We start from the raw sequence: 111,931 nt of genomic DNA, 5'->3' as shown, positions 1-111,931 counted from the left end.
AGCGCGCTGGTGACGCAGGCCATGGCCATCGGCGCATGCCGCCCGGCCCGCAGCTCGCGCGCCAGGCTCTCCACCTGCTTGGCATCCTCGGCGAGGCGCCGGAGGATCGGCAGCAAGGCCTCGCCCTCCCGCGTCGGCCGCGCGCCCTTCCGCGTGCGCTCCAGCAGCCGCACGCCGAGTTCGGCCTCCAGCGCCTGGATCTGCGCCGTCAGCGGCGGCTGCGAGACGCCCAGCCGGGCGGCGGCGCGGCCGAAATGGCCCTCCTCGGCGACCGCCAGGAAATGCCCCATGCGGCGCAGGATGCGGAAATCCATCGGGTGCTCCTGGGCGTAATCCTGATCGGCGATACGCAAATCATATCGTGCCCGCCGCTCAATCGGAATGGACGAAGGCCGCGCCTGGGGCGACAAAGCACGCCTCACCCCAGGGAACGACCGCCATGCAACTCCATCCCGTGAAGCTCCACCCGTCCAAGTCCCTCCTCAAGCGCGAGGACCAGCTCGCCTGGAAGATCGCCGGCGTCGCCGCCGACAAGGTCGCGGTCGAGAAGGACGTGGCGGCGATGATCATCAACCGGATCATCGACAATGCCGCCGTCGGCATCGCCTCGGTCAACCGTAAGGCCCCCACCTCGGCCCGCGCCATGGCGCTCGGCCATGCCCGCAAGGGCGGCGCCACCATCTTCGGCATGCCCGCCAACAAGCGCTTCTCGCCGGAATGGGCCGCCTGGGCCAACGGCACCGCGGTGCGCGAGCTCGACATGCACGACACCTTCCTCGCCGAGGACTACTCCCACCCCGGCGACAACATCCCCCCCATCCTGGCCGTCGCCCAGACCATGGAGAAATCCGGCCGCGACCTGATCCGCGGCCTGGCGACCGGCTACGAGATCCAGATCGACCTGGTGAAGGCCATCTGCCTGCACGAGCACAAGGTCGACCACATCGCCCATCTCTGCCCCTCGGCCGCGGCCGGCATCGGCACCCTGCTGAAGCTGCCGCAGGAGGCGATCTTCCAGGCGGTGCAGCAGGCGCTCCACGTCAGCATCTCCTTCCGCCAGTCCCGCAAGGGCGAGATCAGCAGCTGGAAGGCCTTCGCCCCGGCGCATGCCGGCAAGCTGGCGATCGAGGCCGCCGACCGCGCCATGCGCGGCGAGGGCGCCCCGTCCCCGATCTACGAGGGCGAGGACAGCGTCATCGGCTGGGTCCTCTCGGGCCGCACCATGGCCGACAAGGAAGGCCGCCCGGCCGCCTATGGCCCGGTCTACTACGAGGTGCCGCTACCGACCGCCGGCGAGCCCAAGCGCGCCATCATGGACAGCTACACCAAGGAGCACTCGGCCGAGTACCAGTCCCAGGCCCTCATCGACCTCGCCTTCCGCATGCGGGAGAGCATCCCGGACCAGGAGGCGATCGAGAAGATCGTCATCCACACCAGCCATCATACCCACTACGTGATCGGCACCGGCGCCAACGACCCGCAGAAGATGGACCCGAAGGCCAGCCGCGAGACCCTCGACCACTCCATCATGTACATCTTCGCCGTCGCCCTGCAGGACGGCCGCTGGCACCACGTGGACAGCTATGCCCCCCGCCGCGCCGGCCGGGCCGATACCGTCCGCCTCTGGCACAAGATCGAGACCACCGAGGATGCGGAATGGACGCGCCGCTACAAGTCGCGCGACCCGAACGAACTCTCCTTCGGCGGCCGCGTCGAGATCATCTTCAAGGACGGCACCAAGCTGGTCGATGAGATGGCGGTCGCCAATGCCCATCCGAACGGCGCCCGACCCTTCGGCCGGGCGGAATACATCAACAAGTTCCAGATCATGACCGACGGCCTGATCTCGGCCCGGGAGAGCGCCCGCTTCCTCGCCGATGTCCAGGACCTGGCGCGGATCCCGGCCGGCGAGCTGCACCTGCTGAACGTCGCCATGCCGGCCGGCAGCCTGGCCGAAGGCAAGCCGGGCATCTTCTGAGCCGTCCCGAGCCTCCATCCCATCCGGGGGCGGCACCCGCCGTCCCCGGCCCTTACTACACGGGAGAACCAGCCATGAGCGAAGCCACCCCCGACATCAAGAAGGGCCTCGTCGGCGTCTATGCCGATGTCTCCACCATCTCCAAGGTGATGCCGGAGACCAACAGCCTCACCTACCGCGGCTATGCCGTGCAGGACCTCTGCGAGGAATGCAGCTTCGAGGAGGTCGCCTACCTGCTGTGGAACAGCGAGCTGCCGAACCGCGACCAGCTCGCCGACTTCAAGGCCGCGGAAGCGGCCGAGCGCGAGATCAGCCCGGCGCTCCACCGGGTGATCAAGGACTTCCCGCATGGCGGCCATCCGATGGACGCCATCCGCACCGCGGTCTCCTTCATGGGCATGGAGGATCCCGAGAGCGCCGACATCAGCGAGGCCGCCACCCGCCGCAAGGCGATCCGCCTGCTGGCCAAGATCCCGACCGCCATCGCCGCGGCGCATCGCGCGGCGAAGGGCCTGGACCCGGTGATGCCCGATCCGGGCCATTCCTTCGGCGAGAATTTCTTCAACCTCGTCTTCGGCAAGGTGCCGCAGCCCGAGGTGCTGAAGGCCTTCGACGTCTCCCTCATCCTCTATGCCGAGCACACCTTCAACGCCTCGACCTACACCGCCCGGCTGGTCACCTCGACCATGGCCGACATCCACGGCGCCATCACCGCCGGCATCGCCGCGCTGAAGGGCCCGCTGCATGGCGGCGCCAACGAAGCCGTGATGCACATGCTGAAGGAAGTCGGCGGGCCGGATAAGGCGGAGGAGTGGCTCTCCACCCGCTTCGACCACAAGGCGCTGGTGATGGGCTTCGGCCACCGGGTCTACAAGACCGGCGACAGCCGGGTGCCGACGATGACCAAGTACGCCGAGAAGATGGCCGAGGTGGTCGGCGACAAGACCTGGATGAACACCTCCCGGGTGCTGGCGGCGAAGATGCTCAAGGAGAAGAACATCCACCCGAATCTCGATTTCCCGGCCGGTCCCGCTTACTACCTCATGGGCTTCGACATCCCGCTGTTCACGCCGATCTTCGTCGCCTCGCGCGTCACCGGCTGGGCCGCGCATGTCATCGAGCAGGCCGCCGACAACCGTCTGATCCGCCCGCTCTCGTTCTACACGGGGCCGGAGCAGCGTCCGGTGCCGCCGATCTCGGCACGCTGAATTCCGCGTCGTCACCGCAGGACGGCCGCCGGTGCATCCGGCGGCCGTTTGCAATTCTGCAGGCTGCGCGCAGCGCATCGCGCATGCACTGCACAGGGCACACGCATAAAAGCGTGGCAGCAATTGCGGTTTCTGTTGACAGGCCGGATGGCTGTGCAGATAGCGTGCAAATGCGCGCATGATGTTGCCCGCGATTCGTCCAGCGGGATATGCACCGCGGCAGATCGCTCGGCCTTCAACCATCCTGTCGCGATAGGGAAGGACGGTCCATGGACCGCAGGCAGGACGGGGTGGCGGCAGCAAAATTCGCCGGCCATTCCGCGCCGTCGCAGGGCAAAATTTTAACGCCCCGTGCCGGATACGCGGAGGACGGAACCACGATGCGATCCAGCCCGCCACGGGCCTCTCATCGTCCGCCACCGCTTGCTGCCCGCAAGGCCTGGACAGTGAAACCCGCGGCTTCGCGCGCATCCATCATCGCGCGCCGCGGTCATCGCATCGCCAGCCCTGACGTCAGATCGCTTGCCGCAGACCCTTCCCCGACCCATTGCCCCAGGAGATTCCCCCTGTGACCGATACGCCCGAAGCCCCCGTTGCCAGCCGCGCCCAGCCCATGGCCGTCGCCACCACCCGCCGCACCGCGAAGAAGCCCGCGACGGCCCGCAGCCGCGCCGCCGCCGCGGTGAAGAAGCCCGCCGCCCGCAAGGCCGCGCCGGCCAAGAAGGCAGCGCCCGCGAAGAAGGCCGCGCCTGCGAAGAAGGCTGCAGCCGCGAAGAAGCCCGCCGCCCGCAAGGCGGCGCCGAAGGCTGCCGCCAAGGCCGCGCCGAAGCGCGCCGCCGCGGTGAAGAAGCCCGCCGCCCGCAAGGCCGCGCCGGCGAAGGCCGCGCCGAAGAAGGCAGCACCGGCGCGGAAGGCCGCACCGAAGAAGGCCGTCGCCGCGAAGAAGCCCGCTGCCCGCAAGGCCGCGGTGAAACCCGCGCCGAAGCGCGCCGCCGCCGCCACGAAGAAGCCCGCCGCCCGCAAGCCCGCCGTGGCGAAGGCTGCGCCGAAGCGTGCCGCCGCCGCGGCGAAGAAGCCCGCTGCCCGCAAGCCCGCGGCGGCGAAGGCCGTGAAGGCCGCGCCGCGGAAGGCCGCACCGGCGAAGGCCGCGAAGGCGCCGGCGCCTTCCGCCCGCTCCGAGGCCGCGCGCAAGGGCGCCATCACCCGCGCCGCCCGCAAGGCGGAGAAGATGAGCCCCGCCGCCACCCCGGCGCCGGAGGCTCCCGCCGCCGAGGCCGAGGCCCCGGCGACCTGATCACCGGCTGACTGCGGGCGCCGCTCCTAGAAGGGCGGCGCCTCGCCTGCCAGCCAGCGCGCACCGCGCGCATAGAGCGCCTCCACCTCCGGTCCCATCAGCCCCGGCATGTCGGTCTTCACCGCATAGCCGATCTGCGTCTGCAGATAGGCCAGGTGCCGATACCCCACGGGAAAGCGCGCCAGCAGCGCCGCATCCAGCGCCAGCGTCGCCGCCGGATCCACCGGGTCCATCCGGTCCTTCTCGTAGATCGGCTGGCGCAGCACCACGCGCCAGGCGCCGTCGCGCTGCTCGATGAAATCGTAGAAGCGCCCGGTGCAGACCACGTCCACCACCACGCCATGCACCGGCGCGCGCTGGCTGATGGTCATCTTGGTCTGGGCGATCGCCCGCCTCCCCGCGACATCGGCGCTATGCCCGCCGAGGAAATGCAGGATCGAAACGCCCTTCGCCCAGCCCGCCTTGCTGGCCGCGATGAACTCCGCCGCCGGCGCCTGGCACCAGGTGGCGCACATGTAGCCGTCGTCGTGCCAGCAGGTGGCGAAGCGCTCCCAGTCGCCGGCGTCGCGCCACACCGCCCAGGTCTCGACCAGCGCGCGGATCGCCAGCCGGTCGAGCATCGCCTGCTCCACCGCCTCAGCCCTGCCAGCCGCCGAAGAAGGCCCATTCGGAGTGCGGCCGGCGCTGCCGCGGCGCCACCTCCCGCGCCGCCAGCGCCTCCGGTAAGGCCTCGGCCGGCCCGACATGGCCGATGGCGATCGCCGCCACCGGCTCGAAGCCCTCCGGGATGCCGCAGGCCTCGCGCGCCTTCGCCGCATCGAAGCCCGCCATCTGATGCAGCCCGAGCCCGAGCGCCCCGGCCTGCAGCGCCATCTGCGTGACCGCCGCGCCGGTGTCGTACAACGCATGCCGGTTCGGGTTGCCGTTGGCGGCGAAGGTCAGCCGCGCCACGGCGATCATCAGCACCCCGGCCTCCCGCGCCCAGCCCTGGTTGTTCGGCGAGAGCGTGGCCAGCAGCTTGGCAAAGGCCTCCGGCTCCGCATCCCGCCGGGCGACGACGAAGTGCCAGGGCTGGCCGTTGTTGCAGCTCGCGGCCCAGCGGGCGGCCTCCAGCAGGCTTTGCAGCGCGGCTGGGGACACAGGCTCCCCGGTGAAGCTGCGCGGGCTCCAGCGCCGCCGCAGCAGGGCCTCGATGGGGTATTCGGCGGGGGCTTCCCGGTCGGGCGCGGTGCTCATGCTGGCATCTCCTGTCCGGCTCAGCCGAAGGTGCCGAGGAGGTCGTCAACCTCGTCCGGCGTCAAGGTCCGGGCCGGCTGGCCGCGCAGCAGCAGCGCCAGCTTCGCCGCCTCCTCCAGCTCCTCCGCCGCATAGACCGCATCGTCGAGGGTCTTGCCGCTCACCACCGGCCCATGGTTCGCCAGCAGCACCGCCCGCGCATCCTTGGCCGCCGCCGCGATCGCCGGCTCCATCGCCGCGTCGCCCGGCCGGTAGTACTTCACCACCGGCAGGCTCCGCCCCACCCGCATGACGAAATAGGGCGTCAGCGGCGGGATCGGCGCCGCCTCGCCCGGGGCGGCGAGGCAGGCGATCGCCGTCGCATGCGTCGAATGCAGATGCACCACCGCCCCCGCCTCCGGCCGCGTCGCCAGGAAGGCGCGGTGCATGAACACCTCCTTCGAGGGCTTGTCGCCCGAGACATGCCGGTAGGCGCTGTCGAGCTTGCTGATCCGCGCCGGATCCAGCCGGCCGAGGCAGGAATTGGTCGGCGTGATGAGGAAGCCATCCTCCAGCCGCACGCTGATGTTGCCGGCCGAGCCGACCGAGAAGCCCCGGCCGAACAGCAGCCGCCCATGCGCCGCGATCGCCTCGCGGAGATCCGCCTCCGCGCTCATACCCCGAAGGCCTTCAGGAAGAAGTCGCGCGTGCCGAAATTGCCGGACTTGAGCGCGAGGTGCAGCCCGGGTTGTTCGGCACCCCCGGCGGAGCCGGACTCGGCATAGGTCCAGGGCACGCCCGGGTCGATCTCCGGCCCGATCCTGAGCGCCGTCACGCCGAGCCGCGAGACGACGGCGCCCGAGGTTTCGCCCCCCGCGACCACCAGCCGCGTCACGCCCCGCGCCACCAGCGCCGCGGCGATGCCGGCCAGCGTCTCCTCGACCAGCGCCCCCGCCGCCTCCCGCCCCAGCTTGCGCTGCAGCGCCGCCACCTGCTCCGGCGGCGCGGAGGCGGCGATGACGATGGGCGCGTCGCCCAGCTTGCCCTCGGCCCAGGCCAGCGCCTGCGCCACCAGCGCCGCCACGTCGGGCGTCGCCAGCGCATCCAGCTCCAGCGTATGCGCATGGTCCCGCGCATAGCCGATCTGCCCGAGCGTCGCGCGCGAGCAGGACCCCGCCAGCACCGCCGCCGGCCCGGCCATCGGCGGCAGGGCGGATGCCGCCTCGCCACGGTCCGGCAGCAGCCCCTTGGCGCGGAAATTCGCCGGCAGCCCCATCGCCACCCCGGACCCGCCGGTGACCAGCGCATGGTCGGCCACGGCCTCGCCGATCGTCAGCAGATGCGCGTCGGTGACGGCATCGACGATGGCGTAGCGCCAGCCGCTTTCCTTCAGCCCGGTCATGGTGTGGCGCAGGATGGTGGCGCCCTGCTCGACCACCGCGAAGGGGATCAGCTTCACCGTGCCGCCGGTCTGCCGGCCCAGCACGCGCACCAGGTTGGCATCCTTCATCGGCGTCAGCGGGTGGTTCTCCATCCCGCTCTCGTTCAGCAGGGTGGCATTGACGAAGAGATGCCCCTGGAAGACCGTCCGCCCATTGGTCGGGAAGGCCGGGTTGGCGATGGCGAAGCCGCAGCCGAGCCGCTGCACCAGCGCATCCGCCACCGGGCCGATGTTCCCCGCCTCCGTGCTGTCGAAGGTGGAGCAGTACTTGAAGAAGATCTGCTTCGCGCCGGCGGCCAGCAGCGCCTCGCAGGCGGCCAGGCTCTCGGCCACCGCCTCCCGCGCCGGGGAGGTGCGGGACTTCAGCGCGACGATGATCGCATCCGCCTCGGGCAACGGGGAGGCCGTGCCATGCCGCTCCGCGGCGGGCGGTACGCCGATCACCTGCACCGCGGTCATGCCGCCCTTGACCAGCGTATTCGCCAGATCGGTGGCGCCGGTGAAGTCGTCGGCGATGCAGCCGAGCAATGGCATGGTTCTCTCCCTTAAAGCGGCGTGCCGTCCTTGCGGCTGTAGCGCCATTTCCCGTCGGCGCCCATCACAGCGGTGAGATCGTCCTCGGGGTAGCTGACGCCATCGCCCGGGCTGCGGTCGCCCACCTCCAGATAGATCGCGTCGGCGGCGGACCGGTTCACCAGGCAATGCGCATCCCCGGTGCCCGCCTTGAAGCCGGCGCACATGCCGGGCGCCAGCGGCGTCTCCCCCGCATCGGTCCGCAGCAGCGGATGACCCTCGAGGACATAGACGAACTCATCCTGGGTCCGGTGCGCATGCCGCAGCGAGGAGGCAGCCCCGGGCGGCAGCCGCACCAGGTTCACCCCGAAGTTGCCCAGGCCGAAGAGATCCCCGAGCACCCGCTTCTCCCGCCCCGCCATCTTCGAGACGAGGTCGGCCGGATAGCCCGAAGGCACGGCGCGCGGCGCCACCGCCGCCGCCACCACCGCGATGGGTCGTTCCGTCATGTCCGATCCTTTCCTGCGAGAGGGAGGTCCTGCGAGAGGGAGGCACTTCTGCCGGCACCGGCCGCGGCCTGGCATCCGGGTGCGGCATGGACTGCCTGCTGAAGGTCATCGTCTGGTTGCGCGACCAGCGCCAGCAGGAGGAATTCGACCGCATCTACCGCAGCTGCTTCACCAGCCAGGCGACCCTGCCGGCCCGCACCCGCATGCAGGCCGGCCGCACGCCCATGGAGTGCGCGCCGGAGGTCGAGGCGGTCGCCTAGGTGCCCAAGGGCTGACCCTGAGCCCTCACGGCTTCCGGGGCAGCGCCAGCACGTCCCGATGGCCGATCCGCGCCGCCAGCCGCCGCGCCGCCACCTGCCCCAGCCGATCCTCCAGCCAGCCGCCTATCCGCGGATCGCCCCGCCGGTCCTGCCGCTGCGCCGCCTCCGCATGCCCCATCACCAGCTCGCTGAGGAAGCGCGTCGCCGCCTCGTGCATCCCCGGCAGCGGCATGGCGCCGCGGCTGCGGATCTCCCAGTCGCTCGGCGCGCTGGTCACGTCGAAGCCGCGCGCCGAAAAGGCCTCGGCGATCGCCGCCGGTGCCCGGTCGCCCAGCGCGACTCCGGAAAAACCCTTGTCCCGGCCCTGGTCGCGGCGGAAGCCATCCGCCACCACCCGGTCGGCCGGATGCGGCGGGGTGAAGCGGTCCCGCCCGGTGACGCAGAGCGCCGCATAGAAGGGCACCCGCAGCGCCCCCGCCAGCCGCTCCACCCAGTCCCGCGAGACCAGGTCGCAGAGCGCCGAGGACACCACCGCATCGGCATTGTGCAGCGGCAGCCCGCGCGGCGCCTCCGCCAGGTCGGCCACCAGGGTCTCGATCCGCCAGGCCCCGCCCGGCGCATGCACCAGCAGGGTGCGGCGGTTCGGCACCGTCACCTTGTGGCCGATCGCCTCGCTGCGGTCGGCGATGGTGTCGAAGGCCGCCTCCAGCAGCTCCCGGTCGGCATCCACCAGGGTCCAGACCTGCGCCCGCCCCAGCCGCGGCGCCAGGAAGCGGAACAGGCTGCCGGTCCCGGCGCCGAGGTCGAGGAAGCGCGGCCGCGCCGGCAGGCTGGCCAGCAGCGCATCCGCCAGCGCCTGGCTGCGCGCCATGGCATCGAAGGGCTCCCGCAGGTCGAGCCAGTCGAGCGCGAATTCCTCCGCCATCAGGCCTTCTCCAACTCACGCAGGAAGGCCGCCGCCCGGTCGCTCCAGCGCGGCAGCCGCTGCCCGGCCTGCCAGGCCGCCTCGGCCATCTCCGCCCGCATCCCGGTATCGAACAGCACCCGCCGCATCGCCCGGGTCAGCAGCATCACGTCGCCGGGCGGCGAGACGCAGCCCGCCTCCACCGGCACCACATCCGCGATCGCCCCACCGGCGGTGATGGCGACGGGCAGGCCGCGCGCCAGGGCCTCGGCCGCGGCCATGCCATAGCCTTCCCAATGGGTCGCCAAGGCGAAGACGTCGCTGCGGCTATACAAATTCTCCAGCGCCGCGCCGGAAACCTCCCCGGCGAAGCGCACCCGCTGCGCCAGCCCGAGTTCCTCCACCAGCGCCCGCAGCCCCTCGGCATAGACCGCGTCGCGCGCCCCGCCGGCGATGGTCAGGCTCCAGTCGATATCGGTCAGCCGCGCCAGCGCCTTCAGCAGCACGTCGTGCCCCTTGCGCGGGATCAGCGTGCCGACCGAGAGGATGGCAACGCCCGGCCCGCCCGAGCCGCGCGCCCGCTGCGCCGCATCCGTCCCCGGCTCGACCACGCCGATCCGCTCCGGTGCCACGCCGAATTCCCGCGTTAGGTCCCGCCCGGTCGCGGCGGAGGGCACCACCAGCCGCGCCAGCCGTGGGAAGATCGCCGCCTCCGTCGCCCGCAGCGCCGCCGCCGCATCGGCGCCGATGCCGGCCTCCATCGCCGTCGGATGATGGATCAGCGCCACCGCCCGCCGCGCGACCAGGGCATCGGCCAGCGGCGCGAAGGCCGGCAGCCCCAGCCCGTCGAGGATGATCCGCGTCCCTTCGGCCAGCCCGTCCAGCGCCGCCCGCGCCGCCGCCAGCGCCGCCTCGTCCGGCAGCGGATGCCGCCCCGCCAGCTCGATGACCTGCACCGTCTCGCCCAGCGCCCGGAAGCCCTCGACCAGCCGCCGGTCATAGCCATAGCCGCCCGAGATGGTGTCGAAGGGCGCCGGCACGAGCAGGGCAATTGGCAAAGCCTGGGTCCGATTCAGACCTTCGGTGCTCGGCTGCGCCTGCGCCCTCCGGTCATCGGACCCAGTCACGCGACAGGACCTTCATAGGCCGCCCAGGCATTCGGGCTTTCCCGCAGCAGGATCTTCAGCCCGGTCACGTTGCCCGACTGCGCCCCCAGCCTGCCGTCCTTCAGCGCCGCCGCCAGCAGCCCATGGATGTGGGAGCAGAGGAATTCGGTGGTGGTATTCACCCCGGCGAAGGCCGGCTCGCCATCCAGGTTGCGGTAGTCCAGCCCATCGAGCGCCTTCCGCAGCTCCACCTTGGCCAGGCCGATATCCACCAGCAGCCCCAGCGCGTCGATGCTGGGCGCGCGGAACTCCGCCTCCACCGCGAAGGTGGCGCCATGCAGGCGTTGCGCGGGGCCGAATTCCGCGCCGCGGAAGCTGTGCGCCACCATGATGTGGTCGCAGACGGTCAGGCTGTACATGGTCGCTCGCTCGCTTGCTCAGTAGGTGACCGTGGGGCAGGGATGTGCCGCCGGCCCATTCAATATCCCCGGCAAAGCCGCCGGCAATGCGGCAAAATCCACCGGCGGCGCGAGGAGCGCATCGAAGCGCGGGTCCTCCAGCAGGCCGAGGGCCAGCGCCAGCCGCTCCCCATGCGTCCGCCGCCCGCGCATGACCGGCGAAACCTGCCCGACCTGGGTCGAGACGATCGACAGCCGCTGCGCATGGAAGGCCTCGCCCAGCGGCAGGGTCACGCTGCGGTCGCCGTACCAGCTCGCCTCGACGATCCGCCCCTCGAAGCCGGCGCGGTCCAGCGCCAGCGCCAGCCCCTCCGGCGCCGCGCTGGCATGGATCACCAGGTCGCGCCCGCCCGGCGCCGCCTCCGGCGCGCAGAACCGCGCCCCGAGCGCCTCGGCCAGCCCCGCCCGCCCGGGGTCGATGTCGCAGACCGCCAGGTCGAGGCCGGGGACCCTCGCCAGCAGCGCCGCCACCAGCAGCCCGACCACCCCGGCGCCGATCACCAGCGCCCGCTCGCCCACCAGCGGCCGCGCATCCCAGAGCACGTTGACCGCCGTCTCCATGTTCGCCGCCAGCACCGCGCGCAGATCGGGCACTCCATCCGGCACCGGCAGGCACATCGCGGCGGGCGCCAGGAAGCGGTCCTGATGCGGATGCAGGCAGAAGACCCGGCGGCCGAGCAGGGCAGGGGGGCCGGCCTCCACCGCGCCGACCGCCGCATAGCCGTACTTCACCGGATAGGGGAATGCGCCCGCCATCAGCGGCGCCCGCATCACCGGCCACTGGCTTTCCGGCACCCGCCCGGCCAGCACCAGCCGCTCCGTCCCGCGGGAGATGCCGCTCGCCAGCGCCCTCACCAGCGCCTGGCCCTCGGCCGGCGGCGGCAGGTCTTCCGTGCGCAGTTCGGCGACACCCGGCGCCACGTACCACAGGGCGGTCGCCTTCATGCGCAGACCCCCGGCCGCATCCGGTCGAGCGCGATATCGAAGAGCACATCCGGCGCCAGCGCATGCACCGTCCAGGCGAAGCGCAGCCCATCGGCGATCCGCGCCGCCTCCGGCAGGGTGAAGGCCGGGATGCCGGAGCCCAGCAGCACCGGCGCCACCGTCACATGCAGCCGGTCGAGGCAGCCCGCCGCCAGGAAGCGGCTCACCGTCACCCCGCCGCCCTCGACGAAGATGCGCGTCAGCCCGCGCGCCGCCAGCGCGCCGAGGATCGCCGGCACCGCCAGCCCGCCATGCAGCGCATCCCGCGGCAGCCGCACCACCTCCGCCGTGCCCAGCCGGTCGCCGCCCGGCGCATCCGCGGCCGCCAGCAGCAGGGTCGGCGGGCCCTCGCGGAAAATCCGGTAGTCGGCCGAAAGCCGCCGATCGGTATCCAGCACCACCCGCACCGGATCCGGCCCGGTGCATTCCCGCGTGGTCAGCCGCGGGTCGTCGTGCCGCACCGTCCCGGCGCCCACCACCACCGCATGGCACAGCGCCCGCAGCCGGTGGGTATGCAGGATGTCGCCCGCCCCGCCGATCCACTGGGAGGAGCCGGAGGCGGTGGCGATCCGCCCGTCCAGGGTCTGCGCCAGCCGCCCGACGACGACGCAGCCATCCGCCGCCCGCGCCGGCACCAGCAGCGGCCCGAACAGCGCGCCGAGCGGCCCCGGCGGCAGCATCCCCGGCGCATCCCGCAGGGCGCGCAACGCTTCCCAGGCCAGCGGCGGATCGGCAGGTCTTTCCGTCATCACATCCATTGCGCGGCACCTTGCCGGATGCCGGCGCGGCGCGCCAGCGGCCTCGCCGCTAACCGTTCTTCAACCCGGGCATGGGAGGTTCCGCGCCCTCGCTTGTGGAAGCCGCGCCATGTTCGATCGATTCAGCAGAAAACCTGTCAGCGACAGCCGGACGACGGCCCTCGATGCGCTTCGAGCCAGCGTCATGCTGGCCGATCCGGACCTGAACATCACCTACCTGAACGCCTCCGCCCGCGGCCTGCTGCAGGAAGCCGAGGCCGAGCTGCGGCGGGAACTGCCGCGCTTCGAGATGGCGAAGCTGGTCGGCAGCAACATCGACATCTTCCACAAGCAGCCCTCGCACCAGCGCGGGATGCTGGCGGCGATGAAGGACCCGCACCAGGCCACCATCACGGTCGGCAACCGGATCTTCGACCTGCTGGTCACGCCGCTGCTCGAAGGCGGCCAGCAGGTCGGCTTCGCCGTCGAATGGACCGATGCGCGGGAACGGCTGCTGAACCTCGACCTGGCCGCGCAGTTCGCCGCCCTCAACCGGTCGCATGCGGTCGTCACCTTCGGCGCCGACGGCATCATCCAGGACGCCAATGCCAATTTCCTGGCCTGCATGGGCTATACGCTGGAAGAGGTGCGCGGCAAGCCCCACAGCATCTTCGTCGAGCCCGCGCTGCGGGACAGCCCGGCCTATCGCGCCTTCTGGGACAGCCTGCGCCGCGGCGAATACCAGGCGGCGCAGTTCAAGCGGATCGGCAAGGGCGGCCGGGATGTCTGGATCGAGGGGGCCTACAACCCCATCCGAGACCGCAACGGCACGGTGGTGAAGGTGGTGAAATTCGCCACCGACGTGACCGCCCAGGCCAAGCTGCTCGCCAACCTCACGCACAACCTGGGCGAGATCGACGGCGCCATCGAGCTCTCGACCGACGGCACCCAGGCAGCGGCCACCGCCGCCGAGGAAACCTCGGCCAATGTGCAGACGGTCGCCGCGAGCGCCGAGGAACTGGCCGCCTCGATCGACGAGATCTCCGCCAGCATGGCCCGGTCCCGGGCCGCGACGGACAGCGCCTTCGACCGCACCGTGGCGGTCGGCCGCAACACCGACCAGCTCGCCGGCGCGGCCCAGGCCATGGGCGGGATCGTCGGCCTCATCCGCAACATCGCCAGCCAGATCAACCTGCTGGCGCTGAATGCGACGATCGAGGCCGCCCGCGCCGGCGATGCCGGCAAGGGCTTCGCCGTGGTCGCCTCGGAAGTCAAAAGCCTCGCCGTCCAGGCCGCCCGCGCGACGGAACAGATCTCCGGCGAGATCGACGGCATCCAGGGCATCTCGCTGGAAGTGGCCAGCGCCCTCGGCGCCATCCGGGAGGCGGTCACCACGGTCCGCGAAAGCGTCACCCTGACCGCCTCGGCGGTCGAGGAGCAGAGCGCCGTGACCCGCGGCATGTCGGCCAGCATGCAGACCGCCGCCGGTGCCGTCACCACCATCTCCGCCAATGTGAACAGCATCGCCGCGGCCGTGCTGCAGGCCGGGCAGGCGGTCAGCAAGACCAAGGAGGCGGCGCAGGTCCTGGCGCGCTAGGGCGTGATCGGCTGAGGTGGCCTCATCGAAAGCCGTGAGGCACGCGACAGGCAGCAACCTGGATCCTGATCGTCGCTGCTGTCGGCGACGATCAGGATCTAGGGCCGCACCAGCGCATGCGGGAACCAGGGCAGCAGCAACTGCGCCAGCACCCCCGCCAGGATCGGCAGCGCGACGCTCGCCGCCAGCCGGATCGCCACGAAGCGCCCGCCCAGCACCGGCCATTCCCAGGCGATCACCCGGTGGAAGCCGAGGATCGCCCAGCCGGTGATCAGCGCCACCATCTGCGCCCCGCCGGCGCCGGCCTTGATGAAGGTCAGCACCAGCGGGAAGGAGACGAAGGGCCCGCCGGGGATGAAGCCCCCGGCGAAGCTGGCGACGACGATGCCCGCCAGCCCGCTCTCCGGCCCCAGCCAGCCGGCCGCGGCATCGGGCGGGATCAGCTCCGCCAGGAAGGCCGCCATCGGCAGCGCCACCACCAGCAGCGGCAGCACCCGCACCACGGTCTGCCCGGTCTCGCGCAAGGCCCGCTGCGCCGTCGGCACCCCCCGCCGCAGCGCCAGGCCGAAGGCCACCAGCGCCACCACGAACAGCAGGATCTGCCCCGGCGTCATGCCGGCGGCCTGCTGCCCGGCGGCGACCAGTCGATCGGGATGCGCCGCGCCAGCGCCCCGGCCAGGAAGCCCAGTGGCAGGCCGCAGAGGAAGCGCAGGATGGCGAAATCGGCGCCCAGCAGCGGCACCTCCCAGACCAGCACGCGCTGGAAGCCGTTCAGCGCCCAGGCGACGATGAAGGCGATCAGCGCGCCGCGGTCCGCCCCCGCCTGGGCCAGCACCAGCACCAGCGGGAAGGCCGCCATCGGCCCGCCCGGCATGGCCATGCCCGCCACGGTGGCGACGCCGAGGCCGCGCCAGCCGCTCTCGGCCCCCATCCACTTGGCCAGGGCCCCGGCCGGGATGAGCTGCTTCAGGCTGCCCGCCAGCAGCAGCCCCGCCAGCATCGCCGGCAGCACGCCGAGGAAGACGCCGGCGGCGACGCCCAGCGCCCGCATCACGCCCTCGGGCCCATGCAGCCGGTACACCGCCACCCCGGCCACCAGGCCGATGCCGCCGATGATCAGCAGGTTGGACTGCCGGCGTAGGACCGCCAGCATGGGGCGGCTGCTACAGCCGCACCGCCTCCGTCTGGTAGCGATCCTCGGCGGTCCGCTGGAATTCGGTATCCAGCACGAAGGCGGCGACCACGGCCAGGCAGGCGGCGGCGACCATGCCGATGAGGATGGCTTTCACGACGGGATTCTCCTGCAACGGAACCAGCGTATGGGTCCGGCTCAGGCCGATGGCAAGAGCGCCTCGGCCGCCGCCAGATCCTCCGGTGCATTGGCATTGAAGAAGGGATCGATCGGCACCGCCGGCCATTCCGCGCTGGCGCAGCCGAAGCGCGCGGTCCAGCGGTCGATCTTCTTCTCCCCCGCCAGCAGCGCCGTCCGCAATTCGCCGCGCAGCGCCACCGGCCAGAGGGCGATCGGCGGATGCGTCCAGCCGCCCGAGGCGGCGCAGGCCATCGGCACCCCGGCCGCCCGCCGCGCCGCCTCCAGCCGTGCGACCAGATCCGCCGGCAGGAAGGGCCCGTCGCCCGGGACCGAGAGCACCGTCGCCACCCCCGGCCGCTCCGCCGCCGCCCAGTCCAGCGCCGCCAGCACCCCGGCCAGCGGCCCCGGGTAGTCCGGCAGCGGGTCGGCGACCACCGGCAGGCCGAATTCGGCAAAGCGCGCCGGATCGCCGTTGGCGTTGAGGATGATCCCCGCCACCTGCGGCGCCACCCGGCCGATCACATGCGCCAGCAGCGGCCGCCCGCCGAGCAGCCGCAGCGGCTTGTCCCCGCCGCCCATCCGCCGTGCCAGCCCGCCGGCCAGCACCACCGCGAGCACGTCAGTCATCGCGGCCATTCTTTCGCCAATGCTTCGGATTCTCCTCCGCCACGCTGCCGAGGTCGGCGTCGAAGACGATCCGCTCCTCCCCCGCCAGGGCGACGAAGCGCTTCCCCTTGCAGCGGCCGACCAGCGTCAGCCCGACCTCCCGCGCCAGCTCCACCCCCCAGGCGGTGAAGCCGCTGCGGGAGATCAGGATGGGGATGCCCATCCGCACCGTCTTGATCACCATCTCCGAGGTCAGCCGCCCGGTGGTGTAGAAGATCTTGTCGCCCGGCTCGCAGCCGGTGCGGAACATCCAGCCGGCGATCTTGTCCACCGCGTTGTGCCGGCCGACGTCCTCCATGTAGACCAGCGGCGCATCGGCCTTGCACAGCGCGCAGCCATGGATGGCGCCGGCCTCCAGGTACAAGGTCGGCAGGGTGTTGATCGCCTTCAGCAGCCCGTAGAGCCATGAGGTCCGCAGCTCGGCGGCCGGCAGCCTGCGCTCCCCGAAATCCTCCAGCAGGTCGCCGAAGGCGGTGCCCTGGGCGCAGCCGCTGGTCAGGGTCTTCTTCTTCAGCTTCGCCTCGTAGTCGGTGCGCCGCGCGGTCCGCACCACCACCACCTGGAGGTCGTCGTCGTAGTCGATGCCCGTCACCGCATCGTCCCGCCGCAGCATCCCCTGGTTCAGCAGGTAGCCCAGCGCCAGCTCCTCCGGCCGGTCGAGGATCGTCATCATCGTGACGATCTCCTGCCCGTTCAGATAGAGCGTCAGCGGCCGTTCCACCGTCACGCTCGCCTCGATCCGCGCGCCGGTCTGGTCGAGGCCACTCACCCGCCGGGTCAGCCGCGGGTCGGAGGGATCGGGCTGGACGAGGAGCGGGGTCTGCATGGCCGGAAGGTGAGGCGGCATCGGCGCCTCGGCAACCCCGCGGGACCGTCACACGTTCCCGCAGCCGAAGGAGAGACCATCGATGCCCAGCTACCACTTCCCCGCCGAGGCCGGCGAGGCCCTGCCGGATACCCGTCCCGAGACCTTTGGGCCCGAGGCCATCGCCGCCCTGCTCGACCGCCTCGGCCTGGCGCATGACGGCGTCCGCATCACCCGCCAGGGCGATACCGTGACGCTGGAAGGCCGGGTCGCCGATGCCGCCGCCGAGGAGCTGCTCGTGCTGGCCACCGGCAACCTCGCCGGCATCGGCCAGGTGCGGGACCAGCTCACCACCGGCCATGCCCCCGGCCTGCTGGACAGCCTGGGCGCCTTCGCCCGGCTGCCCGCCGGCAGCGCCAGCACCGAGGCGGCGGAAACCGCGGTCCATGCCGCCCAGCCCGAGGCCGGCACCCGCTTCGGCCCCGCCGGCAGCCTGTTCCATGCCATGCAGCCCGGCGAATCCCTCGCCGACCTGGCCGCCCGCCACTACGGCGATCCCGCCGCCGGCGAGCGTCGCCTGCTGGAAGCCAATGCGGCCATCCTGCGGAACGCCGGCTCGCCCGGCCCCGGCTTGGTGCTGCGCATCCCGCCTAAGTAGCGGCCCCACCCTGGCTCACGCCTTACGGGGTCACGCCTTCTCCGGCGCGGCTTCCGGAGGCGGCACCCCGGGGCTCCGCGGCTCCCGCGGCAGCCGGATGCGGACCGAGGTACCCTTGCCCGGTGCCGAGCAGGTTTCGACCTCGGCACCGATCTGCCTGCTCAGGCCGCGCACCAGGGTCGACCCCAGGCCGCCCTCCCGGCCGGTGGATGGTGGCAGTCCCACGCCGGCATCGGCCACGGTCACGGTGATCTCCTGCGGCCCCGCCTCGGCCTGCAGCGTGACCAGCCCCGCCTGTCCGGCCGGATAGGCGTGCTTGACCGCATTGGTCGCCAGCTCGTTGACCAGCAGCCCGAGCGGGATCGCCCGCTCCGCGTCCAGCGGCAGGCTGGGCGGCAGGTCGCAGCGCAGCGTCACCGCGCTGGCCAGCGTCCCCGCGTGCCGGCCCAGGTCGGCCAGCACCAGGGACAGGTCCACCGTCCGCAGGTCGGCGCTCTGGTACAGCGACCGATGCACCTCCCCGATCGCCATCACCCGCACGAAGGCCGCGCGCAGGGCCCGCCGCACCTCGGGCTGGGCGGTCCGCGTTTCCTGCGCCCGCAGCAGCGCCGCGGCCAGCTGCAGGCTGTTCTTGATCCGGTGGTCGGCCTCGCGGATCAGCAGGCCGCGGGCTTCCACCGCTTCCTCCAGCGCCGCCTGGGCCAGGCGGCGTTCGGTGACGTCCTGGATGATGCCGCGCAGCACCGGCCCGGCCTCGCCCTCGAACAGCGCCGCCCGCGAATGGATCCAGCGCAGCTCGCCGGTATCGGCGCGATGGAAGCGGAACTCGGTGTCGAGCGTGCCGGCCGTCAGCATCCCGAGGGTCAGCGCGCCCATCCGTTCCCGGTCCTCGGGATGCACCAGCGCCAGCCAGCCGTCGAAATCGAGCGTCGCCGCCGCCGCCTCATCCAGCCCATGGATCGCCCGGTAGCCGGCGCTCAGCACCGACCGGCGGCTGACCGGGTGGTATTCCCACATGCCGAGCTTCGCCGCCTCCTGCGTCAGCCGCAGCCGCTCCTCACTGCTCCGCCAGGTATCCTCGGCCAGCCGCCGCCGGGTGATGTCGAGGTCGATGCCGATCATCCGCACCGGCTGCCCCGCCGCGTCGCGCAGCACGGTCCCGCGGGCGCTGACCCAGCGGAGGCCGCCATCCGCCCGCCGCATGCGGAACTCGGCGTCGTAATCGGCCTCCCCGGCCAGGGCCCGGGTGATCTCGGCCCCGACCCGGTCGATGTCGTCCGGATGCACCATGGCCTGGAAGGCTTCGAGCGTGCCCTCGAAGCTGCCCGGCGCCAGGCCGCAGGCCGCCTCCAGCCCATCCGACCATTCGATCGTGCCGGCGGCGATGTCCCAGTCCCAGAAGAACATCCCGGCCGTGTTGATCGCCAGGCGGAGCTGTTCCGCCTGCCGCGCCAGCACCGCCCGCGCCGCATCCGCCTCCTGCCGGGCCTGCACATGGCCGGTGACTTCCCGCGCCATGATCAGCACCGCGGGGATCGAGCCATCGGGATCCGGCAGGGGATGGATATCCTCGTCCCACCAGCTCGGCTGGCCCGGCCGCAGCAGCCGCGGCAATCCCCGCGCGGTCACCGTCCGGCCGCTGCACCAGGCCTCCCCGATCCGGGTCATGTCGTCGCCGCCCGGGAAGAGGCTGGCGACGGTCGCACCGATCACCGCCGCGCCATCGTCCAGCAGCGCCCGATAGGCCCGGTTGGCGTAGACCACCGTTCCATCCGGGACGACCGCCATAGCGACGGCCACCGGCGCTTCCTCGGCGATGCGCCGGAAGAAGGCCGTCGAGGCTTCCGCGGGAACCGTGACCTCCAGACCCAAGATCAACTCCATCGTCGAAAAGTAACGATATCGATCTTACTACAGGCAATGCATGCCCAATGTCGCAACATTAGATGCAACGAAGCCGCTTGCGGAATAACGAGACCGTGCGCTCGCGTGTTTCGCGATCAGCCTTCCGGCTTCATCGCGCTCTCATGCCAGCGCCGCAGCAGCAGGTGCTGCACCAGTCCCAGCACCGCGAAGATCGCGATCCCCGCCGCCGAGATCAGCGCCAGCGCCGCGAACATGCGGGGGATCTTGAGCTGGTACCCCGCCTCCAGGATGCGGAAGGCCAGGCCCGAGCCGGTCCCGCCGGCGCCGGCGACGAATTCCGCGACCACCGCGCCGATCAGCGCCAGCCCGCCCGCCACCCGCAGCCCGGCCAGGAAATAGGGCAGGGCGCCCGGCAGCCGCAGCAGCCACAGGGTCTGCCAGCGCGTCGCGCCGTACAGCCGGAACAGCTCCAGGTGGTTGCGATCGGCGCTGTTCAGCCCCAGCACGGTATTCGACAGCACCGGGAAGAAGGCGACGATCCAGGCGCAGATCAGCAGGGAGACGGTGACGTCATCCACCCAGATCAGGATCAGCGGCGCGATGGCGACGATCGGCGTCACCTGCAGCACCACCGCATAGGGGAAGAAGGCCCGCTCCACCCAGCGGGACTGGGCGAAGGCGACGGCCAGCAGCCCGCCCAGGCTGACGGCCAGCAGCAGCGCCAGCAGCGCGATCCGGAGCGTCACCAGCAGCGACCCCGCCAGCAGCGGCCAATCCGCCCGCAGCGCCTGCCAGATGGCAACCGGCCCCGGCAGCACGTAGCTCGGCACGCCGTAGTGCCGCACCAGCCATTCCCAGCCGGCCAGCACCAGCAGCCCGACGATCCCCGGCGCGATGGCGTCCTGCAACTTCACTGCTGCATCGCCCAGTCCAGCGCCTCGGTCGCCTCGCGGCAGAGCCCGGCATACTCGGCCGAGGTGCGGAACCCGGCCGGCCGCGGTGCGGTGACTCCCCCCTCGGCGGGCCCCGGCGCCACCACCGGCATCTCCGCCACCACCCGCCCCGGGCGGGAGGCCATGAAGATGATGCGGGAGGCAAGGTAGACGCTCTCGAAGACCGAATGGGTGACGAAGACCACCGTGGTCCCATTGGCCGCCCCGCTGCCCGCCCCGCTGCCTGCCCAGATCCCCAGCAGGTCGTCGTTCAGCCGGTGCCGGGTCAGCTCGTCCAATGCCGCGAAGGGCTCGTCCATCAGCAGCAGGCTCGGCCGCGTCACCAGCGCCCGGGCGATCGAGACCCGCATCCGCATCCCCCCCGACAGCTCCCGCGGATAGGCCCGCTCGAAGCCGGCCAGCCCGACCGAGGCCATCGCCGCCGCCGCCCGCGCCTCCTGCTCCTCCGGGTCCACCCCGGCCAGGCGCAGCGGCAGCCGCACGTTGGTCAGCGCATCCGACCAGGGCAGCAGGGTCGGGTCCTGGAAGACGAAGCCCACCTGGCGGGAAGCGGCGCGGCGCACCAGCCCCTCCGAGGGCTCCGACAGCCCGGCGATCAGCCGCAGCAGCGTGGACTTGCCGCAGCCGGACGGCCCGAGGATGGCCAGGAACTCCCCGGACGCGATCCGCAGATCCACCCCGGCCAGCGCCAGGGTGCCATTGGCGAAGCGCTTGCCGACGCCATCCAGCGCCACCAGCGTCATGCCGGGCCCCAGGGGGTGCGGAAGGGAAGGGGCGGCAGGGGCATCAGCCGCAGGATGTGGCCAGGAGGTGCGGCACGGCAAGCCCAAGGCGGCATGACCTGATGCCGCCGTCATCTTGCGGTTGACGGAATGACCGGATTCGATGCTTAGGGTGGTTGCATCCTGTATATTCGCCGCATCCCTGGGCGAATGAGAAGGGTGAACCAGCCGGGGATTGGCACGTCATGGCCTTGAGGCTGCCCGGTGCGGAACCGACCTACCAGGGACCGATCCGCCAGGGGCCAGGCCGTGCGGGCTGGGCCGGGCTGGGCGTGGTCACCCTGGCCATCGCATTTCTATGGGTCGCCATCGGCCTCACCATCCAGGCGCATTTCCGCAACGACTCGAACCTCGCGCTGCGGGAAACCGCCAATCTCGCCCAGATCCTGGAATTGCAGGTCGCCGGGAAGATCGACGCCATCGATGCCACCCTGCGCTTCGGCCAGACCCTCTTTGCCCAGGACCCCGCCGGTTTCCGCCTCGGCCCCTGGTCGGTCTTCGGCAACGACCCGGCGGCGATCAATGCCATCCTGGTCGGCCCGGATGGCTTCGCCCGCGCCGACCGGGGCGGTCCGCTGGCGCAGCCGGTCGACCTGCGCGGCCGGCCGAATACCGCCGCCCATCTGGCGGACCCCACGACGGACCGGCTGGAGATCAGCCCGCCCATCCAGGGCCTTTCGAGCGACCGGCGGATCATCGCCTTCTCCCGTCCGCTGCGGACCGCCGAGGGCGACTTCGGCGGCATCATGATCCTGGCGGTGGATGCGGGGCTGTTCGCCCGGCTCTACCACACGCTCAACCTGCGCGACGGCCGCATCCTGCTGGTCGGCCTCGATGGGCTGATCCGGGCCCGGGTGCCGGAGCCGGAGGCGGGGGCCGACGGCAGCCTGCCGGAATCCCAGCTGGAGCCCTTCCGCCAGGGCGCCGTGCAGGTCACCGAATACCGCCTGAGCGCCATGGATGGCACCGGCGGCTTCGTCACCCGGCGGCGCGTCGCCGGCTATCCGCTGATCGTCACCGTCCGCCTCGCCGCCGGGACGGTGCTGACGGCCTCCCGGCTCTATCGCCTGCAATGCCTTGGCATCGGCACCCTGCTCACCCTCGCCATCTGCGGGTTGTGCTGGGCCATCGCCCGCAAGCGGGAGGTGGAGCGCCGCGCCCGCGCCGCGCTGGAGGGCACCTTCGCCCATGTCGGCCATGGCATCATGATGGTCGATCCCGCAGGGAAGGTGGTGCTGGCCAATGCCCGCGCCACCGAGATGCTCGGCCTGCCGCCCGGCCTCGCGGTGCCCGGACGGCCGCTGGAGGAGATCGTCCGCTGGCAGGAAGCCATGGGCGAATACGGCGGCCGGGCGCCGGAGCCGCATTTCGCCAGCCAATTCCCGGCGGCCGATGGCAGGCCCTATATCTGGGATCGCACCCGGCCCGACGGCACGGTGCTCGAGATCCGCGTCGATCACCTGCCGGATGGCGGCTATGTCCGCAGCTGGACCGACGTGACGCAGGCCCGCCGCGGCGCCGCCGCCATCGCCGCCGCCCGCGACGCGGCCCAGGCCGCCCGCGCCGCGCTCGATGCCGCGCTGGAGAATGCCCCGCTGGGCATCCTCCTCATGAGCGCCGATCGGCGGGTCGAGATCATGAACGGCCTCGCCACGGAATTGCTCGACCTGCCGCCGCATCTCACCCGGCCGGGCACCCCGGGCGCCGACATCGTGGCATTCCAGCTCGAACGTGGCGACTTCGGCGCCACGCCGCTGGTGGAGGCGGCGGCGCGCGAGGCCGTCCCCGAGAGCACGATCTTCGCCAGGCCCTATGAACGCCAGACCCGCGACGGCCGGACGCTCGAGATCCGCGGCCGCCGCCTCGCCGATGGCCGCGTCATCCGCACCTATACCGATATCTCCGCCCGCCTCGCCGCCCTGCGCGAACAGCAGGCGGCCCGGACGGCGGCCGAGGCCGCGCTCCGCAGCCGCAGCGAATTCCTGGCGACCGTCAGCCACGAGCTGCGCACCCCGCTGCATGCGGTCCTCGGTTTCGCCGAGGTGCTGATGCTGCAGCAGCCGACCCCGGCCCAGGCCGGCAGCATCCGCGAGATCGAGCTGGCCGGCCGCGCCCTGCTGGCGCTGGTGGACGACATGCTCGACGTCGCCGGGCTGGAGCGCGGCCGCTTCACCCTGCGCGAGACCGCCTTCGACCCCGCCGTGGCCCTGCGGGAGGTCGCCGCCCCGGCGGCGGCCCGGGCGGCGGCGCGCGGCCTCGACTTCCGGCTGGCACTGGATGCGGCGCTGCCGGCGGCAGCCCTGGGCGATGCCGATCGGCTGCGCCAGGTGCTGGTGAAGCTGCTGGACAATGCGGTGAAATTCACCAGCAGCGGTGGCATCACCCTCGGCGCCCGGATCATGGCCGAGGATGCAGGCGGCTGGCGCCTCGGCATCACCGTCACCGATACCGGCATCGGCATCCCGGCCGAGGCGCGGGACCGGCTTTTCGCCCCCTTCACCCAGGCCGACAGCTCCAATGCCCGCCGCTACAACGGCGCCGGGCTCGGCCTGGCGGTCGCCCGGATGGTGGCGGAGGCGATGGGCGGCCGGATCTCGGTGGAAAGCGAGCCGGGCCGGGGCAGCAGCTTCCAGGTCGAGCTGCCGCTGCGCCGCGTGGCCGCGGTCATGGTCTGAAGGCTTGCATCGGCTGCCGCGTCGACTTATAGGAATATTGTCAAGGCTACGGCTTGCGCCGGCTCTCGATCAGCCGCATCGCCTCCCAGATCACCTCCCGCGTGATGCCCTCCGGCGCGAAATTCCGCTCCGCCCACTCGGCCGAGGGGGCCAGCACCGGCCGCAGCACCAGGGCGCCCCGTTCCAGCTGCGCTTCCAGCCGGCCGCTGCTGCCGAGCTGCGGCCGGAAGGCCTTGGGAATTGTCACCTGCCACTGGGGCGAAATCCGGATGACCATGTGCCGCTCCCTCCCGGACCTCGCCGGGACGGCCATGAAGGACTAAAATCCTAAAATTGTCAAGCCGAACCGAGCGTTATCAAGGGCTTGGCGGAAAAATTGGGAAGAATTGAGCCGAATTTTACGGAATTGAGGCGAATTTTATCGATTTGAGCGGGTTTTAGCAGAATTTATCCGCTCCCTAGGCCTTGCCGATCCCCTTGTTCACCAGGGACAGGTCGAAGGCCCGCCGCCAGTCCATCCCCGCCGGCACCACGCCCACCTCGGCCGCCGCCGCATGCAGCGCCGCCCAGCGTGCCTCGGTCATCGCCCCGATGCCGAGGGTCGCGGCATCGCCCGACCGCACGATCCCCTGCTCGTTCATCATCCGCGTGCCGAAGGCGATCAGCGCATCCCCCATCTCGGCATTCTGCGCCTGGATGAGCCGGTTCGCCGCCGCCGTGTCGAAGCCGCCCGCCGGGCCCTTCAGGTACTGGTCCCAGCCCGCCAGGCTGGCATCGACGAAGCGCTGGATCACCTCGCGCTTCGCCGCCAGGGTCGCCGCCCCGATGTTGATCGTCGTGCCATAGTCCTGGAAGCCGCTGTCGTGCACCAGCAGCAGCACCGGCTCGACGCCCTGTTCGCGGATCGAGAAGGGCTCGCTGCCCAGATAGCCCTGCTGCACCACCCGCCTGTCCGCCAGGAAGGGCGCCAGGCTGAAGGTATAGGGCCGCACCTGGTCGTCGCTCAGCCCGTACTTGGAGCGCACGAAGGGCCACCAGGTCACCCGCGGCTCCGCGCTGATCAGCACCGGCCGGCCCTTGAGCGAGGCGAAATCGGTGATGCCCGTGTCGGGATGGCCGATCAGCAACACCGGGTCCTTCTGGAAGACCGCGCCGATGCAGAGGAAGGGAATGCCCTCCCGCACGAAGCCCAGCGCGCCCAGGCCATTGCCCATGGCCATGTCGACCCGCCCGCCGATCAGCAGTTGCGCCGGGTTGATCTGCGGCCCGCCGGCCCGCAGCTCCACCTCCAGCCCCGCCGCGCGATACAGCCCCGCCGCCTGCGCCTGGTAGAAGCCGCCGTGCTCCGCCTGGGCGCGCCAGTTGGTCACGAAGCTCACCTTGTCGAGCCGCGGCTGCGCCCGCACGGTGCCGGCCGCGACCAGCAGCGGCCCCGTCGCCAGGCCGAGCGCCACCCGGCGCGACAGGATGAAGCGGTGCACGGTCATGGCGGCGGTCTCCTCGGCCTGGTCGTTTCAGATAACGCGACGGCGGGTCCGCGCAAGCCTCAGCGATCCAGGCCTCAGCGGCCCCGGCCTCAGCGGCCCAGACCTCAGCGACGGAGGCCGAGCGGCGCCAGCAGCATCAGCGCCACGCCCCAGCCCCAGGCGCCGTTGTACAGCAGCCCGCGCCAGGGAATCGCCCCGTTCCAGCCCGGCAGGCCCTTCAGCGCCGGCACCAGGGTCACCGCCACGATGGTCAGCGCCAGCGCGCCGAAGACGAAGCCGAAGAGCAATGCCGGCGGCCGCAGCTTCACCAGGATGAAGGCCAGCACGATGCCCCAGATGCCGCCCCAGAAGGCCTGGGAGCCGACGAGCGGCACGCCGAGGGGCCTGGTCGGGGTCATGTTGAAGGGCGCCGTCGTCCGGCCGAAGAATCCCACCACGGAGGGGATGTCGTTGCCGAAGGCATAGAGCAGGAAGGCGGTGCCCTGGTGGAACACCAGGACCGCGACGAAGCCGGCGAGAAAGCCGAGAAGGATCGTTTTTATCATGGACTGGGATCTAGCCGGCCTGCCTTCCGCGCGCCAGCGCCATCCGGGTGCTCTTGCCCAGCCGCCCGGTCCCGCGCACCTTGCGCCGCTCAGATCGCCCAGTTGGGAAGGAAACCCTGCCGTGAACGGTGCCGAAAGTCTGGTGAACACGCTGCTCAAGGGCGGCGTCGATGTCTGCTTCTCCAACCCCGGCACCAGCGAGATGCATTTCGTCGCGGCGCTCGACCGCATCCCCGGCATGCGCTGCATCCTCGGCCTGCAGGAGAACGTCGTCACCGGCGCCGCCGACGGCTACTGGCGCATGGCCGACAAGCCCGCCTGCACCCTGCTGCATTGCGGCCCCGGCCTCGCCAACGGCCTCGCCGGCCTGCACGACGCCCGCCGCGCCCGCTCCGGCATCGTCAACATCGTCGGCGACCAGGCGGTCTATCACCGGCCCTTCGACGCGCCGCTGACCGCCGATACCGAAGGCTGGGCCCGCGGCGTCTCCGCCTGGGTCCGCACCTCGACCCGGTCCGAGGATGTCGGCGCCGATGCCGCCGGCGCCATCCAGGCCGCCCGCACCGCGCCCGGCCAGGTCGCCACGCTGATCCTGCCCTCCGACAGCTCCTGGAACGAGGGCGGCGTGGTCGCCGCGGCGCTGCCGGTCCCGGCCGTGCCGCAGGCCGACCCGCATCAGGTCAAGGGCGTCGCCCGCATCCTACGCGAGAGCCGCGGCAAGGGCGTCATGCTCCTTCTCGGCGGCATGGCGCTGCGGGAGGGCGCCCAGATCCAGGCCAACCGCATCGCTGCCGCCACCGGCTGCCGGCTGCTGGCCGAGGGCTCCAACGCCCGCACCGCCCGCGGCCAGGGCCGCCTGCCGCTCGACCGCGTCCCCTATGTGGTGGACCAGGCCCTCGCCGCCCTGGCCGATGTCCGGCACCTGGTGCTGGTGAACGCCAAGGAGCCGATCGGCTTCTTCGGCTATCCCGGCAAGCCAAGCCGGCTGCAGCCCGCCGATGCCGAACTGCATGTCCTGGCCCGGCTGGAACAGGACGCCGAGGCGGCGCTGCGCGCGCTCGCCGACGAACTGGGCGCCCCCGAAGCCGCCATCGCCCCGGCCGGCCCCCGCCCGGAAGCCCCGCGCGGCGCACTCAGCCCCGAGGGCCTCGCCCGCACCGTCGCCGCGCTGATGCCGGAGCACAGCATCATCGTCGACGAATCCGTCACCTACGGCCGCGGCTTCTTCCCCGAGACCTATGCCGCCCCGGCGCATGACTGGCTGCAGAATTGCGGCGGCGCCATCGGCTACGGCATCCCCGTCGCCATCGGTGCCGCGGTCGCCGGCGCCGGCCGCCGGGTCATCGCGCTGCAGGCCGACGGCAGCGCCATGTACACGGTGCAGGGCCTCTGGACCCAGGCGCGGGAGAAGCTGCCCGTAACCACCATCCTGCTGTCCAACCGCAAGTACCAGATCCTGCTCGGCGAATACCGCAACGTCGGCGCCAATCCGGGGCGGACCGCGCTCGACATGCTGGACCTCGGCAACCCCGACATCAGCTGGGTGAAGCTGGCGAACAGCATGGGCGTCGAAGCGGCGCAGGCCAGCACGCTGGAAGCCTGCGGCGACCTGCTGGCGCAGAGCGTCGCGCGTCCCGGGCCCTTCCTGATCGAGCTGATGATCTAGCGGGGCAGGGCCCCGCGGCTCGCCGCGGGGCTTTCATGCTGGTATCGAAACCACAGCATAGTGACCGGAACGTTTCGGCGCGAATCCCAGGCAGTGCCGCGGGAATCGCGCCGTCATCCGCCGGATTATCCATAAGTGAGACATTGGGCTCGGAAATAGATTTCCCAGGTTTCAGGTTTCGGGCAGGGTAGAGGTAAGAGCCGACAGCTTAAGTTGGGCCAAATCGGGTCCAAGAACCCACCCGATACGCCCGTGCGGCCAGTCCGGAACCAGCATGAACGCAACGCATCTGCCGCCTGCCACGGGGAATGAGCGCCATGGTCCCCATTCGGACACGGTGGGGAACCGCATGGCCAACCCTTTGACGACGCCGAGCCCGGTCGTGCCGCCGCTGCTGCCCGCCGCCGGGCACCAGGCGGGGATGCCGGGTGTCGCCGCGCCCGGTCCCGTGGTGGAGCCGCCGCCGCCGCGCCGCGGCAAGCTGTGGCTGCTGCTGGCCCTGGTCGCCGCCGCCGCCGGGGGCGGCTACTACTATTACGACCAGCAGCGGGAAGCCGCGCTGGCCATCCCGACCTCCCCCGCCGCCACCCAGACGGAGCCGCTGTCGCAGGGCGAATTCCGCCTCTCCGATACCGAGATGCGGGCGCTGCGGATCGAGGAGATGCAGTCCCGGTCCTTCCGCGCCGAACGCGTGGCCGAAGGCCGCATCGCCTACAACGAGGACCGCTCGACCCCGGTCTTCACGCCCTACAACGGCCGCGTGGTCCGCACCACCGCCCGGCTGGGGGATACGCTCGCCGCCGGCAGCACCCTGTTCGAGATCGAGACCACCGACCTCGCCGGCGCCGCCAACGACCTGCTCTCGGCCGCCGATGCCGCCAACAAGGCGCGCAGCACGCTGGACCAGGCCCGGCGCGAGGAAGCCCGGCAGAACAGCCTCTTCTCCGCCCGCGCCACCTCCCAGCGGGAGGTCGAGCAGGCCCGCGTCGCGACCGCCGCCGCCGTCGCCGACCAGCGCAGCGCCGAGGCGACCTTGGCCGCGGCGCGGGACAAGCTCCGCGTCCTCGGCCGCACCACCGACCAGATCGCCAAGATCGAGCAGACCCGCATGGTCGATGCCGTGGTGCCGGTGACCTCGCCGATGGGCGGCACCGTGGTGCAGCGCCGCGTCGGCCCCGGCCAGTGGCTCAGCACCGGCGCCACCGACCCGGTCTTCACCATCGCCGACCTCTCCACCGTCTGGCTGGTCGCCGCGGTGCGTGAGCTGGACGCGCCGATGATCAAGCTCGGCCAGCCGGTCGAGGTCAGCGTCGGCGCCCTGCCGGGCCGCACCTTCGATGCCCGCATCGCCACCATCGGCGCCGGGCTCGATGCCTCCACCCGCCGCCTGACCGTCCGCGCCGAGGTCCAGGACCCCGACCACCTGCTGAAGCCCGAGATGTTCGCCACCTTCCGCATCTCGGTCGGCGAGGGCCAGGAGAATGTCGGCGTCCCGGTGAATGCCATCATCTACCGCGGCGCCGAGGCCAGCGTCTGGGTGGCGCTGGACGGCAACCGCTTCATCCTGCGCCGGATCAAGCCCGGCATCCGCGCCGGCGACATGATCGAGGTGACGGAAGGGCTGAAGCCGGGCGACCGCGTGGTGACCGGCGGCGCGCTCTTCATCGACCGGGCGGCGCGGATCGATTGATCCACTCGCCGTAGAAGCGACTGGCAACCGGGCCCTGGCCCGGCGCAAGATAGTAAGGCCGGTAAGCAGGCCCCGTCGGGAAGTCCAGAATGCGCCAGATCGTCGCCTTTTCACTGCAGCGCCGGCCGCTGGTCATTCTGCTGTTCTTCACCTTCATCGTGGTCGGCCTGGTGGCCTTCACCAAGCTGAACATCGAGGCCTATCCCGACCCGGTCCCGCCGCAGGTCGTCATCATCACCCAGAACCCCGGCCAATCCGCCGAGGAGATCGAGCGCTACGTCTCGATCCCGGTGGAGGTGGCGATGGCCGGGCTGCCGAATCTCACCTCGGTCCGCTCCACCTCGCTGTTCGGCCTCTCCGACGTCCGGGTGCAGTTCAACTTCAGCTATACCTACGACCAGGCCCTGCAGCAGGTGCTGAACCGGCTCGGCCAGCTCGATGGCCTGCCGGAGGGCGTGCAGCCGCAGATCAGCCCGCTGAGCCCGATCGGCGAGATCATGCGCTACCGGCTGATCGGCCCGCCCGGCTATTCCCTGGCCGATCTCAAGACCCTGCAGGAATGGGTGCTCGACCGCCGCTTCAAGCGGGTGCCCGGCGTGGTCGACGTCACCTCCTTCGGCGGCCTGACCAAAAGCTACAACGTGGTGGTGGACCTGCCGCGCATGGCCGCGATGGGCCTCGCCCTGCCGGAGGTGATCAAGGCGGTGCGCGCCGGCAACGCGACGGTCGGGGCGGGGACCATCCGCATCGGCCCGCAGGCCGCCGTGGTGCAGGGCATCGGCCTGATCCGCGGGCTGGACGACATCCGCAACGTCGTGGTCTCGGCCGAGGGCGGCGTCCCGGTGCTGCTCTCCGACATCGCCACCATCGAGATCGGCAACCAGCCCCGCCTCGGCATCGCCGGGCAGGAGGGCGAGGACGACGTGGTGCTGGCGACGGTGCTGATGCGCCGCGGCGAGCAGACCCTGCCCACCATCCACGGCGTCCAGGCCGAGGTCGCCCGGATCAATGCCGGCGGCGTGCTGCCGCCGGGGGTGAAGATCGTCCCGGTCTACGACCGCGAGGACCTGGTGAAGATCACCACCAAGACGGTGGTGCACAACATCATCGAGGGCGTCGCCCTCATCCTCATCATCCAGTGGCTCTTCCTCGGCGACTTCCGCGGCGCGGTGGTGGTCGCGGCGACGGTCCCCTTCGCCTTCCTCTTCGCCATCCTGCTGATGATGGCCCGCGGCGAGAGCGCCAACCTGCTCAGCCTCGGCGCGCTCGACTTCGGCCTGCTGGTGGATGCGACCGTCATCATGGTGGAGAACATCTACCGCCACCTCGGCCTGTCGCGGAATCCGGCGCATCGCTACATCGCCCCGACCGGCTCCAAGGAATTGTCGGGCCTGTCGCTGACCGTGCTGCGGGCGGCCGGCGAGGTGGACAAGGCGATCTTCTTCTCGGCGCTGATCATCATCGCCGCCTTCATCCCGCTGTTCACCCTCGGCGGGATCGAGGGCCGCATCTTCGGCCCGATGTCGAAGACCTACGCCTATGCGATCATCGGCGCCCTGCTGGCGACCTTCACCATCACCCCGGCGCTGGCCGCGGCCCTGCTGCGGGAGGATAGCCGGGAGCGGGATACCTACCTCGTCCGCATCCTGCGCTGGGGCCATACCCGGCTCTATGCCGCGGCGATGCGGGCCCGCGCGCTCTGCCTGATGCTGGCCGCCGGGCTCTTCGCCGGCTCCATCTTCCTGATGACCCTGCTCGGCGCCGAATTCCTGCCGACGCTCGAGGAAGGCAACCTCTGGGTCCGCGCCTCCATGCCCGGCACCATCAGCCTCGAGGAAGGCAATGCCACGGTGAACCGCATCCGCGGCGTGCTGATGCAATTCCCCGAGGTCATCACCGCCACCTCGCAGCAGGGCCGGCCGGACGACGGCACCGACAGCGCCGGCTTCTTCAACGCCGAATTCTTCCTGCCCCTGAAGCCGCCGCAGGAATGGACCACCGCCCCCAACCGGGACGGGCTGGTGCATGCCATGCAGGCGCGCCTCTCCTCCCAGTTCGTCGGCGTCGAGTTCAGCTATTCCCAGGCCATCAGCGACAACGTCCAGGAAGCCGCCTCCGGCGTGAAGGGCGCCAATGCGATCAAGGTCTTCGGGCCGGAGCTCGACATCATCGCCCGCAAGGCGGAGGAGATCCGCCAGGTGATGGCCGGCGTCCCGGGCGTCGCCGACCTCGCGGTCTTCCGCTCGCTCGGCCAGCCGACGGTCGCGGTGCGGATCGACCGGGCCCGCGCCGCCCGCTACGGCCTGGCGATCGACGACGTGAACGAGGTGGTGCAGGCGGCGATCGGCGGCCGCGAGGCCGGCCGCCTTTACGAGCCGGGCGGCGACCGCAACTTCCCCATCGTGGTCCGGCTCGACACGCCCTTCCGCGACAGCATGGACAGCATCGGCCGGATCCCGGTCGGCGGCCCGCGCGGCGCGACCCTGGCCGATGTCGCGGAGATCCAGCTCATCTCCGGCGTCTCCTACATCTACCGCGAGGATGCCTCCCGCTACGTGCCCATCCGCTTCAGCATCCGCGGCCGCGACCCGGCCAGCACCGTGGCCGAGGCGCAGGAGCTGGTGGCCGCGCGGGTGGAGCTGCCGCCCGGCTACCGGCTCGACTGGGTCGGCGAATTCCGCAACTTGCAGGAAGCCATCGGCCGGCTGCTGGTGGTGGTGCCGGCGGCGCTCGCGCTGATCCTCGTGCTGCTCTACGTCCAGTTCAACACCCTGCGGGAGACGCTGCTGGTCTTCGGCATCGTGCCGATGTCCATCACCGGCGGCATCGCAGCACTTGCCGTCGCCGGGCTGAACTTCAGCGTGCCGGCCGCCATCGGCTTCCTGGCGCTGTTCGGCATCACCGTCATGGAAGGCATCATCATGCTGTCCCACTTCAACCACCTGCGGCTGGAGGGGATGCCCTGGCGGGCGGCGCTGGACCAGGCCGGGACGGACCGCATGCGGCCGGTCTTCATGACCTGCTTCGCCAGTTTTACGGGTTTGCTGCCGATGGCCTTGGCGACCGGCATCGGCGCCGACGTGCAGAAGCCGCTGGCCCTCGTCGTCGTCGGTGGCATCGGCTTGGTGCCGCTGTTCATTCTGGTCGTCTTCCCGGCGATGATCGACCTCTTCGGCAAGCCGCGCAGCGTGCGCGCGGCGGAAGCCGCCGCGCTGCGTGGGGTAGTTCGGGCATGACCATTTCCATGCGTGCCGCCTTGCTCACCCTGGCGCTGCTCTCCGGCGTGCCGGCGGCGCTGGCGCAAACCCCGCCACCGCGCCCCGGCACCCTGCCGCTGCCGATCGGCGCCAGCGCCCAGCCGCTGACCCTGGCCGAGGCCGAGGCGGCGCTGGTCGAGCGCAACCTGACCGTCATCGCCGCCCGCCGCGGCGTCGATGCCGCCCGCGCCCAGCGCCTCGTCGCCGGCGCACTGCCGCCGGCCCAGGTCTCGGTCGGTAGCAGCGTCGCCCAGTTCAGCGAGACCCAGAACGGCGCCATCCGCGGCACCCGCTACCTCAGCCCCTCCAACAACATCAACGTCGGGCTGACGGTGCTGGTCGAGCGCGGCTCCAAGCGCACGCTCCGCTCCCGCTTCGCCGACCGGCAGATCGAGGGCGCCGAGGCGCAGGTGCTGGATGCGCTGCGGACCTCGCTCTTCCAGCTCCGCCAGGCCTTCCTCGGCGCGCTGCTGGCGCGTGCCAACCTGGAGGTGGCGCTCGGCAACCGCGCCAGCCTGGACCGCACCGAACAGCTGCTGCGCCGCCAGCTCCGCGACGGCGCCATCCCGGAAGGCGACCTGCTGCGCTTCCAGTCCAGCCGGCTGCAGTTCGAGATCGACGTGACCAGCAATGCCCAGGCCTATGCCGCCGGCGTCGCCGCCGTCGCCGCGTTGCTGGCCGCCGACCCCGCCGCCTTCCAGCCGAACGCCGGCCAGCTCGCGGCACTCGGCATCAACCCGACCGTCTCCGGCGTCCTGGCCCCGGTGCCGGAGCGGCAGCGCACCGGCACCCCGACCGGCCCGGCCAGCGCGCCGACCGCGGTGCGCACCATCCTCTCCCCCGTCGCCTTCGACGTGCGCGGCCGCTTCGATGCCATCCCCGAGCTCGGCATCAGCCGGGAGGAGCTGGCCCAGGGCGTCGCCAGCCGGGCCGATGTGGTGGTGGCGGAACGCCAGTCCGCCGCCGCCAGCGCCAACCGGCTGCTGGTCGAGGCCGGGCGGTCGCGCGACGTGACGGTGGACAGCACCTGGGGCCGCTCGCGGCTCTCGCAGGACCTGCCGGATTCGCGGGACCGGCTGAACGCCATCAACAGCTTCGGCCTGTCGCTCTCGGTGCCGATCTTCACCTCCCGCATCGTCGAGGGCAACGTCGCCGCCGCCACCGCGCAGCAGGGCCAGGCGGATGCCATCGCCCGGGCGGCGCTGCTGCAGGCCCGGGCCGAATTCGCCGGCGCCTGGGCCAGCGTGGAGCAGACCCGGTCCCTGCTGAACCTCTACGCCGGCGGCGCGCTGGGCCGGGCCGAGGAAGCCTATCGCAGCACCGAGCAGGCCTATGTCGCCGGCGGCCGCACCCTGCTGGACGTGCTCGACGCGCTCAGGGTGCTGAACGCGACGCGGATCCAGGCCAACCAGGCGCGCTACGCCTATCTGGTCGCGCTCTCCCAGCTCGAGCAGGCCAGCGGGGTTTCCGGCGTCGCGCCGAGGCTATAGGCTTTCCCCCGAATAAGCGGGGGAACGCCAGAATGGACATGAACATCGCCGGCAAGCGCGTGCTCGTCACCGGCGGCTCCAAGGGCATCGGCCTCGCCTGCGGCGCCGCCTTTGCCGCCGAGGGCTGCGACGTCATCCTCACCTCCCGCGACGGCGCCGCGCTCGAGAAGGCCGCCGCCGGCATCCGCGGCCGCCACAACGTCAACGTCACCACCCATGCGGCGGACCTCTCGGATGCCGCGGCGCGACAGGCGATGCAGGCGGCCTTCCCGGATATCGACATCCTGGTGAACAATGCCGGCGCCATCCCCGGCGGCACCATCCACGACATCTCGCTCGATCGCTGGCAGGAAGCCTGGGCGCTGAAGGTCTTCGGCTACATCCATCTCTGCCAGCTGTATCTGCCGGGGATGGAGGCGAGGAAGGACGGCGTCATCGTCAACATCATCGGCATGGCCGGGCGCGGCCCGCGCGCCGACTACATCTGCGGCGCCGCCGGCAATGCCTCGCTCATCGCCTTCACCGCGGCCCTCGGCGGCAAGTCGCCGGACCACAACGTGCGGGTGCTGGGCATCGCCCCGGGCGCCACGATGACCGACCGGATCATCACCCTGTCGAAGTCCCGCGCCAAGACCAAGTTCGGCGACGAGAGCCGCTGGGAGGAGATGCTGGCCGGGCTGCCGCTGGGCCGCGCCGGCAAGCCGGAGGAGATCGCCGACCTCGCCGTCTTCTGCGCCAGCGAGAAGGGCGGGTACCTGTCGGGCGTCACGCTCGACGTCGACGGCGGGGCGCAGTTCCGGGGCTGACATCATGGAATTCCGTCTCAGCGATACCCAGCGCGCCCTGGTCGGCTCGGTGCGCGAGTTGGCCCAGGGCAATTTCCGCCAGCGCGGGCTGCGCTGGATGGACGGCACCTTCCCCTGGGAGAATATCCGCGAGCTGGCCAGCCTCGGCGTGCTGGGGATGTCCGTGCCCGAGGAATACGGCGGGATGGGCCTGCCGGTCTTCGAGACCGCGCTGGTGCTCGAGGAGATCGCCAAGGTCTGCTACCCGACGGCGATGGCCGTGCTGGGCGAGGCCGGGGTGCAGACCCGGGTCATCGCCAAGTACGCGCCCGAGAGCATCCGCAGCCGCATCCTGCCGCAGGTCTGCAGCGGCGACTGCATCCTCTCCATCTGCATGACCGAGCCGCATGCCGGCACCGACGTGGCGAACTACCGCACCAACGCCGTCATCAAAGGCGACCGCGTGGTGGTCAACGGCGCCAAGACGCTGATCAGCCGGGCCGAGGAAGCCGGCATGTTCGTCGTCTTCACCCGCATCGACGGCCGTCCGGGCCGCGAGGGCATCGGCTGCGTGCTGGTGGAACGCGGCACGCCGGGGCTCGAGGTCACCGGCACCTACCACACCATGGGCGGGGAGAACCTGCACGAGGTGCAGTTCAACGCCATGGAGGTACCGCTCGAGAACCTCGTCCTCCGCGAGGACGGCTTCAAGCGGCTGCTGAGCGCCTTCAACACCCAGCGCTGCCTGAACCCCTCCATCAGCCTCGGCCTGGCCGAGGGCGCCTTCGACGAGACGCTGCGCTACGTCCGCGACCGCACCATCTTCGGCAAGCCGATCGGCGAGTTCCAGGGCGCTCGCTGGAAGCTGGCCGACATGTACAAGGACATCGAGGCGGCGCGCGGGTTGCTGTACCGCGCCTGCATGACCGCCGATCCCTTCCCCGACCCCTTCCTCGCCGCGACCGCCAAGGTCTTCTGCAACGAGATGGCGATCCGCGTGACGAACGAGGCGGTGCAGCTGCACGGCGGCTTCGGCTTCACCGACGAATACCCGGTCTCGCGGCTCTATCGCGGCGCCCGCTACGGCTCGCTCGGCGGCGGCGCGTCGGAGACGCTGCGCGACCTGATCGGCAAGAAGCTGATGTCCGAGGATCCCGGCCCGGACGGCATCCTCGCCCGCGGCTATTTCTGAACCCGCGGCCCCAGCAGCGCGAAGATCGCCCCCTGCGGGTCCAGCGCCTGCAGGACCCAGCCGCGGCCGGGGACCTCCCTCGGCCCCAGCAGCACCTGCCCGCCGGCCGAGGCCACCCGCGCCGCGCCGGCATCGATATCCGCGACCGTCAGGTGGTAGAGCCAGAAGGGCTGCGGCACCGCGGCGGGCTTGGTGACCATGCTGCCGAAGGCCGCATCGCCCAGGCCGAAGGTCCGGGTGGTGCCCGGCAGCCCCGGCGCCACCGCCTCCCGCCAGCCGAACAGGGCATCGTAGAATTCGAAGGCGGCGGGCCCGTCCGCGGCCAGCAGCTCGTTCCAGCCGATCCGTCCCGGCAGGCCCGGGACCTCGGCCGGTACGGAATCGGTGATCTCGAAGGCCGGGGCGAAGACCCCGATCACCGCCCCCTGCGGGTCGCCGAGCACCGCCAGCCGGCCGATGCCCGGAATATCCTTCGGCGCCACATGGACCCGGCCGCCGAGGTCCTGCGCCATGGCCGCGGCGACATCCACGTCGCTCACCGCCACATGGCCGATCCAGCCGGGACGCCCGCCCTGGCCCAGCGCCGCCGCGGGCAATGCCATCAGCCCGGCGGCCGGCCTCCCGGCCATGGCGAAGCGCGTATAGGGCACGTCCAGGTGGTGCAGCGCCTCCGCCTCCCAGCCGGTCACCGCGCGGTAAAAGGCCTCGGCGGCGGCCATGTCCGTGGTCATCAGCTCATGCCAGATGAAGCGGCCGGCGGTTGCTGGTGCGGACATGGGACTGCCTTGCGTGTTGCGCGCCGAGGCTAGCCCTTGGCTTCCAGGCATTCCACCAGCAGGCCGAGCAGCCGGGCGCCGAATTCGCGCATATTGGCGGCGCGGTCGCCATGTCCCGTCTCGATGGTCAGGGTCCGGCTCACCGGGCCGGAGACGGCGATGCAGGCATGGCCGGCGGCATCGCCGTAGCGGTTGCCGGTCGGGCCCGTCGCGCCGGTCTCGCCCAGGCCCCAGGTGGTGCCCAGCTTTTCCCGCGCGCCCTCCGCCAGCAGCGCCGCATAGGGCTCGGTCGAGGCGCGCACCCCATCGAGCTTCGCCGCCGGGATGGCCAGCAGCGCCTCCCGCGCCGCCCGCGTATAGACCACGGTGCCGCCGAGGAAATAGGCCGAGGCCCCGGGCACCGCGAGCAGCGCCGCCGAGACCAGGCCGCCGGCCGAGGATTCGGCCACGGCAATCGTCTCGCCGCGGGCCTTGAGCAGGGCCCCGGCGCGGGCGGCGATCGGCAACAGGCTGTCCATGGCTTTCTCTCCTCCGGTCTTGCCGCGCAGCAGACCGCCGCCGGCGCCGCGCGGCAAGGGGAGAAACCCCGCGCGTCGCATTGACCCTGGACGCCTGTCCCATCACCTTCCGGCCATCTTCCCAGGGACCCCTATGCAGGATCTGGCTTCCGCCCTCGCCGCCGCCGTGGCCCTGGTCCGCCACGGCGACCCCGCCGTGCTGGCCATCCTGCTGGTCTCGCTGAAGGTCAGCCTGGCGGCGCTGGCCATCGCCGCGCTGGTCGGGCTGCCGCTGGGCGCGCTGCTCGCCGTCTCCCGCTTTCCCGGCCGACGGGTCGTGGTGGTGGCGCTGAATGCGCTGATGGGCCTGCCGCCGGTGGTGGCCGGGCTGCTGATCTACCTGCTGCTGTCGCGCTCCGGCCCGCTCGGCCGCTACGGGCTGCTGTTTACCCCCCAGGCCATGGTCATCGCCCAGGCGGTGCTGATCGCCCCCATCCTCGCCGCCCTGTCGCGCCAGGTGCTGGAGGCGATGTGGGACGAATACGCCGAGCAGCTCCGCTCCTTCGGCGCCGGCCCCTGGCGCGCGGTGCCGACCCTGCTGTGGGACGGCCGCTTCGCGCTGCTGACGGTGCTGCTGGCCGGCTTCGGCCGGGCGGCGGCGGAAGTCGGCGCGGTCATGATCGTCGGCGGCAACATCGAGGGCGTGACCCGGACCATGACCACCGCCATCGCGCTCGAGACCAGCAAGGGCGACCTGCCGCTGGCGCTCGCCCTCGGCCTGCTGCTGATGGCGATCGTGCTCGGGGTGAATGCCCTGGCCCAGGGGCTGCGGGATGCGGCCCTGCGCCGGGCGGCCTGATGCTGCCCATCCCGGTTCTGCCCATCAGGGCCGAGGGCCTGTCCTGGCGTGCCGGCCAGGTCGCCATCCTGGCCGATGTGTCGCTGACCATCGCCGCCGGGCCGCCGCTGCTGATCATCGGCCCGAACGGCGCCGGGAAATCCGTGCTGCTGCGGCTGCTGCACGGCCTGCTGCCGCCGGCCGCGGGGCGGATCACCCCGGCGGCGCCCATCCGCGGCGCCATGGTTTTCCAGCGGCCGGTGCTGCTGCGCCGCTCCGCACTGGCCAATATCCGCTACCCGCTGGCGCTGGCCGGGGTGCCGCGGGCGGCACGCGGCGAGAGGGCGGCGGCGGCGCTGGCCCAGGTCGGCCTCGCCGCGCTCGCGCATCGCCCGGCGCGGCTGCTCTCGGGCGGGGAGCAGCAGCGGCTGGCCTTGGCCCGGGCGGTGGCGCTTTCCCCGCCGGTGCTCTTCCTCGATGAGCCCTGCGCCAGCCTCGACCCCGCCGCGACCCGCGCGGTGGAGGAGATCGTCGCCGGCATCGCCGCCGCCGGCTGCAAGATCGTCATGACCACCCATGATCTCGGCCAGGCCCGGCGCCTGGCGGGGGAGGTGGTCTTCCTGCATCGCGGCCGGGTGCTGGAAGCCGCCCCGGCCGACCGCTTCTTCGCCGGCCCGGCCAGTGCCGAGGCCGCCGCCTTCCTCCAAGGGGAGTTGCTCTGGTGAACCGTCGCAGCCTTCTGCTCTCGCTCCTCGCCATGCCGGCCATCGCGCAGGCCCAGGGGAGCTTCATCACCCTGGCCTCGACCACCAGCACGGAGCAGTCCGGGCTGTTCGGCCATATCCTGCCGGTCTTCACCCGGGAGACCGGCATCGCCGTCCGCGTCGTGGCGCTCGGCACCGGCCAGGCGCTGGATGTCGGCCGCCGCGGCGATGCCGATGCGCTGCTGGTGCACGACCGCGCGGCGGAGGACCGCTTCGTGGCGGAGGGCTTCGGCGGCCCGCGCCGGCAGGTGATGTACAACGACTTCATCCTGATCGGCCCCGCCGCCGATCCCGCCGGCATCGCCGGGCAGGGCGACGTGGCGGAGGCGCTGCGCCGCATCGCCGCGGCGCGCCAGCCCTTCGTCTCCCGCGGCGACCGCAGCGGCACCCATGCGGCGGAACTCCGGCTCTGGCAGCAGGCCGGGGTGGACCCCCTGTCCGGCCGGGGCGGCTGGTACCGGGAGGTGGGGCAGGGGATGGGCCCGGCGCTGAATACCGCGGCGGCGCAGGATGCCTATCTGCTGGCCGATCGCGGCACCTGGCTCGCCTTCCGCAACCGCCAGGGGCTGAAGCTCCTGGTGGAGGGCGATGCCCGGCTGCTGAACCAGTATGGCGCCATCCCGGTCAGCCCGCAGCGGCACCCGCATGTGAAGGCGGCCGAGGCGCAGCGCTTCATCGACTGGCTCTGCGGCGCGCCGGGCCAGGCGGCGATCGCCGGCTACCGGATCAACGGGGAGCAGCTTTTCTTCCCCAATGCCGGAACGGCCGGCTGAGAGCGCGGAAAGGTTCAGTTTTGCGAAATGGTCTGGCACTATCGCGTGAGGCGGGCGGCTTGACCGTCGGGCAGCTTGAAAGGTCATATATCCGGTGAATGCGCTGACCGAACCCCAGAAGCCGGCCTCCGCCGAGGCCGATGCGCTGCGTGCCGCGATCGTCAGCAAGCTTACCTACGACCTCGGCAAGAGTCAGGCCGGCGCGCGGGACCGGGACTGGTTCATGGCGACGGCGCTCGCGGTGCGCGACCGCATCGTCGACCGCTGGCTGAGCGCGACCCGTGCCGCCTACGAGAATGGCCAGAAGCAGGTCTACTACCTCTCGCTCGAATTCCTCATCGGCCGGCTGCTGCGGGATGGCGTGACCAACCTCGGCCTGACCGAGCTGGTGAACGAGGCGCTCGCCCCGCTCGGCGTCGATTTCGAGAAGGTGCGCCAGGCCGAACCGGATGCGGCGCTGGGCAACGGCGGCCTCGGCCGGCTCGCCGCCTGCTTCATGGAAAGCCTCGCCAGCCTCGGCATCCCCGCCTTCGGCTACGGCATCCGGTATGAGCACGGGCTGTTCCGCCAGATCATCCGCGACGGCTGGCAGAACGAATACCCCGAGGACTGGCTGAACAACGGCAACCCCTGGGAATATGCCCGGCCCGAGATCAGCCACGACATCGGCTTCGGCGGCGTGGTCGAGGCGGTGGTCGTCTCCGAGGCGCGGGTCCGCCATGTCTGGCACCCGGCCGAGACGGTGCAGGCCGTCGCCTACGACACGCCCGTCGTCGGCTGGCGCGGGGAGCACGTGAATACGCTGCGGCTCTGGTCGGCCCGCGCTGCCGATCCGCTGAAGCTCGAGGCCTTCAACTACGGCGACCACCTCGGCGCCCTGGCCGACCGGGTGCGGCAGGAAAGCATCTGCAAGGTGCTCTATCCCTCCGATGAAAGCCCGGCCGGGCAGGAACTCCGCCTCAAGCAGGAATACTTCTTCGCCTCCGCCGCGCTGCAGGACCTGGTGCGCCGCCATCTCCGGGTCTATGGCGACCTGAAGTCGCTGCCGGACCGGGTGGCGATCCAGCTCAACGACACCCACCCGGCCATCGCCGTGCCGGAGCTGATGCGCATCTGCGTCGACCTGCACGGCATCCCCTGGGACGAGGCCTGGGAGATCACCCAGGGCACCATCAGCTACACCAACCACACCCTGCTGCCGGAAGCGCTGGAAAGCTGGCAGGTGCCGCTGATGGAGCGGCTGCTGCCGCGCCACATGCAGATCATCTACATGATCAACGCCTTCCACCTGGACCGGGTGCGGACGGCGCATCCGGACGACGGGCGGCTGCTCTCCTCCGTCTCCCTCATCGAGGAATCGCATGGCCGCCGGGTGCGGATGGGGCATCTCGCCTTCGTCGGCTCGCACAAGGTGAACGGCGTCTCGGCGCTGCATTCGGAACTGCTGAAGAAGACGGTCTTCAAGGACTTCCACACCCTGTCGCCGGGCAAGGTGGTGAACAAGACCAATGGCGTCACCTTCCGGCGCTGGCTGCAGCAGTGCAACCCGGGCCTCACCGGCCTGCTGAGCGATACCATCGGCCCGCGCTTCCTCGACGACGCCGAGGCATTGGCCGCGCTGCGGCCCTTCGCCAGGGATGCCGCCTTCCAGGAGAAATTCCTGGGCGTGAAGCGGCAGAACAAGGACGCCCTGGCCGCGGTCATCCGCTCCACGCTCGACCTGCGGGTCGACCCGCATGCCATGTTCGACGTGCAGATCAAGCGCATGCACGAATACAAGCGGCAGCTGCTGAACGTGCTGGAGACGGTGGCGCTGTATGACGCCATCCGTTCGCAACCCACCAGGAATTGGGTGCCGCGCGTCAAAATCTTCGCCGGCAAGGCGGCGGCGAGCTACCACCGCGCCAAGCTTATCATCAAGCTGATGCATGACGTGGCGCGGGTGGTGAACAGCGACCCGACGGTGCGCAACCTGCTGAAGGTCGCCTTCCTGCCGAACTACAACGTCTCCCTCGCCGAGGTCATCGTCCCCGCCGCCGACCTGTCGGAGCAGATCTCGACCGCCGGCATGGAAGCCTCGGGCACCGGCAACATGAAGCTCGGGCTGAACGGCGCGCTGACCATCGGCACGCTCGACGGCGCCAATGTCGAGATGCTGGAGCATGTGGGGGCGGAGAACATCCACATCTTCGGCATGACGACGGAGGAGGTGGCGGTCCGCCGGCACGAGGGCCTGCAGGGCGGCCCGGCGATCGACGCCTCGCCCCGGCTGGCCGAGGTGCTGGAGGCGATCGGCTCGGGCGTCTTCTCGCCGGATGACCGCGGCCGCTACCGCGACCTGGTGGATGCGCTGCGCGGCAGCGACTACTTCATGGTCGCCGCCGATTTCGACGCCTACTACGACTGCCAGCGCGAGGTCGATGCGCGCTGGTCCAGCAGCCCGGACTGGCAGCAGGCCGCCATCCTGAATACCGCGAACATGGGCTGGTTCTCCTCCGACCGGACCATCCGCGAATACGCCGAGGACATCTGGAACGTCCCGGTCCGCTGAGGGACCGGCCGATGCGGGCGCCATGGCGGGCACCGGAGGGGGAGGTGGCCGCCATCCTCGGCGCCCGCCACGGCGATCCCTTCGCGCTGCTCGGCCCACATCCCGCCCCGGCCGGATGGGATGGCTTCATCCTCCGCGCCTTCGTCCCGGGCGCGGAGGCCCTGGCCCTGCTGACCCCCGCCGGCGCCCAGCCGCTCGGCTGCCGCCATCCGGAGGGCTTCTTCGAGGCGCTGCTGCCCGGTGCCCCGCCGCCGCCCGGCTACCGGCTGCGGGCCTCCCGCGCCGGGCTCGACTGGGACTTCGCCGATCCCTTCGGTTTCGGCCCCGGGCTCGGGCCGCTCGACGACCACCTGCTGCTGGAGGGCACCCATAGCCGGCTCTACGACAGGCTCGGCGCGCATCCCGTGACCCGGGACGGCGTGGCGGGCACCCGCTTCGCCGTCTGGGCGCCGCATGCCGCGCGGGTTTCCGTCGTCGGCAGCTTCAATGCCTGGGACGGCCGCCGCCACCCGATGCGCCGCCGCGCGGATAGCGGGATCTGGGAGATCTTCCTCCCCGGCATCGGGCCCGGCGCGCCCTACAAGTACGAGGTCATGGCCGGAGATGGCCGCATCCTGCCGCTGAAGGCCGATCCCTGCGGCTTCGCCGCGGAGCTGCGGCCGAATACCGCCTCCCTCGTCACCGATCCCGCCCCCTTCGCCTGGACCGATGCCGCCTGGATGGCCGCCCGCGCCGCCGGGGATCCGCGCCGCCGGCCGCTCTCGATCTATGAGGTCCATGCCACCTCCTGGCGCCGCCACCCGGATGGCCGCTTCTGGCAGTGGGACGAGCTGGCGGCGGCGCTGATCCCCTATGTCGCCGATCTCGGCTTCACCCATATCGAGCTGATGCCGGTGATGGAGCATCCGCTCGATGCCTCCTGGGGCTACCAGCCGGTCGGGATCTTCGCGCCCACCGCCCGGCTCGGCGGGCCGGAGGGCCTGGCCCGCTTCATCGATGCGGCGCATGCCGCCGGCATCGGCGTCATCCTCGACTGGGTGCCGGCGCATTTCGCCCAGGACGAGCAGGGCCTGGCCCGCTTCGACGGCGCCCCGCTGTATGAGCACCCGGATCCGCGGCGCGGCTTCCACCCCGGCTGGGGCACCGGCGTCTATGACTACGGCCGGCCGGAGGTCGCCGCCTTCCTCGCCTCCAATGCGCTGTTCTGGCTCGACCGCTTCCATGCCGATGGGCTGCGGGTCGATGCCGTCTCCTTCATGATCCATCTGGACCATGGCCGCGCCCCGGGCGGCTGGGCGCCGAATGCCGATGGCAGCACGCGGAACCACGAGGCCATCGCCTTTCTCCGCCGGCTGAACGCGCTGGTGGCGCGGGAGGCGCCGGGCGCGCTGATGATCGCCGAGGAGGCCACCGACTTCCCTGGGGTGACATCGCCCGCCAATGGGGATGGGGGCCTCGGCTTCGGCTTCAAGTGGAACATGGGGTGGATGAACGACACCCTGCGCTACATGGCGCATGACCCGCTGCAACGCCGCTGGTTCCATGGGCTGATGAACTTCGGATTGCTCTATGCCTTCGACGAGGCCTTCATCCTGCCGCTGAGCCATGACGAGGTGGTGCATGGCAAGGGCAGCCTGCTCGGCCGGATGCCCAATGGGGCGCCGGATGGCGGCGGGGCCGACGACTGGCAGCGATTCGCCAACCTGCGCTGCTACTACGGCTTCATGTGGGGGCACCCGGGCAAGAAATTGCTCTTCATGGGCGACGAGATCGGCCAGTGGCGGGAATGGTCGGAGGACCGCGAGCTCGACTGGTGGCTGCTGCAGTATCCGCAGCACCGGGGCCTCCAGGCGCTGGTGCGCGACCTCAACCGGCTGCACCGCCGCCTGCCCGCGCTGCATGCCGGCGATGCCGATCCCCGCGGCTTCCAATGGATCGATGCCGACGACGAGATGCAATCGGTCCTCACCTGGATCCGCCAGGATGGGGAAAGCCTGGTCGCGGTGCTCTGCAACCTGACGCCGGTGCCGCGCGCGGCCTATCGCATCGGCCTGCCCCGGGCCGGCCGCTGGCGGGAGGTGCTGAACACGGATTCGGCAGTGTACGGCGGGTCGAATCTCGGCAATTTGGGGGTGGTGGAGGCGGCCGCGGTGCCCGCTTTCGGCCTGCCCGCTTCGGCCAGCCTGCTGCTGCCGCCGCTGGCCACGGTCTATCTGGTGCCGGACGAGGCCGCGGGGGGAGTGAAGGATGCCGAACAGCCGTGAATACGGGCCGGAGCGGGCGCATGGGCCGCTCGCCCGCACCGCCATGGCCTTCGTGCTGGCCGGCGGCCGCGGCAGCCGGCTGATGGAGCTGACCGACCGCCGCGCCAAGCCGGCGGTCTATTTCGGCGGCAAGTCCCGCATCATCGATTTCGCGCTCTCGAATGCCATCAACTCCGGCATCCGCCGTGTCGCCGTGGCGACGCAGTACAAGGCGCATAGCCTGATCCGGCACCTGCAGCGCGGCTGGAATTTCCTCCGCCCCGAGCGGAACGAGAGCTTCGACATCCTGCCCGCCAGCCAGCGGATCTCGGAGCAGAACTGGTACCTCGGCACCGCCGACGCGGTCTTCCAGAATGCCGACATCATCGCCGATGCCGCGCCGCGCCACATCGTGCTGCTGGCCGGCGACCATATCTACAAGATGGACTACGAGAACATGCTGCAGCAGCATGTCGAGCAGGGCGCCGACGTGACCGTCTGCAGCATGGCGGTGCCGCGCATGGAAGCGACCGGCTTCGGCGTGATGAAGGTGGATACCACCGGCCGCATCGTCGACTTCGTCGAGAAGCCGGCCGACCCGCCCGGCATCCCGGACCGGCCGGACCTCGCGCTGGCCAGCATGGGCATCTATGTCTTCGAGACGAAGTTCCTGCTCGACCAGCTCAAGCGCGACGCCGAGGACCTCACCTCCGAGCATGACTTCGGCAAGGACCTGATCCCCTGGATCGTCCGCAACGGCAAGGCCGTCGCGCATCGCTTCGAGCGCTCCTGCGTCCGTTCCTCCTCGGAACTCTCCCCCTATTGGCGCGACGTCGGCACGGTGGATGCCTATTGGGAGGCCAATATCGACCTCACCGACATCGTCCCGCCGCTCGACCTCTTCGACCGCGACTGGCCGATCTGGACCTATGCCGAGATCACCCCGCCGGCCAAATTCGTCCACGACGTCGCCGGCCGGCGCGGCGAGGCGATCTCCTCCCTGGTCTCCGGCGGCTGCATCATCTCCGGCGCCGCGGCCCGCCGCTCGCTGCTCTGCACCCATGTCCGGCTGCATTCCTGGGCCAAGCTGGATGGCGCGGTGGTGCTGCCGCAGGTCGATGTCGGCCGCTATGCGCGGCTGACCAACGTGGTGGTCGACCGCGGCGTCCGCATCCCGGAAGGGCTGGTGGTGGGGGAGGACCCGGTCGAGGACGCCCGCCGCTTCCGCCGCACCGACAAGGGCATCTGCCTCATCACCCAGTCCATGCTGGACAAGCTCGCCTGATGGCGCTCCGGGTTCTGGCCGTCGCCTCCGAGTGCTTCCCCCTGGTCAAGACCGGCGGCCTCGCCGATGTGGTCGGCGCGCTGCCGGCCGCGCTCGCCCCCCAGGGCATCGCCGTCACCACCCTCATCCCCGGCTATCCCGCGGTGCTGGCGGCCGTTCCCAAGGCACGCGCGGTGCTGGCCCTGCCGGAGCTCTTCGGCGGCCCGGCCCGGCTGCTGCGGGCCACGCATGCGGGGCTCGACCTGCTGCTGCTGGATGCGCCGCACCTGTTCGCCCGGGCCGGCAACCCCTACCTCGCGCCCGATGGCGTGCCCTGGGCCGACAACGCCCTCCGCTTCGCCGCCCTCTCGGCCGCCGCCGCCATGGTCGCCACCGGCGCCGCGCGCGGCCTCGCCTTCGATGCGGTGCATGCGCATGACTGGCAGGCGGGGCTCACCGGCGCCTACCTCCGGCTGAACCATGCGAGCCCCCTGCCGCTGGCCTTCACCATCCACAACCTGGCCTTCCAGGGCCAATACCCCGCCAGCCTCTTCCCCGCCCTCGGCCTGCCGCCGGCGGCCTTCGCCATGGAGGGGGTGGAGTATTTCGGCCAGGTCGGCTTCCTCAAGGCCGGGCTCTGGTACGCCGACCGCATCACCACCGTCTCCCCCAGCTATGCCCAGGAGATCCGCACGGCGGCGGGCGGCATGGGCCTCGACGGGCTGCTGCGCGGGCGCGGCGGCGCGGTCAGCGGCATCCTCAACGGCATCGACGACCGGGAATGGAATCCGGCGACCGACCCGCATCTCGCCGCCCGCTTCGATGCGGCGGACCCATCGCCGCGCGCCCTGAACAAGGCCGAGCTGCAGGCCCGCTTCGGCCTCGCCCCCGACCCCGCCGCGCCGCTCTTCCTCTTCGTCGGCCGGCTGGCCTGGCAGAAGGGCGTGGACCTGGTGCTGGACGCGCTGCCGGCGCTGCTGGGGGAGGGCGGGCAGCTCGCCATCCTCGGCACCGGGGAAGCGGCGCTGGAGGCGCGCTGCCTGGGCGCCGCCGCCGCCAATCCCGGGCGGATCGGCACCGTCATCGGCTTCGACGAGGCGCTGGCCCGCCTCGGCTACGGCGGGGCCGATGCGGTGCTCGTCCCCTCCCGCTTCGAGCCCTGCGGCCTGGCCCAGCTCTGCGCGCTGCGCTACGGCGCGCTGCCGGTGGTGGCCCGGGTCGGCGGCCTGGCCGATACCGTGATCGATGCGAACGAGGCGGCGCTGGCGGCCGGCAGCGGCACCGGCCTGCAATTCGCCCCGCCCACGGCGGAGGCGCTGATGGCCGCCATCCACCGCACCGCCGCGCTCCACCGCGACCCCGCCGCCTGGGCGCAGGTGCAGCGCAATGCGCTGGCCGGGGATGTCTCCTGGCGCCGCTCCGCCACGCGCTACGCCGCGCTGTTCCACGGGATGCTGCATGGGTGACGGGATTGCGGAACCGCTCGGCGTCACCGCCGATGCGGATGGGGTGAATGTGGCCGTGGTGGCGCCGGCGGCGAGTGCCGTCGATTTCTGCGTCTTCGACGCGACCGGCACGGTGGAGGTGGCGCGCCACCGCCTGCCCGCCCGCACCGGCGCGGTCTGGCACGGCCATATCCCCGGCATCGCCCCCGGTGCCCGCTACGGCCTGCGCGCCCATGGCCCCTGGGACCCGGCGGCCGGGCACCTGTTCAACCCGGCGAAGCTGCTGGCCGACCCCTGGGCGACTGCGCTGGACCGGCCCTTCCGCCTGCACCCGGCGCTGCTGGATACCGGGGACCGGCCGGATGGCACGGACAGCGCGCCTTTCATGCCCAAGGGCATCGTCGCCGCGCCGCAACCGGCGCCGCCCGCCCTGCCGCCGCTGCCGACCGGCGCGAAGGTCATCTACGAGCTGCACGTGCGCGGCTTCACCATGCGCCACCCGGAGGTGCCGGAGGCGATCCGCGGCACCTTCGCCGGCCTCGCCCATCCCGCCGCCATCGCCCATCTCCAGGCGCTCGGCGTGACGCATGTGGAGCTGCTGCCGGTCGTCGCCGGCATCGACGAGCGCCACCTGCCGCCGCTCGGCCTGACCAACTACTGGAACTACAATCCGGTCGCCTTCCTGGCGCCCTGCCCGAAGCTGGCCCCGGGCGGCATGGCGGAGGTGCGCGCCGCCGTCGCCGCGCTGCGCGAGGCCGGCATCGGCACCATCCTCGACGTGGTCTTCAACCACAGCGGCGAGGGCGACGAGCTCGGCCCGACCCTGTCGCTGCGCGGTCTGGGCAACACGGAATTCTACCGCACCCAAGGGGGCGACAGGGGCGGCCGCGGCTACGCCAACGACGCCGGCTGCGGCAATACCCTGGCGCTCGACCGCCCCTGGCCGCTGCGGCTGGTGATGGATGCGCTGCGGCACTGGGCGGTGCAGGCCGGCGTCGCCGGCTTCCGCCTCGACCTCGCCGCGACGCTCGGCCGCCGCGAGCACGGTTTCGACCCCGCCGCCCCGCTGCTGACCGCCATGCGCCAGGACCCGGTGCTGCGCGACCGCCTGATCATCGCCGAGCCCTGGGACATCGGCCCCGGCGGCTACCAGCTCGGCCGCTTCCCCGCCGGCTGGGGCGAATGGAACGACCGCTTCCGTGACACGGTGCGGCGCTTCTGGCGCGGCGACGGCGGGATGCTGGGCGAATTCGCCACTCGCTTCGCCGGCTCGGCCGATGTCTTCGCCGACCACCGCTCGCTGGTCGACGGCGTGAACTACGTCACCGCGCACGACGGCTTCACCATGGCCGACCTCGTCGCCTTCACCCATCGCCGCAACGCGGCCAATGGCGAGGAGAACCGCGACGGCTCCTCCGAGAATTTCTCCTGGAACCATGGCGTCGAGGGTCCCACCGACGATCCCGCCATCCGTGCCCGCCGCGCCGCGGATGTCCGCGCCCTGCTCGCCACCCTGCTGCTCGCCCGCGGCACGCCCATGCTTTCCATGGGCGACGAGGCCGGGCGCAGCCAGGGCGGCAACAACAATGCCTATGCCCAGGACAACGCCCTGTCCTGGTTCGACTGGGAGGGCATGGACACCGCGCTGGTGGCGTTCACCGGCCGGCTGGTCCGCGCCCGGCTGGCGCATCCGGCGCTGCGGGCCGGGGCGCGGCTGACCGGGCAGGGCGACGTCGCCTGGCTGCGCCCGGACGGCGGCCCGCTCGAGGACTGGGACGGCGGCCGCAGCCTCGTCGTCCTGCTGCAGGCCGGGGACGACCGGGTGCTGGTCGCCCTGCACGGCGGCGACGCGCCCTGCGCCCTGGTGCCGCCCCCGGCGCGGCCCGGCTTCGCCTGGACCCTGCTCGCCGACAGCGCCGGCGCCGAGGGCGAGCTTGCGCCCCGCAGCGTGCGGCTGCTGGCGGAGGAACGGCAATCGCCGCCCGCCGCCCGCGCCGCCGATCCGGCGCTGCTCACCAGCCTCGCCACCGCCGCCGGCATCGCCCCCGCCTGGCACGACCTCGCCGGGCAGGAGCACCGCGTGCCGGAGGGCAGCCTGCGCGCCCTGCTCGCCAGCCTCGGCCTGCCCGCGAATTCCGCCGCCCAGGCGACCGAGAGCCTGCACCGGCTGCGGGCGCCGCGCGCCCTGCCGGCCAGCCTGACCCTGGCGGCGGGCGAGCCCGGCTCGCTGCCGCTCGGCCCGCCGCTGGCCGGTGCCGCGGGGCCGGTGGCGCTGCTGCTGCGGCACGAGGACGGCAGCCGCCAGCGGCTGCTGGTGCGGCCGGAGGACGGCATCTGGGAAGGCCCGCTCCATCGCCGCATTGCCCTGCCGCCGCTGCCGCCCGGCCGCCACCGCCTGCTGGCCGAGGAATACGACGGCATCGCCTGCCGCATCGCCGTGGTGCCCGCCGCCGCCTGGCTGCCCGGGGACTTCGGCCGCCGCTTCGGCATCGCGGCGCAGACCTACGGGCTCCGCCGCCGCGGCGACCAGGGCATCGGCGACTATGCCGCGCTGGCCGAATTGGCGAAGGGCGGCGGCGCGCTCGGCGCCTCCCTCATCGGCATCAGCCCGCCGCATGCGCTGATGCCGGTGGACCGCGACCGGGCCAGCCCCTACCAGCCCTCGGACCGCCGCTTCCTCGAACCCGTGCTGATCAATGTCGCCGCCCTGGCCGACTTCCCCGGCGCGCGGGAGGCGCTGGCGGCCGAGGCGATCCCGAGCGGGGATCTGGTGGACTACCCCGCCGTCTGGGCCGCCAAGCGCCGCGTCCTGGCCGCCGCCTGGGCCGGCTTCCCGGTGAACCATCCGCGCCGCGCCGCCTTCGCCGCCTTCCGCCGCCGTGGCGGCGCCGCGCTGGAAGGCTTCGCCACCTTCACCGCCCTGGCCGAGCGGGAGGGCCATACCGATGCCCGCCGCTGGCCGGCCGGGCTGGCCCGCGGCGATGCGCCGGAGGTCGCCGCCTTCGCCGCCGACCACGCCGATGCCATCGGCTTCGTCGCCTTCCAGCAATGGCTGGCCGATGCCCAATTGGCTGCGGCGGCCAAGGCGGCGGCCGGGCAGGGCGCCGGGCTCTACCGCGACCTTGCCGTCGGCCCGGCCCCCGATGGCGCCGAGGTCTGGTCGGGCGATGCGCCCTTCCTGCGCGGCGTCTCGGTCGGCGCGCCGCCGGATGCCTTCGCCCGCGACGGCCAGGTCTGGGGCCTGCCGCCGCCCGACCCGCTGGCCGCGGGCGCGCTGGACGGCTTCGCCCGGCTGGTCCGCGCCAACATGCGCCATGCCGCGGCACTGCGGATCGACCACGTCCTCGGCCTCACTCGCCTGTTCCTGGTGCCCGAGGGCGCCCGCGGTGCCGAGGGTGCCTATCTCGCCTATCCCCGCCGCGCCCTGCTGGGCGAACTCGCCCTCGAAAGCCAGTGCGCCCGCTGCACCGTGGTGGGGGAGGACCTCGGCACCGTGCCGCCCGGGCTGCGGGAGGATCTGGCCGCGGCCAATATCCTCTCCTACCGCGTGCTCTGGTTCGAGCGGCGCGGCCGGGACTTCATCCCCGCCGCGGAATGGCCCGCCCTTTCGGCCGCCTGCGTCTCCACCCACGACCTGCCGCCGCTGGAGGGCTGGCTGGAGGGTGCGGATATCGCCGAGCGGGAGGCGCTCGGCCTGCTCGATGCCGCCGGCGCCGCCGCGGCTCGCACCGAACGCGCGGCGGAACGGGCGGCGCTGCTGGCGATGCTGCCGGAGGCCGCCTCGGGCGAGGAGCTCGCCGCCGCCATCCATGCCCTGGTCGCCGCCGGCCCGGCCGCGCTGCTGCTGGTCCAGGCGGAGGACCTGGCCGGGGAGCGGGTGGCGGTGAACCTGCCGGGCACCGACCGGGAGCGGCCGAACTGGCGCCGCCGCCTGCCGGTGACGGTCGCCGAGCTGCTGGACAGCCCGCGCGCCCGGGCGATCCTCGCCGCGGCCGCTACCGGGCGAACCACCCCCCGTCCGTCGTAACGCCCTTGGGGGGCGCTACTTCACGGTCGCCGGCACGCCCAGCGCCGGCGGCGCCGTCGCCGGCTTCCGCCGCCGCTCGAAGATTCCGACGATGCCGCGCGGCAGGTAGATCATGAAGAGCACCAGCAGGATGCCGTAGATGAAGGGCGCGCCACCGGTGAACTCCGTGCCGAAGGCGACCCGCAGCGATTCGTCGAGGCCGATGGTGATGATGGCGCCCACGGTCGGGCCGAGCGGCGCATACATGCCTCCGGCGATGGCGCCGAAGACGATCTGCAGCGAGGGGCCGAGCCCTGCCAGGGATTCCGGGTTCAGGTACATCCGGTACTGCGCCGTCAGCGCCCCGGCCAGCGCGGCGAGGCCGGTCGAGATCAGCGTGACCTTCAGCTTCTCCCGCGTCACCCGGATGCCGATGGAGGCCGCGGCATCCTCGTCCTCCGAGATCGCCGCCAGCGCCTTGGAGGACATCGAGCGATCGAGCAACCACCAGGCCAGCAGCCCGCCGGCCCAGGCGGCGAGTGCCAGCCACCAGAAGCCGGATTTCTCGAACTGCATGGCGAGGAAGGCATTGCCGCCCGGCACCCGGTCCGGCGTCATCCCCAGCGAGCCGCCGGTATATTCTCGCAGGGCGGTGATCAGGATGCGGACGATCTCGCCCGCGGCCAGGGTCACCAGCGCGAAGTAATGGCCGATGACCTTCAGCCGGAAGCAGGGATAGCCCAGCAGCACGCCGGCGCCGGCCGCCAGCGCCACGGCGATGGGGATGCCGATCCAGGGCGTGATCCCCGCCAGGTTCCACAGCAAGGCCATGGTATAGGCGCCGATGCCGAGGAAGGCGCCATGGCCGAAGGAGACGAGGCCGTAGCGCCCCATCATCGCCCAGCCGGTGCCGGCGACCGCGGTCAGCAGCACCGTCACCCCGAGGTGGATGAAATACTCCGGCGGCGACAGCAGCGGCAGGCAGGCCAGCAGCGCGACGACGACGGCCCAGGGGACAAGCGCGAAGGAGGAAGAGGGCTTCATCGGGCGAACAACCCCCGCGGCCGGGCGAACATGGTGACGATGAAGAAGCCGAAGGCCACCACGTAGGAGAACTCCGTCGTCCCCCAGAAGCCGCCGACCGAGACGATGATCCCCATCAGGAAGGCCGCCAGGAACCCGCCCAGCATGTTCCCGAGCCCGCCCATGACGCAGATCATGAAGGTGATGGGACCGAAGGACAGCCCGACGAAGGGGTGCACGTCGAGCTGCACCACCAGCAGGCAGGCCGCCAGCCCCGCCAGCGCCCCGCCCACCGCCGAGGCGATGAGGTAGATGCGCTGCGGATCGACCCCCATCAGCGGCATCACCTCCCGGTCGCGGGCGATGGCGCGGATGGCCGTGCCGACATAGGTGTATTTCAGGAAGGCCCAGAGGATCGCCGCGCCGATCAATGCGGCGCAGAAGGCCGCCAGCTTGGTGCCACTCACAAAAATCTCGCCCACCTCCATCGGCGGCATGTCGACGCCGAGGCTGCGGAACTCCGTGCGGAAGACAAGCGTCATCGCGCCCTGCAGCAGGAACAGCACGCCGCCCGTCGCCAGAACCTGGTTGATCGGCGGGGAGGAGAGCAGCGGCCGCACGACAAGGTAGTGCAGCGCCACGCCGAGCAGGGAGACGATCGGCAGGCAGGTGGCGAAGGCCAGGGGCAGCGGCCAGCCGAGCTGGGTGAACAGGAACCAGACGGCATACATGCCGACCATCACCAGCTCCGCGTAGCAGAGCCAGACCACGTCGACGACGCCGAAGACCAGGTTCAGCCCCAGCGCCGGCAGGGCGAAGACGCCGCCGAGCAGGATGCCGTTGACCAGGGCCTCGAGAAGGAAGGGATCCATCGGGTCAATGCCCTCCCAGGTAGCTGCGGCGGATGGCGGGGTCGGCGGCGAGCTCGGCCGAACGCCCCTCGGCGGCGACGCGCCCGGTCTCCAGCACATAGGCGCGGTCCACGACGCGGAGAACCTGGGCCACGTTCTGCTCGACGATCAGCACCGTCAGCCCTTCCTGCCGGATGCGGCGGACCAGGTCGAAGACCTGCTGCACCACCAGCGGCGCGAGGCCGGCCGAGGGCTCATCGAGCAGCAGGATGCGCGGCGCGCACATCAGCGCCCGGCCGATGGCGCACATCTGCTGCTCGCCGCCCGACATGGTACCGGCGAGCTGGTGCCGCCGCGCCTTCATCTTCGGGAACAGCTCGTAGACATGGTCCCGCCTTGCGGCGAAATGCGGCCGCGAGGCCGGCGAGAAGGCCCCGACCTTGAGGTTCTCCTCGACCGTCAGGTGCGGAAACAGCCGCCGGTTCTCCGGCACATGGGCGATGCCGAGCGCCGGCAGCGCATGCGCCGGCGTCGCCGCCAGGTCATGCCCGTCGAAGCGCAGGCTGCCGGCGGTCGGGCGGATCAGCCCGGAGATGACCCGCAGCAGCGTGGTCTTCCCCGCGCCGTTCGGCCCGACGACGCCCACCGCCTCGCCGGGATCGACGCGGAGCGAGACCCCGAACAACGCGGCGAAGTCGCCGTAGCCGGCATGGATCCCGTCGAGCTCGAGCGAGGCGCTGGAGGCCGGGCGGTCCCGGTGCAGCGATGCGGCGGCGCTCATGCGACCCTCGATTCCGGCGGGCCGAGATAGACCTCGGCGACCTTCTCGTCCTCCTGCGCCTGCTGCGGCGTGCCCTGGAAGATGACCGCGCCATGGTCCAGCACCACCACCCGGTCGACGACGGAGAGCAGCACGCCCATGATATGCTCGACCCAGACGATGGTGATGCCGCGCTCGTCGCGGATGCGCTTCAGCATGGCCGCGGCCTGATACATCTCGGTCGTGTCCAGCCCGCCGAGGCTCTCATCCGCCAGCAGCAGCTTCGGCTGGGTGGCCAAGGCCCGGGCCAGCTCCAGCTTCTTCAGCCCGGCGGCGCCGAGCCCCTGCGTCGTCGCATGCGGGTCGTCCGGCAGCTGCGCCAGCTTCAGCGCATCCCGGGCGCGGGTTTCCGCCTCCTCCCGGCCGATGGTCCCGCCGGCGCCGTAATGCGCGGCCAGCGCGGCATTCTCCAGCAGCGACAGGCCGCGGAAGGGGCGGGGGATCTGGAAGGTGCGGCCGATGCCGCGCCGGCAGGTCTCATCCGCCGTCAGCCCGCCGATCTCCTCCCCGGCCAGCTTCACCGAGCCGGCGCTGGGCTTCAGCATGCCGGCGACGCAGTTGAAGGTGGTGCTCTTGCCCGAGCCGTTCGGCCCGAGCAGGCCCAGGATCTCCCCCTTGGCGACCGCGAAGGAGACCGCATCGACGGCGGTGAAGCCGCCGAAGCGCTTGGTCAGGCCGGAGACCTCCAGCAGCGGTCCCGTCATCGGGCGGCGAAGGCATGGCCGGCGGGCAGCGGCAGCACCGGCGGCACGCCGATGGCGGTCGGCCAGACCACCTTCGACTTGCCGTTCTCGAACTGCATGACCACGGCGATGCTGCGCTCGTTCTGGCCGGACATGGGATTGCTCGGGGGGGCGAATTTCACGCCATAGCCCTGGATGGTGCCGCCGACCGGGATATCGACCTCGAGCGCCGCGTCGCGCAGCGCATCGGCGGTCATCCCGCCGGTCTTGCGGACGGCGGGCTTCAGCACGTGCTCGAGGAAGATCCAGGTATTGTTGAAGCCCATGGAGGCATGGGTCGGCAGGTCGCGCAGGTTGTGCTTGGCCTGGAATTTCTCGACGAAGGCTTTGGCAAGATCGCCGACGCCGGCGCCGAGCTTGCTCCAGTCCAGCATCTGCGTCGCCGCCGGGTCGACGTTGCACATGTGGTTGACATCGGCGCCGAAGGTCTCGGTCAGGCGGTCGATCTGCGACCAGCCGGCGCCATGGCCGATCAGCATCTTGAAGCGCAGCCCGCCGGACTTGGCCTGGCGCAGGAACAGCGTGATGTCCGGGTTGTAGCCGCATTGCAGCACCACGTCCGGGCGTTCCCGCCGCAGCTTGGTGACCAGCGTCGACAGGTCGGGCGCGGTCGCCGAATAGGCCTCCTTCAGCACGATCGGCATGTTGAAGCGCTTGGCATTCGCCTCCAGCGCCGCGGCGACGCCGGTGCCATAGGGCCCGTCCTCGTAGATCACGCCGAGCTTCACCTTGTCGGGCGCCATGCCGAGCTTGGCCTGGGCATGTTCCTGGATGAAGGAGACGCTGCCTTCCCCGTACTGGTCGGAATGCACGGTGGGGCGGAAGACGTAGCGGTAGCCCTTGTCCTTCAGCACCGCGGTGGCGATGGCGCTGGTGATCCACATCAGCTTCTTCGATTGCTCGAAGCGTCCGGCCAGCGGCACGGCATGGGCGGAGGAATAGATCCCCGTCACCACCTCCAGCCGCTCCTGGCCCAGCAGGCGTTCCGCCTCGTTGATGGCGACATCGGCCTTGGACTGGCTATCGGCCGTGACGGCGACCACCGGCCTGCCATCGACGCCGCCGGCGGCGTTGAACATCTCGATCGCCACCTCGGCGCCCCAGAACAGCGGCTGGCTGCCGGCGCCGGCGAAGGGGCCGGAAAGGTCGGTCATCACCCCGATCCGCAGCGGATCGCCGCCGCGGGCGGGGCCCTGGGCGCGGGCGACTGCGGCGGGCAGGGTGAGGGCGCCGGCCAGGCCTGCACCGGCCAGCCCCGCACCGGCCAGCCCCGCACCGGCCAGCCCCGCACCGGATTGCAGCAGGCCGCGACGGGTGGTCCCGAAGTCGTTCATGGTTGGAGTCTCCCTGGATCGTTTCTTGGAATTTATTGCCGCGCCGCCTTGGGGCGGCTGCGGTCAGGCGTGCTGGCGGGCGGCCACCCCGCTGCCGGCCACCCCGGTGCTGGTGGCCCGGGGCCGCTGCAAGGCCGGTCTCGCAATGCCGTTCGGCATCAGGCGTCTCCCCTCCGGCACCATCTGTCGCGGTGCGCTTGGCAACGAAGCCAAGCCGGGTTGCGCGGCGGCGTCAAGCGCCGCCTGCGCCCAGCCCTTGGCCCCATGGCACCGCGGCTTCAGGACACCGCGACGGTATCCCCGGCCGCTGCGGCGGCAGCTTGATCGCCAGCGCCCGGGACCGCCCGGCGGCGAAGGCGGCGGCGAGGCCGGCGCAAAGTCCGGCAGGGCGGAGGAGGGGCAGGCGCATCGGTGTCTCCCTGATGTCCGGACGCCTGGCGATGATCCGCCGCGCCGGCCATTGCCGTCCGCTGCAACCTATAGGGATCGTAATGTCATCTTTCTGCAGCATTGGCCGTTGAAGCCGGGTGATTGCAGAAGGACAGGCGATGCTTCCCCCATGCTTGGGCCAGCTGGCGCGATGAGTGGTGCCGCCAAGACCAAGGCCAAGGCCGGTCCCAAAGCGGGCGCCAAGGCCGGCCCCCGGCCACAGGACCGGATGGCGATCCTGGCCGCCGACCGCAACCGCAAGATGGCCTCCTCGGCCCATGCCTATGTGCGGGGCAGCACGACCCGCTTCTACGAATGGCTCGAAGCCTCGGACCGGCTGCGGCTGCCGGAAGGCCCGCCGGTCTGGATCTGCGGCGATTGCCACGTCGGCAACCTCGGCCCGGTGGCCAGCGCCGATGGCGCGCTGGCCGTGCAGGTGCGCGACCTCGACCAGACGGTCATCGGCAATCCGGCGCATGACATCATCCGGCTCGGCCTGTCGCTGGCGATGGCGGCGCGGGGCTCGGACCTGCCCGGGCTGACCACCGTGCATATCCTCGAACAGGTGGTCGCCGGCTACGAGGCCGCCTTCGCCCCGGGGGCCGAGGCGGAGCGCCCGGACGGCGGCAGCCCGAAGCTCGTCCGCGCGGTGATGCGCGAGGCCGCCCGCCGGTCCTGGAAGCACCTGGCGGATGAGCGGATCGAGGGCGTGGCGCCGGTCATCCCGCTCGGCAAGCGCTTCTGGCCGCTGACGCGGGATGAAAGGGCCGCGGTCGAGGCGCTGTTCGCCGAGGATGCGCTGCGCGAGCTGGCGACCTCGCTGCGCTCGCGCGATGCCGAGGCCCCGGTGCGGGTGCTGGATGCCGCCTATTGGCGCAAGGGCTGCAGCTCGCTCGGCCGGCTGCGCCTGGCGGTGCTGGTCGCGGTCGATACCGGCAAGGCGGAACGGCACTGCCTGATGGACGTGAAGGAGGCGATCGCCGCCGCCGCCCCGCGCAGCGCCGCCGGCGAGATGCCGCGCGACAATGCCGCGCGGGTGGTGGCCGGCGCCCGCGCGCTCTCGCCCTTCCTCGGCGGGCGGATGACCGCGGCGCGGCTGCTCGACAAGGCGGTCTTCATCCGCGAACTTCTGCCGCAGGACCTGAAGCTCGAGATCGAGCACCTCACCCGGGCGGAGGCGATGGACGTGGCCACCTTCCTCGCCCAGGTCGTCGGCCGGGGCCATGCCCGGCAGATGGATGCCGACGGCCGGCGGCATTGGCACGCGGAATTGCAGCGCCACCGGCCGAAGTCGATCGACGCGCCCTCCTGGCTCTGGAACAGCGTCGTCGAGTTGGTGGCGGCGCACGAGACCGCCTATCTCGAGCATTGCCGCCGCCATGCGATGGAGGCTGGCTGAGTTAGCGGCCGCGCCGGGCCGCGATGGTGACGAACATGACCACCACCAGGATGATCATCCCGGTGCGGTGCTCGGCGATCCAGGCCAGCGCCTGCTCGATCGGCATCAGCCTGCGGTCCGGCCCGGCCAGAAGCCCGGCATGGCCGAGCCGTCCCGGCCGCCCCAGCCGGCGGCCGAGGCGTCGTCATAGGCCGCCAGCGCCGTCGCCGTCATCGGCAGGGTCGCCCCGCGGGAGGCCGCCTCGGCCAGCATGGTGCGGAGGTCCTTGCGGATGCCGTCGATGTCGAAGGCGGTGGGGCCGAGATCCTCGCCACGCAGCCCGCGGCCGATCGCCGGGCCGCGGATCTTCAGCACATTGGCGCCGCCGGTGGTATCGCTGAACAGCTCCATCAGCCAGACCGGGTCATGCCCGAGATGGCCGCAGAGCGTCACCGCCTCCCCCAGCGTCTGGTAGTACAGCGCCAGCGGCAGGTTGATGGCGAGCTTCATCGAGGCCCCGGCGCCGACCGGGCCGACATGCTCGACCCGCCGGCACAGCTGCTCCAGCAGCGGCCGCGCCCGGGCGACCGCCTCGGCGCTGCCGGCGGCCAGGCCCAGCAGCCTGCCCTGCCGGGCCGGCGCCGTGGTGCCGCCGACCGGGCATTCGACGAAGGTGCCGCCGCGGGCCTCGATGCGCGGGGCGAGGGCGACCGGCGTCTCCGGCCGCACCGTGCTCATCTCGATCACCAGGCGGCCGGCGAGGTCGGCGGCGAGGATGCCGTGCTCGCCGCCATAGACCGCCCCGATGGCGGCGGCATCGGTCAGGATGGTGACGACCGCCTCCACCGCCCCGGCCAGCGCCGCCGGGCTGGCGGCCAGGCTGGCGCCGGCGGCGACCAGCGGCGCGCATTTCTCCGCCGAGCGGTTCCAGACCGTCACCTGGTTGCCCGTCTCCAGCAGCCGCGCCGCCAGCGCCGCCCCCATCCGGCCGAGCCCGGCGATCCCGATCCGCGCCATGTCCATTCTCCCTGCGTCTTGCCGGCAGGGTGGCCCGCCCGGCGCGCGGCGCCAAGGGCCGGGCCAGATGCGCGCCGATCACCGGGCCAATCACCGGGCCGGATGGCCGGGGCGATGACCGCGGGCTAGCCTGACCGGGGACGAGGGAGACCGCGCATGACCGACCCCATCAACCACTACGGCGCCACCGCCGCCCGCAGCCATGGCAGGCCGGGGCGGGAGACGCGGCCCCCCGGCCTGACCATCGACATCCATGCCCATGTGCTGGTGCCGGAGGCCGGGGCCTTCGTCGCCCCGCACCTCGACCCCGCCACCATCCCGCTGTCCCGTTTCGCCACGCCGGAAACCCAGGCGCTGAACGCGAAGCAGTCTGCCGACCGGCGGGAGGTCTTCCTGCAGCATGGCCCGCGCCTCGCGGCGCTGGATGCCATGGGCATCGACCTGCAGGTCTGCGCGCCGCCGCCGCCGCAATGCTACTACACCGTACCGCTCGACATCGCTGTGCCGGCGACGCGCATGGTGAACGACGGGATCGCCGCCTTCTGCGCCGCGCGGCCGGACCGCTTCATCGGCCTCGGCTCCGTGCCGCTGCAGGACGCGGGGGAGGCGGTGCGCGAGCTGGAGCGCTGCATGGGCCCGCTCGGCTTCAAGGGCGTGCAGGTGCTGACCACGGTCGGCGACAGGGAATTGTCGGATCCTGCCTTCGAGCCCTTCTGGGCCGCGGCGGAACGGCTCGGCGCGCTGGTGATGATCCATCCGAACGGCTTCAGCGAGGGCCAGCGCCTCACCCGCTTCTACTTCAACAACGTGCTCGGCAACCCGCTCGATACCACCGTCGCGCTGCATCACCTGATCTTCGACGGCGTGCTGGAACGCTACCCGAGGCTGAAGATCCTGGCGGTGCACGGCGGCGGCTTCCTGCCGGCCTATGCCGGCCGCATCGACCATGCCTGGGGCGCAAGGTCCGACAGCCGCGGCGCCCTGCCGCAGCCGCCGACGCATTACCTGCGCAAGGTCTTCTTCGACACCATCGTCTTCACGCCGCACCAGCTCGAATACCTGGTCAAGGTCTATGGCGTGGACAAAGTCATGATGGGGACGGACTTCCCCTTCGACATGGCCGAGAGCGACCCGATCGGCCATATCTGCGCGGTCGGGAGCTTCGACGCGGCGACCCGCGCCGCGCTGGCCGGCGGCACGGCGAAGGCGCTGCTGGGACTCTGACGGCGCCGGCCGGCGCCGCCCTCACGGCAGCGGGTCGGACTGGAAGTGCAGCAGCCCGGCATGGGCCAGCTGGGCGGCGGAGACCAGCAGGACGACGGAGGTCGCCTGGAACAGCGGCCGCAGGGGCATGCGCAGGTTGCTCAGGCGGCCGGCCTGCAGCAGGGCGAGCAGGACCAGCAGCGCCAGCAGGCTGCCCACCAGCAGGGCCCCGGGCTCGGTTCCCGGCCCCAGGGCGGCGAGGAACAGGACGGATTCCAGCCCCTCCCGGAAGACCGCCACGAAGCCGAGCAGGCCGAGCGCGAGCGGCATCCGGCGGATGAACAGGGCCCGGCGGGCGGCCCGCTCCAGGGTGCCGTTCCAGGCCAGGGGATCGGCCTGGCGCCAGAGCCAGCCACCGACGTAGAGCATCAGCCCGGCGGCCAGCAGGCAGGTCACGCCTTCGACCCAGGGCGCCCCGACGCCGGACGGCTGCGTATGATAGAGGCCGGCGGCCAGCAGGCTGACCAGCAGCCCCAGCCCGGCACCGCCCCAGAGCATCCCGAGGTGGCCCGGCGCGACCCGCTGCAGCAGGGCGGTCACGGTGACCAGGATGAGAACGGCCTCGAAGGCCTCGCGCAGCAGGATGACGCCGACCTGCAGAGAATCAACGAAGCCTATCACGATATCACGAATCCTGGCCTGCCGATCGATTGCGCCGCGCGGAAGCTAGCCGCACGGATCGATGCCGGCCAATGGATTTCCCGTGGGGAACCGTCCCGCCGAAGGCCGGCGCATCCCCGCCCGCCTGGCGCTTGTGCCTAGACGTGGATGCCGTCCAGGTCCTTGCCCGCATTCTCCGGGCTCCAGAACCAGACCACCGCCCCCTGCAGCAGCATCACCACCGGGATCAGCAGGAAGGCCGCGGCGAAGCTGCCGGTGCCCTCCCGCAGCCAGACCGCGACGAAGGGCCAGAGCACGTAGCCGACGAAGAAGGCGACCGCCCAGGAGAAGCCGTTGCCCACGCCGCGGATGCGGGTCGGGTAGATCTCCGTCGTATAGGTCGTGGCCGGCCCCCAGACGCCGAGGAAGCCGATGCTCCAGAGCAAGCCATAGGTCCAGAGCATCGGCTTGCTGTCGGCATAGACCCAGAGCGTCAGGAACAGCGCCCCCTCCACCAGCATCAGCAGGAAGCCGAGCCGGCGGCCGAACTTGTCGATGATCCAGCCGGCGCCGGTGATGCCGAGCACGCCCACCAGCCCCCAGGCGATGTAGAAGCTGCCGTATTCCGCCGCGGTCCAGCCATGCGCCTCCTTCAGGAACAGCGGCATCCAGAGCCCGACGGTGGAGAAGGCGATCAGGTTGGTTGTCGCGACGAAGGTGGCGAGGGTGGTGTTGCGCCGCATGTCCGGCAGGAACAGCTGCCGGACGCCCACCTTCTCGGCCTTGCCGATCCAGGCGCCATCCTCCGCATCCAGCCGGCCGCCGCGCGCGAGCTGGTCGCGGATGCGTCGCTTGCGGTCCATGGTGCGGACCCAATAGGGCGATTCCGGACAGAGCAGCCGGACATAGATCGCCAGCAGCGCCACCACGCCGGGCAGGATGAAGGCCGCGCGCCAGCCCCAATTGCCGACGACGAAGGTGGTGATGGTGCCGGCCAGCGCCGCGCCGACGCCCCAGGCGGCCCGGTCGGCGCAGACGATCCGCCCGCGCAGCCGCGCCGGCCAGGTTTCCGCCACCAGCATCGACCCGATCGCCCATTCGCCGTTCAGCGCGAAGCGGCACATCGCATAGGCGGCGACGAAGAAGCCCCAGCTTGGCGCGAAGGCGACCAGCGGCATCATCAGCGAGAACATGGCGATGTTGACGGCGAGCAGGTTGCGCCTGCCGTAGCGGTCCGCCAGCCAGGGCCAGAGGTAGAGGCCGATGATGCCGACCAGCATGGCGATCTGCACGCCGGTCCGGTACTCGGGCAGGCCGACGGCGAATTCCGTCATGACCATCGGCGCGACCAGCGCGAAGATCGCGCCATCCATGCCGTCGAAGCCCCAGCCCAGGCCATTGGCCCAGGCGATGTGCCAATGCGTGCCGGTCAGCGTCTTCTGCTGCGCCACGTTGCGATAGGCCGGGGAGCGAAGATGCTGCTCCTCCAGCGGTCCGCCGGCGGTCAGGGCCGGCTCGGGGATGGGTCTTGCTGGGCTGGCCACTCCGAGTGTCGTCGAACTCATGGCGTATCCCTCCTGGTTCGCGCGTTGCTCGCGCTTTGGCCGGGCGTCTTGGGGCGCCCGGGTGGACCATGGTGGTGGGCGCGGCTTGGCCCGCGCCGGGGGATCGTGAGCGCAGCCTCCGGCGGTTGCAATCCTCGGCGCCTGCTTCGTCTAACAACCCGGGGTCCGCTTCCCTATTTTCCAGGGCATGTCCCGTTCCCCGAATGCCGATCTGGCCCCCCTCATCAAGCTCCTGCAGGCCGGCGTCCCGCCCAGCCGCGCCGCCACCGAATTCGCCCGCGTCCTGGCGATCTGGACGGCGGAGCTGCAGGACGACAACGAGCAGCTGCAGGAACGGCTGGCCGGCCTGGCCGAGCAGATGGCGGCGGGGGTCGAGGAGATGCACGAGGGCATCGCCGAGGCGAGCGACAAGGGCAAGCCCACGCTGCGGCGGATCCTGGCGACGCATGAGGCGGTGCTCGACGCGGTGCGCCAGGCGCAGGGCGCCGGCTAGCGCCCATCGCGCAGAGCGCCGGCTGGCGCCCATCACGCAGAGCGCCAGCTGGCGCCCATCACGCAGAGCGCCGGCTAGCGCCCGTCCGACGCGGGCCTTCAGTCCGCGGTCGCGCCCGAGGCCCGGATGATCGGCAGCCAGAGCGCGAACTGGGCATCCCAGAAGGGCAGCACCTGCGCCGCGCCCTCGGGCCGCGGCTCCACCCCCGCCTCCTGCAACCGCCGGTCCATCGCCCGCACCGCGGCCAGCGTCGCCGTCTCGAGCTGCGCCAGGATGGGCGCCGGGGTGCCGGCCGGGGCGAAGACGGCGTGCCAGTTGTAGGTCTCGTAGCCCGGCACCCCGGCCTCCTGCGCGGTCGGGATCTCGGGCAGCGCCGGGCTGCGGCTGGTGGTGGTGACGGCGAGCCCGCGCACCTGGCCCGAGCGCACCGCCGGGATCACGCTCGCCATGGTATCGACCATCATGTCCACGGTGCCGTTCAGCAGGTCCGCGAAGGCGGGGCCGGAGCCGCGATAGGGGATATGCGTCGCCTCCACCCCCACCATGGTCGCCAGCAGCTGGGCCGAGAGATGGGTGATGGTGCCGGCGCCGGAGGAGGCATAGGTCACCCGCCGGTTCCCCTGCCGCTGCCGCATCAGGGCGATCAGCTCGCCCAGGCTCCGCACCGGCACCTTCGGCCCGACCATGACGATATTCGGCAGGATGCCGACCAGCCCCACCGGGGCGAAGGCCCGCCGCACGTCGAAGGACAGGTTGGGGTAGAGCCCGGCGTTCAGCACCGCCGAGGACAGGGTATGGAAGATGATCGTATGCCCATCCGCCGGCGCCTGCAGCGCCGCCTCCGAGCCGATCACCCCGCCGGAGCCGCCGCGGTTCTCCACCACCACCGGCTGGCCCAGGGCTTCCTGCAGCCCCATGGCGGTGATCCGGGCGACCACATCGGCCGAGCCGCCGGGGGCGAAGGGCACGATCAGCCGCACCGGCCGGTTGGGGAAGGCGCCCTGGGCCGAGGCAAGCGATGGAGCGGCCAGAGACGGGGCGGCGAGCATCCCGCCCAGCAGGGCACGGCGTGGGAGGGCACGGCGTGGCAGGCGCGGCATGGCGGATCCCCGTTTCGTTGCCCGCAGGCTAGGCACCGCCGGGCGGGTTGATCAATGCGCCCCGCTGCCCGAGACTTCCGCCCCGCCGAGCGGCGGCCGGGAGGACAGCATGCGAGACCCCAAGCCGCGGCCCGCCGCATGAGCGCGCATCCGAGCATGGCCGCGCCGCTGACCCTGGCGACCGCCACCCCCGGCGGCGGCTTCCCGGCCTATGGCGAGGCCTTCGTCGCCGCCATCGAGGCCGCCGACCCCGGCCTGCGGCTGCTGCCGCGCAATACCCGGGGCAGCACGGAAAACGTGCCGCTGCTGCTGTCCGGCGCGGTGGACCTGGCCCTGGTGCAGGGGGAGGTCGTCCAGGCCGCCTTCGCCGGTGGCGCCGCGCCCGGCGGCCTCGGCATCCTCTGGGCGATGTATTCGGCGCCCGGCCTCTTCGTCGTCCGGGCCGACAGCCCCGCCCGCAGCATCGCCGACCTCCGCGGCCGGCGCATCGCCTGGGGTGCCCGCGGCTCCGGCCTCGTGCTGCTGGCCCGGGCGGTGCTGGATGGGCTGGGGCTGGATCCGGAACGGGATTTCGACCCGGTCTTCCTCGACCGCGCCGGGGATGGCCCGGCCATGGTGCTGGCCGGGCAGGTCGCCGCGCTCTGGGGCGGCGGGGCCGGCTGGCCGGGCTTCGCCACCGTCGCCGCCGGGCCGGCCGGGGCCCGCTTCATCGCCCCCGCGGCGGCCGAGATCCCGGGCATCCTCGCCCGCCAGCCCTTCCTGCGGCCGATGGCCCTGCCGGCCGGCAGCTATGCCGGGCAGGATTCCGCCGTCGAATCGGTCGGTTCCTGGAGCTTCGTCCTGGCCCGCCCGGGGCTGGCGGAACCGCTGGGCCATCGCCTGGCCCTGGCGCTGCATCGCGGGGAGGCCGATCTCGCCGCCCGGCTGCCCCAGGCCCGGGAAAGCACCGCGGCGGCCACGGCAACCGCCGGAGACCCGGCCCTGCTGCACCCCGGGGTGCGCCGAGCCCTGCGGGAATTGGGGCTTCTGCCCTAGTGCATTGCGCGGCACCAACTATCTCCATGGGTCAACGATGTGGCTTTCTCCACCTCGCCCTGTTCCCGGTGTTGCCAAATCCTCAACGGCTGTATGCTGGGGGTTCGAATTACGGAGACCCGAATGGGAGAGGCGCATGGCCAGCAGGTCCCCCTGCGGCAGCCGGCCCCCGCGCAGCGGCAGGCCCGGCTGGCGGAAGACCTCGTCGCAATGTCCTTCGAGGACGCGCTGGCGGAGCTGGAAGACATCGTGAAGTCGCTGGAAGGCGGCAAGGGCTCGCTTGCCCAGGCCATCGCGGACTACGAGCGGGGCGCCGCGCTCCGCCGGCACTGCGAGCAGAAGCTGGCGGAGGCCGAGGCAAAGGTGCAGGCGATCGTGGACAGCCCGGGTGGTCCCACCCTGCGGGACGTGGAGTAGGTTCGGCATGACCACGGATCAGGCGACCCTTCGGCGCGCCATGGCGGCGGCGGCGGAGGAGATCGACCAGGCGCTCGATATCCTGCTGCCGACCGAGGATGGCGACGAGGCGCGGCTCTATGCCGCCATGCGCTATGCGACCATCGGCGGCGGCAAGCGGCTGCGCGGCTTCCTGGTGCTGGAAGGCGCCCGGCAATTCGGCGTCTCCCGCAACGCGGCGCTGCGCGTCGCCGGCGCCATCGAGATGGTGCATGCCTACTCGCTGGTGCACGACGACCTGCCGGCGATGGACGACGACGACCTCCGCCGCGGCAAGCCCACGGTGCACAAGGCCTTCGACGAGGCGACCGCCATCCTCGCCGGCGATGCCCTGCAGACCCAGGCCTTCACGACGCTGGCCGAGGAGGATACCCACCCGGATACCGCGGTGCGGATCGAGCTGGTCCGCTGCCTGGCCCGCGCCTCCGGCGCGCGGGGCATGTGCGGCGGCCAGATGCTCGACATGCTCGCGGAGGAGAAGGGCGGCGCCCTGGACGAGAGCAGCATCGGCCGGCTGCAGACGCTCAAGACCGGCAAGCTGATCGAATTCTCGGCCGAGGCCGGCGCCGTGCTCGGCAAGGCCGCCGCCTCGCAGCGGCATGCCCTGCTCGGCTATGGCCGCGACCTCGGCGCCGCCTTCCAGATCGCCGACGACCTGCTGGACGCCACGGCGACCGCCGAGGAGGCCGGCAAGGCGACCGGCAAGGATGCCGCCGCCGGCAAGGCGACGCTCGTCTCCCTGCTCGGCCCGGACCGCGCCCGGATCCAGGCCGAACGCCTGGTGGCGCAGGCCAAATCCCACCTTGACGCCTTCGGCGAGAGGGCAGACCTGTTGAGAATGCTCGCAGATTTTGTGATCGAGCGGAGGAGCTGATGTCCCCCCACCACGCGACCCCGCTCCTCGACCGGGTGAAATTCCCGTCCGACATGCGGAATTTCTCCGGGGAGCAGCTCAAGCAGCTCGCCAGCGAACTCCGGGCGGAAACCGTCCAGGCGGTCAGCCAGACCGGCGGCCACCTCGGCGCCTCGCTCGGCGTGGTCGAGCTGACCGTCGCCATCCATGCCGTCTTCGAGACGCCGCGCGACCGGCTGATCTGGGACGTCGGCCACCAGGCCTATCCGCACAAGATCCTGACCGGCCGGCGCGACCGCATCCGCACGCTACGCCAGGGCGGCGGCCTGTCCGGCTTCACCCGGCGGTCCGAGAGCGAATACGACCCCTTCGGCGCGGCGCATTCCTCCACCTCGATCTCCTCCGGCCTCGGCATGGCGGTGGCGAGCGACCTGCAGGGCGACCCGCGCAACGTCATCGCCGTCATCGGCGACGGCGCGATGAGCGCGGGCATGGCCTATGAGGCCATGAACAACGCCGGCGCCAACAAGTCCCGGCTGATCGTGGTGCTGAACGACAACGACATGTCGATCGCCCCGCCGGTCGGGGCGATGAGCGCCTACCTGTCCAAGGTCGTCTCCTCCCGCCCCTTCATCTCCGTGCGGGAGATGATGGCGAAGCTGGCGCGGCACTTCCCGGGGCCGATCGAGCGCGCCGCCAAGCGGGCGGACGAGTATGCCCGCGGCTTGCTGACCGGCGGGACCCTGTTCGAGGAGCTGGGCTTCTACTACGTCGGCCCGATCGACGGCCACGACCTCGACCACCTGATGCCGGTGCTGCGCAACCTGCGCGATACCGAGCTGCAGGGGCCGATCCTGCTGCACGTGGTGACGCAAAAGGGCAAGGGCTATGCCCCGGCCGAGGCCAGCGCCGACAAGTACCACGGCGTGCAGAAGTTCAACGTCATCACCGGCGAGCAGGTCAAGGCCCCGCCCGGCCCGCCGAGCTATACCAAGGTCTTCAGCAACGCGCTGATCGCCGAGGCGGATGCCGACAGCCGCATCGTCGCCATCAACGCGGCGATGCCGAACGGCACCGGCCTGGACGCCTTCGCCAAGAAATACCCGAAGCGCAGCTTCGACGTCGGCATCGCCGAGCAGCATGCCGTCACCTTCGCCGCCGGCATGGCGACGGAAGGCATGAAGCCTTTCGTCGCCATCTATTCCACCTTCCTGCAGCGCGGCTACGACCAGGTCGTGCATGACGTGGTGCTGCAGAACCTGCCGGTCCGCTTCGCCATGGACCGCGCCGGGCTGGTCGGCGCCGATGGCGCGACGCATGCCGGCAGCTTCGACATCGCCTTCCTCGGCTGTCTGCCGAACATCGTGCTGATGGCCGCGGCCGACGAGCTGGAGCTGATGCACATGGTCGCCACCGCGGCGGCCATCGACGACCGTCCCAGCGCCTTCCGCTATCCGCGCGGGGAGGGCCTCGGCCTGGAACTGCCGGCGCGCGGCACGCCGCTCGAGGTCGGCCGTGGCCGCATCCTCAAGGAAGGCACCACCGTCGCGCTGCTCTCCTACGGCACCCGGCTGGCGGAATGCCTGAAGGCGGCCGAGGAACTCGGTGCCCGCGGCCTCTCGACCACCGTGGCCGATGCCCGCTTCGCCAAGCCGCTGGATACCGCGCTGGTGGAGCGCCTGGCGCGCGAGCACGAGGTCCTCATCACCATCGAGGAAGGCTCGGTCGGCGGCTTCGGCAGCTTCGTGCTGCAGCACCTGGCGCTGCGCGGGATGCTGGACCACGGGCTGAAGATCCGTCCGCTCTGCCTGCCGGACCGCTTCATCGACCACGAGAATCCGAAGAAGCAGTACGACGAGGCCGGGCTGAACGCGGCGCAGATCGTCGTCGCGGCGGTCTCGGCGCTCGGGGCCGATGCGGCCGTGAAGCCGGCGCGGGCCTGAGGCGATCGCCAGGGAACGCGCCGACCAGGCATTGGTGGACCGGGGGCTGGCCGAAAGCCGCACCCGGGCCCAGGCCCTGATCCTCGCCGGCAAGGTCTATTCCGGCACCCTGCGGATCGACAAGGCGGGGCAGTTCCTCGCCCCCGGCGCGCCGATCGAGGTCCGCGGCCAGGACCACCCCTGGGTCTCCCGCGGCGGCGTCAAGCTGGCGCATGCGCTGGAGCATTTCGGGCTGGACCCGGCGGGAAAGGTGGCGCTCGACGTCGGCGCCTCCACCGGCGGCTTCACCCATGTGCTGCTGCACCATGGCGCGGCCAAGGTCTTCGCCGTCGACGTCGGCCATGGCCAGCTTGCCTGGAGCCTCCGGAACGACCCCCGGGTGGTGGTGATGGAACGGGTCAACGCCCGCTACCTCGAACCCGGCCAGCTCGGCGGGGAGGCACCCGAGGTGCTGGTCTGCGACGCCAGCTTCATCGGCCTGCAGACCGTGCTCCCCCAGGCCATCGGGCTCTGCGCCCCCGGCGCCTGGGCGGTCGCGCTCATCAAGCCGCAGTTCGAGGTCGGGCCGGCCATCGCCAAGGGCGGCGTGGTGCGGGATGCCAATGTCCATCGCGCGGTCTGCCACCGGATGTCCGAGTGGTGGTCCGGCCTGCCCGGCTGGAAGGTGCTCGGCGTCGAGCCCAGCCCGCTGCTGGGCCCCGAGGGCAACCGCGAATTCCTGATTGCTGCGCTGCGGCAAGGCTGATTGTCCGGGCGGCGATGCTGCCGCTATAGACGACCATGCCCGATGATCTCGCCCCCCACCTCGACCCCGCAACCTCCGGCTGGAAGCGCATGCAGCCGGATGGCTATCCGGCGCTGATCGGCCCCTTCTGGTATCGCCGTGACCCCGACGGGAAAGGCTTCCGCTACGCCTTCCCGGCCGAGGCCCGGCACCTGAACATGGGCGGCGTGGTGCATGGCGGCATGCTGATGAGCTTCGCCGACGACGTGCTCGGCATGACGGTCTGGGAAGCGGCGGGCCGCAAGCCCTGCACCACGGTGCAGCTCAGCACCCAATTCGTCTCGCCGGTGAAGCCCGGGGAATTCGTTGAGGGCCGCGCCGAGGTCCTGCGCACCACCCGCTCCATCGTCTTCGTACGGGGGCTGGTCACGGTGGGGGAGCGGACCATCGTGCATGCGGATGGGATCTGGAAGATCCTGGGCGCCTGAAGCGCGGTCGTCTGAGGCGGAATCAGCGAAAAACGTGAACCGCGCGATGAAACAAGGAGCTGGCCCCAAGGCCCGGAAGCAGAAACGCCTGAGGCCGTGATGGCCTCAGGCGCTGGTCGGGGGTTTGTCAGGCGGCGGCAGGCGCCTGCGCAGGTTGGGTGCTGATCTCGGCCAGCAGCGACCAGACCCGGTGCGGGTCCATCCGGGTCTCCGGGTCGTTCAGCAACCGGTCGAGTTCAGCAAGCTTGGCCTGGCGGTCTCGGTCGGTCATGCGGCTCCATCCCTGTGTCGCTGCCCCGAAGAACCCCGGCGGCAGCGGCGGTCGTGGTGCCGTTGAACGTAGCAGGCCGCCCGCAGTTGCCTTGTGCAATGCAGCGTAATCCGGTGTCACAGGCGCGTGGGGCCCAGGGCCCGACGCGTCAAAGGGACGACAGGATCGCCGGCGCCAGCGCCGCCACCTTGGCCGCGGGATGCCCGGGGTTGCGGAAGCGCAGCTCCGCCCCCGGCACCGCATCCGGCGGCGCCGCCCCGAACATCTCGAAGCGGGAGGCGCAGGTGACGGCCACCACCCGGCGGGCCGGGCCGGTGGTCAGGAAGCGGCGCACCGCGCCTTCCAGGTCCATGCGGTCCCGCAGGCCGCGCCATTCGGTACGGTCCAGGTCTTCCAGGAAGACCGCGACGATGCCCGGCAGGGTTCCGGAAAGCCGGCTTTCAGCCACCTGTCCCAGCCGGCGGGCGACGGCCGCGGCCACCTCGTTCTCCCGCCCCGCGCGGGCGGCCATGACCAGCACGCTGCCGCTGCCGGCATCGGTGGTGACGGCCAGATGCGCCTCCGGCCCGAACTGGGCCCGTAGCTGGGCCGGCAGCCCCGCCGCCTGGTCCGCCGTCTGGGCGCCGGCCAGCATCAGCGGGTCCAGCTTCAGCACCGCCTGGGCATGGCTGTCCTGGCGCTTCTCGGAAGTCAGCATCTCGCTGATGCGCTGCTGCAGCTGCACGAGCTGGTCGGGGCCGGAAATCCCCTCCGGCAGGGTCATCTTCAGCAGGTAGCGGCCGGGATGGGCCGCCAGCCAGCTCTGCAGTTCCGGGTTGATGCGATCGACCAGCGCATACCAGTCGCCGCGATGGACCGGCCGGCCCTCCTCGGCGGAGACCGTCTCGCAGATCACCTCGGCGCTGGCCCCCTCGCGCTCGACCAGCAGGTCGTGCGGGGTGCCCTCGGCGAGGCCGGTGAAGCGGATGGAGAAGCCGGCGTCGCGCAGCAGCCCGGCGGTGCGGATCAGGTGGAACAGCGGGACCAGCGTCGCTTCGCCGGTCAGCCCGGCGACGAGCTGGTCGCGCAGCCGGGCGCGCGGGGCTTCCGGCAGGCTGTCGGCCAGCCGCACCGCCTGCTCGGCGAAGGCGCAGACGCGGCGTTCGGCCACGGTCGGCTTGGTCAGGGCGCGGCGGCCGGACAGCCGGGCCAGGGCGAGTTCCAGCGCATGGCGCTGCTGCGCCGCCCGGCCGGTCAGCGAGCCGGCCTGGGCGCGGTTGCCGAGATCGGCCAGCCGCGCCGCCCAGGCCGCTTCCCCGCAGAGCGCGACGAAGGCATCCAGGCCAGGATTATCCGCGACCGGTGTGGCGGGGAAGCGGTCCCCGGCCTTCAGCGTCGCGGGCAGTGGATCGGCGAAGGTCATGGCTTCGTCTCGTCCTGTTCAACCTTGCTTGCTAAGCGCCTTCAGGCCAGGGTCGTCAAGCCCGCGTGACAAGGTTGCGTTACCGCATCATCCGGGCGGCGAGGCTGCCCTAGGGCAAGGCCGGAATCCGCCCCGATCATATCCTGTTGAGCGGCCGGGCCCTGGCCCCCGGCTGCCGGAGTCCCGCCTTCAGCCTTCCTTCAGCCCCCGTCCGCTAGACCGCCGCACCGGCCTGCCCCGCCTGTGGTGGGCCGCCCTGGCGGGGGAATGCATGGCGACGGTCACCGGCACCGCGGGCGCCGATCTGCTGGTCGGCAGCGACGGCGCCGATACCCTGCTGGGACTCGGCGGCGACGATACGCTGCTGGCCGGCGCCGGCCTCGACAGCATCGATGGCGGCGCCGGCACCGACCGCGTCGTCATCGACCGCAGCGCCGCCACCGGCGCCATCACCCTCTTCATGCTCGCCCCCGCCCTGGTCAGCACCCTGGCCGGGGCCGGCGTCACCGGCGTCGAGTCCCTGTTCTTCACCGCCGGCAGCGGCAACGACGGGCTGGTCGGCGGCGCCGGGGAGGATAGCCTGGCCGGCGCCGCCGGGGACGACGCGCTCCAGGGCGGCGGCAGCGCCGATACCCTCGCGGGCGGCGATGGCGCCGATACCCTGCTCGGCGGCGCCGGGGCGGATCTGCTCGCGGGCGGTGCCGGGGCCGACCTCTTCATCCTCCAGGGCAGCGGCGGCCTCGACAGCGGCCTCGCCGCCCCCGACCGCATCCAGGACTTCAACGAGGCCGAGGGCGACCGCCTGGTCCTGCGGGGGGAAGCGATCGGCGCCGGCCTGCTGGCGCTCGCCAGCCGCAGCTTCGCCCTGTCGGGCCAGGTCAGCCTGCCCGTCGGCTTCGCCGGGTCCCTGGCGCCGCGCGCCGCCCCGGCCGGCGGGCTCGGCCTGCCGGACCTGACCGGCGGCCTCGGCCTGACCCTGTACTGGCAGCCCGGCACCACCAGCGGCGGCTGGGTGCTGCTGGACCTCGACCGCGACGGCATCCTCACCGGCGCCGACCTCGTCGTCCGGCTGGACCTCGCGCCCGGGCAGGGCCTCACCGCCGCCAGCTTCACCGCCGGGACCTTCGCCACCCTGGGCACCACCGCGGCGGATGGCCTGTCCGGCAGCGCCCTGGCCGACAGCATCCTCGGCTTCGACGGCGCGGATACCCTGGCGGGCCTCGCCGGCGACGATACCCTGGCCGGCGGCGCCGGGGCGGATAGCCTGTCCGGCGGCGGCGGCTTCGACAGCCTGCTGGGCGGCGAGGGCGCCGATACCCTGGACGGCGGCGATGCCACCGACGTGCTGGATGGCGGGGCCGGCGACGACCTCCTGCTCGGCGGGGCCGGCGACGACAGCCTGCAGGGCGGCTTCGGCGCCGATACGCTGGAGGGCGGGGCCGGGGCCGATACCCTGCTGCTGCAGGGCATGGGGGAGGCCGCCTGGTCCAGCCTGGCCGCCCTGGACCGCGTCACCGGCTTCGACCCGGCCGAGGGCGACCGGCTGAAGCTCAGCAATGCCTTCGCCGGGTCCGGCGACGGCAGCGGCGCCGATGCCGGCACCTATACCGGCGCCGATGGCATCGCCCGCGCCCTGGTCTTCGGCGGCAGCACCGGCACGGCCCTCGCGGCACCCGCCCCCGGCCTGGCGCTGCCGGCCCAGGGCAATGCCCAGGGGCTGCTGGATGCCTACCAGCTGGTCTGGATCCCGGCGCTGGCCGGCGGCGGCTGGCTGGTGCTGGACCTCGACCGCAATGCCCGGCTGGACGCGACCGACCTCGTCGTCCGGATCGATGGCATCGGCGGCTTGGCGCCCGAGGATTTCATCGGCGGCACCTTCCTCACCCTGGGCGGCGGCTTCGTCGTCGCCGGCACCGCCGGGGACGACAGCCTCCAGGGCGGCAGCCTGGGCGAGACCTTCCTCGCCAGCACCGGCCGCGACCGCATCGCCGGCGGCGCCGGGGCGGGCAATGCGCTGAGCTACGCGGCACTCGCCGGCCCCATCGCCGTGACCATCGCCGGCTATGCCGCCGGGACCACCGCCAAGCCGGGCGGCACGGCGGATGCCTTCACCGGCATCCAGGTCCTGGCCGGCACCGCCGGGGCGGATACGCTGGACGCCGGCGGCGCCACCGGCGGGCTCTTCGCCCTCAGCCTCGAGGGCCGCGCCGGGGCCGACCTGCTGATCGGCAACGGCACCACCGGCGTCCAGCTCTCCTATGCCGCCAGCCCCGCCGCCATCGCCCTGGACCTGCTGGCCGGCAGCGGCAGCGACGGCTGGGGCAGCACCGATACGCTGGTGAACATCCGCCGCGTCGCCGCCACCTCGGCCTTCGGCGATACCGTGCTGGGCTCGCCCGGGGACGACCTCTTCCTCTCCGGCGCCAGCGGCAACAAGACCTTCGATGGCCGCGGCGGCAGCGACGAATGGCGCTATGCCGGGGACGGCGCCATCACCGTCCAGCTCAATGCCACCACCGCCGGCGGCTTCACCCTCGGCCCCTATGTCCTGAAGCCCGGCGGCACCGACCGCCTCTCGAACATCGAGGCCGTCACCGGCGGCGCCGGCAACGACAGCATGCTGGGCTCCGCCGCGGACGAGCGCTTCGGCGGCGGCGCCGGCAACGATACCCTCAACGGCGGCAACGGCTACGACATCGCCGACTACGGCAGCGGCGGGCTGGCCAGCCGCGGCGTGGTGGTCAACCTCGCCACCGGCACCGCGACCGACCAATGGGGCGGCACCGACGTGCTGCGCAGCATCGAATCCGCCTGGGGCTCGGCGCTGGGGGACGACCTCACCGGCCTCGCCATCGGCGCCTATACCTGGCTGCGCGGCCAGTCCGGCGACGATACGCTGCGGGCGCCCGCGCTTGGCACCTATGTCGGCGCCGACTACGGCGGGGACCCGGCCGGGGTCGCGGTCGATCTCGGCGCCGGCACCGCGCGGGATGGCTGGGGCGGCACCGACGTGCTGGTCGGCATCGGCGTCGCCCGCGGCTCGGCCTTCGGGGACCGGCTGGCCGGCGGCGCCGGGGCGGAGACCCTGTTCGGCGGCGACGGCGCCGATACCCTGGATGGCGCCGGCGGCGCCGACCGGCTGGAAGGCGGCCCGGGCGACGATCTCTATTATGCCGGGACCGGGGCCATCCTGGTCGAGACTGCCGGGGAGGGCAGCGATACCGTCATCGCCGCCCTGTCCTGGACCCTCGCGCCCAACCTCGAGGTGCTGCTGCTGGCCGAGGCGGCGGGCGCCGCCACCGGCATCGGCAATGCCGGCGACAACCGCGTCATCGGCAATGCCTGGGCCAATATCCTCGATGGCGGCACCGGGGCCGATACCGTCCTCGGCGGCGCCGGCGACGATACGCTCTACGGCGGCCCCGGCGACGACCTGGTGGACGGCGAGGCCGGCAACGATGCCATGGCCGGCGGCACCGGCGCCGATACCCTGCGCGGCGGCGATGGCGACGATACCTTCATCGTCGATGCCGATGGCCGCTTCACCGGCACCCTGCTGCTGGAAGCCGGGGAGGCCACGCCCCGCATCCTGCTGCTGGCCGATATCGCCACCTTCGCCGATGTCCTCGAAGGCGGCGCCGGCCGCGACCGCTGGTTCAGCAATGCCGGCGCCGCCCTGCTCGACCTCCGCCTGCCGCCCCTCGCCATGGGCTCGGTCGAGGAGGTGAACGGCTCCACCGGCGCCGATGCGCTGCTGCTGGCCCCGGGCCAGGCCGCCGCCAGCCTCAATGGCGGCGACGGCGACGATACCCTCTCCGGCACCGCGGGCGGCGACCGGCTGGATGGCAACAACGGCGAGGACCTGCTGGCCGGCAGGGCGGCAACGATACCCTCTACGGCGGCCCCGGCGACGATACGCTGCTGGGCGGGGCCGGGGATGACCTGGTCTTCGGCCTCGCCGGCCGCAACAGCCTGGCGGGTGGCAGCGGCGACGACACGCTCTATTCCAGCGACTGGGACAGCCTGGTCGATGGCGGCAGCGGCGAGGATCTCGCCGTGCTCGACCGCTCCACCGCCATGGCGGCCCTGCTGCTGGCGGCGGACCGGCTGACCGATGGCACCGGCACCACCCTGCTGGCCGGGCTGGAACGCCTGTCGCTCACCGCCGGCGGCGGCGCCGATCGGCTGGTCGGCCTGGCCGGGGCGGATACGCTGAGCGGCGGCGCCGGGGACGACCGGCTGGAGGGGCTGGCCGGGGCCAATGCGCTCTATGGCGGCCTCGGCGACGATACCCTGGTCTCCACCGCCTGGGATGCGGTGCTGGATGGCGGCGCCGGGCAGGACCTCGGCATCCTCGACCGCGGCGACGCGCTCCGCGCCCTGACCCTGACCACCGGCAGCCTGACCGATGGCCTCGCCTCGACCGCCCTCGCCGGGCTGGAACGGCTGGAGGTCACCGGCGGCGCCGGGGCGGATACCCTCAATGGCGGCAGCGGGGACGACCGGCTCGCGGGCGGCGCCGGGGCCAATGCGCTCTACGGCAATGCCGGCGACGATACCCTGGTCTCCACCGCCTGGGACCTGCTGCTGGATGGCGGCGCCGGCCAGGACCTCGGCCTCCTCGACCGTGGCGGCAGCCTGCGCGCCCTGCGGCTCGGCCCCGGCAGCCTGACCGATGGCATCGCCACCACCGGCCTCGCCAATCTCGAAAGGCTGGAGGTCTCGGGCGGCGCCGCGGCGGACAGCCTGCTCGGCACCGCCGGCGCCGATACCCTGCGCGGCGGCGCCGGCGACGACACGCTGGATGGCGGCGGCGGCGCCGATCGGCTCCTCGGCGGCAGCGGGGACGACCTCTTCATCCTGGACCGCGCCGACGACCAGGCCATCGAGGCCGCGGCGGAGGGCCAGGACACCGTCCTCGCCGGCGTCAGCCATGCCTTATCCCCCGATATCGAGGTGCTGGTGCTGGCCAGCGGCGCCGGCGACCTCTTCGGCCTCGGCAATGCGCTCGGCAACCGCATCACCGGCAATGCCGGCGCCAACCTGCTGCTCGGCCTGGCGGGCGCCGATACCATCGAGGGCGATGCCGGCAACGACATCCTCGATGGGGGGGAGGGTGACGACAGCCTCGATGGCGGCAGCGGCGCCGATACCCTCCTCGGCGGTCCTGGCGCCGATACGCTGCGCGGCGGCGATGGCGAGGATGCCCTCCGGGGCGGCGCCGGCGACGACAGCCTCGAGGGCGGCAATGGCGGCGATTCCCTGTCCGGCGGGCTAGGCAACGACCGGCTGGATGGCGCCAGCGGCCTCGGCGAGCGGGACTGGCTCGACGGCGGCCCCGGCGACGATGCCTTCGTCGTCGACAGCCCGGCCGACCTGGTCTTCGAGAGGCCGGGCGAGGGGAACGACACCGTCCTCGCCGGCATTCCCGGTGGCGGCTACATCCTCCCCGACGGGGTCGAGGCCCTGGTGCTGCTCGGCGGCACCCGCTTCGGCATCGGCAATGCGCTCGGCAACCGCCTCACCGGCGATGCCGCGGCGAATTGGCTCTTCGGCGGGGAGGGCGACGATACGCTGGATGGGCAGGCCGGCCCCGACCTGCTCTTCGGCCAGGCCGGGGCCGATACCTTCGTGTTTCAGCGCAGCGCCGGGGCCGATACCATCGGCGACTTCACCCCGGGCCTCGATCGGCTGGACCTCGCCGCCCTCGGCTTCGCCGGCTTCGCCGCGGTGCTGGCCGCCACCACGGATCATGGCGGCACGGCGGTCATCGATTGCGGCCAGGGCGATGAGGTGAGCTTGCAGGGCATCGCCAAGGCCGCCCTGCTCGCCGGGGACTTCCTGCTGGGCTGAACTCAGTTCCGCGGCAGCCGTGCCTCGGACGGCGCATCCGGGTTCTGCGCGCGGTGGCGCAGCAGGTGGTCGGCCAGCACCAGCGCCAGCATCGCCTCCCCCACCGGCACCGCGCGGATGCCGACGCAGGGGTCGTGCCGGCCCTTGGTCAGCACCTCCACATCGGCGCCGAAGCGGTCCACGGACTGGCGCGTGGTCAGGATGCTGCTCGTCGGCTTCACCGCGAAGCGGGCGACGATGGGCTGCCCGGTGCTGATGCCGCCGAGGATGCCGCCGGCATGGTTGGCGCCGAACTGCACCCGCCCGTCCGGGCCCATCCGCATCTCGTCCGCATTGCCCTCGCCCGAGAGGGCCGCGGCGGCGAAGCCGTCGCCGATCTCGACGCCCTTGACCGCGTTGATGCTCATCAGCGCCGCGGCGATATCCGCATCCAGCTTGCCGTAGATCGGCGCGCCGAGCCCGGGCGGCAGCCCCTCGGCCACCACCTCGATGACGGCGCCGAGCGAGGAGCCGGACTTGCGGACCTCCAGCAGCGTCTGTTCCCAGCGGGCGGCGGCGGCGCGGTCCGGGCAGAAGACGTCGTTCTCCCGCAGCGCCGACCAGTCCCAGTTGGCCCGGTCGATCTGGTCGTCGCCCATCTGCACCAGCGCGGCGCGGATGGTGACCTCGGGGCCGAGGACGCGGCGCGCCACCGCGCCGCCGGCGACCCGCATCGCCGTCTCCCGCGCGGAGGAGCGGCCGCCTCCGCGATAGTCGCGGATGCCGTATTTCAGCTCATAGGTCAGGTCGGCATGGCCGGGGCGGAAGCGGTCCTTGATCTCGCCGTAGTCGCGGGACCGCTGGTCCTGGTTCTCGATCATCAGCGCGATCGGGGTGCCGGTGGTCAGCCCCTCGAAGACGCCGGACAGGATGCGGACGGTATCGGGTTCCTGCCGCTGGGTGACGAAGCGGGATTGCCCGGGCCGGCGCAGGTCGAGGAAGGGCTGGATATCCGCTTCCGTCAGCGCCAGGCGCGGCGGGCAGCCATCCACCACGCAGCCGATGGCCGGGCCATGGCTTTCCCCCCAGGTGGTGATGCGGAAGAGGTGGCCGAAGCTATTGTGGGACATTCCCGGATCCGTTGCGGCGGTCCTGGCTGATACCGCAGCGGGCCCGGGAATGCATCAGGGAGGGGGCGAGCCCCCTCCCGTCCGGTCTCAGAGGTACCAGTGGCCGGTGGCCTCGAAGTTCGCCGTCACCTGGGCGGCCAGCGCATTCCAGTCCACCACGCCGCTCTGGGCCGGGGCAGCCGGGGCCGGGGCGGCGGCCGGGGCCGCATGCGTCTCGCTCGGCACTTCCCAGCGGCCGGTCGCGGCGTAGTTCGCCTCGACCTGGGCGGCCAGCGCATTCCAGTCCACCACGGCGCCGGCGCTGACCGAGGCCACCGGGGTCACCACCGGGGCGGCGACCACGACCGGGGCCGGGGCCGGCGTCGCATGCACGGTCTCGCCCAGCGGGGTGAACTCGATGTGGGAGACGGTGATGGAGGTATTGGAGTTGTTGTTCATGACGCCGATGGTGTTGTTCATCCCGCCATGGTCGAAATCGGTCGGGACGTTGCCGTTGATCGTGCCCTTGGTCACGCCATCGACCTTGAAGGTGATCTCGCCCGGGGCCCAGACCATCGTGTAGTCATGGTACTTGCCGCCCGAGACGCCGTCGAAGATCACGGTGGCGAAGGCATCGTTGCCGTTGTTGTTCCAGTGCACCGTGCCATACTGCCGGCCCGAGCCATCGGGCGTGATCTCGAGCATGTCGATCTCCTGGCCCGGCCACTTGTTGTCGCCCGGCCAGAGGATGATGCCGGGGCCCGGCTGGCTGCCGTCCACCTTGGCGGTGACCGTGTAGGTGCCATAACCATGGCCGGCCGAAGGGCCAGTCGCCCATTCCATCAGCGCCGAGGAGCCGTTGAGCGTCACTGCGCCATTGGAGACGGAGACGTTCCAGGCATTGCCAAGGGCGCCGACGCCGTTGTCGAAGCTCTCGGTCAGGGCTTTGTTCGTCGTCATGGTTCTGGTCCTTCGATAGGCGTCTGCCGGCAGGTCATGCGGCTCCCTTCGCTGCTGGAGGGCGCAGCGCCGGGGGCGGGACGCGGAGGTGGCGGGCCGGACGGCCCTTCGGGTACGGGATGGTGCCCCATGGGACGGCAACCGAACGGATCGGCGCCGCGGCAGACGGGCCTGGCGGGCAATGCCGCCATGCTGTCGCCGGTGAGGCCCGGGACAAGCGCCTTCCATCAGTGCCGGCGAAGGGCACTACCGAAAGTACTGCTGAGATCCCATGTCATGGCTTTAAACATAACCGGCCCCTGACACAGCCATTCATGCTGGCTGCGGGCAGTCCGGTGCGGCTGGTTACATCTACTCTCCTGGGTTTCAGAAGGGTTGCATCGCCGCTCACGTCTGTCGCGCTTTCGTGAGCCAGATTGCAGTACGCAATATAAAGTATACGTTCAAGGGTTGAAGTTTATACGTAGTTCTGAAACGTAACGATATAGAATTGCCGAATTTGGCGGCTGGCAAGGCTTTGCCGCCAGCCGGCGGCCGCCTTGCCATACCAAGTCGCAACAATCTTCATGGGGAAAATGCGCCGACCCGGACCCATGGCCCCGCCGGTCGTCACAAGGCCAGGCATGGATGCCGGCAAGAAACGAAAGAATCCGAAGCGGCAGCGGGCCCTGGCAATCCACCAGAACATCAGGCGCGGCGATGCCGTCGTCCGTACCAACGCGGCCGCGCCGTCGGGGGCGCCGTCGGGGGCGCCGCCGCGGTCCTTGAGGCCCCGGCGGGGCGGCGCCGTCAGACCGTGCTGATGTCCGGCGCGTCGACCGACTTCATGCCGACCACGTGGAAGCCGCTGTCCACATGGTGGACCTCGCCGGTCACGCCGGAGGAGAGGTCGCTCAGCAGGTAGAGGCCGGCGCCGCCGACCTCCTCGATGGTCACGTTCCGCTTCAGCGGCGCGTTGTACTGGTTCCACTTCAGGATGTAGCGGAAGTCGCCGATCCCGCTGGCCGCGAGCGTCTTGATCGGCCCGGCCGAGATGGCGTTCACCCGGATGCCGATGCCGCCGAGATCCACCGCCAGGTAGCGCACGCTGGCCTCCAGCGCCGCCTTGGCGACCCCCATCACGTTATAATGCGGGGTGACACGTTCGGCGCCGAGGTAGCTCATCGTCAGCAGCGACCCGCCCGGCTTCATCAGCGGCACCGCCCGCTGGCTGACCGAGACGAAGGAATAGGCCGAGATGTCGAGAGCCTGCAGGAAGGCCTCCCGCGGGGTGTCGAGGTAGCGGCCGCGCAGGTACTGCTTGTCGGCGAAGCCGATCGCATGGACCAGGAAGTCGATCCCGCCCCAGGCTTCCTTGATATGGGCGAAAGCCGCGTCCACGCTGGCGTCGTCGGTCACGTCGCAGGGCAGGACCAGCTTGCTGCCGAGGCTTTCGGCCAGCGGGCGGACCCGCTTCTCCAGCGCCTCGCCCTGGTAGGTGAAGGCGACCTCGGCCCCCTGGGCGGCGACCGCCCGGGCGATCCCCCAGGCGATGGAGCGGTCATTGGCGACGCCCATGACCAGGCCGCGCTTCCCCGCCATGAGCGTACCGGTGGGGGCATCTGCGAGCGGCGCTTCGGACATGAATAGGGGACACCAATGAGTTGCGACGGGCCTTGGGTGGTGGCACACCCCCGGCCGCCGGACAAGGGGGCGCATCCCGCCACACCGATCCGGAACCGCCGCCGGAGACGCGCCGCCATGGACAGCACCGACCTCGATCCCTTCGCCCATTTCGAGTCCTGGATGGCGGAAGCGACCAAATCCGAGCCGAACGACCCGAATGCGGTCTGCCTCGCCACCGCCACGCCGGACGGCATCCCCTCCGCCCGCATGGTGTTGCTCAAGGGCCTCGATCCGCGCGGTTTCGTCTTCTACACCAATCTCGAAAGCCGCAAGGGCGGCGAGTTGGCGGCCAATCCCCATGCCGCGCTCTGCTTCCACTGGAAGACCCTGCACCGCAGCGTCCGGGTCGAAGGCGCGGTGGAGCCGGTGACCGGCGCCGAGGCGGATGCCTACTACGCCTCCCGCGCGCGGGGATCGCGCATCGGCGCCTGGGCCAGCAGGCAGTCCCGCCCGCTCGAGAGCCGCTTCGCGCTGGAAAAGGCGGTCGCCGAATACACCATGAAATTCGGCGTCTCCGAGATCCCCCGCCCGGCCTTCTGGTCCGGCTTCCGGGTGCTGCCGAAGCGCATCGAATTCTGGCGCGACATGCCCTTCCGGCTGCACGACCGCCAGGTCTTCCACCGGGTGGGTGAAGGCTGGCAGGTCGAAGCGCTGTACCCATGACGATCCCGGCGCCGCAGGCCGCGGCCGCGGCGCTGCTGCGGCGCCTGTCGGGTGCGGCGCCGATCGAGACGCATATCTCCGCCGTCTTCGTCGGCCCGGACGCGGTCTGGAAGCTGAAGAAGGCGGTCGCCCTCGGCTTCCTCGACTTCACCGCCCTCACCGAGCGCGAACGCCTGCTGCGGCGGGAGCTGGCGCTCAACCAGCCCTTCGCCCCCGGCCTCTACCGCGATGTGGTGCCGATCACCCGCGCCGCCGACGGCAGCCTGGCGCTGGACGGGGCAGGGGAGGCGGTGGACTGGGTGCTGCGCCTGGCCCCGGTCCCGCCCGGGGACTTCCTGGACGCGGTGGCGGCCGCCGGCGGGCTGGACGAGGCGCGGCTGGATGCCCTGGCCGATGCCGTCGCCGCCATGCATGCCGCCCTGCCGCCCGCCGCGCCGCCCGACTTCGCCCGGGTCATCACCGGCAATGCCCGCGCCTGCCGCCGCGCCGGCCTGCCCGAGGCGCGCATCGCCGCCTGGGAGGCCGCCGCCCATGCCTTGCTCGCCCGCCTCGCCCCGCAGCTTGCCGCCCGCGCCGCCGAGGGCCGGGTGCGGCGCTGCCATGGCGACCTGCACCTCGGCAACCTCTGCCTCTGGCAGGGCCGCATCACCCCCTTCGACGCGCTGGAATTCGACGAGGACCTGGCCACCATCGATACCGGCTACGACCTCGCCTTCCTGCTGATGGACCTCGGCCACCGGCTCGGCCGCCCGGCGGCCAACCGCGTGCTGAACCGGTATGTCGCCCGCAGCGGCGATGCCGGGCTGGTCGCCGGGCTGCCGCTCTGGCTCTCGCTGCGGGCGGTGATCCGGGCGCATGTGGCCGCCAGTGCGGGCGCCAGTGCGGGCGCCGACGGCCTCGCCTATCTCGCCACGGCCGAGGCGCGGCTGGCCCCGCCGCCGCCGCGGCTGGTCGCGGTCGGCGGGCTGCAGGGCACCGGCAAGACCCGGCTGGCCCGCGCCCTGGCGCCGGCGCTCGGCCCGGCCCCCGGCGCGCTGGTCCTGCGCTCGGACGAGATCCGCAAGCGCCAGGCCGGCGTCGCGCCCGAATCCCCGCTGCCCGCCGCCGCCTATACCGCCGCGGCCAGCGCCGCCGTCTTCGCCGAACTCGCCGCGACCGCCGCCGCGGTGCTGCGCGCCGGCCATGCCGTGGTGGCCGATGCGGTCTTCCTGCGCCCGGCCGAACGCGCCGCCATCGCGGCCGCCGGCGAACCCTTCACCGGCTTCTGGCTGCAGGCGCCCCTGGCGGTGCTCGAGAAGCGCGTCGCTGCCCGCCGCGGCGATGCCTCGGATGCCGATGCCGCGGTGCTCGCCGCCGCCGCGGCGCGCGACCCGGGGCCCATCGCCTGGACCGTGCTGGATGCGGCGGCGGACCCCATCCCGGCGGCCCGCGAAGCGCTTGGCTTGCAAACCGCCGAACCGTGCTAAACATGCGCCATTCGCGCTGCTTGGGAGACGCGCCATGGCTTACCGACGTCTGCTGCTGCCCCTCACCGGCACCGCTGCCGGCGAAGCCGCGCTTGCCACCGCCTTGATGGTGGCGCGCATCTGGAATGCGCATGTGCATTGCCTGCACGTCCGGGTGGATGCCCGCGACGTGGCACCCCTCGCGGGGGAAGGCCTGTCCGGCGCCATGATCGAGGAAATGATGGCGGCGACCGAACGCGAGAGCGGCGACCGCGCCGGCCGCGTCCGCGCCCTGTTCGACCGCTTCGCCGGCGACAGCGGCGGGGTGACCATCGCCAACAGCGCCGAGACCGCGCTGAAGACCGATGGTCCGACGCTGTCCTTCGAGAGCATCGCCGGGCGCGAGGAGGATGTCGTCGCCCAGCAGTCCCGGTTGTACGACATGGCCGTGGTGCCGCATCCGGAAGCGGATGAGGATGTCTCTTCCTCCGATGCGCTGCATGCCGTGCTCTTCGACAGCGGCCGGCCGGTGCTGATCGCCCCGCGCCAGGCGCCGGCCACCATCGGCACCCGCGTCTGTTGCGCCTGGAACGGCTCGGCCGAGAGCGCCGCCGCGATCGAGCAGGCGCTGCCCTGGCTGCATCGCGCCACCGCGGTGCGGCTGCTGCATGCCGACGAGTACCAGCGCCGCGGCCCCAAGGTGGAGGGCATCCGCGCCTATCTCCGCTGGCACGAGATCGAGGCCGAGCCGGCGCTGTTCAAGCCGCTGACCAAGGATGTCGGCGCCGGGCTGCTCGGCGCGGCGCGGGACTTCCAGGCGGACCTGCTCTGCATGGGCGCCTATAGCCATTCGCGGCTGCGCCAGCTCATCCTCGGCGGCGTGACGCGGCATGTGCTGGAGAACAGCGACATGCCCGTTCTCATGTGCCGCTAGGCTCATGTGCCGCTAGGCTGAGCAACCGCGGTCCGCCGGGCCGCGAAAGCCGCCGCAACACCGGTTGCGGCGGCCGCGCCGGGCCTTCATCATCCGCCCCAAGCTGCCGCTGGGAGAGTTGAGATGAGCCTGACCTGGACCCGACGCACCCTGGCGGGTGGCGCCCTGGCGATGCCCTTCGTCCGTGGCGCCGCCGCGCAGCAGACCATCGAATGGGTCGCCGGCTCGCTCGGCGGCGGCTGGTACACCATCGCCGCCGGCCTCTCCGCCCTCATCAAGGACGAGAACCCGGAGTTGCAGATCCGCGTCGTCCCCGGCGGCGGCCTGGCCAATTCCACCCGGGTCAACCGCAACCAGTCGCAGATGGGCTGGGGCATCGACACCTTCGCCGCCTCCGCCCGGAAGGGCGAGGAGCCCTATACGGAGAAGCACGAGAACCTCCGCAGCCTCGGCACCGGCTATTCCCCGACCGAGCACCACTTCCTCCGCCGCACCGATGCCGGGCCGGAGGACATGCGCGCCATCCTGACGCAGAAGGGCCTGCGCCTCGCCTGCCCGCAGCGGTCCTCGACCGATGAGATGACCCTGCAGCGCATCCTGAAATTCCTCGGCACCAGCCCGGACAAGATCCGCGCCGAGGGTGGCCGCTACCTGACCGGCAGCTATGCCGATATCGGCGCCGCCTTCTCGGATGGCCAGGCCGACTACCTTTATGCCGCGCTGGCCCGCCCGGCGGCGATCTTCAGCGAGATCGCCCAGGGCCGCCGCGCCGGCCGCCTGGTGGAATTCCCCGCCGATGTGCGGAAGCACCTGATCGACCAGTATTCCTACGCCGAGGGCTTCATCCCCGCCGGCACCTATCCCGCGCTGCAGACGGCGGCGGTGCCGGTGACGCTGATGGACAGCGTGCTGATGGTGCACGAGAGCCTGCCGGAGGAGGTCGCCTACAAGGTGACGAAGACGCTGATCCGCAACAAGGGCCCGCGGCTGGTGCAGATCCATGCCAGCATGGGTGCCTGGGACCCGGTGGCCTCGGCCAAGTACGCCGGCGTCCCCATGCACCCCGGTGCGACTAAGGCCTTCCGCGAAGCCGGCGCCCTGCCCGCCTAATTCGACTCAGGCCGGTCCAGGGGACGCCACCTGTTTGTCAGTGGGCCCCTGGTTGGGGCTTGGGGACAAAGTCCCCAACCTTCCTGTTATTGTCTGGAGCGCCCATGCGCGACCTCGCCGGCCCCCTGAAGCTGCTGGTCACCCTCTGGCTCGCCGCCGCCTCCGCCATCCACCTCTACTTCGGCGGCTTCGGCTTCCCCGAGCCGATCACCATGCGCGGCTTCCATCTGCTGGTCTTCGTCCCGCCACTGTTCATCCTGTACCCGGCCTTCCCCGGCCGCTCCCCGGCCCGCCGCCCGAGCGTGGCGGATTGGCTTTGGGTGCTGGCCTCTGCCGCGCCGCATGCCTGGGTGATGTGGAACTGGGACAAGGTCTCGGACCGCATGGAATACGTCGATCCCTTCGGCTGGGAGATGATGGTCCTGGCGTCGCTGGCGATCGTCACCCTGCTGGAGGCGACGCGCCGCGCGGTCGAGGTCGGCCTCGCCTGGATGATCATCGTCTCCGTCGCCTACATGGGCTTCGGCCACTATATCCCCGGCCTGTTGAACAGCCGGCCGTTCTCGCTGGCGGAAATCCTCGAGGCCTCCTGGCTGGTGCCCACCGCGGGCGGCGTCTATGGCCCGCTGACCGGCATCGTGGCGACGACCATCGCCGTCTTCATCGTCTTCGGCGCCTTCATGCAGGGCAGCGGCACCGGGCGGCTCTTCACCAACCTCGGCGCGGCCGCGGCCGGGCGCTACACCGGCGGCCCGGCCAAGGTCGCGGTCATCACCTCCGGCCTCTTCGGGACGATGAGCGGGAGCAGCGTCTCCAACGTCATCACCACCGGCGCCATGACCATCCCGCTGATGATCCGCATCGGCTACCGCCCGGTGGTCGCCGCCGGCATCGAGAGCGCCGCCAGCGTCGGCGGGGCGCTGATGCCCCCGGTCATGGGCGCCGCCGCCTTCGTCCTTGCCGAGATCACCGGCATCGCCTATGGCGAGATCATCGTCGCCGCCGCCATCGGCGCGGTGCTGTACTACTTCGCCATCCTCGCCGCGGTGCATTTCGAGGCGAAGAATGCCGGCATGGCGCCGATGCCGCTGCGCGACATCCCCGCCTGGCGGGAGGTGGCGCAGGATGCCCATCTGGTCATCCCGATCGCCGTGCTGGTCTGGCTGATGATGGACCGCTGGAGCGGCAATTACGCCGCCTTCTGCGCGACCCTCGCCATGGTCGGCATCGCCGCGCTCCGCCGCCGCAGCCGGATGGGCTGGCGGCAGGTGCTGGAGAGTCTCGCCAATGCCGGGCTGACCATGGCGCCGCTGGCGGTCTCCATCGCCGGCGCCGGCATCGTCGTCTCGGCCCTGACCGCGACCGGGCTGGTGGTGGCGCTCGGCGGCATCATCAAGGATCTGGCGGACGGCAATTTTGCCCTGCTGCTGGTGCTGCTGGCCTTCACCGTGCTGGTGCTCGGCATGGGGATCCCGACGACGCCGAGCTACATCATCGCCGCCGCCATCGGCGTGCCCCAGATCCTCGACCTCGGCAGCAAGGCGCTGGGCTATTCGGCGCAGGAGCTGCTGCTGCCGGCGCATCTCTTCATCTTCTACTTCGCGGTGCTGGCGGATGCCTCCCCACCCGTGGCGGCGGCTGCCTTCGCGGCGGCGGCCATCGCCAAATCCTCGCCGCTGATGGCCAGCATGCATGCGACCCGGCTGGGCATCGCCGGCTTCACCGTAGGCTTCGCCTTCCTCTACGACCCCGGCATCATGCTGCGGGGCTCGCTGCTCGATATCCTGGTGGCGACGGCCATCCAGGTCGGGGCGCTGACCGCCATCTGCGCCGCCTATGCCGGCTACCTGACCGCGCCGATGGGCCTGGCGCTGCGCCTGCTGCTCGGCTTCGGCGGGCTCTTCGCCGCCTTCTACCATGGCGTGCCGGATGTGCTGCGGCTGGCCGTCGCCCTGGGGGTCCCCGGCGGGATCGCCCTGGCGCAGGCCCTGCGCGCGCCCCGGCCGGTGCGCCCCTGACCCCCGGAGTTCTCCCATGCTGAAGCAGACCCTGCTCGCCCTGGCCTTGCTCGCCCCAGGGTTGGCGGTAGCGCAGACCACCGCCGCCACCGGCCCGACCCTGGCGGCCATCCGCGCCCGCGGCGCCGTCTCCTGCGGCATCTCCACCGGCGACCCGGCCTGGAGCCAGCCCGACAGCCGCGGCATCTGGCAGGGCATGGATGCCGATGTCTGCCGCGCCGTCGCCGCCGCCGTGCTCGGCAGTCCGGAGAAGCTGGTCTGGCAGCACCTGACCGGGCAGAACCGCTTCCCCGCGCTCGCCTCCGGCCAGGTGGACCTGCTGACCCGCACCACCACCTGGACCTTCATGCGGGATGCCATCCTCGGGTTGAATTTCACCGCGCCGAATTTCTACGACGGCCAGGGCTTCCTGGTCCGCGCCGATGCCGGCATCACCGCGGCGAAGCAGCTCGACGGCGCCACCATCTGCTTCGTCTCCGCCAGCACGCATGAGCTGAACCTGGCCGACTGGTCCCGCGCCCAGGGCATCCACTTCACCCCGGTGATCTTCGCCGACAAGGACGAGGCCCGCCGGTCCTTCGAGAGCAACCGCTGCGACAGCTACACCGGCGACGCCAGCCAGCTCGCCGCGGTCCGCGCCGCCATGCCGAACCCGGCCTCCGTCACCCTGCTGCCGGACCGCATCAGCAAGGAGCCCTATGCCCCCTCCGTCCGCCAGGGCGACGACCAGTGGTTCGACATCGTCCGCTACGTGGTCTTCGCCCTGGTCGAGGCGGAGGAGCTGGGCATTACCCGCGCCAACGCGGACCAGATGCTGGCGACCAGCCCCAGCCCGGCGGTGCAGCGCCTGCTCGGCAGGACCGGCGACCTCGGCCCGGCCATCGGCCTCGACCGCGCCTGGCTGCTGAACGCGATCAAGGCGGTGGGCAACTACGGCGAGATCTACGACCGGCACCTGGGCAAGGACAGCCCGGTGCAGCTGCCGCGCGGGCTGAACGACCTCTGGACCCGCGGCGGGCTGATGGTGGCGCCGCCGATCCGCTAGACCCGGACCTGCACTACAGCGCGGCGCGGAGGATCAGCGGCATCGGCTGCATCTTGTCCTCCACCCGCACCACGCCCGGGATATCCTGGGCGAGCAGGCGGAGCCCGGCCCGCAGCACCTCGGACCGCGCATAGCCGTACAGGGTCACGACGCCGGCCTCGACATCCGGATAGACCCAGAAGGTATCGGTCCAGGGCTGTTCGCGCATGGCGGCGATCACCGCCCGCAGCAGGGCGCTGTCGTCCTGCGGCCCCTTGGCCGCCGCGGCGGGAGCCTGTACCTCGCGCAGCACCGCCCGCAGCAGGTCCGCCCGGCTGACGATGCCGACCAGAACCCCGTCGCGCAGCACCGGGACGCGGCGGATGTGGTGCTTTTCCATCGCCTGGGCGATCGCCTCGGCCGTCGCATCCTCCCCGACCGTGACCAGCTCGGCCGACATCACGTCCCGGGCGGTGGCGCCATGCGCCTTGGCGAAGCGCGCCACCAGCGGCTTCGGGTCGCGGAACATGTCGAGGAACCAGCCGAGCGGGCCGCGCGGCGCCTCGGCCAGGCGGCGGATGAGGTCGCCCTCGGTGACGAGGCCGACCGGCTTGCCCTCGCCATCGATCACCGGGACGGCGGAGATGCCGCGGGCGGCGAGCAATTCCGTGACCGCCGCGACCGGGGTCTCGGGCGCGACGACGACGAGGTTCTGGGACATCAGGTCACGGGCGAGCATGGCGATCCTCCGTTCCCGCCCGGAGCTGGCGGGTTATCGGCGGAAGATGAAAGCCCGGTTACCGAAAATATATGATCTGGATCAAACCGCAGATCACCGCGCCGCTACTCCCGCTCGTAGATCAGCCGCGCCCGGATCGTCCCCGGCAGCGCCCGCAGCTCGCCGAGGATCGCCTCCGCCGCATCCCTCGCCTCGACGCTCTCGACCACCACGTACCCGAGGTCCGCCTTGGTCTGGTAGTACTGCGCCGCGATGTTCAGCCCGCGCCGGCCGAAGGACTCGTTGATCCGGGACAGCACGCCGGGCGCATCGCGGTGGACATGGATCCAGCGCGCGCCGGTCGCCCGCGCCGGGAGCTGCACCTGCGGGAAGTTCACCGCTCCCATGGTCGCCCCGGTATCGCTGAAATCCACCAGCTTGCGCGCCACCTCCTGGCCGATGCGGGACTGCGCCTCCGCCGTGCTGCCGCCGATATGCGGCGTCAGGATGACATTCGGCAGCCCCTGCAGCGGGGTGTGGAAGGGCTCGCCGTTGCGGGCCGGCTCCTCCGGGAAGACATCCGCCGCCGCGCCCATCAGGTGGCCGGACTTCAGCGCCGCCGCCACCGCCTCGAGGTCCACCAGGGTCCCGCGGGCATTGTTGATCAGGATGGAGCCCGGCTTCATCTGCGCGATCTCGGCGGCGCCGATCATGCCCACCGTCTCCGGCGTCTCCGGCACATGCAGCGTCACGATGTCGGACTCGCGCAGCAGCTCGCCGAGCGTCGCGCAGGGCCGGGCATTGCCATGCGGCAGCTTGGTGGTGTGGTCGTAGTAGATCACCCGCATGCCGAAGGCCTCGGCCAGGACCGAAAGCTGGCTGCCGATGTTGCCGTAGCCGACCAGGCCCAGCGTCCGCCCGCGCACCTCGTAGCTGCCCTCGGCCGACTTGTCCCAGCCGCCCTTATGGGCGGAGCGCGAGCGGTCCGGCACGCCGCGCAGCAGCATGACCACCTCGCCCATCACCAGCTCCGCCACGCTGCGGGTATTGCTGAAGGGGGCGTTGAAGACCGGGATGCCGCGCAGCCGCGTCGTCTCCAGGTCCACCTGGTTGGTGCCGATGCAGAAGCAGCCGATGGTGATCAGCCGGTCCGCCGCCGCCAGCGCCTCGGCCGTCACCTGCGTCCGGGACCGGATGCCGAGGATATGGACGCCGTGCAGCGCCTCGGCCAGCGCCGCGCCGTCCAGCGCCTTGGGCAGGCGGGTGACGTTCGCATAGCCGGCGGCGCCCAGCAGCTCCACCGCGCTGTCGGAGATGCCTTCCAGCAGCAGGACGCGGATGCGGTCCTTCGGAAGGGAGAGGCGGTCGGACATGGGCGGCTCCGGGGGGAGTGGGGGCGCGCTTCTTGCGCCCTTACGGCGCCGCCGCCAAGCCCGGCCGGCGCGGCGGCAGGTCCCGGGTCCGGTAGCGGCTCACCGCCTGGCCCGTCGGCACCTTCTGGAAGACCAGGAAATAGCTGTGGTTCTTCCGCGCATGCACCTGCCGCAGCAGCCGCGCCACGCCGGGGCGGTTGGACCGCACCAGCACGAAGAGGTCCCGGGCATAGAAGCCCAGCTCCGCCAGGCCGGTGATGACCTGCACATGGGTCAGCTCCTGCCGGTTGGCGCTGACCTCGTCCTGGCATTTGACGATGAGGATGCCGTGGTCGCGCAGCACCCGCCGCGCCTCGGCCGCCGCCGCGAGGTAGAGGTCGAGCACCGCCTGGTGCCAGCGCCCGGTGCCGGGCCCGGCCGGGGTCTCGCCCCCCGCGGCATAATAGTCCCGCAGCCCGGCATGGCTGCCGAGCCCGCCCCGGGTCCCCGCCTTCGGCCGCAGCAGCCCCTCCATGTAGGGCGGGTCCAGCACCAGCGCGTCCAGCGCCGCATCGGCATGGGGCAGGGCGCGGCAATCCGTGCCGGTGGCGATATCGCTGGGCAGCACGGTATAGGCCCCCGCCGGCACCTGCTGCCAGAAGACCCCCTGGCCGAAGGTGACATCGGCGATGACCGAGCCCGGCGGCACGTGCAGCGCCAGGATGCGCGGGAACAGCGCCGCATTGCCGCCGGCATGGGCCGAGACCACCACATCCGCGGTGGCGACGCCGCCCTGCACCCGCTTGGCCCGAAGCGGCAAGGCGTCTTCGGGCGCCTCGCTCACGCGGCGCTGCCGGCCCGGATGGCGCGGATCTCCGCCTCCAGCATGGCCGGATAGGGCCGGCTGATCCAATCCGCCGGGGTCGCCACCGCCGTCGCCAGCCGCCGCTTGTAATCCGCGCGGGGAATCTCGTGCGCGCCGAATTGCGCCAGGTGCTCGGTCAGGAACTGGCTGTCCAGCAGGGTGAAGCCGCCCAGCCGCAGCCGCGCCACCAGATGCACCAGGGCGACCTTGGAGGCATCGCGCGCCCGGCTGAACATGCTCTCGCCGAAGAAGGCACCGCCCAGCACCACGCCGTACAACCCGCCCACCAGCCGGTCCTGCTCCCAGACCTCGATCGAATGCGCATGGCCCATGCGATGCAGCGCCAGGAACAGCGATTCGATCTCCGGGTTGATCCAGGTCTCCTCCCGCCCCGGCGCCGGGGAGGCGCAGCCGGCGATGACGCCGGGGAAATCCACGTCCGCCGTCGCCAGGTAGGGTCCGTTCAGCACCGTCCGCAGCAGCCGCTTCGAGAGGTGGAAGCCCTCATGCAGCGGGATCACCCCGCGCCGCTCCGGGTCCAGCCAATAGAGCTTGTCGCCGCCACGGCTCTCGGCCATGGGGAACAACCCCGCCCGATAGGCGCGGAGCATGAGCTCCGGGGTGATGTCGAGGTGCCGGCGGCTCATGCCTCGGCGACCGGAATGCCGAGGGTCCGGGCGGCGGCGGCCATGCCGTCGTCGAAGGTGACCATCGTGGCGCCGAGGCGGCCCGCCATAGCGAGATGCATCGCATCCGGCGCCCGCAGGTTGAGGTCGAGGCGCCGGATCCAGGCGGTGGCAAGCGCCAGGTCGGCCGGCATGGCGGTGACCCGCTGGCTCTCCCGGCTGGTCCAGCTGTCAAAAAGGTCGAAGACCGCGACCGCCTCGTGCCGCTGCATCGCGGCCGCGCGGACCAGCCGGGCCAGGGTCGCCGCGAATTCCACGCCGGCCAGGTCGCTGACCACCAGCACGGGGCGCTCGCGCGCCATGTAGCGCTCGGCCCGGGTGGTATGCGCATCCTGCCAGAACAGGGACACCAGGACGCTGGTATCGAGCGCGGCGCGCAAGCTCAATCCTCGTCCCGCATCTGCCGGACCAGATCGACCGCGGCCGGTGCCTTCGGCCGGGCCGGGCCGCCACGGTGGCGCCGCAGCCAGTCCAGCGCCTCGTCCGTCACCGGGCCGGGCGAGGCCTGGACCGGCCGGAATTCCACCACCGGCTGGCCGTGCCGGGTGATCACCACCTCCTCGCCCTTCAGGGCGAGGTCGATGAGTTCGGAAAACCGGTTCTTGGCCTCGGCGATGCTATGGCTCGGCATGGCCGGAATATAGCCATCCGATGGCCAGATCGCCACCGGAAAGCCTCGGGCGGCCTGTCGCCTGTCCGAACCGTCAGGCCTGGCCGCCTGACCTGGACATGCCTCAGCCCGCCGGGGCCCGCTTCGCCACGAAGCGCTCCAGCCAATGGATGGTATAGTCGCCGGACTGGAACTCCCGGTCCTCCACGATGGCCCGGTGCAGCGGCAGGGTGGTGTGGATGCCGTCCACCACCATCTCGGCCAGCGACCGCCGCAGCCGGGCGATCGCCTCGGCCCGGGTCGCGCCATGCACCACCAGCTTGGCGATCAGGCTGTCGTAGTGCGGCGGCACCGAATAGCCGGAATACAGCGCGCTATCGACCCGGACGCCGAGCCCGCCCGGCGCGTGGTAGGTATGCACCTTGCCGGGGGAGGGGGCGAAGCTCTCCGGATCCTCGGCGGTGATCCGGCATTCGATGGCATGGCCATGGAAGCGGATCTCCGACTGGTCGTAGCCCAGCGCCTCGCCGGCGGCGACGCGGAGCTGCTCCTTCACCAGGTCGATGCCGCAGACCATCTCGGTCACCGGATGCTCGACCTGCAGCCGGGTGTTCATCTCGATGAAGGCGAAGACCCCGTCCTGCCAGAGGAACTCCAGGGTCCCGGCATTGCGGTAGCCCAGCTCCCGCAGCGCCCGCGTCACCTGGGCGCCCAGCGCATCGCGCTCGGCGGCGTTCAGCACCGGGGAGCCGGCCTCCTCCACCAGCTTCTGGTGGCGGCGCTGCAGCGAGCAGTCGCGCTCGCCGAAATGCACGACGTTGCCGTGGGTATCGGCCAGCACCTGCAGCTCGATGTGCCGGGGACGGTCGAGATACTTCTCGAGATAGACCTCGTCGTTGCCGAAGGCGGCCTTGGCCTCGGTCCGGGCGACGCGCCAGGCTTCCTCGATCTCGCCCTCGTCCTGCGCGACCTTCATGCCGCGGCCGCCGCCGCCGGCCGCCGCCTTGATCAGCACGGGATAGCCGATCTCGGCCGCCACCTGCCGCGCCTCATCCACCGAGGCCAGGGCGCCCAGGCTGCCGGGGACCAGCGGCACGCCCAGCCGGCGCATCGCGTCCTTGGCGGTGATCTTGTCGCCCATCATGCGGATATGCGCGGCGGTCGGGCCGATGAAGGCGAGGCCATGCGCCTCCACCATCTCGGCGAAATTGGCATTCTCCGACAGGAAGCCGTAGCCCGGATGGATCGCATCCGCCCCGGTGATCTGCGCCGCGGAGAGGATCGCCGCCATGTTCAGGTAGCTGTCGCGCGCCGAGGGCGGCCCGATGCAGACGCTCTCGTCGGCGAGGCGCACATGCATGGCCGAGGCATCGGCGGTCGAATGCACCGCGACGGTGCGGATGCCCATCTCCTGGCAGGCCCGGTGGATGCGCAGCGCGATCTCGCCCCGGTTGGCGATGAGGACCTTGCCGAACATCATGCGTGGCTCGCCCCGCGGCGATCGGACGGCCGCTGCATCGCCACCCTCATTCGACGATCATCAACGGCTCGCCATATTCCACCGGCGTGCCAGGCTCGATCAGGATGCGCGTCACCGTCCCGGCCCGCGGCGCCTTGATCTGGTTGAAGGTCTTCATCGCCTCGATCAGCAGCAGGGTCTGCCCCTGCGCCACCTTGGCGCCGAGCGTCACGAAGGGCGGCTGCCCCGGCTCCGAGGACAGGTAGGCGACGCCCACCATGGGGGAGGCGACCAGCCCCGGGTGCTTGGCATCCGGCACCACCGCGGCCACCGCCGGCGCGGCGACCGGCGCCACCTCGGCCTGCACCATGCCGCCCTGGGCCATGCCCGCCGGCCAGCTCATCGGGGCCGGCGCCGCCACCGGGGCGGGCTTGCGCGCCACCCGGATGCGGCTGTCCTTTTCGACCAGCTCGATCTCGGTCAGGTCGGTGTCCCGCAGGATCTGCGCCAGGGCGCGGATCGCCTCGGGGTCGAATTGGATGCCGTTGCTCATGCGCTCTTCTCCGGCGTGATGCTCACGCCGCCTCGTCCGGGTCGTCCATCGGGGCGATCAGCCCGGCCATGGCGTCCAGCGCCAGGGCATAGCCCTGCACGCCCAGGCCGGCGATGACCCCGGTGGCCGCCTTGGAGACGAAGCTGTGGTGCCGGAATTCCTCCCGGCGGTGGATGTTCGTGATGTGCACCTCGATCACCGGCAGCCCGACCGCGATCAGCGCGTCAAGCAGCCCGATGGAGGTGGTGGTATAGCCCGCCGGGTTGATGATGATGCCACTCGCCCGGCCGCGGCATTCCTGCACCCAGGTGATCAGCTCGCCCTCGCCATTGGTCTGGCGGAAGTCGATCGCCAGCCCGAGCCCCTCCGCCACCTCGGCGCAGAGCGCCTCCAGGTCGTCGAGCGTCGAGTGGCCGTACTTCTCCGGCTCCCGCGTGCCGAGCAGGTTGAGGTTCGGGCCATTGAGGACGACGACCAGCGGGGGCGACATGGGGCATATCCGGCAAGGATGCGGGCGGCTGCGCTAGCACGGAGGGCTTTCCGCTCGCAAGCATGGCCCCGCCCGGGATGCCCCCCCGCGCCGCATGCATGGCCCCCGGGCCTGCCCCCGCTTGTCCTCGCCCCCCCGCTTCGCCACATTCCCCGCATGGCGGATACGATCCCGATCACCGTGAATGGCGAGCCCCGGCACATCCCGGCGCCCGTGACCTTGGCCGAGCTGCTGCTGCAGATCGGGCTCGATACGCGCAAGGTCGCGGTCGAGCGCAACCTCGAGATCGTCCCCCGCTCGACCTATGACGCCACGCGGCTCGCCGCCGGCGACCAGCTCGAGATCGTCCACTTCATCGGCGGAGGCTGACCATGGACAGCAACATCGACGCCGCGACTTTTCCCGACGACACCTGGGAGGTCGCCGGCCTCCGCTTCCGCTCCCGCCTGATCGTCGGCACCGGCCGCTACAAGGACCTGGAGGAGACCGGCCGGGCGATCGATGCCTCGGGCGCCGAGATCGTCACCGTCGCGGTCCGCCGGGTGAACCTCGGCGACCCCGCCGCGCCCATGCTGCAGGACTACGTCGACCCCAAGCGCTACACCTACCTGCCCAATACCGCCGGCTGCTTCACCGCCCAGGAGGCCGTCCGGACGCTGCGCCTGGCGCGCGAGGCCGGCGGCTGGAACCTAGTGAAGCTCGAGGTCCTCGGCCCGCCGCCCTTCCTCTATCCCGACATGCGGGCGACCTTCGAGGCGCTGGAGGTCCTGCTGAAGGACGGCTTCCAGGTCATGGTCTACTGCTCGGACGACCCGATCGCCGCCAAGCGGCTGGAGGAGATGGGGGCCGTCGCCGTCATGCCGCTTGGCGCCCCGATCGGCTCGGGCCTCGGGATCCAGAACCCGGTGATGATCCGCGCCATCATCGAGAACGCCAAGGTCCCGGTGCTGGTCGATGCCGGCGTCGGCACCGCCTCGGATGCCGCCATCGCCATGGAGCTGGGCTGCGAGGCGGTGCTGATGAACAGCGCCATCGCCCATGCCAAGGACCCCATCCGCATGGCCCGCGCCATGCAGGCGGCGGTGCAGGCGGGGCGGCTGTCCTACCTCGCCGGCCGGATGCCGCGGCAATATGCCGCCGATCCCTCCAGCCCGCTCTCCGGCCTGATTCGTTAAAGGCCGGAGTCCGAGGGGCGGCGGAGTCGCCGCCGGGGTTATTACCGGCCATCCGCCGTCCCGGCGCGCGGATCACCCGGAACAGCAGCGGCCCTTCGGAGGAGTTTCCGGCCGCCGCCGCCGGTTACTGGAAAATAATCCGCTACTTCCCGCGATTTCCGCTTTCAAGTCGGAGGGGTGGGCCCTATATGCCGCCTCAGACGCAGTACGCACGTGCCTCTGGCCCCAAGCCCACGGAACCCGGCGCCCCTCCACAACGGCGCAACTGAAACGGTCACCGCGGCGCAAGGTTTACGCAACGACGTCAAGCGTTCTGGCAACCCCGCAGGGCGCAGGTCTCGCGGTCCCCTTGGTCGCTGGTTCGTTCGACCGTTTCGTTAATCTGGGGCCGCGCCCGATCTTGGGGCGGTCCTTCCAGTCTGTGAAGGATGGTGCGATGACCCCCAAGGTCTCCCGCTTCCTGCGCGATGTCGCGCCGGCAACCCCGTGCCTCGTGCTCGACGTCGATCGGGTCGAGGAAAACTATCGGCGCCTCATGGCGGCGCTGCCGCTCGCGCGCATCTACTACGCGGTGAAGGCCAACCCGGCCGCGCCGGTGCTCTCGCGCCTGGTCGGCCTCGGCTCCTCCTTCGATGCCGCCAGCTTCGAGGAAATCCAGGCCTGCCTGGAGGCCGGCTCCGCCCCGGACTCGATCAGCTACGGCAACACGGTGAAGAAGGAGAGCGCGATCCGCGCCGCCTATGCCGCCGGCGTACGCATGTTCGCCTTCGACAGCGAGGCGGAACTGCGCAAGCTCGCCCGCTCCGCCCCCGGCGCCCGCGTCTACTGCCGCATCCTGGTCGGCAACCTCGGCGCCGAATGGCCGCTGTCGAAGAAGTTCGGCTGCGAGCTGGAGATGGCGCGCGAGCTGATGGTCCTCGCCGGCGAGCTCGGCCTCGACCCCTTCGGCCTCAGCTTCCATGTTGGCAGCCAGCAGACCCAGACCGCCGCCTATGAGGCTGCGATCGCCCGGGTCGCCATGCTCTTCACCGACCTGCGCGATGCCGGCGTGAAGGTGCGCATGGTCAACCTCGGCGGCGGCTATCCCGTGCGCTACCGCTCCGAGGTGCCGGAGATCGACGATTTCGGCGCCGCCATCATGGGCGCCATGACCGAGCATTTCGGCAATGCGCTGCCCGACATCGTCATCGAGCCGGGCCGCTTCATCGTCGGCGATGCCGGCGTGGTCAGCGCCGAGGTCGTGCTCGTTTCCCGCAAGGCGAAGGACGATCCGGTGCGCTGGGTCTATCTCGACATCGGCCGCTTCGGCGGCCTGGCCGAGACCGAGGGCGAGGCGATCAAGTATGCCTTCCGCACCCCGCACGACGGCGCCGCCGACGGCCCGGTGACCATCGCCGGCCCGACCTGCGACAGCACCGATACGCTGTACGAGAAGTCCAACTACCGCCTGCCGCTGGCGCTCGACTGCGGCGACCGGGTGGAGTTGCTGGCAACCGGCGCCTATGTCACGACCTATGCGAGCCAGGCCTTCAACGGCTTCCGCCCGCTGGCCGAGCATTACGTCTGAGTGCGATCGCCTGAGGTGGCTTCACCGGAAGGCGTGAATCGCACGACCAGCCGGAACCGGATCGGGGCCTAACCGGATCGGGCCGCACGCGGCCCGAATTCTCTCCGTTCCCAAGCCTCCTCCGGGCGCATAGTCTGGCGCCATGGACGAGATCGACCGGAACATCACCGTTGCCCTGCAATTGGATGGCAGTGCGGGGCTGGCGGAGTTGGCGAAGGTGGCGGGGCTTTCGGTCTCCGCCACGGCGGAACGGGTGAAGCGGCTGGAGGAACGCCGCGTCATCCGCGGCTGGCGCGCCGACCTCGACCCCGTCGCCGCCGGCTGCCCCTTGCTGGTGCATATCCTCGTCACCGTCGCCCCGGGCCGGGACGAGGCCGCCTTCCGCAAGGCGATGCGGCGGCAGGAGGCGGTGCTGGAATGCCATGCCATCACCGGCGACTGGACCTATCTGCTGAAGGTCCGCCTCGCCGATCTCCCGGCGCTCGACGCCTTCCTGAACGACGAGCTGCGGGCGCAATCCGGCGTGCAGCGGGTGGAGACGCTGCTGGCCATCGCCACGGTGAAGGAAACCTCCATCCTGCCGGTCGCCCCCGCCGACCCGGACGAATAGAAGCAGGCCGGGGGAATGCCTCCCCCGGCCTGCCGCCTTACTGCGCCGTCCGCACCGCCATCGCCGTGGTCCGCTCATCCATCCGCGCCTCGTAGCGCAGCCCGCGCCGCAGGGCCCAGCTGTTCATCAGCTGGAACATCGGGATGATGGCCTGGTCGTCCATCGCGGTCTTCACCGCCTCCCGCAGCAGCGCCTCGCGCGTCGGGTCGTCGATGGTCGCGGCCGCCCGCTCGGTCAGCGCATCCAGCGCCGGGTTGGAATAGCGCCCGGCATTGCTGGCTCCCGTCCGCTTCTCCCGGTCGAAGGTGCCGAGGATATTGACCAGGGCATAGGTCGCCTCGCCGGTCACGCTGCTCCAGCCGGACAGGCGGATGGCATAGTCCTGCCGGTTGGACCGCTGGGCGAAGCTCGCCCAGGGCACCGCCTCGACCTCGGTGCGGATGCCGATGCGGCTCCACATCTGCGCCACGGCCTGGGCCGCCTTGCTGTCGTTGGGATAGCGGTCGTTCGGGCTGTGCAGGGTCATGCGGAAGCCCTGGGGGAAGCCGGCCTCGGCCAGCAGCTTCTTCGCCCCCTCCGGGTCATAGGCCGGCGCGGCGATCGCCGGGTTGTAGCCGAAGGTCCCCGGCGGCAGCCATTGCCCGGTCGGCTGCGCCGTCCCCTCCATCACCCGCTCGGCCAGCGCCGGGCGGTTGATCGCCATGGACAGCGCCCGGCGCACCCGCAGGTCGTCGAAGGGGTTGGTCGCCAGCGGCTTGCCGTCGTTGTCGGTGATGAAGGGCACGTTGCCGCGGCGGGAGGCATCGAGCACCAGGTAGATCAGCCGCAGCCCCTGCACCTCGGAGACCACCACCTTGGAATCGCGCTTGAGCCGGGCAAGGTCGGTCGAGGGCACCTGGTCGATGATGTCGACGTCGCCGGCCAGCAGCGCCGCGGTCCGCGCCCCGTCGTTGCCGATGAAGCGGTAGTTCACCCGCGCCCAGGGCTCCGGCCCGCGGAAATAGCTGTCGTTCCGCGCCAGCTCGGTCCGGTCGCCGGAGCGGTAGGCGACCATCCGGTAGGGCCCGGTGCCGATCGCCGCGCGGCCGCTGTTGTAGTCCTCGGTCGCCGCGCCCTCGCCGACGTGGCGGGAGATGACGGCGACGGAGGCGAGCTCGGTCGGCAGCAGCGGATGCGGCCGCGCCGTATGGAAGCGGACGGTCAGCGGGTCCACCACCTCGACGCGCTCGATCGCCCGGACGAAGCCGCCGAAGCCGCCGGGGCTGTTCGGCACATTGGGCGTGCGCTGGATGGTGAAGGCGACGTCGTCGGCGGTGAAGGGCTTGCCGTCGTGCCAGGTGACGCCGGACCGCAGCTTGAACTCCCAGACCGTGTCGGAGACCACGCGCCAGCTCTCGGCCAGGCCGGGGAAGGGCTGCGCCTTGGCATCGCGCTCCACCAGCCGGTCGAAGATATGCATCGCCAGGCTGTTGTTGGGGGAGGCGTTGTAGAAATGCGGATCCACCGAGGTGACGGCGCCCCCGATCCCGATATTCAGCGTGGTGCCTTGTGACCAGGCGGGCAGGGCCGAACCCAGTAGCAGGGCGGCGGCGAGGGCAGGGCGGTGCATCGATGATTCTCCCGGATTGGCGCGGACACTAGCCGCCCGCGCGGCGCCGACCAAGGCTTGGCATCAGGCTTGCGAGCCCCGGCCCGGCGCGGATGCGCGGGACAGGAGCAGGGCCGATGAAACGCCGACCGATCCGCCCATGCGCCGGGGCAGTGCTACCATACTGGGCAGCATGGCCGGCACCCTGCCGAAAATCTGGTCATTCCCGTTCCGAATTCAGCGAAACCTAGCGAGAGGATTAACCGAATGCTAGTTTCGCCACTGCTGGGGCTTCCGAGGGACATAATGGCATACCACCGTCACGCGACCGGTCTGGCCGCTGCTCTGGCAATTGCGCTCGCCGCGCTGCCGGCAGGGGCCCCGGCGCAAGCACAGACCACGGGCACCCTGACCATGGGCGTCGGCGCCCCGGTCACCTCCATCGATCCGCACTACCACCAGCTCTCGCCCAATACCGCCGTGGCGCAGATGATCTTCAGCGGGCTGACCACGACTGATGGCCATGCCCGGGTCATTCCGGACCTCGCCGAGAGCTGGCGCGCGGTCGATGCCACCACCTGGGAATTCAAGCTGCGGCGGGGCGTGCGCTTCCACAACGGCTCCGACTTCACCGCCGAGGATGTCGCCTTCACCTTCGACCGTGTGCCGAAGGTGCCGAATTCGCCCTCCTCCTATGCCATCTACACCCGGCCGATCACCCGGGTGGAGATCGTCGACAGCCATACCCTGCGGCTGCATACCGCCTCGCCCTATCCGCTGATGCCGACCGACCTCGCCAGCGTGATGATCCTCGACCGCGAGACCCATGCGGCGGCGACGACCGAGGGCTTCAACGCCGGCCCCATGGCGATCGGCACCGGGCCCTTCCGCATGGTCAGCCACCGCAACGGCGACCGCATCGAGTTCGAGCGCAACGACGCCTACTTCGGCACCCAGCCCGCCTGGGCCCGGGTCAACTACCGGATGATCACCAACGACGCCGCCCGGACCTCGGCGCTGCTCGCCGGCGACGTCGACGTCATCGACCAGGTGCCGACCAGCGACCTCGCCAAGCTGCGCGGTGATGCGCGGCTCAGCCTGTCGGAGACCACCGGCCTCCGCCTCATCTTCCTCGGCCTCGACCACCTGCGGTCGGATGCCTCCCCCTTCGTCACCGACAACGACGGCAAGCCGATCCCGCGCAACCCGCTGCGCGACCCCCGCGTCCGCCGGGCGCTGTCCCTGATGATCGACCGCGGCGCCATCACCGAGCGGGTGATGGAAGGCGCCGCCATCCCGGCCGGGCAGTTCCTGCCCGAGGGCAGCTTCGGCTATGCCCCCGGCCTGAACCCGCCGCGGCAGGACGCGGAGGCGGCGAAGAAGCTGCTCGCCGAGGCCGGCTTCCCCCAGGGTTTCCGCATCACCCTGCACGGGCCGAACGACCGCTACCCGAACGACAGCCGCATCGTCCAGGCCATCGGCCAGATGTGGAGCCGGGCCGGGGTGCGCACCACCATCGAGGCGCAGCCCTGGACCACCTTCGTCGGCCGCGCCGCCCGCCAGGAATTCTCCTCCTTCCTGATCGGCTGGGGCACCTCCTCCGGCGAGGCATCCAACCCGCTGCGCAACCTCACCGCCACCTACGACCGCGAGAAGGGCTACGGCGCCTCCAACCGCGGTCGCTACTCGAATCCGGAGGCCGATCGCGTGCTGGACCAGGCCATGCGGGAATTGGACGACCCCAAGCGGGAGGCGCTGCTGCAGCAGGCGACCCGCATGGTCTTCGACGATGTCGGCATCATCCCCATCCATATCCAGAAGAACGCCTGGGCCATGCGCCGCGGCTTCGCGCATGAGGCCCGCGCCGACGAGCTGACCCGGGCGCAGGACGTCCGCCCGGCCGCCGCCCGATGACCGTCTTCCTGCTCCGCCGCCTGCTCCAGGCGGCCGCCGTCGTCCTCGTGATGTCGCTGCTGGTCTTCCTCGGCGTCTTCGCCGTCGGCGATCCGATCGAGATCCTCATCAGCCCCGAGGCCGACCAGTTCGAGCGCGAGCGCGCCATCAAGGCGCTCGGCCTCGACCTGCCGCTCTGGCAGCAGTACTTGGTCTTCCTCGGCAATGCGCTGCAGGGCGATCTCGGCCGGAGCTTCGTCTTCAACGAGCCGGCGCTGAAGCTCATCCTCGAACGCATGCCCGCGACCCTGGAGCTGGCGGTCGGCGCCACCCTGCTGGCGCTGCTCATCGGCCTGCCGCTCGGCCTCTATGCCGGGCTCAGGCCGAACGGCACCCTCTCCAAGGGCATCATGGCGACCAGCATCCTGGGCTTCTCGCTGCCCACCTTCTGGGTCGGGCTGATGCTCATCATGGTCTTCGCGGTGCAGCTGGGCTGGCTGCCCAGCACCGGCCGGGGCGAGACGGTGACCCTCCTCGGCACCCGCTGGTCCTTCCTCACCCTCGACGGCCTCGCCCACATGGCCATGCCGACGCTGAACCTGGCGCTGTTCAAGATCAGCCTCGTCATCCGCCTGACCCGCGCCGGCGTGCGCGAGACCATGCTGATGGACTACGTGAAATTCGCCCGCGCCAAGGGCCTCTCGCCCACGCGCGTCACCTTCGTCCACGTCTTCAAGAACATCCTGATCCCGGTCGTCACCGTGGTCGGCCTGGAGTTTGGCGGCACCATCGCCTTCTCCGTCGTGACGGAAAGCGTCTTCGCCTGGCCGGGCATGGGCAAGCTCATCATCGACAGCATCAACGTGCTCGATCGCCCGGTGATGGTCGCCTACCTCATGATGATCGTGCTGCTCTTCATCACCATCAACCTGCTGGTCGACATCACCTATTCCCTGCTCGACCCGCGGGTCCGGCTGGAGGGCAAGTCTTGAGCACCACCACCATCGCCGCGGCACCGCCGGTGCCGAAGGTCGAGACGCCGCTTCAGCGCTTCGTCTCCGAATTCTGCGCCTCCCGCATCGCCATGCTCGGCCTGCTGGTCTTCACCGCCATCGTGCTGATCGCCGTGCTGGCGCCCTGGATCGCGCCGCAGGATCCCTACGACCTCGCCCAGCTCGACATCATGGACGGGCGGATGGAGCCGGGGACGGTCGGCGGCGCCGGCTTCACCTATTGGCTCGGCACCGACGACCAGGGCCGCGACATGCTCTCGGGCATCATGTACGGGCTCCGCATCTCGCTCATGGTCGGTGCCGGCTCGGCCATCATCGCCTGCCTGGTCGGCGCCTCGCTCGGCATGATCGCCGCCTATGCCGGCGGCCGAACCGACAGCCTGCTGATGCGGCTGGTGGACCTGCAGCTCTCCTTCCCGGCCATCCTCGCCGCGCTGATGATCCTCGCCTTCCTCGGCAAGGGCATCTTCAACGTGGTGCTCGCGCTGGTCATCGTCGAATGGGCCTACTACGCCCGCACCGTGCGCGGCTCGGCGCTGGTCGAGCGGCGGCGGGAATACATCGAGGCGGCGCAGTGCCTGGCCCTGCCGACGCGCCGCATCATCTTCCGCCACCTGCTGCCCAATTGCCTGCCGCCGCTCATCGTCGTCGGCACCATGCAGGTGGCGCGTGCCATCGCGCTGGAGGCGACGCTCAGCTTCCTCGGCCTCGGCGTGCCGATCACCGAGCCCTCGCTCGGCCTGCTCATCGCCAACGGCTACGAATACATGCTGAGCGGCAAGTACTGGATCAGCTTCTACCCGGGGATCGCATTGCTGGTGACCATCGTCTCGATCAACCTCGTCGGCGACCAATTGCGCGATGTCCTGAACCCGAGGCTGAAGAAATGAGCGCCCCCACTCTCGAGGTCCGCAACCTCCGGACGCATTTCTTCACCCGCGGCGGCGTGGTGAAGGCGGTGGACGACGTCTCCTTCTCGGTGAAATCCGGGCAGGTCATGGGGCTAGTCGGCGAAAGCGGCTCCGGCAAGACCGTGACCGGCTTCTCCATCATCGGCCTGGTCGATGCCCCCGGCCGCATCACCGGCGGCCAGATCCTGTTCAAGGGCCGCGACCTGGCGACGCTCCCGGAAGCCGAGATGCGGGGCCTCCGCGGCAACCGCATCGCGATGATCTTCCAGGACCCGATGATGACCCTGAATCCGGTCCTCCGCATCGACACCCAGATGATCGAGACGGTGCAGGCCCATGCCAAGGTCAGCCGGGAGGAAGCCCGCCAGCGCTCCCGCGACGCCCTCGGCCAGGTCGGCATCCCCAGCCCGGACGAGCGGCTGCAGAGCTACCCGCACCAATTCTCCGGCGGCATGCGCCAGCGCGTCGCCATCGCCATCGCCCTGCTGCACAAGCCCGACGTCATCGTGGCGGACGAACCCACCACCGCGCTCGACGTCACCATCCAGGGCCAAATTTTGGCGGAGGCGCAGAAGCTCTGCACCCAATTCGGCACCGCCCTGGTCTGGATCACCCATGACCTGTCCGTGGTCGCCGGCCTCGCCGACGACATCGCCGTGATGTACGCCGGCAAGGTGGTGGAAAGCGGCCCGGTGGCGCAGGTGCTGGATGCGCCGCTGCATCCCTACACGCTCGGCCTCATCGGCTCCGTCCCCAGCCGCAACCGCCGGGGCGAGCCGCTGCGGCAGATCCCCGGCATGACGCCCTCCCTGCTCAACCTGCCGGCCGGCTGCGCCTTCCGCTCCCGCTGCCCCCGCGCCGAGCCCCGCTGCGCCGAGCCGCCGCCGATGGCGGAATACCGCCCCGGCCGCCTCGCCCGCTGCATCCACCCGCATGACGAGGAGGCCGTGGCCGCATGAGCGAGACCCTGGCACCGCCGCCCGCCGCCGCCACCCTGGCCGAGCCGATCATCGAGCTGCGCGGCGTCTCCAAGCGCTTCTCGAAGACGCTGGATTTCGCCGCCCGCTTCGCCCAGCGCCTCGGCGCCAATATCCGCGACGAGACCGTGCATGCGGTGGACGGCGTCGACCTCACCATCCGCAAGGGGGAGGTCGTCGGCCTGGTCGGCGAAAGCGGCTGCGGCAAGTCGACCCTCGGCCGCATGGTCGCCGGCATCATGCCGCCGAGCGACGGGACCATCCTCTGGCGCGGCCGCGACCTGAAGACGCTGAACGCGGCCGAGGCGAAGAATGCCAAGCTGCGCACCCAGATGATCTTCCAGGACCCCTATGCCTCGCTCAACCCGCGGCTGAAGGTGCAGGAGATCGTCGGCGAGGCGCCGCAGTACCACGGCATGATCCCGCGCGGCGACTACGAGGGCTACGTGGACGAGCAGCTCCGCCGCGCCGGCCTCGATCCCACCCTGAAGAAGCGCTACCCGCACCAGTTCAGCGGCGGCCAGCGCCAGCGCATCGGCATCGCCCGGGCGCTGGCGGTGCAGCCGGAATTCCTGGTCTGCGACGAGGCGGTGGCGGCGCTCGACGTCTCCATCCAGGCCCAGATCCTGAACCTGTTTATGAAGCTGCGGCGGGAGCTCGACCTCACCTACCTCTTCATCAGCCACGACCTCGGCGTGGTCGAGCACCTCAGCGACCGCGTCGTCATCATGTACCTCGGCCGGGTGGTGGAGGAGGCGCCCTCCGAGGAGGTCTTCCGCAAGCCCAACCACCCCTATACCCAGGCGCTACTGGCCGAGGTCCCCCGCATCGACGCCCGCAAGCGCGCCTTCGCCGGGGTGAAGGGCGAGATTCCCTCGCCGCTCAACCCGCCCAGCGGCTGCCACTTCCACCCGCGCTGCCCCTTCGCCTTCGATCGCTGCAGGGTGGAACGCCCGGCGCTGCGGCAGATCGGCCCCGGCCATCGCAGCGCCTGCCACCTGAACGACGCCGCATGAGGGCCGCGCTTCTCCTCGTCCTGCTGCTCGCCGGCTGTGCCGGCGGCGGCGGCACCAGCGGCGCCTATATCGGCGGCGGGGTCGGACCATCCCTGCGCGAGGATGGCCGCGCGCGCTAGGCCCGGCGCGCGGTGCCGTCCTGGTGCCGCGTTATCTCAGGAACACCAGGCCGAGGATCCCGAGCAGCAGGACGGTCGTGATGATGATCCAGGCGAGGAAAGGCTCGGGCGGCTGTTTCGTCATGCCATCTGTTTGCCGCCTGGACCGATAACGCGCATCTAACGTGCCGGGGAGTTTCGTTTCACGAGCTGCGCGTTCGAGTGAGAAGTCGGTGATCGGTCACGGCCGCTGCGAGCTTCGTGGCCATTATTTCACTCGCGGATCATCGGCAAGCCTGTGCAGGGTGCCGCCACCCGGCGCCAGCACCACCGGGCAGGGAGCCACTCCATGCCGATGCGCGCTTACCGGGCCTCCAGCGCCCATGTCACGAACAACCTCCTGCTCTGGATCGGCATCTCCCTCGCCGTCACCATCGCCTTTGGCCTGGGCGTCTGGCAGAACCCGGGATCCAATATCTGGGGCCATCTGACGGCGGCGGCCGGGATGTTCTCCGGCACGCTGGTGATGATCCAGAGCCAGGTCGGCTATGTCCCGCCGGTCTATGCCACCGCGGACGACGACCTCCCGCCTATGGCCTAGGCCGTTGCGTGTCGCGTGATGCTTGCCCTAGGCCGGCGGCGGCTGCGCCGCGGCCATGGCGAAGGCCGCGGCCCCCAGCAGCCCCAGCCCGCATAGCAGCCAGGGCACCGGCCCATAGCCGCCCGCGCCCTGCCACAGCAGGGCGATGGCGACGGGTGCCAGGGTGCGCGGCAGCACCGTGGCGACGCTCAGCGCCCCGGTGATGGCGCCATAGCCCTCCCGCCCCAGGATCTCCACCACCCCGGCGGCGCGGACGATGGTCATCAGCCCATCCGCCATGGCCCAGGCCAGGATGAACAGCACCAGCCAGGCGAAGGCCGGCGGGGCGAGCGCCAGCGCCAGCATCGCCAGCGGCACCAGCAGGGACGCGAGCCGCCCGACGCCCCGCATCGTCACCCGCGTCCCCAGCCCATAGAGCGCCGCCCGCGCCGCCACCTGGAAGGGCCCATGCAGCGCCACCAGCGCGAGCACCGAGGCCTCCGGCAGCCCCTTCTCCCGCAGCAGCGGGATCACATGCGCCCCGAGCCCCACGCCGATGAAGGCATGCGCCGCAAGCGCCCCGGCGATGCCGAGGAAGGCCCGCGACCGCACCGCCCGCGCCAGGCTGAAGCCGCCCCGCCCGGCCGCCCGGCCGCGCGCCGCATCCACCGGCAAGAGCCACAGCGCCAGCACCCCCGGGATGGCCTGCAGCCCCGCCAGGCACAGCAGCGCCCCGCGCCAGCCGAGCTGCTCGATCAGCAGCGCGGTCAGCGGGACGAAGATCGTATTGGTGAAGCCGGTGATGAAGGTGATGCCGGTGATGGCCTTCACCGGGTCCCGCGCCGTGGTCACCACCACCGCCATCGCCGGCCCCCAGAGGGCGCAGGCCTGCACCAGCCCCATCGCCGTCCAGATCGCCCAGAAGCCGGGCAGGGAGGTGGTCCGCGACAGCGCCAGCAGCAGCAGCGCCCCGCCCCAGCCGCCCAGCGCCAGCAGCCAGCGCCCGCCCCGCCGGTCCACCCAGCGCCCGACCGGGATGGCGACCAGGCCGGAGACCAGCAGCGCCAGGGTCAGCCCGGTATTGAAGGCGGTGCGGGACCAGCCGAATTCCGCCTCCAGCGGCGCCCCGAACAGCGGGAAGGAGGCGAACAGCGTGCCCCAGCCGATGGTCTGGCCCAGCGCGATGCAGGCCACCAGGCGCCGGTCGGACGCCGGCTTCGCAATCTCGGCTGGGGGAAAGCTGCCTTCCATCCCGGCAACCTAGAGGTGTTGGCTCAGACCGTGAACTGTTCCGCGATGATCCGCTCGCTCAAGCCATGGTCCGGGTCGAACAGCAGGGTCAGCGCCACGCTGCGGTCCTCCCGCACCTCCACCCGCCGCACGTCGCGCACCTCGGTGTAGTCGGCCACCGCCGCCACCGGCCGCTTCTCGGCCTCCAGGATCTCGAAGACCACCGCGGCATCGCCCGGCAGCAGCGCGCCGCGCCAGCGTCGCGGGCGGAAGGCGGAAATCGGCGTCAGCGGCAGCAGGTTCGCCCCTAGCGGCACGATCGGCCCATGCGCCGAAAGGTTGTAGGCGGTGCTGCCCGCCGGCGTCGCCACCAGCACGCCGTCGCAGATCAGCTCCCGCAGCCTTTCCTTGCCGTCGATCAGGATGCGGATCTTGGCCGCCTGCCGCGTCTCCCGCAGCAGCGAGACCTCGTTGATCGCCAGCGCCTCGGCCACCGTGCCATCCGCCGCCACCGCCCGCATCCGCAGCGGATGCAGCAGGGAGGCCTGCGCCTCCGCCAGCCGGGCCGGCAGCGCATCCTCGCGGTAGTCGTTCATCAGGAAGCCGACGCTGCCGCAATTCATCCCGTAGATCGGCAGGTTGAGGCCGAGCAGCTTGTGCTGCGTCTCCAGCATGCAGCCATCGCCGCCGAGCGCCACGATCGCCGCCGCCGTCTCCGCCGGCGCATCGCCATAGAGCGCGACCAGCCGCTTGCGTGCGTCGCAGGCCGTCTCCGTCGCGGCGGCGAGGAAGGCGATGCGTCCGGCGAAATCCTCCGGCCGCGGCACCGGCTGCGGCAGGGCCGGCGGGATGGCCAGGATCTCGTTCACGCGCGCATCACAGCGCGGGCGGCCTTGCGTCCGCATCGAAATCCACGCGCCTGGCGTCGCGATGCGCCAGCACCGGCATGTCCTTGCGCACCCGCGCCGTCACCGCCGGGTCCAGCCTTGCCGTCGCCCAGCCGATGCCGTCCGAGGCCTTGGCCACCACATGCCCCCAGGGGTCCGCCACCAGCGAATGCCCATAGACCGAGCGTGGCTGCCCCCGCTCCAGGTATTGCCCGGTCGAGGCCGCGGCGACGATCCAGCACTGCGTCTCGATGGCGCGGGCCCGCAGCAGCACCTCCCAATGGTCCTTGCCGGTCTGCAGGGTGAAGTTGGAGGGCACCAGAATCGCCTCCGCGCCCAGGCGCCGCAGCGCGACATACTGCTCGGCGAAGCGCATGTCGTAGCAGATGGTGCAGCCGAAGGTGATGCCGCCGGCCTCGAAGGTCACCAGCCGGTCGCCGGCGCCATACAGCGCGCTCTCGCGGTAGCCGGTGCCGTCGGGCGCCACGATGTCGAACATGTGGACCTTGCGGTAGCGGGCGATCTCGGCGCCGGCCGGGTCGAAGACCACCGTGGTGTTGAACAGCTTGTCCGGGTCGTCGCCCATTGCTGTCCCATGGGGCCCCGGCGCCTCGATCATCGAGCCGCCATGCACATGGATGCCATGCGCCCGCGCCAGCCCGCGCAGCAGCTCATAGGCCGGCCCGCCCTCGGCTCCATTCTTCGGCAACACCTCGGCCGCCGCCTGCCGGCTCTCCCGCCCGCCGCCGAGGTTGGTCCAGGTCTCCGGCAGGCTCACCAGCCCGGGCCGGTCGGCCGCGACGGCGGCCTCGACCAGCCGCCGCGCCTGGTCGAGGTTCGCCTGCTTCTCGCTGCCTTGATTCATCTGGATGACGCTGACGCGCATCGCCATTCTCCGCCGGATCGGCGCATCAAGCCCCGGCCGGGCCGCCAGGGCAAGGCACCTCGCTCAGCAAGGCACGGCGTTCAGCAAGGCACGGGGCTCAGAGGCGCGGCTCGGCCCGCCCCCGCCGCCCCGGCTCCGGCCAGGCGGCCGGCGGCGGCACCGGCGGGGTCGCCCGCATCACCGGCTCCTCCAGCGGCGGCCTCGGGCGCACCGGCATCTCCAGCCAGTCGTCGGAGGCCGAAGCACCGCGCCGCGGCGCCTCGGCCAGCCGCATGGACAGCAGCCGCAGCTCGCCCTGGATCTCATCCAGCTGCGCCTCCACCGATTCCAGCCGCCCCTTCACCCCGAAGACGCTGAAGGGCATCAGCAGATAGGCGAGGCCGACCAGCAGCAGCACCAGCAGCGCCAGCGGCCCGGTCCAGTCCGGCAGGCCGGGAATGGCCAGCTTGGCCGACAGTTCCTGCAACAGGCCCATCAACGCCCCTCAGCCCCCCGTCACGCTCATGTGCCGCGCCAGCGCCGGCTTCTCGTGCCGGCGGTCGATGATGAAGTCATGCCCCTTGGGCTTGCGCAGCATCGCCGCCTCGATCGCCGCATGCAGCCCGGCCTCGCCCACCGTCGGGTCGCGCAGCGGCGCCCGCAGGTCGGCCGCATCCTCCTGGCCGAGGCACATGTACAGCGTGCCGGTGCAGGTCAGCCGCACCCGGTTGCAGGTCTCGCAGAAATTATGGGTCATCGGCGTGATGAAGCCGAGCCGCTGGCCGGTCTCCTTCACCCTGAAGTACCGCGCCGGCCCACCGGTGCGATACTCCGTCTCCTCCAGCGTCCAATGCTCCCGCAGGCGGGACCGCACGACGGACAGCGGCAGGTACTGGTCGGTGCGGTCGCCGGTGATCTCGCCCAGCGGCATGGTCTCGATCAGCGTCAGGTCGCAGCCATGCTCGCCGCACCAGGTGATCATCCGGTCGTACTCATGCTCGTTCACGCCCTTCAGCGCGACGGCATTGACCTTCACCTCGAGGCCCGCGGCCTTCGCCGCGTGGATCCCCGCCATCACCTCGTCCAGCTTGCCCCAGCGGGTGACCGACTTGAACACCGCCGGGTCGAGCGTATCCATCGAGACGTTGATGCGCCGGATGCCCGCCGCATAAAGGTCGTCCGCCATCTTGGTCAGCTGGGTGCCGTTGGTGGTGATGGTGAGCTCCTTGAGCCCCCCACCCCCGATACGGCTTCCCAGGCTGCGCACCAGGCTGATGACGTTGCGCCGCACCAGCGGCTCGCCGCCGGTCAGCCGGATCTTCTCCACGCCCAGGTCGATGAAGGCGCCGCAAAGCCGGTCCAGCTCCTCGAGCGTCAGGACCTCCCGCTTGGGCAGGAAGGTCATGTCCTCCGCCATGCAATAGACGCAGCGGAGGTCGCAGCGGTCCGTGACGGAGACGCGGAGGTAGCTGATCCGTCGGCCGAACGGATCGATCATATGGTGAAACCCTTCAACGATACGGGGATCGGGTTCGACATTTGGACCCCCACCCCCCCCATCCGCAAGCCCCTGGCCATCCGCAAGCCCCTGGCCATTCGCGCCGCCTCAGCCCCGCTCCTCCGCCAGCAGTTCCAGCGTGACCAGGGCGGCATTGATCAGCACCTTGCCGGCATGCTCGAAATTCACCGTCACCCGGTCGCCCACCACGGATTGGATCTGCCCCACCCCCCAGTCCGGCAGGCTCGGGTGCCGCACGCGCATTCCGGGTTCGAGCAGGCCGGGCATGGAATCCCCTTGCGGCTGGGCAAATCGCCACCTTGCCAAGACGGTGGCGCAACGGTTCGCTAACCCCGGCAGGATAGCCCATGGGCTGGCCACAGGAAATGCGCGATGACCCCCAGCCTGGATACCCGCCTTGCCCGCATCCTCTGCGCCCGGCTCTGCCACGACCTGGGCGGCGCGGTCGGCGGGCTGTGCGGGACGCTGGACCTGGTGCAATCCCCGGACGAGGAGATGCTGGCCCTGGCGCGGGAGACCGGCGTGACGCTGCGCCAGCGGCTGCGGCTGTATGCCGCAGCCTGGGGCGGCCCGACCGTGGACCACGATGCCGCCAGCCTGGCCGCCATGCTGCTGGGCTGCCCGGCCTCCCCCCGGGTACGCTTCGACCTGGAAGGCCTCGCCCCCGGCGCCCTGCTGCCGGCCGTCCTCGTCCCCATCGCGCTCAACGCCGCCCTGCTGGCGGCGGAGGCCATGCCGCGCGGCGGCACCGTCTTCCTGTCCGGCACCGCGGAGGCCGGGCTGGTGGTGCTGCCCCAGCCGCTGCGCCCCGCCGGCGCCAGCGCGACGCCGGCGGCCTGGCCGGCGCCGCTGCTGGCCCTGCTCGCCGGCACCCCGCCCGAGGAGGTGCTGGCCGCCGGCCCGCGCCAGGTGGTGGCGCCGCTGCTGCTCGCGCTGCTGGCCGACGCGGGCTGGGACGCCAGCTTCGGCCTGGGCCGCGGGACCGGGCCGCTGCCCCTGCTGCTCGGCGCCCGCTGACGCCGCCTCCGGTTTACCGAATCTTCGCCCCTCGCACGGCATTCTCCCCCGGAGACTGCCCCGAGGACCGAAATGGACGATCTGCTCGCCGATTTCCTGACCGAAACGCAAGAAGGACTTGGCGCGCTGGATGCCGCCCTGGTGCGGCTGGAGCGATCGCCGGACGATGTGGCGACTCTCTCCGAGGTCTTCCGCATCGTCCATACCATCAAGGGCACCTGCGGCTTCCTCGGGCTGACCCGGATGGAGGCGGTGGCGCATGCCGGCGAAAGCGTGCTCGGCCGCTACCGCGACGGCACCCTGCGGGTCACCCAGGCCGGCATCTCGCTGATCCTCGCCGCGCTCGACTGCATCCGGGGCATCGTCGTCGGGCTGGAAGCGACCGGATCGGAGCCGGCCGGCAGCGATGCCGCGCTGATCGCCTCGCTGAATGCCGTGGCCTCCGGCGAGGATACCCCCGCGGCGGCACCCGCACCCGTCGCGGCCGCCCCGCCGCCGCCCGCCGCCGTGGCGC

The 111,931-nt window shown here is 71.5% G+C and carries 104 protein-coding genes and 3 pseudogenes (1 of these 107 cut by a window edge); 51 read left to right on the top strand and 56 right to left on the bottom strand.

Annotated elements, in window-relative coordinates:
* Positions 1-314 carry the start of a LysR family transcriptional regulator gene (locus AC0IW9_RS02215; protein ID WP_471646570.1) on the bottom strand. It extends 595 nt beyond the left edge of the window, so the window shows 314 of its 909 coding nt (coding positions 1-314); its start codon is at positions 312-314; its stop codon lies off the left edge, out of view.
* A 125-nt stretch (positions 315-439) separates the two neighbouring features.
* On the opposite strand from AC0IW9_RS02215, the gene AC0IW9_RS02210 reads away from it, so the two are divergent.
* Together AC0IW9_RS02210 and AC0IW9_RS02205 are read left to right on the top strand one after the other, a co-directional pair.
* Positions 440-1,978, top strand: coding sequence for an MmgE/PrpD family protein (locus AC0IW9_RS02210; protein WP_471646569.1), 1,539 nt, complete (start codon positions 440-442; stop codon positions 1,976-1,978).
* Between the two features lie 74 nt (positions 1,979-2,052).
* Positions 2,053-3,186 (top strand): bifunctional 2-methylcitrate synthase/citrate synthase, encoded by a 1,134-nt coding sequence (locus tag AC0IW9_RS02205; protein WP_471646568.1) that lies wholly within the window; start codon positions 2,053-2,055, stop codon positions 3,184-3,186.
* Between the two features lie 513 nt (positions 3,187-3,699).
* Here the strand turns inward: AC0IW9_RS02205 and AC0IW9_RS02200 are convergent.
* The 6 genes from AC0IW9_RS02200 to AC0IW9_RS02175 all read right to left on the bottom strand — a co-directional run bounded on the left by AC0IW9_RS02200 (position 3,700) and on the right by AC0IW9_RS02175 (position 8,158).
* Positions 3,700-4,431 carry a hypothetical protein gene (locus AC0IW9_RS02200; RefSeq protein ID WP_471646567.1) on the bottom strand — a complete coding sequence of 244 codons (732 nt, stop codon included), beginning with the start codon at positions 4,429-4,431 and terminating at the stop codon, positions 3,700-3,702.
* A gap of 75 nt (positions 4,432-4,506) precedes the next feature.
* Complete coding sequence (locus tag AC0IW9_RS02195) at positions 4,507-5,100, bottom strand: nuclear transport factor 2 family protein (protein WP_471646566.1); 594 nt, start codon at positions 5,098-5,100, stop codon at positions 4,507-4,509.
* A 16-nt stretch (positions 5,101-5,116) separates the two neighbouring features.
* Complete coding sequence (locus AC0IW9_RS02190) at positions 5,117-5,716, bottom strand: nitroreductase family protein (RefSeq protein WP_471646565.1); 600 nt, start codon at positions 5,714-5,716, stop codon at positions 5,117-5,119.
* 20 nt (positions 5,717-5,736) lie between these two features.
* The gene (gene otnC / locus AC0IW9_RS02185; protein ID WP_471646564.1) at positions 5,737-6,372 is read right to left on the bottom strand and encodes a 3-oxo-tetronate 4-phosphate decarboxylase; all 636 of its coding nucleotides are present in this window, start codon (positions 6,370-6,372) and stop codon (positions 5,737-5,739) included.
* The gene (gene otnK, locus AC0IW9_RS02180) at positions 6,369-7,670 is read right to left on the bottom strand and encodes a 3-oxo-tetronate kinase (protein WP_471646563.1); all 1,302 of its coding nucleotides are present in this window, start codon (positions 7,668-7,670) and stop codon (positions 6,369-6,371) included. Before otnK ends, otnC begins: the two co-directional genes overlap by 4 nt.
* Before the next feature lie 11 nt (positions 7,671-7,681).
* Positions 7,682-8,158, bottom strand: a complete 477-nt coding sequence (locus tag AC0IW9_RS02175) for a cupin domain-containing protein (RefSeq protein WP_471646562.1) — start codon at positions 8,156-8,158, stop codon at positions 7,682-7,684.
* Between the two features lie 86 nt (positions 8,159-8,244).
* Here AC0IW9_RS02175 and AC0IW9_RS02170 point away from each other — a divergent pair, with 86 nt between their 5' ends.
* A complete protein-coding gene (locus tag AC0IW9_RS02170; RefSeq protein ID WP_471646561.1) occupies positions 8,245-8,418 on the top strand; it encodes a RidA family protein in 174 nt (57 codons plus the stop codon).
* 25 nt (positions 8,419-8,443) lie between these two features.
* Here AC0IW9_RS02170 and AC0IW9_RS02165 read toward each other — a convergent pair whose 3' ends face one another.
* From AC0IW9_RS02165 to AC0IW9_RS02145, 5 genes are all read right to left on the bottom strand, one after another.
* Positions 8,444-9,343, bottom strand: a complete 900-nt coding sequence (locus AC0IW9_RS02165) for a class I SAM-dependent methyltransferase (RefSeq protein ID WP_471646560.1) — start codon at positions 9,341-9,343, stop codon at positions 8,444-8,446.
* Complete coding sequence (locus AC0IW9_RS02160; RefSeq protein WP_471646559.1) at positions 9,343-10,380, bottom strand: glycosyltransferase family 4 protein; 1,038 nt, start codon at positions 10,378-10,380, stop codon at positions 9,343-9,345. The genes AC0IW9_RS02165 and AC0IW9_RS02160 overlap by 1 nt, the downstream gene beginning before the upstream one ends.
* A gap of 65 nt (positions 10,381-10,445) precedes the next feature.
* Positions 10,446-10,847: a 6-pyruvoyl trahydropterin synthase family protein gene (locus tag AC0IW9_RS02155; protein WP_471646558.1), complete on the bottom strand. Its 402-nt coding sequence runs from the start codon at positions 10,845-10,847 to the stop codon at positions 10,446-10,448.
* Positions 10,848-10,865: 18 nt separating this feature from the next.
* Positions 10,866-11,831 carry a zinc-dependent alcohol dehydrogenase gene (locus AC0IW9_RS02150; RefSeq protein ID WP_471646557.1) on the bottom strand — a complete coding sequence of 322 codons (966 nt, stop codon included), beginning with the start codon at positions 11,829-11,831 and terminating at the stop codon, positions 10,866-10,868.
* The gene (locus tag AC0IW9_RS02145; protein WP_471646556.1) at positions 11,828-12,619 is read right to left on the bottom strand and encodes a RibD family protein; all 792 of its coding nucleotides are present in this window, start codon (positions 12,617-12,619) and stop codon (positions 11,828-11,830) included. Before AC0IW9_RS02145 ends, AC0IW9_RS02150 begins: the two co-directional genes overlap by 4 nt.
* Before the next feature lie 118 nt (positions 12,620-12,737).
* Between AC0IW9_RS02145 and AC0IW9_RS02140 the strand changes: the two genes are divergently transcribed.
* Positions 12,738-14,204, top strand: a complete 1,467-nt coding sequence (locus AC0IW9_RS02140) for a methyl-accepting chemotaxis protein (RefSeq protein ID WP_471646555.1) — start codon at positions 12,738-12,740, stop codon at positions 14,202-14,204.
* Positions 14,205-14,302: 98 nt separating this feature from the next.
* On the opposite strand, the gene AC0IW9_RS02135 is transcribed toward AC0IW9_RS02140, so the two are convergent.
* Genes AC0IW9_RS02135 through fdhD form a run of 5 tightly spaced genes read right to left on the bottom strand, consistent with a single transcriptional unit; the run spans position 14,303 to position 17,029 of the window.
* Complete coding sequence (locus AC0IW9_RS02135; RefSeq protein WP_471646554.1) at positions 14,303-14,818, bottom strand: hypothetical protein; 516 nt, start codon at positions 14,816-14,818, stop codon at positions 14,303-14,305.
* On the bottom strand, positions 14,815-15,357 hold the full coding sequence (locus AC0IW9_RS02130; RefSeq protein WP_471646553.1) for a hypothetical protein: 543 nt from the start codon (positions 15,355-15,357) through the stop codon (positions 14,815-14,817). The genes AC0IW9_RS02135 and AC0IW9_RS02130 overlap by 4 nt, the downstream gene beginning before the upstream one ends.
* Positions 15,358-15,367: 10 nt before the next feature.
* Positions 15,368-15,493: a hypothetical protein gene (locus AC0IW9_RS02125; protein ID WP_471646552.1), complete on the bottom strand. Its 126-nt coding sequence runs from the start codon at positions 15,491-15,493 to the stop codon at positions 15,368-15,370.
* A 41-nt stretch (positions 15,494-15,534) separates the two neighbouring features.
* Positions 15,535-16,143: a molybdenum cofactor guanylyltransferase MobA gene (mobA, locus tag AC0IW9_RS02120; RefSeq protein ID WP_471646551.1), complete on the bottom strand. Its 609-nt coding sequence runs from the start codon at positions 16,141-16,143 to the stop codon at positions 15,535-15,537.
* Positions 16,136-17,029, bottom strand: coding sequence for a formate dehydrogenase accessory sulfurtransferase FdhD (gene fdhD, locus AC0IW9_RS02115; RefSeq protein WP_471646550.1), 894 nt, complete (start codon positions 17,027-17,029; stop codon positions 16,136-16,138). The genes mobA and fdhD overlap by 8 nt, the downstream gene beginning before the upstream one ends.
* A 61-nt stretch (positions 17,030-17,090) precedes the next feature.
* Between fdhD and AC0IW9_RS02110 the strand changes: the two genes are divergently transcribed.
* Positions 17,091-17,645: a BON domain-containing protein gene (locus AC0IW9_RS02110; protein ID WP_471646549.1), complete on the top strand. Its 555-nt coding sequence runs from the start codon at positions 17,091-17,093 to the stop codon at positions 17,643-17,645.
* A 30-nt stretch (positions 17,646-17,675) separates the two neighbouring features.
* Here AC0IW9_RS02110 and AC0IW9_RS02105 read toward each other — a convergent pair whose 3' ends face one another.
* The 3 genes from AC0IW9_RS02105 to AC0IW9_RS02095 form a co-directional block, all read right to left on the bottom strand.
* Positions 17,676-19,517, bottom strand: coding sequence for a PAS domain-containing protein (locus AC0IW9_RS02105; protein ID WP_471646548.1), 1,842 nt, complete (start codon positions 19,515-19,517; stop codon positions 17,676-17,678).
* 128 nt (positions 19,518-19,645) lie between these two features.
* On the bottom strand, positions 19,646-20,425 hold the full coding sequence (locus tag AC0IW9_RS02100) for an ABC transporter permease (RefSeq protein WP_471646547.1): 780 nt from the start codon (positions 20,423-20,425) through the stop codon (positions 19,646-19,648).
* The gene (locus tag AC0IW9_RS02095) at positions 20,422-21,207 is read right to left on the bottom strand and encodes an ABC transporter ATP-binding protein (RefSeq protein WP_471646546.1); all 786 of its coding nucleotides are present in this window, start codon (positions 21,205-21,207) and stop codon (positions 20,422-20,424) included. Before AC0IW9_RS02095 ends, AC0IW9_RS02100 begins: the two co-directional genes overlap by 4 nt.
* Positions 21,208-21,431: 224 nt before the next feature.
* Here AC0IW9_RS02095 and AC0IW9_RS02090 point away from each other — a divergent pair, with 224 nt between their 5' ends.
* Positions 21,432-23,921 carry a PAS-domain containing protein gene (locus AC0IW9_RS02090; RefSeq protein ID WP_471646545.1) on the top strand — a complete coding sequence of 830 codons (2,490 nt, stop codon included), beginning with the start codon at positions 21,432-21,434 and terminating at the stop codon, positions 23,919-23,921.
* 46 nt (positions 23,922-23,967) lie between these two features.
* Here AC0IW9_RS02090 and AC0IW9_RS02085 read toward each other — a convergent pair whose 3' ends face one another.
* The 3 genes from AC0IW9_RS02085 to AC0IW9_RS02075 form a co-directional block, all read right to left on the bottom strand.
* The gene (locus tag AC0IW9_RS02085; protein WP_471646544.1) at positions 23,968-24,198 is read right to left on the bottom strand and encodes a hypothetical protein; all 231 of its coding nucleotides are present in this window, start codon (positions 24,196-24,198) and stop codon (positions 23,968-23,970) included.
* Positions 24,199-24,379: 181 nt separating this feature from the next.
* Positions 24,380-25,408, bottom strand: coding sequence for an ABC transporter substrate-binding protein (locus tag AC0IW9_RS02080; RefSeq protein WP_471646543.1), 1,029 nt, complete (start codon positions 25,406-25,408; stop codon positions 24,380-24,382).
* A 104-nt stretch (positions 25,409-25,512) separates the two neighbouring features.
* Complete coding sequence (locus AC0IW9_RS02075; RefSeq protein ID WP_471646542.1) at positions 25,513-25,953, bottom strand: hypothetical protein; 441 nt, start codon at positions 25,951-25,953, stop codon at positions 25,513-25,515.
* A gap of 121 nt (positions 25,954-26,074) precedes the next feature.
* Between AC0IW9_RS02075 and AC0IW9_RS02070 the strand changes: the two genes are divergently transcribed.
* From AC0IW9_RS02070 to AC0IW9_RS02045, 6 genes are all read left to right on the top strand, one after another.
* On the top strand, positions 26,075-27,619 hold the full coding sequence (locus AC0IW9_RS02070) for an acetolactate synthase large subunit (RefSeq protein ID WP_471646541.1): 1,545 nt from the start codon (positions 26,075-26,077) through the stop codon (positions 27,617-27,619).
* A gap of 349 nt (positions 27,620-27,968) precedes the next feature.
* Complete coding sequence (locus AC0IW9_RS02065; protein ID WP_471646540.1) at positions 27,969-29,309, top strand: efflux RND transporter periplasmic adaptor subunit; 1,341 nt, start codon at positions 27,969-27,971, stop codon at positions 29,307-29,309.
* Positions 29,310-29,398: 89 nt separating this feature from the next.
* A complete protein-coding gene (locus AC0IW9_RS02060; protein ID WP_471646539.1) occupies positions 29,399-32,545 on the top strand; it encodes an efflux RND transporter permease subunit in 3,147 nt (1,048 codons plus the stop codon).
* Positions 32,542-34,056, top strand: coding sequence for a TolC family protein (locus AC0IW9_RS02055; protein WP_471646538.1), 1,515 nt, complete (start codon positions 32,542-32,544; stop codon positions 34,054-34,056). The genes AC0IW9_RS02060 and AC0IW9_RS02055 overlap by 4 nt, the downstream gene beginning before the upstream one ends.
* 32 nt (positions 34,057-34,088) lie before the next feature.
* Positions 34,089-34,862: a short-chain dehydrogenase/reductase gene (locus AC0IW9_RS02050; RefSeq protein WP_471646537.1), complete on the top strand. Its 774-nt coding sequence runs from the start codon at positions 34,089-34,091 to the stop codon at positions 34,860-34,862.
* 4 nt (positions 34,863-34,866) lie between these two features.
* Positions 34,867-36,033, top strand: a complete 1,167-nt coding sequence (locus tag AC0IW9_RS02045; protein WP_471646536.1) for an acyl-CoA dehydrogenase family protein — start codon at positions 34,867-34,869, stop codon at positions 36,031-36,033.
* Here the strand turns inward: AC0IW9_RS02045 and AC0IW9_RS02040 are convergent.
* Together AC0IW9_RS02040 and AC0IW9_RS02035 are read right to left on the bottom strand one after the other, a co-directional pair.
* A complete protein-coding gene (locus AC0IW9_RS02040; protein ID WP_471646535.1) occupies positions 36,024-36,809 on the bottom strand; it encodes a VOC family protein in 786 nt (261 codons plus the stop codon). The two genes, AC0IW9_RS02045 and AC0IW9_RS02040, sit on opposite strands and share 10 nt — an antisense overlap.
* Positions 36,810-36,838: 29 nt before the next feature.
* Entirely contained in the window at positions 36,839-37,327 is a 489-nt protein-coding gene (locus AC0IW9_RS02035) for a CinA family protein (RefSeq protein ID WP_471646534.1), read from the bottom strand.
* Positions 37,328-37,460: 133 nt separating this feature from the next.
* On the opposite strand from AC0IW9_RS02035, the gene AC0IW9_RS02030 reads away from it, so the two are divergent.
* From AC0IW9_RS02030 to glgX, 8 genes are all read left to right on the top strand, one after another.
* Positions 37,461-38,165, top strand: a complete 705-nt coding sequence (locus AC0IW9_RS02030; RefSeq protein WP_471646533.1) for an ABC transporter permease — start codon at positions 37,461-37,463, stop codon at positions 38,163-38,165.
* On the top strand, positions 38,165-38,869 hold the full coding sequence (locus AC0IW9_RS02025; RefSeq protein ID WP_471646532.1) for an ATP-binding cassette domain-containing protein: 705 nt from the start codon (positions 38,165-38,167) through the stop codon (positions 38,867-38,869). The genes AC0IW9_RS02030 and AC0IW9_RS02025 overlap by 1 nt, the downstream gene beginning before the upstream one ends.
* The gene (locus AC0IW9_RS02020) at positions 38,866-39,681 is read left to right on the top strand and encodes an ABC transporter substrate-binding protein (protein WP_471646531.1); all 816 of its coding nucleotides are present in this window, start codon (positions 38,866-38,868) and stop codon (positions 39,679-39,681) included. Before AC0IW9_RS02025 ends, AC0IW9_RS02020 begins: the two co-directional genes overlap by 4 nt.
* Positions 39,682-39,775: 94 nt before the next feature.
* Entirely contained in the window at positions 39,776-42,232 is a 2,457-nt protein-coding gene (locus AC0IW9_RS02015; RefSeq protein ID WP_471646530.1) for a glycogen/starch/alpha-glucan phosphorylase, read from the top strand.
* Positions 42,233-42,243: 11 nt separating this feature from the next.
* Positions 42,244-44,496, top strand: a complete 2,253-nt coding sequence (gene glgB / locus AC0IW9_RS02010) for a 1,4-alpha-glucan branching protein GlgB (RefSeq protein ID WP_471646529.1) — start codon at positions 42,244-42,246, stop codon at positions 44,494-44,496.
* Positions 44,480-45,760 (top strand): glucose-1-phosphate adenylyltransferase, encoded by a 1,281-nt coding sequence (gene glgC / locus AC0IW9_RS02005; protein WP_471646528.1) that lies wholly within the window; start codon positions 44,480-44,482, stop codon positions 45,758-45,760. The genes glgB and glgC overlap by 17 nt, the downstream gene beginning before the upstream one ends.
* Entirely contained in the window at positions 45,760-47,205 is a 1,446-nt protein-coding gene (glgA, locus tag AC0IW9_RS02000; RefSeq protein ID WP_471646527.1) for a glycogen synthase GlgA, read from the top strand. Before glgC ends, glgA begins: the two co-directional genes overlap by 1 nt.
* Complete coding sequence (gene glgX / locus AC0IW9_RS01995; RefSeq protein ID WP_471646526.1) at positions 47,198-51,211, top strand: glycogen debranching protein GlgX; 4,014 nt, start codon at positions 47,198-47,200, stop codon at positions 51,209-51,211. The genes glgA and glgX overlap by 8 nt, the downstream gene beginning before the upstream one ends.
* A gap of 15 nt (positions 51,212-51,226) precedes the next feature.
* On the opposite strand, the gene AC0IW9_RS01990 is transcribed toward glgX, so the two are convergent.
* The 6 genes and pseudogenes from AC0IW9_RS01990 to AC0IW9_RS01965 form a co-directional block, all read right to left on the bottom strand.
* Positions 51,227-52,234: a branched-chain amino acid ABC transporter permease gene (locus tag AC0IW9_RS01990; RefSeq protein WP_471646525.1), complete on the bottom strand. Its 1,008-nt coding sequence runs from the start codon at positions 52,232-52,234 to the stop codon at positions 51,227-51,229.
* Entirely contained in the window at positions 52,231-53,085 is an 855-nt protein-coding gene (locus AC0IW9_RS01985; protein WP_471646524.1) for a branched-chain amino acid ABC transporter permease, read from the bottom strand. Before AC0IW9_RS01985 ends, AC0IW9_RS01990 begins: the two co-directional genes overlap by 4 nt.
* A 4-nt stretch (positions 53,086-53,089) precedes the next feature.
* Positions 53,090-53,737 (bottom strand): annotated as a pseudogene (locus tag AC0IW9_RS01980) (ABC transporter ATP-binding protein); the annotation flags it as partial.
* A 104-nt stretch (positions 53,738-53,841) separates the two neighbouring features.
* Positions 53,842-54,588: an ABC transporter ATP-binding protein gene (locus AC0IW9_RS01975; protein ID WP_471646523.1), complete on the bottom strand. Its 747-nt coding sequence runs from the start codon at positions 54,586-54,588 to the stop codon at positions 53,842-53,844.
* Positions 54,585-55,961: an ABC transporter substrate-binding protein gene (locus AC0IW9_RS01970; RefSeq protein ID WP_471646522.1), complete on the bottom strand. Its 1,377-nt coding sequence runs from the start codon at positions 55,959-55,961 to the stop codon at positions 54,585-54,587. Before AC0IW9_RS01970 ends, AC0IW9_RS01975 begins: the two co-directional genes overlap by 4 nt.
* Before the next feature lie 232 nt (positions 55,962-56,193).
* Positions 56,194-56,370, bottom strand: coding sequence for a hypothetical protein (locus tag AC0IW9_RS01965; protein WP_471646521.1), 177 nt, complete (start codon positions 56,368-56,370; stop codon positions 56,194-56,196).
* Positions 56,371-56,520: 150 nt separating this feature from the next.
* Between AC0IW9_RS01965 and AC0IW9_RS01960 the strand changes: the two genes are divergently transcribed.
* Positions 56,521-57,789 carry a DUF2252 family protein gene (locus tag AC0IW9_RS01960; RefSeq protein WP_471646520.1) on the top strand — a complete coding sequence of 423 codons (1,269 nt, stop codon included), beginning with the start codon at positions 56,521-56,523 and terminating at the stop codon, positions 57,787-57,789.
* 105 nt (positions 57,790-57,894) lie between these two features.
* Here the strand turns inward: AC0IW9_RS01960 and AC0IW9_RS01955 are convergent, their stop codons facing one another.
* A complete protein-coding gene (locus AC0IW9_RS01955; protein ID WP_471646519.1) occupies positions 57,895-58,785 on the bottom strand; it encodes an NAD(P)-dependent oxidoreductase in 891 nt (296 codons plus the stop codon).
* 156 nt (positions 58,786-58,941) lie between these two features.
* On the opposite strand from AC0IW9_RS01955, the gene AC0IW9_RS01950 reads away from it, so the two are divergent.
* A complete protein-coding gene (locus AC0IW9_RS01950) occupies positions 58,942-60,009 on the top strand; it encodes an amidohydrolase family protein (RefSeq protein ID WP_471646518.1) in 1,068 nt (355 codons plus the stop codon).
* A gap of 21 nt (positions 60,010-60,030) precedes the next feature.
* Here the strand turns inward: AC0IW9_RS01950 and AC0IW9_RS01945 are convergent, their stop codons facing one another.
* Both AC0IW9_RS01945 and AC0IW9_RS01940 read right to left on the bottom strand, forming a co-directional pair.
* Positions 60,031-60,669, bottom strand: a complete 639-nt coding sequence (locus AC0IW9_RS01945) for an FTR1 family protein (protein ID WP_471646517.1) — start codon at positions 60,667-60,669, stop codon at positions 60,031-60,033.
* 137 nt (positions 60,670-60,806) lie between these two features.
* Positions 60,807-62,213 carry an MFS transporter gene (locus AC0IW9_RS01940; protein ID WP_471646516.1) on the bottom strand — a complete coding sequence of 469 codons (1,407 nt, stop codon included), beginning with the start codon at positions 62,211-62,213 and terminating at the stop codon, positions 60,807-60,809.
* Between the two features lie 187 nt (positions 62,214-62,400).
* Here AC0IW9_RS01940 and AC0IW9_RS01935 point away from each other — a divergent pair, with 187 nt between their 5' ends.
* Positions 62,401-62,706, top strand: a complete 306-nt coding sequence (locus tag AC0IW9_RS01935) for a hypothetical protein (RefSeq protein ID WP_471646515.1) — start codon at positions 62,401-62,403, stop codon at positions 62,704-62,706.
* Positions 62,707-62,804: 98 nt separating this feature from the next.
* Here AC0IW9_RS01935 and AC0IW9_RS01930 read toward each other — a convergent pair whose 3' ends face one another.
* Positions 62,805-63,806 carry a Bug family tripartite tricarboxylate transporter substrate binding protein gene (locus tag AC0IW9_RS01930; RefSeq protein WP_471646514.1) on the bottom strand — a complete coding sequence of 334 codons (1,002 nt, stop codon included), beginning with the start codon at positions 63,804-63,806 and terminating at the stop codon, positions 62,805-62,807.
* Between the two features lie 138 nt (positions 63,807-63,944).
* Here AC0IW9_RS01930 and AC0IW9_RS01925 point away from each other — a divergent pair, with 138 nt between their 5' ends.
* From AC0IW9_RS01925 to AC0IW9_RS01900, 6 genes are all read left to right on the top strand, one after another.
* Positions 63,945-64,841, top strand: coding sequence for a TAXI family TRAP transporter solute-binding subunit (locus tag AC0IW9_RS01925; RefSeq protein ID WP_471646513.1), 897 nt, complete (start codon positions 63,945-63,947; stop codon positions 64,839-64,841).
* Between the two features lie 189 nt (positions 64,842-65,030).
* Positions 65,031-65,258: an exodeoxyribonuclease VII small subunit gene (gene xseB, locus AC0IW9_RS01920; RefSeq protein ID WP_471646725.1), complete on the top strand. Its 228-nt coding sequence runs from the start codon at positions 65,031-65,033 to the stop codon at positions 65,256-65,258.
* 7 nt (positions 65,259-65,265) lie between these two features.
* On the top strand, positions 65,266-66,171 hold the full coding sequence (locus AC0IW9_RS01915) for a polyprenyl synthetase family protein (RefSeq protein ID WP_471646512.1): 906 nt from the start codon (positions 65,266-65,268) through the stop codon (positions 66,169-66,171).
* A complete protein-coding gene (gene dxs / locus AC0IW9_RS01910; protein ID WP_471646511.1) occupies positions 66,171-68,093 on the top strand; it encodes a 1-deoxy-D-xylulose-5-phosphate synthase in 1,923 nt (640 codons plus the stop codon). The genes AC0IW9_RS01915 and dxs overlap by 1 nt, the downstream gene beginning before the upstream one ends.
* Positions 68,094-68,097: 4 nt before the next feature.
* Positions 68,098-68,838, top strand: coding sequence for a TlyA family RNA methyltransferase (locus tag AC0IW9_RS01905; protein ID WP_471646724.1), 741 nt, complete (start codon positions 68,098-68,100; stop codon positions 68,836-68,838).
* Positions 68,839-68,873: 35 nt separating this feature from the next.
* A complete protein-coding gene (locus AC0IW9_RS01900; RefSeq protein ID WP_471646510.1) occupies positions 68,874-69,305 on the top strand; it encodes a PaaI family thioesterase in 432 nt (143 codons plus the stop codon).
* 127 nt (positions 69,306-69,432) lie between these two features.
* Here AC0IW9_RS01900 and AC0IW9_RS01895 read toward each other — a convergent pair whose 3' ends face one another.
* Positions 69,433-69,576 carry a peptide chain release factor 1 gene (locus tag AC0IW9_RS01895; protein WP_471646509.1) on the bottom strand — a complete coding sequence of 48 codons (144 nt, stop codon included), beginning with the start codon at positions 69,574-69,576 and terminating at the stop codon, positions 69,433-69,435.
* 148 nt (positions 69,577-69,724) lie between these two features.
* Positions 69,725-70,978, bottom strand: coding sequence for a hypothetical protein (locus AC0IW9_RS01890; RefSeq protein ID WP_471646508.1), 1,254 nt, complete (start codon positions 70,976-70,978; stop codon positions 69,725-69,727).
* Here AC0IW9_RS01890 and AC0IW9_RS01885 point away from each other — a divergent pair.
* The 3 genes and pseudogenes from AC0IW9_RS01885 to AC0IW9_RS01875 all read left to right on the top strand — a co-directional run.
* Positions 70,977-74,840 (top strand): annotated as a pseudogene (locus AC0IW9_RS01885) (beta strand repeat-containing protein); the annotation flags it as partial. The gene AC0IW9_RS01890 and the pseudogene AC0IW9_RS01885 sit on opposite strands and share 2 nt — an antisense overlap.
* Before the next feature lie 56 nt (positions 74,841-74,896).
* Positions 74,897-74,947, top strand: a pseudogene (locus tag AC0IW9_RS01880) (hypothetical protein); the annotation flags it as partial.
* 87 nt (positions 74,948-75,034) lie between these two features.
* Positions 75,035-76,831, top strand: a complete 1,797-nt coding sequence (locus AC0IW9_RS01875; protein ID WP_471646723.1) for a calcium-binding protein — start codon at positions 75,035-75,037, stop codon at positions 76,829-76,831.
* 2 nt (positions 76,832-76,833) lie between these two features.
* On the opposite strand, the gene aroC is transcribed toward AC0IW9_RS01875, so the two are convergent.
* The 3 genes from aroC to fabI all read right to left on the bottom strand — a co-directional run bounded on the left by aroC (position 76,834) and on the right by fabI (position 80,502).
* Entirely contained in the window at positions 76,834-77,940 is a 1,107-nt protein-coding gene (gene aroC, locus AC0IW9_RS01870) for a chorismate synthase (protein ID WP_471646507.1), read from the bottom strand.
* A gap of 87 nt (positions 77,941-78,027) precedes the next feature.
* Entirely contained in the window at positions 78,028-78,879 is an 852-nt protein-coding gene (locus AC0IW9_RS01865) for a family 16 glycosylhydrolase (RefSeq protein ID WP_471646506.1), read from the bottom strand.
* Positions 78,880-79,668: 789 nt separating this feature from the next.
* Positions 79,669-80,502: an enoyl-ACP reductase FabI gene (gene fabI, locus AC0IW9_RS01860; RefSeq protein WP_471646505.1), complete on the bottom strand. Its 834-nt coding sequence runs from the start codon at positions 80,500-80,502 to the stop codon at positions 79,669-79,671.
* A 117-nt stretch (positions 80,503-80,619) separates the two neighbouring features.
* Here fabI and pdxH point away from each other — a divergent pair, with 117 nt between their 5' ends.
* The 6 genes from pdxH (at position 80,620) to AC0IW9_RS01830 (ending at position 87,759) form a co-directional block, all read left to right on the top strand.
* Positions 80,620-81,207 carry a pyridoxamine 5'-phosphate oxidase gene (gene pdxH, locus AC0IW9_RS01855; protein ID WP_471646504.1) on the top strand — a complete coding sequence of 196 codons (588 nt, stop codon included), beginning with the start codon at positions 80,620-80,622 and terminating at the stop codon, positions 81,205-81,207.
* The gene (locus tag AC0IW9_RS01850; RefSeq protein ID WP_471646503.1) at positions 81,204-82,673 is read left to right on the top strand and encodes a bifunctional aminoglycoside phosphotransferase/ATP-binding protein; all 1,470 of its coding nucleotides are present in this window, start codon (positions 81,204-81,206) and stop codon (positions 82,671-82,673) included. The genes pdxH and AC0IW9_RS01850 overlap by 4 nt, the downstream gene beginning before the upstream one ends.
* A gap of 34 nt (positions 82,674-82,707) precedes the next feature.
* Positions 82,708-83,586: a universal stress protein gene (locus tag AC0IW9_RS01845; RefSeq protein WP_471646502.1), complete on the top strand. Its 879-nt coding sequence runs from the start codon at positions 82,708-82,710 to the stop codon at positions 83,584-83,586.
* A 123-nt stretch (positions 83,587-83,709) separates the two neighbouring features.
* On the top strand, positions 83,710-84,696 hold the full coding sequence (locus tag AC0IW9_RS01840) for a TAXI family TRAP transporter solute-binding subunit (protein ID WP_471646501.1): 987 nt from the start codon (positions 83,710-83,712) through the stop codon (positions 84,694-84,696).
* A 104-nt stretch (positions 84,697-84,800) separates the two neighbouring features.
* Positions 84,801-86,714: a TRAP transporter permease gene (locus tag AC0IW9_RS01835; protein WP_471646500.1), complete on the top strand. Its 1,914-nt coding sequence runs from the start codon at positions 84,801-84,803 to the stop codon at positions 86,712-86,714.
* A gap of 16 nt (positions 86,715-86,730) precedes the next feature.
* A complete protein-coding gene (locus tag AC0IW9_RS01830; protein ID WP_471646499.1) occupies positions 86,731-87,759 on the top strand; it encodes an amino acid ABC transporter substrate-binding protein in 1,029 nt (342 codons plus the stop codon).
* A 13-nt stretch (positions 87,760-87,772) separates the two neighbouring features.
* Here AC0IW9_RS01830 and AC0IW9_RS01825 read toward each other — a convergent pair whose 3' ends face one another.
* From AC0IW9_RS01825 to aroQ, 9 genes are all read right to left on the bottom strand, one after another.
* The gene (locus tag AC0IW9_RS01825; protein ID WP_471646498.1) at positions 87,773-88,477 is read right to left on the bottom strand and encodes a CBS domain-containing protein; all 705 of its coding nucleotides are present in this window, start codon (positions 88,475-88,477) and stop codon (positions 87,773-87,775) included.
* A 104-nt stretch (positions 88,478-88,581) separates the two neighbouring features.
* Complete coding sequence (serA, locus tag AC0IW9_RS01820; protein WP_471646497.1) at positions 88,582-89,829, bottom strand: phosphoglycerate dehydrogenase; 1,248 nt, start codon at positions 89,827-89,829, stop codon at positions 88,582-88,584.
* A gap of 40 nt (positions 89,830-89,869) precedes the next feature.
* Entirely contained in the window at positions 89,870-90,652 is a 783-nt protein-coding gene (locus AC0IW9_RS01815) for a hypothetical protein (protein WP_471646496.1), read from the bottom strand.
* Positions 90,649-91,320, bottom strand: a complete 672-nt coding sequence (gene aat / locus AC0IW9_RS01810; protein ID WP_471646495.1) for a leucyl/phenylalanyl-tRNA--protein transferase — start codon at positions 91,318-91,320, stop codon at positions 90,649-90,651. The genes AC0IW9_RS01815 and aat overlap by 4 nt, the downstream gene beginning before the upstream one ends.
* Positions 91,317-91,739, bottom strand: a complete 423-nt coding sequence (locus AC0IW9_RS01805; protein WP_471646494.1) for a type II toxin-antitoxin system VapC family toxin — start codon at positions 91,737-91,739, stop codon at positions 91,317-91,319. The genes aat and AC0IW9_RS01805 overlap by 4 nt, the downstream gene beginning before the upstream one ends.
* Positions 91,740-91,741: 2 nt before the next feature.
* Entirely contained in the window at positions 91,742-91,990 is a 249-nt protein-coding gene (locus tag AC0IW9_RS01800) for a type II toxin-antitoxin system Phd/YefM family antitoxin (RefSeq protein ID WP_471646493.1), read from the bottom strand.
* 103 nt (positions 91,991-92,093) lie between these two features.
* A complete protein-coding gene (accC, locus tag AC0IW9_RS01795) occupies positions 92,094-93,446 on the bottom strand; it encodes an acetyl-CoA carboxylase biotin carboxylase subunit (protein WP_471646722.1) in 1,353 nt (450 codons plus the stop codon).
* 49 nt (positions 93,447-93,495) lie between these two features.
* Positions 93,496-93,981 (bottom strand): acetyl-CoA carboxylase biotin carboxyl carrier protein, encoded by a 486-nt coding sequence (locus AC0IW9_RS01790; RefSeq protein WP_471646492.1) that lies wholly within the window; start codon positions 93,979-93,981, stop codon positions 93,496-93,498.
* Between the two features lie 22 nt (positions 93,982-94,003).
* Positions 94,004-94,471: a type II 3-dehydroquinate dehydratase gene (aroQ, locus tag AC0IW9_RS01785; protein WP_471646491.1), complete on the bottom strand. Its 468-nt coding sequence runs from the start codon at positions 94,469-94,471 to the stop codon at positions 94,004-94,006.
* A 156-nt stretch (positions 94,472-94,627) separates the two neighbouring features.
* Here aroQ and thiS point away from each other — a divergent pair, with 156 nt between their 5' ends.
* From thiS to AC0IW9_RS01765, 4 genes are all read left to right on the top strand, one after another.
* Positions 94,628-94,840: a sulfur carrier protein ThiS gene (gene thiS, locus AC0IW9_RS01780; protein WP_471646490.1), complete on the top strand. Its 213-nt coding sequence runs from the start codon at positions 94,628-94,630 to the stop codon at positions 94,838-94,840.
* Positions 94,841-94,842: 2 nt separating this feature from the next.
* On the top strand, positions 94,843-95,646 hold the full coding sequence (locus AC0IW9_RS01775; RefSeq protein ID WP_471646489.1) for a thiazole synthase: 804 nt from the start codon (positions 94,843-94,845) through the stop codon (positions 95,644-95,646).
* Between the two features lie 436 nt (positions 95,647-96,082).
* Positions 96,083-97,213, top strand: coding sequence for a type III PLP-dependent enzyme (locus tag AC0IW9_RS01770; protein WP_471646488.1), 1,131 nt, complete (start codon positions 96,083-96,085; stop codon positions 97,211-97,213).
* A gap of 142 nt (positions 97,214-97,355) precedes the next feature.
* Positions 97,356-97,823: an Lrp/AsnC family transcriptional regulator gene (locus tag AC0IW9_RS01765; RefSeq protein WP_471646487.1), complete on the top strand. Its 468-nt coding sequence runs from the start codon at positions 97,356-97,358 to the stop codon at positions 97,821-97,823.
* Between the two features lie 37 nt (positions 97,824-97,860).
* Here AC0IW9_RS01765 and AC0IW9_RS01760 read toward each other — a convergent pair whose 3' ends face one another.
* On the bottom strand, positions 97,861-99,432 hold the full coding sequence (locus AC0IW9_RS01760) for an ABC transporter substrate-binding protein (RefSeq protein WP_471646486.1): 1,572 nt from the start codon (positions 99,430-99,432) through the stop codon (positions 97,861-97,863).
* 285 nt (positions 99,433-99,717) lie between these two features.
* Between AC0IW9_RS01760 and AC0IW9_RS01755 the strand changes: the two genes are divergently transcribed.
* The 7 genes from AC0IW9_RS01755 to AC0IW9_RS01725 all read left to right on the top strand — a co-directional run bounded on the left by AC0IW9_RS01755 (position 99,718) and on the right by AC0IW9_RS01725 (position 105,920).
* Positions 99,718-101,325 carry an ABC transporter substrate-binding protein gene (locus AC0IW9_RS01755; protein WP_471646485.1) on the top strand — a complete coding sequence of 536 codons (1,608 nt, stop codon included), beginning with the start codon at positions 99,718-99,720 and terminating at the stop codon, positions 101,323-101,325.
* The gene (locus AC0IW9_RS01750) at positions 101,322-102,296 is read left to right on the top strand and encodes an ABC transporter permease (protein ID WP_471646484.1); all 975 of its coding nucleotides are present in this window, start codon (positions 101,322-101,324) and stop codon (positions 102,294-102,296) included. The genes AC0IW9_RS01755 and AC0IW9_RS01750 overlap by 4 nt, the downstream gene beginning before the upstream one ends.
* Entirely contained in the window at positions 102,293-103,207 is a 915-nt protein-coding gene (locus AC0IW9_RS01745; RefSeq protein WP_471646483.1) for an ABC transporter permease, read from the top strand. The genes AC0IW9_RS01750 and AC0IW9_RS01745 overlap by 4 nt, the downstream gene beginning before the upstream one ends.
* Positions 103,204-104,187 carry an ABC transporter ATP-binding protein gene (locus tag AC0IW9_RS01740; RefSeq protein ID WP_471646482.1) on the top strand — a complete coding sequence of 328 codons (984 nt, stop codon included), beginning with the start codon at positions 103,204-103,206 and terminating at the stop codon, positions 104,185-104,187. Before AC0IW9_RS01745 ends, AC0IW9_RS01740 begins: the two co-directional genes overlap by 4 nt.
* Positions 104,184-105,221, top strand: a complete 1,038-nt coding sequence (locus tag AC0IW9_RS01735; protein WP_471646481.1) for an ABC transporter ATP-binding protein — start codon at positions 104,184-104,186, stop codon at positions 105,219-105,221. Before AC0IW9_RS01740 ends, AC0IW9_RS01735 begins: the two co-directional genes overlap by 4 nt.
* A complete protein-coding gene (locus tag AC0IW9_RS01730) occupies positions 105,218-105,340 on the top strand; it encodes a hypothetical protein (RefSeq protein WP_471646480.1) in 123 nt (40 codons plus the stop codon). Before AC0IW9_RS01735 ends, AC0IW9_RS01730 begins: the two co-directional genes overlap by 4 nt.
* Before the next feature lie 328 nt (positions 105,341-105,668).
* On the top strand, positions 105,669-105,920 hold the full coding sequence (locus AC0IW9_RS01725) for a hypothetical protein (protein ID WP_471646479.1): 252 nt from the start codon (positions 105,669-105,671) through the stop codon (positions 105,918-105,920).
* Positions 105,921-105,947: 27 nt separating this feature from the next.
* Here the strand turns inward: AC0IW9_RS01725 and AC0IW9_RS01720 are convergent, their stop codons facing one another.
* From AC0IW9_RS01720 to AC0IW9_RS01695, 6 genes are all read right to left on the bottom strand, one after another.
* Complete coding sequence (locus tag AC0IW9_RS01720) at positions 105,948-107,150, bottom strand: MFS transporter (RefSeq protein ID WP_471646478.1); 1,203 nt, start codon at positions 107,148-107,150, stop codon at positions 105,948-105,950.
* Positions 107,151-107,173: 23 nt separating this feature from the next.
* Positions 107,174-107,989, bottom strand: coding sequence for an NAD kinase (locus AC0IW9_RS01715; RefSeq protein WP_471646721.1), 816 nt, complete (start codon positions 107,987-107,989; stop codon positions 107,174-107,176).
* A 16-nt stretch (positions 107,990-108,005) separates the two neighbouring features.
* Positions 108,006-108,902 (bottom strand): carbon-nitrogen hydrolase family protein, encoded by an 897-nt coding sequence (locus AC0IW9_RS01710; protein ID WP_471646477.1) that lies wholly within the window; start codon positions 108,900-108,902, stop codon positions 108,006-108,008.
* A gap of 97 nt (positions 108,903-108,999) precedes the next feature.
* The gene (locus tag AC0IW9_RS01705; protein ID WP_471646476.1) at positions 109,000-109,377 is read right to left on the bottom strand and encodes a hypothetical protein; all 378 of its coding nucleotides are present in this window, start codon (positions 109,375-109,377) and stop codon (positions 109,000-109,002) included.
* A 9-nt stretch (positions 109,378-109,386) separates the two neighbouring features.
* Positions 109,387-110,379, bottom strand: a complete 993-nt coding sequence (gene moaA / locus AC0IW9_RS01700) for a GTP 3',8-cyclase MoaA (protein WP_471646475.1) — start codon at positions 110,377-110,379, stop codon at positions 109,387-109,389.
* Between the two features lie 108 nt (positions 110,380-110,487).
* Positions 110,488-110,667, bottom strand: a complete 180-nt coding sequence (locus tag AC0IW9_RS01695; protein WP_471646474.1) for a DUF3553 domain-containing protein — start codon at positions 110,665-110,667, stop codon at positions 110,488-110,490.
* 105 nt (positions 110,668-110,772) lie between these two features.
* Between AC0IW9_RS01695 and AC0IW9_RS01690 the strand changes: the two genes are divergently transcribed.
* On the top strand, positions 110,773-111,417 hold the full coding sequence (locus AC0IW9_RS01690) for a histidine phosphotransferase family protein (RefSeq protein ID WP_471646473.1): 645 nt from the start codon (positions 110,773-110,775) through the stop codon (positions 111,415-111,417).
* A 72-nt stretch (positions 111,418-111,489) separates the two neighbouring features.
* On the top strand, positions 111,490-111,931 hold a 442-nt coding region (locus AC0IW9_RS01685), incomplete at its 3' end, for an Hpt domain-containing protein (RefSeq protein WP_471646472.1).

This window comes from Belnapia sp. AC561 (assembly GCF_979252845.1).
The sequence above is the reverse complement of the archived record's forward strand: the minus strand, read 5'-3'. Positions and strand labels throughout refer to the sequence as shown.

Bases quoted from the DNA above. Each gene is read 5' to 3' on its own strand.
- AC0IW9_RS02210 (WP_471646569.1), top strand. From the start codon at position 440: ATGCAACTCCATCCCGTGAAGCTCCACCCGTCCAAGTCCCTCCTCAAG.
- AC0IW9_RS02205 (WP_471646568.1), top strand. From the start codon at position 2,053: ATGAGCGAAGCCACCCCCGACATCAAGAAGGGCCTCGTCGGCGTCTAT.
- AC0IW9_RS02195 (WP_471646566.1), bottom strand. From the start codon at position 5,100: ATGCTCGACCGGCTGGCGATCCGCGCGCTGGTCGAGACCTGGGCGGTG.
- AC0IW9_RS02190 (WP_471646565.1), bottom strand. From the start codon at position 5,716: ATGAGCACCGCGCCCGACCGGGAAGCCCCCGCCGAATACCCCATCGAG.
- otnC (WP_471646564.1), bottom strand. From the start codon at position 6,372: ATGAGCGCGGAGGCGGATCTCCGCGAGGCGATCGCGGCGCATGGGCGG.
- otnK (WP_471646563.1), bottom strand. From the start codon at position 7,670: ATGCCATTGCTCGGCTGCATCGCCGACGACTTCACCGGCGCCACCGAT.
- AC0IW9_RS02175 (WP_471646562.1), bottom strand. From the start codon at position 8,158: ATGACGGAACGACCCATCGCGGTGGTGGCGGCGGCGGTGGCGCCGCGC.
- AC0IW9_RS02170 (WP_471646561.1), top strand. From the start codon at position 8,245: ATGGACTGCCTGCTGAAGGTCATCGTCTGGTTGCGCGACCAGCGCCAG.
- AC0IW9_RS02165 (WP_471646560.1), bottom strand. From the start codon at position 9,343: ATGGCGGAGGAATTCGCGCTCGACTGGCTCGACCTGCGGGAGCCCTTC.
- AC0IW9_RS02155 (WP_471646558.1), bottom strand. From the start codon at position 10,847: ATGTACAGCCTGACCGTCTGCGACCACATCATGGTGGCGCACAGCTTC.
- AC0IW9_RS02150 (WP_471646557.1), bottom strand. From the start codon at position 11,831: ATGAAGGCGACCGCCCTGTGGTACGTGGCGCCGGGTGTCGCCGAACTG.
- AC0IW9_RS02145 (WP_471646556.1), bottom strand. From the start codon at position 12,619: ATGACGGAAAGACCTGCCGATCCGCCGCTGGCCTGGGAAGCGTTGCGC.
- AC0IW9_RS02140 (WP_471646555.1), top strand. From the start codon at position 12,738: ATGTTCGATCGATTCAGCAGAAAACCTGTCAGCGACAGCCGGACGACG.
- AC0IW9_RS02135 (WP_471646554.1), bottom strand. From the start codon at position 14,818: ATGACGCCGGGGCAGATCCTGCTGTTCGTGGTGGCGCTGGTGGCCTTC.
- AC0IW9_RS02130 (WP_471646553.1), bottom strand. From the start codon at position 15,357: ATGCTGGCGGTCCTACGCCGGCAGTCCAACCTGCTGATCATCGGCGGC.
- mobA (WP_471646551.1), bottom strand. From the start codon at position 16,143: ATGACTGACGTGCTCGCGGTGGTGCTGGCCGGCGGGCTGGCACGGCGG.
- fdhD (WP_471646550.1), bottom strand. From the start codon at position 17,029: ATGCCGCCTCACCTTCCGGCCATGCAGACCCCGCTCCTCGTCCAGCCC.
- AC0IW9_RS02110 (WP_471646549.1), top strand. From the start codon at position 17,091: ATGCCCAGCTACCACTTCCCCGCCGAGGCCGGCGAGGCCCTGCCGGAT.
- AC0IW9_RS02095 (WP_471646546.1), bottom strand. From the start codon at position 21,207: ATGACGCTGGTGGCGCTGGATGGCGTCGGCAAGCGCTTCGCCAATGGC.
- AC0IW9_RS02090 (WP_471646545.1), top strand. From the start codon at position 21,432: ATGGCCTTGAGGCTGCCCGGTGCGGAACCGACCTACCAGGGACCGATC.
- AC0IW9_RS02085 (WP_471646544.1), bottom strand. From the start codon at position 24,198: ATGGTCATCCGGATTTCGCCCCAGTGGCAGGTGACAATTCCCAAGGCC.
- AC0IW9_RS02080 (WP_471646543.1), bottom strand. From the start codon at position 25,408: ATGACCGTGCACCGCTTCATCCTGTCGCGCCGGGTGGCGCTCGGCCTG.
- AC0IW9_RS02075 (WP_471646542.1), bottom strand. From the start codon at position 25,953: ATGATAAAAACGATCCTTCTCGGCTTTCTCGCCGGCTTCGTCGCGGTC.
- AC0IW9_RS02065 (WP_471646540.1), top strand. From the start codon at position 27,969: ATGGCCAACCCTTTGACGACGCCGAGCCCGGTCGTGCCGCCGCTGCTG.
- AC0IW9_RS02060 (WP_471646539.1), top strand. From the start codon at position 29,399: ATGCGCCAGATCGTCGCCTTTTCACTGCAGCGCCGGCCGCTGGTCATT.
- AC0IW9_RS02055 (WP_471646538.1), top strand. From the start codon at position 32,542: ATGACCATTTCCATGCGTGCCGCCTTGCTCACCCTGGCGCTGCTCTCC.
- AC0IW9_RS02050 (WP_471646537.1), top strand. From the start codon at position 34,089: ATGGACATGAACATCGCCGGCAAGCGCGTGCTCGTCACCGGCGGCTCC.
- AC0IW9_RS02045 (WP_471646536.1), top strand. From the start codon at position 34,867: ATGGAATTCCGTCTCAGCGATACCCAGCGCGCCCTGGTCGGCTCGGTG.
- AC0IW9_RS02040 (WP_471646535.1), bottom strand. From the start codon at position 36,809: ATGTCCGCACCAGCAACCGCCGGCCGCTTCATCTGGCATGAGCTGATG.
- AC0IW9_RS02035 (WP_471646534.1), bottom strand. From the start codon at position 37,327: ATGGACAGCCTGTTGCCGATCGCCGCCCGCGCCGGGGCCCTGCTCAAG.
- AC0IW9_RS02030 (WP_471646533.1), top strand. From the start codon at position 37,461: ATGCAGGATCTGGCTTCCGCCCTCGCCGCCGCCGTGGCCCTGGTCCGC.
- AC0IW9_RS02025 (WP_471646532.1), top strand. From the start codon at position 38,165: ATGCTGCCCATCCCGGTTCTGCCCATCAGGGCCGAGGGCCTGTCCTGG.
- glgB (WP_471646529.1), top strand. From the start codon at position 42,244: ATGCGGGCGCCATGGCGGGCACCGGAGGGGGAGGTGGCCGCCATCCTC.
- glgC (WP_471646528.1), top strand. From the start codon at position 44,480: ATGCCGAACAGCCGTGAATACGGGCCGGAGCGGGCGCATGGGCCGCTC.
- glgA (WP_471646527.1), top strand. From the start codon at position 45,760: ATGGCGCTCCGGGTTCTGGCCGTCGCCTCCGAGTGCTTCCCCCTGGTC.
- glgX (WP_471646526.1), top strand. From the start codon at position 47,198: ATGGGTGACGGGATTGCGGAACCGCTCGGCGTCACCGCCGATGCGGAT.
- AC0IW9_RS01990 (WP_471646525.1), bottom strand. From the start codon at position 52,234: ATGAAGCCCTCTTCCTCCTTCGCGCTTGTCCCCTGGGCCGTCGTCGTC.
- AC0IW9_RS01985 (WP_471646524.1), bottom strand. From the start codon at position 53,085: ATGGATCCCTTCCTTCTCGAGGCCCTGGTCAACGGCATCCTGCTCGGC.
- AC0IW9_RS01975 (WP_471646523.1), bottom strand. From the start codon at position 54,588: ATGACGGGACCGCTGCTGGAGGTCTCCGGCCTGACCAAGCGCTTCGGC.
- AC0IW9_RS01970 (WP_471646522.1), bottom strand. From the start codon at position 55,961: ATGAACGACTTCGGGACCACCCGTCGCGGCCTGCTGCAATCCGGTGCG.
- AC0IW9_RS01965 (WP_471646521.1), bottom strand. From the start codon at position 56,370: ATGCGCCTGCCCCTCCTCCGCCCTGCCGGACTTTGCGCCGGCCTCGCC.
- AC0IW9_RS01960 (WP_471646520.1), top strand. From the start codon at position 56,521: ATGCTTGGGCCAGCTGGCGCGATGAGTGGTGCCGCCAAGACCAAGGCC.
- AC0IW9_RS01955 (WP_471646519.1), bottom strand. From the start codon at position 58,785: ATGGCGCGGATCGGGATCGCCGGGCTCGGCCGGATGGGGGCGGCGCTG.
- AC0IW9_RS01950 (WP_471646518.1), top strand. From the start codon at position 58,942: ATGACCGACCCCATCAACCACTACGGCGCCACCGCCGCCCGCAGCCAT.
- AC0IW9_RS01940 (WP_471646516.1), bottom strand. From the start codon at position 62,213: ATGAGTTCGACGACACTCGGAGTGGCCAGCCCAGCAAGACCCATCCCC.
- AC0IW9_RS01935 (WP_471646515.1), top strand. From the start codon at position 62,401: ATGTCCCGTTCCCCGAATGCCGATCTGGCCCCCCTCATCAAGCTCCTG.
- AC0IW9_RS01930 (WP_471646514.1), bottom strand. From the start codon at position 63,806: ATGCCGCGCCTGCCACGCCGTGCCCTCCCACGCCGTGCCCTGCTGGGC.
- AC0IW9_RS01925 (WP_471646513.1), top strand. From the start codon at position 63,945: ATGAGCGCGCATCCGAGCATGGCCGCGCCGCTGACCCTGGCGACCGCC.
- AC0IW9_RS01915 (WP_471646512.1), top strand. From the start codon at position 65,266: ATGACCACGGATCAGGCGACCCTTCGGCGCGCCATGGCGGCGGCGGCG.
- dxs (WP_471646511.1), top strand. From the start codon at position 66,171: ATGTCCCCCCACCACGCGACCCCGCTCCTCGACCGGGTGAAATTCCCG.
- AC0IW9_RS01900 (WP_471646510.1), top strand. From the start codon at position 68,874: ATGCCCGATGATCTCGCCCCCCACCTCGACCCCGCAACCTCCGGCTGG.
- AC0IW9_RS01895 (WP_471646509.1), bottom strand. From the start codon at position 69,576: ATGACCGACCGAGACCGCCAGGCCAAGCTTGCTGAACTCGACCGGTTG.
- AC0IW9_RS01890 (WP_471646508.1), bottom strand. From the start codon at position 70,978: ATGACCTTCGCCGATCCACTGCCCGCGACGCTGAAGGCCGGGGACCGC.
- aroC (WP_471646507.1), bottom strand. From the start codon at position 77,940: ATGTCCCACAATAGCTTCGGCCACCTCTTCCGCATCACCACCTGGGGG.
- AC0IW9_RS01865 (WP_471646506.1), bottom strand. From the start codon at position 78,879: ATGACGACGAACAAAGCCCTGACCGAGAGCTTCGACAACGGCGTCGGC.
- fabI (WP_471646505.1), bottom strand. From the start codon at position 80,502: ATGTCCGAAGCGCCGCTCGCAGATGCCCCCACCGGTACGCTCATGGCG.
- pdxH (WP_471646504.1), top strand. From the start codon at position 80,620: ATGGACAGCACCGACCTCGATCCCTTCGCCCATTTCGAGTCCTGGATG.
- AC0IW9_RS01850 (WP_471646503.1), top strand. From the start codon at position 81,204: ATGACGATCCCGGCGCCGCAGGCCGCGGCCGCGGCGCTGCTGCGGCGC.
- AC0IW9_RS01845 (WP_471646502.1), top strand. From the start codon at position 82,708: ATGGCTTACCGACGTCTGCTGCTGCCCCTCACCGGCACCGCTGCCGGC.
- AC0IW9_RS01840 (WP_471646501.1), top strand. From the start codon at position 83,710: ATGAGCCTGACCTGGACCCGACGCACCCTGGCGGGTGGCGCCCTGGCG.
- AC0IW9_RS01835 (WP_471646500.1), top strand. From the start codon at position 84,801: ATGCGCGACCTCGCCGGCCCCCTGAAGCTGCTGGTCACCCTCTGGCTC.
- AC0IW9_RS01830 (WP_471646499.1), top strand. From the start codon at position 86,731: ATGCTGAAGCAGACCCTGCTCGCCCTGGCCTTGCTCGCCCCAGGGTTG.
- AC0IW9_RS01825 (WP_471646498.1), bottom strand. From the start codon at position 88,477: ATGCTCGCCCGTGACCTGATGTCCCAGAACCTCGTCGTCGTCGCGCCC.
- serA (WP_471646497.1), bottom strand. From the start codon at position 89,829: ATGTCCGACCGCCTCTCCCTTCCGAAGGACCGCATCCGCGTCCTGCTG.
- aat (WP_471646495.1), bottom strand. From the start codon at position 91,320: ATGAGCCGCCGGCACCTCGACATCACCCCGGAGCTCATGCTCCGCGCC.
- AC0IW9_RS01800 (WP_471646493.1), bottom strand. From the start codon at position 91,990: ATGCCGAGCCATAGCATCGCCGAGGCCAAGAACCGGTTTTCCGAACTC.
- accC (WP_471646722.1), bottom strand. From the start codon at position 93,446: ATGTTCGGCAAGGTCCTCATCGCCAACCGGGGCGAGATCGCGCTGCGC.
- AC0IW9_RS01790 (WP_471646492.1), bottom strand. From the start codon at position 93,981: ATGAGCAACGGCATCCAATTCGACCCCGAGGCGATCCGCGCCCTGGCG.
- aroQ (WP_471646491.1), bottom strand. From the start codon at position 94,471: ATGTCGCCCCCGCTGGTCGTCGTCCTCAATGGCCCGAACCTCAACCTG.
- thiS (WP_471646490.1), top strand. From the start codon at position 94,628: ATGGCGGATACGATCCCGATCACCGTGAATGGCGAGCCCCGGCACATC.
- AC0IW9_RS01775 (WP_471646489.1), top strand. From the start codon at position 94,843: ATGGACAGCAACATCGACGCCGCGACTTTTCCCGACGACACCTGGGAG.
- AC0IW9_RS01770 (WP_471646488.1), top strand. From the start codon at position 96,083: ATGACCCCCAAGGTCTCCCGCTTCCTGCGCGATGTCGCGCCGGCAACC.
- AC0IW9_RS01765 (WP_471646487.1), top strand. From the start codon at position 97,356: ATGGACGAGATCGACCGGAACATCACCGTTGCCCTGCAATTGGATGGC.
- AC0IW9_RS01760 (WP_471646486.1), bottom strand. From the start codon at position 99,432: ATGCACCGCCCTGCCCTCGCCGCCGCCCTGCTACTGGGTTCGGCCCTG.
- AC0IW9_RS01755 (WP_471646485.1), top strand. From the start codon at position 99,718: ATGGCATACCACCGTCACGCGACCGGTCTGGCCGCTGCTCTGGCAATT.
- AC0IW9_RS01750 (WP_471646484.1), top strand. From the start codon at position 101,322: ATGACCGTCTTCCTGCTCCGCCGCCTGCTCCAGGCGGCCGCCGTCGTC.
- AC0IW9_RS01740 (WP_471646482.1), top strand. From the start codon at position 103,204: ATGAGCGCCCCCACTCTCGAGGTCCGCAACCTCCGGACGCATTTCTTC.
- AC0IW9_RS01735 (WP_471646481.1), top strand. From the start codon at position 104,184: ATGAGCGAGACCCTGGCACCGCCGCCCGCCGCCGCCACCCTGGCCGAG.
- AC0IW9_RS01730 (WP_471646480.1), top strand. From the start codon at position 105,218: ATGAGGGCCGCGCTTCTCCTCGTCCTGCTGCTCGCCGGCTGTGCCGGC.
- AC0IW9_RS01725 (WP_471646479.1), top strand. From the start codon at position 105,669: ATGCCGATGCGCGCTTACCGGGCCTCCAGCGCCCATGTCACGAACAAC.
- AC0IW9_RS01720 (WP_471646478.1), bottom strand. From the start codon at position 107,150: ATGGAAGGCAGCTTTCCCCCAGCCGAGATTGCGAAGCCGGCGTCCGAC.
- AC0IW9_RS01710 (WP_471646477.1), bottom strand. From the start codon at position 108,902: ATGCGCGTCAGCGTCATCCAGATGAATCAAGGCAGCGAGAAGCAGGCG.
- AC0IW9_RS01705 (WP_471646476.1), bottom strand. From the start codon at position 109,377: ATGGGCCTGTTGCAGGAACTGTCGGCCAAGCTGGCCATTCCCGGCCTG.
- moaA (WP_471646475.1), bottom strand. From the start codon at position 110,379: ATGATCGATCCGTTCGGCCGACGGATCAGCTACCTCCGCGTCTCCGTC.
- AC0IW9_RS01695 (WP_471646474.1), bottom strand. From the start codon at position 110,667: ATGCCCGGCCTGCTCGAACCCGGAATGCGCGTGCGGCACCCGAGCCTG.
- AC0IW9_RS01690 (WP_471646473.1), top strand. From the start codon at position 110,773: ATGACCCCCAGCCTGGATACCCGCCTTGCCCGCATCCTCTGCGCCCGG.